The sequence below is a fragment of the Streptomyces sp. NPDC107500 genome, assembly GCF_055582785.1.
On record NZ_JBVJPF010000008.1, the window covers coordinates 281,774 to 393,360 of the forward strand.

102 protein-coding genes (2 of these 102 running past the window's edge) are annotated in these 111,587 nt (G+C 73.7%); 47 read left to right on the forward strand and 55 right to left on the reverse strand.

Annotated features, from left to right (window positions below):
* The 3 genes from afsR to ACZ67M_RS30515 form a co-directional block, all read left to right on the forward strand.
* A protein-coding gene (gene afsR / locus ACZ67M_RS30505; RefSeq protein WP_469853672.1) for an SARP-family global regulator AfsR crosses the window boundary here: on the forward strand, window positions 1-696 show its end. 2,283 nt of this gene lie to the left of the window's left edge; only the last 696 of its 2,979 coding nucleotides appear in the window; its start codon lies beyond the left edge, outside the window; its stop codon occupies window positions 694-696.
* A 199-nt stretch (window positions 697-895) separates the two neighbouring features.
* Window positions 896-1,081 (forward strand): regulatory protein AfsS, encoded by a 186-nt coding sequence (gene afsS, locus ACZ67M_RS30510; RefSeq protein ID WP_376297612.1) that lies wholly within the window; start codon window positions 896-898, stop codon window positions 1,079-1,081.
* Window positions 1,082-1,194: 113 nt separating this feature from the next.
* Complete coding sequence (locus ACZ67M_RS30515; RefSeq protein ID WP_469853673.1) at window positions 1,195-1,935, forward strand: class I SAM-dependent DNA methyltransferase; 741 nt, start codon at window positions 1,195-1,197, stop codon at window positions 1,933-1,935.
* A 12-nt stretch (window positions 1,936-1,947) separates the two neighbouring features.
* On the opposite strand, the gene afsK is transcribed toward ACZ67M_RS30515, so the two are convergent.
* Together afsK and kbpA are read right to left on the reverse strand one after the other, a co-directional pair.
* The gene (gene afsK, locus ACZ67M_RS30520) at window positions 1,948-4,344 is read right to left on the reverse strand and encodes a protein serine/threonine kinase AfsK (protein WP_469853674.1); all 2,397 of its coding nucleotides are present in this window, start codon (window positions 4,342-4,344) and stop codon (window positions 1,948-1,950) included.
* A gap of 193 nt (window positions 4,345-4,537) precedes the next feature.
* The gene (kbpA, locus tag ACZ67M_RS30525; protein WP_469853675.1) at window positions 4,538-5,302 is read right to left on the reverse strand and encodes an AfsK-binding protein KbpA; all 765 of its coding nucleotides are present in this window, start codon (window positions 5,300-5,302) and stop codon (window positions 4,538-4,540) included.
* A gap of 152 nt (window positions 5,303-5,454) precedes the next feature.
* Here kbpA and ACZ67M_RS30530 point away from each other — a divergent pair, with 152 nt between their 5' ends.
* The 3 genes from ACZ67M_RS30530 to ACZ67M_RS30540 all read left to right on the forward strand — a co-directional run bounded on the left by ACZ67M_RS30530 (window position 5,455) and on the right by ACZ67M_RS30540 (window position 7,487).
* Window positions 5,455-6,090 (forward strand): TetR family transcriptional regulator, encoded by a 636-nt coding sequence (locus ACZ67M_RS30530; protein WP_361358018.1) that lies wholly within the window; start codon window positions 5,455-5,457, stop codon window positions 6,088-6,090.
* A 306-nt stretch (window positions 6,091-6,396) separates the two neighbouring features.
* A complete protein-coding gene (locus tag ACZ67M_RS30535; protein ID WP_161329194.1) occupies window positions 6,397-6,822 on the forward strand; it encodes a pyridoxamine 5'-phosphate oxidase family protein in 426 nt (141 codons plus the stop codon).
* Window positions 6,819-7,487, forward strand: coding sequence for a pyridoxine/pyridoxamine 5'-phosphate oxidase (locus tag ACZ67M_RS30540; RefSeq protein WP_469853676.1), 669 nt, complete (start codon window positions 6,819-6,821; stop codon window positions 7,485-7,487). The genes ACZ67M_RS30535 and ACZ67M_RS30540 overlap by 4 nt, the downstream gene beginning before the upstream one ends.
* Window positions 7,488-7,685: 198 nt before the next feature.
* Here the strand turns inward: ACZ67M_RS30540 and ACZ67M_RS30545 are convergent, their stop codons facing one another.
* Window positions 7,686-8,297 carry a GNAT family N-acetyltransferase gene (locus ACZ67M_RS30545; RefSeq protein WP_361357533.1) on the reverse strand — a complete coding sequence of 204 codons (612 nt, stop codon included), beginning with the start codon at window positions 8,295-8,297 and terminating at the stop codon, window positions 7,686-7,688.
* 99 nt (window positions 8,298-8,396) lie between these two features.
* Between ACZ67M_RS30545 and ACZ67M_RS30550 the strand changes: the two genes are divergently transcribed.
* Window positions 8,397-9,596 (forward strand): flavin-containing monooxygenase, encoded by a 1,200-nt coding sequence (locus ACZ67M_RS30550; protein WP_469853677.1) that lies wholly within the window; start codon window positions 8,397-8,399, stop codon window positions 9,594-9,596.
* On the opposite strand, the gene ACZ67M_RS30555 is transcribed toward ACZ67M_RS30550, so the two are convergent.
* Complete coding sequence (locus tag ACZ67M_RS30555) at window positions 9,593-10,474, reverse strand: hypothetical protein (RefSeq protein WP_469853678.1); 882 nt, start codon at window positions 10,472-10,474, stop codon at window positions 9,593-9,595. The two genes, ACZ67M_RS30550 and ACZ67M_RS30555, sit on opposite strands and share 4 nt — an antisense overlap.
* Window positions 10,475-10,494: 20 nt before the next feature.
* Window positions 10,495-11,811 (reverse strand): MFS transporter, encoded by a 1,317-nt coding sequence (locus ACZ67M_RS30560; protein ID WP_385801945.1) that lies wholly within the window; start codon window positions 11,809-11,811, stop codon window positions 10,495-10,497.
* Between the two features lie 71 nt (window positions 11,812-11,882).
* Between ACZ67M_RS30560 and ACZ67M_RS30565 the strand changes: the two genes are divergently transcribed.
* The gene (locus tag ACZ67M_RS30565) at window positions 11,883-12,902 is read left to right on the forward strand and encodes a GlxA family transcriptional regulator (RefSeq protein WP_469853679.1); all 1,020 of its coding nucleotides are present in this window, start codon (window positions 11,883-11,885) and stop codon (window positions 12,900-12,902) included.
* 315 nt (window positions 12,903-13,217) lie between these two features.
* Here the strand turns inward: ACZ67M_RS30565 and ACZ67M_RS30570 are convergent, their stop codons facing one another.
* The 3 genes from ACZ67M_RS30570 to ACZ67M_RS30580 form a co-directional block, all read right to left on the reverse strand.
* Entirely contained in the window at window positions 13,218-13,703 is a 486-nt protein-coding gene (locus ACZ67M_RS30570) for an ATP-binding protein (RefSeq protein WP_469853791.1), read from the reverse strand.
* A gap of 498 nt (window positions 13,704-14,201) precedes the next feature.
* Entirely contained in the window at window positions 14,202-14,714 is a 513-nt protein-coding gene (locus tag ACZ67M_RS30575; RefSeq protein WP_361357518.1) for an EF-hand domain-containing protein, read from the reverse strand.
* 111 nt (window positions 14,715-14,825) lie between these two features.
* A complete protein-coding gene (locus ACZ67M_RS30580; protein WP_122619774.1) occupies window positions 14,826-15,206 on the reverse strand; it encodes an STAS domain-containing protein in 381 nt (126 codons plus the stop codon).
* A 344-nt stretch (window positions 15,207-15,550) separates the two neighbouring features.
* Between ACZ67M_RS30580 and ACZ67M_RS30585 the strand changes: the two genes are divergently transcribed.
* Window positions 15,551-16,144 (forward strand): sigma-70 family RNA polymerase sigma factor, encoded by a 594-nt coding sequence (locus tag ACZ67M_RS30585; RefSeq protein ID WP_122619773.1) that lies wholly within the window; start codon window positions 15,551-15,553, stop codon window positions 16,142-16,144.
* The gene (locus ACZ67M_RS30590) at window positions 16,141-17,484 is read left to right on the forward strand and encodes a maleylpyruvate isomerase N-terminal domain-containing protein (protein ID WP_469853680.1); all 1,344 of its coding nucleotides are present in this window, start codon (window positions 16,141-16,143) and stop codon (window positions 17,482-17,484) included. Before ACZ67M_RS30585 ends, ACZ67M_RS30590 begins: the two co-directional genes overlap by 4 nt.
* Window positions 17,485-17,652: 168 nt before the next feature.
* Here ACZ67M_RS30590 and purU read toward each other — a convergent pair whose 3' ends face one another.
* Both purU and ACZ67M_RS30600 read right to left on the reverse strand, forming a co-directional pair.
* Entirely contained in the window at window positions 17,653-18,546 is an 894-nt protein-coding gene (gene purU, locus ACZ67M_RS30595; RefSeq protein WP_361357511.1) for a formyltetrahydrofolate deformylase, read from the reverse strand.
* Between the two features lie 72 nt (window positions 18,547-18,618).
* Window positions 18,619-19,119, reverse strand: a complete 501-nt coding sequence (locus ACZ67M_RS30600) for an SCO4402 family protein (protein WP_361357508.1) — start codon at window positions 19,117-19,119, stop codon at window positions 18,619-18,621.
* A 117-nt stretch (window positions 19,120-19,236) separates the two neighbouring features.
* On the opposite strand from ACZ67M_RS30600, the gene ACZ67M_RS30605 reads away from it, so the two are divergent.
* Entirely contained in the window at window positions 19,237-20,553 is a 1,317-nt protein-coding gene (locus tag ACZ67M_RS30605; protein ID WP_467322495.1) for an ABC transporter substrate-binding protein, read from the forward strand.
* Between the two features lie 30 nt (window positions 20,554-20,583).
* Here the strand turns inward: ACZ67M_RS30605 and ACZ67M_RS30610 are convergent, their stop codons facing one another.
* Window positions 20,584-22,329 (reverse strand): hypothetical protein, encoded by a 1,746-nt coding sequence (locus ACZ67M_RS30610; protein ID WP_469853681.1) that lies wholly within the window; start codon window positions 22,327-22,329, stop codon window positions 20,584-20,586.
* Between the two features lie 201 nt (window positions 22,330-22,530).
* Window positions 22,531-23,916 (reverse strand): transcriptional regulator, encoded by a 1,386-nt coding sequence (locus tag ACZ67M_RS30615; RefSeq protein ID WP_361357499.1) that lies wholly within the window; start codon window positions 23,914-23,916, stop codon window positions 22,531-22,533.
* Window positions 23,917-24,228: 312 nt separating this feature from the next.
* Here ACZ67M_RS30615 and ACZ67M_RS30620 point away from each other — a divergent pair, with 312 nt between their 5' ends.
* The 3 genes from ACZ67M_RS30620 (at window position 24,229) to ACZ67M_RS30630 (ending at window position 27,426) form a co-directional block, all read left to right on the forward strand.
* On the forward strand, window positions 24,229-24,882 hold the full coding sequence (locus ACZ67M_RS30620) for a bifunctional DNA primase/polymerase (RefSeq protein WP_385801959.1): 654 nt from the start codon (window positions 24,229-24,231) through the stop codon (window positions 24,880-24,882).
* Window positions 24,883-25,012: 130 nt separating this feature from the next.
* Window positions 25,013-25,789: an ABC transporter ATP-binding protein gene (locus ACZ67M_RS30625; RefSeq protein WP_392015702.1), complete on the forward strand. Its 777-nt coding sequence runs from the start codon at window positions 25,013-25,015 to the stop codon at window positions 25,787-25,789.
* Window positions 25,786-27,426 (forward strand): transporter, encoded by a 1,641-nt coding sequence (locus ACZ67M_RS30630; RefSeq protein WP_469853682.1) that lies wholly within the window; start codon window positions 25,786-25,788, stop codon window positions 27,424-27,426. Before ACZ67M_RS30625 ends, ACZ67M_RS30630 begins: the two co-directional genes overlap by 4 nt.
* Window positions 27,427-27,446: 20 nt before the next feature.
* Here ACZ67M_RS30630 and ACZ67M_RS30635 read toward each other — a convergent pair whose 3' ends face one another.
* Both ACZ67M_RS30635 and ACZ67M_RS30640 read right to left on the reverse strand, forming a co-directional pair.
* Entirely contained in the window at window positions 27,447-28,316 is an 870-nt protein-coding gene (locus ACZ67M_RS30635; RefSeq protein WP_392015707.1) for an alpha/beta fold hydrolase, read from the reverse strand.
* A gap of 480 nt (window positions 28,317-28,796) precedes the next feature.
* Entirely contained in the window at window positions 28,797-29,489 is a 693-nt protein-coding gene (locus tag ACZ67M_RS30640) for a metal-dependent transcriptional regulator (protein ID WP_125494694.1), read from the reverse strand.
* Window positions 29,490-29,689: 200 nt separating this feature from the next.
* Here ACZ67M_RS30640 and ACZ67M_RS30645 point away from each other — a divergent pair, with 200 nt between their 5' ends.
* Window positions 29,690-30,445: an SIS domain-containing protein gene (locus ACZ67M_RS30645; protein ID WP_361357486.1), complete on the forward strand. Its 756-nt coding sequence runs from the start codon at window positions 29,690-29,692 to the stop codon at window positions 30,443-30,445.
* Between the two features lie 22 nt (window positions 30,446-30,467).
* On the opposite strand, the gene ACZ67M_RS30650 is transcribed toward ACZ67M_RS30645, so the two are convergent.
* The 3 genes from ACZ67M_RS30650 to ACZ67M_RS30660 all read right to left on the reverse strand — a co-directional run bounded on the left by ACZ67M_RS30650 (window position 30,468) and on the right by ACZ67M_RS30660 (window position 34,322).
* Window positions 30,468-31,868, reverse strand: a complete 1,401-nt coding sequence (locus ACZ67M_RS30650; RefSeq protein WP_361357483.1) for a PAS domain-containing protein — start codon at window positions 31,866-31,868, stop codon at window positions 30,468-30,470.
* Window positions 31,869-32,022: 154 nt separating this feature from the next.
* Entirely contained in the window at window positions 32,023-32,889 is an 867-nt protein-coding gene (locus ACZ67M_RS30655) for a GNAT family N-acetyltransferase (RefSeq protein ID WP_469853683.1), read from the reverse strand.
* Between the two features lie 332 nt (window positions 32,890-33,221).
* Entirely contained in the window at window positions 33,222-34,322 is a 1,101-nt protein-coding gene (locus tag ACZ67M_RS30660; RefSeq protein WP_122619669.1) for a citrate synthase 2, read from the reverse strand.
* A gap of 240 nt (window positions 34,323-34,562) precedes the next feature.
* Between ACZ67M_RS30660 and pdxH the strand changes: the two genes are divergently transcribed.
* Window positions 34,563-35,240: a pyridoxamine 5'-phosphate oxidase gene (pdxH, locus tag ACZ67M_RS30665; protein WP_469853684.1), complete on the forward strand. Its 678-nt coding sequence runs from the start codon at window positions 34,563-34,565 to the stop codon at window positions 35,238-35,240.
* Window positions 35,241-35,246: 6 nt separating this feature from the next.
* Here the strand turns inward: pdxH and ACZ67M_RS30670 are convergent, their stop codons facing one another.
* From ACZ67M_RS30670 to ACZ67M_RS30725, 12 genes are all read right to left on the reverse strand, one after another.
* Window positions 35,247-35,873 carry a TetR/AcrR family transcriptional regulator gene (locus ACZ67M_RS30670; protein ID WP_307013168.1) on the reverse strand — a complete coding sequence of 209 codons (627 nt, stop codon included), beginning with the start codon at window positions 35,871-35,873 and terminating at the stop codon, window positions 35,247-35,249.
* On the reverse strand, window positions 35,861-36,595 hold the full coding sequence (locus ACZ67M_RS30675; protein ID WP_361357476.1) for an enoyl-CoA hydratase family protein: 735 nt from the start codon (window positions 36,593-36,595) through the stop codon (window positions 35,861-35,863). The genes ACZ67M_RS30670 and ACZ67M_RS30675 overlap by 13 nt, the downstream gene beginning before the upstream one ends.
* Window positions 36,592-38,160, reverse strand: a complete 1,569-nt coding sequence (locus tag ACZ67M_RS30680) for a 4-coumarate--CoA ligase family protein (protein ID WP_469853685.1) — start codon at window positions 38,158-38,160, stop codon at window positions 36,592-36,594. Before ACZ67M_RS30680 ends, ACZ67M_RS30675 begins: the two co-directional genes overlap by 4 nt.
* A gap of 37 nt (window positions 38,161-38,197) precedes the next feature.
* Window positions 38,198-39,346, reverse strand: coding sequence for an acyl-CoA dehydrogenase family protein (locus ACZ67M_RS30685; protein WP_467322489.1), 1,149 nt, complete (start codon window positions 39,344-39,346; stop codon window positions 38,198-38,200).
* Window positions 39,347-39,402: 56 nt separating this feature from the next.
* Window positions 39,403-41,247, reverse strand: a complete 1,845-nt coding sequence (locus tag ACZ67M_RS30690) for an acetyl/propionyl/methylcrotonyl-CoA carboxylase subunit alpha (protein WP_469853686.1) — start codon at window positions 41,245-41,247, stop codon at window positions 39,403-39,405.
* Between the two features lie 44 nt (window positions 41,248-41,291).
* Entirely contained in the window at window positions 41,292-42,890 is a 1,599-nt protein-coding gene (locus tag ACZ67M_RS30695; RefSeq protein ID WP_469853687.1) for an acyl-CoA carboxylase subunit beta, read from the reverse strand.
* Between the two features lie 72 nt (window positions 42,891-42,962).
* The gene (locus ACZ67M_RS30700; RefSeq protein ID WP_469853688.1) at window positions 42,963-44,633 is read right to left on the reverse strand and encodes an acyclic terpene utilization AtuA family protein; all 1,671 of its coding nucleotides are present in this window, start codon (window positions 44,631-44,633) and stop codon (window positions 42,963-42,965) included.
* A complete protein-coding gene (locus ACZ67M_RS30705) occupies window positions 44,630-45,433 on the reverse strand; it encodes a TIGR03084 family metal-binding protein (RefSeq protein WP_392102519.1) in 804 nt (267 codons plus the stop codon). Before ACZ67M_RS30705 ends, ACZ67M_RS30700 begins: the two co-directional genes overlap by 4 nt.
* Before the next feature lie 168 nt (window positions 45,434-45,601).
* Window positions 45,602-47,365: a serine/threonine-protein kinase gene (locus tag ACZ67M_RS30710; protein ID WP_469853689.1), complete on the reverse strand. Its 1,764-nt coding sequence runs from the start codon at window positions 47,363-47,365 to the stop codon at window positions 45,602-45,604.
* A 153-nt stretch (window positions 47,366-47,518) separates the two neighbouring features.
* Window positions 47,519-48,019, reverse strand: coding sequence for a hypothetical protein (locus ACZ67M_RS30715; protein WP_392102516.1), 501 nt, complete (start codon window positions 48,017-48,019; stop codon window positions 47,519-47,521).
* Complete coding sequence (locus ACZ67M_RS30720) at window positions 48,016-48,510, reverse strand: MarR family winged helix-turn-helix transcriptional regulator (protein WP_469853690.1); 495 nt, start codon at window positions 48,508-48,510, stop codon at window positions 48,016-48,018. Before ACZ67M_RS30720 ends, ACZ67M_RS30715 begins: the two co-directional genes overlap by 4 nt.
* Window positions 48,511-48,625: 115 nt before the next feature.
* A complete protein-coding gene (locus ACZ67M_RS30725) occupies window positions 48,626-49,591 on the reverse strand; it encodes an EamA family transporter (RefSeq protein ID WP_392015739.1) in 966 nt (321 codons plus the stop codon).
* A 215-nt stretch (window positions 49,592-49,806) separates the two neighbouring features.
* Between ACZ67M_RS30725 and ACZ67M_RS30730 the strand changes: the two genes are divergently transcribed.
* Window positions 49,807-50,259 carry an NUDIX hydrolase gene (locus tag ACZ67M_RS30730; RefSeq protein ID WP_122619660.1) on the forward strand — a complete coding sequence of 151 codons (453 nt, stop codon included), beginning with the start codon at window positions 49,807-49,809 and terminating at the stop codon, window positions 50,257-50,259.
* A 100-nt stretch (window positions 50,260-50,359) separates the two neighbouring features.
* On the forward strand, window positions 50,360-50,977 hold the full coding sequence (locus tag ACZ67M_RS30735; RefSeq protein WP_469853691.1) for a dihydrofolate reductase family protein: 618 nt from the start codon (window positions 50,360-50,362) through the stop codon (window positions 50,975-50,977).
* Between the two features lie 21 nt (window positions 50,978-50,998).
* Here the strand turns inward: ACZ67M_RS30735 and ACZ67M_RS30740 are convergent, their stop codons facing one another.
* The 4 genes from ACZ67M_RS30740 to ACZ67M_RS30755 form a co-directional block, all read right to left on the reverse strand.
* Window positions 50,999-51,478 carry a DinB family protein gene (locus tag ACZ67M_RS30740; RefSeq protein WP_361358009.1) on the reverse strand — a complete coding sequence of 160 codons (480 nt, stop codon included), beginning with the start codon at window positions 51,476-51,478 and terminating at the stop codon, window positions 50,999-51,001.
* A gap of 240 nt (window positions 51,479-51,718) precedes the next feature.
* Window positions 51,719-53,317, reverse strand: coding sequence for a carboxylesterase/lipase family protein (locus ACZ67M_RS30745; RefSeq protein WP_469853692.1), 1,599 nt, complete (start codon window positions 53,315-53,317; stop codon window positions 51,719-51,721).
* An 88-nt stretch (window positions 53,318-53,405) separates the two neighbouring features.
* Window positions 53,406-55,013 (reverse strand): VCBS repeat-containing protein, encoded by a 1,608-nt coding sequence (locus ACZ67M_RS30750; protein ID WP_469853693.1) that lies wholly within the window; start codon window positions 55,011-55,013, stop codon window positions 53,406-53,408.
* A gap of 72 nt (window positions 55,014-55,085) precedes the next feature.
* Window positions 55,086-57,944 (reverse strand): FAD-binding and (Fe-S)-binding domain-containing protein, encoded by a 2,859-nt coding sequence (locus ACZ67M_RS30755; RefSeq protein ID WP_469853694.1) that lies wholly within the window; start codon window positions 57,942-57,944, stop codon window positions 55,086-55,088.
* 111 nt (window positions 57,945-58,055) lie between these two features.
* Between ACZ67M_RS30755 and serC the strand changes: the two genes are divergently transcribed.
* Window positions 58,056-59,174 (forward strand): phosphoserine transaminase, encoded by a 1,119-nt coding sequence (serC, locus tag ACZ67M_RS30760; RefSeq protein ID WP_361357435.1) that lies wholly within the window; start codon window positions 58,056-58,058, stop codon window positions 59,172-59,174.
* Window positions 59,175-59,248: 74 nt separating this feature from the next.
* On the opposite strand, the gene ACZ67M_RS30765 is transcribed toward serC, so the two are convergent.
* Complete coding sequence (locus ACZ67M_RS30765) at window positions 59,249-59,488, reverse strand: hypothetical protein (RefSeq protein ID WP_469853695.1); 240 nt, start codon at window positions 59,486-59,488, stop codon at window positions 59,249-59,251.
* Between the two features lie 294 nt (window positions 59,489-59,782).
* Between ACZ67M_RS30765 and ACZ67M_RS30770 the strand changes: the two genes are divergently transcribed.
* Window positions 59,783-60,007, forward strand: coding sequence for a hypothetical protein (locus tag ACZ67M_RS30770; protein WP_469853696.1), 225 nt, complete (start codon window positions 59,783-59,785; stop codon window positions 60,005-60,007).
* A 161-nt stretch (window positions 60,008-60,168) separates the two neighbouring features.
* Here ACZ67M_RS30770 and ACZ67M_RS30775 read toward each other — a convergent pair whose 3' ends face one another.
* The 5 genes from ACZ67M_RS30775 to ACZ67M_RS30795 all read right to left on the reverse strand — a co-directional run bounded on the left by ACZ67M_RS30775 (window position 60,169) and on the right by ACZ67M_RS30795 (window position 64,568).
* Window positions 60,169-60,843 (reverse strand): response regulator transcription factor, encoded by a 675-nt coding sequence (locus ACZ67M_RS30775; protein ID WP_469853697.1) that lies wholly within the window; start codon window positions 60,841-60,843, stop codon window positions 60,169-60,171.
* 29 nt (window positions 60,844-60,872) lie between these two features.
* Window positions 60,873-62,072: a sensor histidine kinase gene (locus tag ACZ67M_RS30780; protein ID WP_469853698.1), complete on the reverse strand. Its 1,200-nt coding sequence runs from the start codon at window positions 62,070-62,072 to the stop codon at window positions 60,873-60,875.
* Window positions 62,073-62,074: 2 nt separating this feature from the next.
* Window positions 62,075-62,605, reverse strand: a complete 531-nt coding sequence (locus ACZ67M_RS30785) for a hypothetical protein (protein WP_453440825.1) — start codon at window positions 62,603-62,605, stop codon at window positions 62,075-62,077.
* Window positions 62,606-62,727: 122 nt separating this feature from the next.
* Window positions 62,728-63,552 carry an ABC transporter permease gene (locus ACZ67M_RS30790; protein ID WP_469853699.1) on the reverse strand — a complete coding sequence of 275 codons (825 nt, stop codon included), beginning with the start codon at window positions 63,550-63,552 and terminating at the stop codon, window positions 62,728-62,730.
* A complete protein-coding gene (locus ACZ67M_RS30795) occupies window positions 63,549-64,568 on the reverse strand; it encodes an ATP-binding cassette domain-containing protein (RefSeq protein ID WP_467322472.1) in 1,020 nt (339 codons plus the stop codon). The genes ACZ67M_RS30790 and ACZ67M_RS30795 overlap by 4 nt, the downstream gene beginning before the upstream one ends.
* A gap of 90 nt (window positions 64,569-64,658) precedes the next feature.
* Between ACZ67M_RS30795 and ACZ67M_RS30800 the strand changes: the two genes are divergently transcribed.
* Window positions 64,659-65,474, forward strand: coding sequence for a TetR/AcrR family transcriptional regulator (locus ACZ67M_RS30800; protein WP_469853700.1), 816 nt, complete (start codon window positions 64,659-64,661; stop codon window positions 65,472-65,474).
* Here ACZ67M_RS30800 and ACZ67M_RS30805 read toward each other — a convergent pair.
* Entirely contained in the window at window positions 65,448-66,425 is a 978-nt protein-coding gene (locus ACZ67M_RS30805; RefSeq protein ID WP_392239006.1) for a WD40 repeat domain-containing protein, read from the reverse strand. The genes ACZ67M_RS30800 and ACZ67M_RS30805 overlap by 27 nt on opposite strands.
* Before the next feature lie 121 nt (window positions 66,426-66,546).
* Here ACZ67M_RS30805 and ACZ67M_RS30810 point away from each other — a divergent pair, with 121 nt between their 5' ends.
* The 6 genes from ACZ67M_RS30810 (at window position 66,547) to ACZ67M_RS30835 (ending at window position 73,846) form a co-directional block, all read left to right on the forward strand.
* Window positions 66,547-67,227, forward strand: coding sequence for a GDSL-type esterase/lipase family protein (locus ACZ67M_RS30810; RefSeq protein ID WP_469853701.1), 681 nt, complete (start codon window positions 66,547-66,549; stop codon window positions 67,225-67,227).
* Window positions 67,228-67,339: 112 nt separating this feature from the next.
* A complete protein-coding gene (locus ACZ67M_RS30815; protein WP_361357406.1) occupies window positions 67,340-68,578 on the forward strand; it encodes a sensor histidine kinase in 1,239 nt (412 codons plus the stop codon).
* Between the two features lie 56 nt (window positions 68,579-68,634).
* A complete protein-coding gene (locus tag ACZ67M_RS30820) occupies window positions 68,635-69,309 on the forward strand; it encodes a response regulator transcription factor (protein ID WP_361357403.1) in 675 nt (224 codons plus the stop codon).
* 157 nt (window positions 69,310-69,466) lie between these two features.
* Window positions 69,467-70,285: an ABC transporter ATP-binding protein gene (locus tag ACZ67M_RS30825; RefSeq protein WP_469853702.1), complete on the forward strand. Its 819-nt coding sequence runs from the start codon at window positions 69,467-69,469 to the stop codon at window positions 70,283-70,285.
* Window positions 70,282-72,810, forward strand: a complete 2,529-nt coding sequence (locus ACZ67M_RS30830; protein WP_469853703.1) for an ABC transporter permease — start codon at window positions 70,282-70,284, stop codon at window positions 72,808-72,810. The genes ACZ67M_RS30825 and ACZ67M_RS30830 overlap by 4 nt, the downstream gene beginning before the upstream one ends.
* Window positions 72,811-72,853: 43 nt before the next feature.
* Window positions 72,854-73,846 carry an aldo/keto reductase gene (locus ACZ67M_RS30835; protein ID WP_469853704.1) on the forward strand — a complete coding sequence of 331 codons (993 nt, stop codon included), beginning with the start codon at window positions 72,854-72,856 and terminating at the stop codon, window positions 73,844-73,846.
* A 121-nt stretch (window positions 73,847-73,967) separates the two neighbouring features.
* On the opposite strand, the gene thpR is transcribed toward ACZ67M_RS30835, so the two are convergent.
* From thpR to ACZ67M_RS30850, 3 genes are read right to left on the reverse strand one after another with little or no spacing between them, the layout of a single operon-like run.
* On the reverse strand, window positions 73,968-74,540 hold the full coding sequence (gene thpR, locus ACZ67M_RS30840) for an RNA 2',3'-cyclic phosphodiesterase (RefSeq protein ID WP_469853705.1): 573 nt from the start codon (window positions 74,538-74,540) through the stop codon (window positions 73,968-73,970).
* Window positions 74,541-74,587: 47 nt separating this feature from the next.
* Window positions 74,588-75,955, reverse strand: a complete 1,368-nt coding sequence (locus ACZ67M_RS30845) for an MFS transporter (RefSeq protein WP_469853706.1) — start codon at window positions 75,953-75,955, stop codon at window positions 74,588-74,590.
* A gap of 27 nt (window positions 75,956-75,982) precedes the next feature.
* Window positions 75,983-76,420, reverse strand: a complete 438-nt coding sequence (locus tag ACZ67M_RS30850; protein WP_114527826.1) for a MarR family winged helix-turn-helix transcriptional regulator — start codon at window positions 76,418-76,420, stop codon at window positions 75,983-75,985.
* A gap of 156 nt (window positions 76,421-76,576) precedes the next feature.
* Here ACZ67M_RS30850 and ACZ67M_RS30855 point away from each other — a divergent pair, with 156 nt between their 5' ends.
* Window positions 76,577-76,759, forward strand: coding sequence for a ribbon-helix-helix protein, CopG family (locus tag ACZ67M_RS30855; protein ID WP_064728497.1), 183 nt, complete (start codon window positions 76,577-76,579; stop codon window positions 76,757-76,759).
* Between the two features lie 10 nt (window positions 76,760-76,769).
* On the opposite strand, the gene ACZ67M_RS30860 is transcribed toward ACZ67M_RS30855, so the two are convergent.
* Window positions 76,770-78,227, reverse strand: coding sequence for an NCS2 family permease (locus ACZ67M_RS30860; RefSeq protein ID WP_361357385.1), 1,458 nt, complete (start codon window positions 78,225-78,227; stop codon window positions 76,770-76,772).
* A 198-nt stretch (window positions 78,228-78,425) separates the two neighbouring features.
* Between ACZ67M_RS30860 and ACZ67M_RS30865 the strand changes: the two genes are divergently transcribed.
* The gene (locus ACZ67M_RS30865) at window positions 78,426-78,680 is read left to right on the forward strand and encodes a DUF2530 domain-containing protein (protein ID WP_122619637.1); all 255 of its coding nucleotides are present in this window, start codon (window positions 78,426-78,428) and stop codon (window positions 78,678-78,680) included.
* Window positions 78,681-78,779: 99 nt separating this feature from the next.
* Window positions 78,780-81,173, forward strand: a complete 2,394-nt coding sequence (locus tag ACZ67M_RS30870; RefSeq protein ID WP_469853707.1) for an HAD-IC family P-type ATPase — start codon at window positions 78,780-78,782, stop codon at window positions 81,171-81,173.
* 94 nt (window positions 81,174-81,267) lie between these two features.
* Here the strand turns inward: ACZ67M_RS30870 and ACZ67M_RS30875 are convergent, their stop codons facing one another.
* Both ACZ67M_RS30875 and ACZ67M_RS30880 read right to left on the reverse strand, forming a co-directional pair.
* A complete protein-coding gene (locus tag ACZ67M_RS30875; protein WP_469853708.1) occupies window positions 81,268-84,417 on the reverse strand; it encodes a sacsin N-terminal ATP-binding-like domain-containing protein in 3,150 nt (1,049 codons plus the stop codon).
* A gap of 261 nt (window positions 84,418-84,678) precedes the next feature.
* A complete protein-coding gene (locus ACZ67M_RS30880; RefSeq protein ID WP_361357376.1) occupies window positions 84,679-85,605 on the reverse strand; it encodes a DUF3027 domain-containing protein in 927 nt (308 codons plus the stop codon).
* A 344-nt stretch (window positions 85,606-85,949) separates the two neighbouring features.
* Here ACZ67M_RS30880 and ACZ67M_RS30885 point away from each other — a divergent pair, with 344 nt between their 5' ends.
* From ACZ67M_RS30885 to ACZ67M_RS30900, 4 genes are read left to right on the forward strand one after another with little or no spacing between them, the layout of a single operon-like run.
* The gene (locus ACZ67M_RS30885) at window positions 85,950-87,341 is read left to right on the forward strand and encodes an MFS transporter (protein WP_361357373.1); all 1,392 of its coding nucleotides are present in this window, start codon (window positions 85,950-85,952) and stop codon (window positions 87,339-87,341) included.
* Window positions 87,342-87,399: 58 nt separating this feature from the next.
* Window positions 87,400-87,912 carry a DUF2771 domain-containing protein gene (locus tag ACZ67M_RS30890; RefSeq protein ID WP_361357371.1) on the forward strand — a complete coding sequence of 171 codons (513 nt, stop codon included), beginning with the start codon at window positions 87,400-87,402 and terminating at the stop codon, window positions 87,910-87,912.
* On the forward strand, window positions 87,882-88,652 hold the full coding sequence (locus tag ACZ67M_RS30895) for a futalosine hydrolase (protein ID WP_469853709.1): 771 nt from the start codon (window positions 87,882-87,884) through the stop codon (window positions 88,650-88,652). The genes ACZ67M_RS30890 and ACZ67M_RS30895 overlap by 31 nt, the downstream gene beginning before the upstream one ends.
* Complete coding sequence (locus tag ACZ67M_RS30900; RefSeq protein ID WP_392015808.1) at window positions 88,624-89,490, forward strand: 1,4-dihydroxy-6-naphthoate synthase; 867 nt, start codon at window positions 88,624-88,626, stop codon at window positions 89,488-89,490. The genes ACZ67M_RS30895 and ACZ67M_RS30900 overlap by 29 nt, the downstream gene beginning before the upstream one ends.
* Window positions 89,491-89,503: 13 nt before the next feature.
* Here the strand turns inward: ACZ67M_RS30900 and ACZ67M_RS30905 are convergent, their stop codons facing one another.
* On the reverse strand, window positions 89,504-89,887 hold the full coding sequence (locus ACZ67M_RS30905; protein ID WP_053132946.1) for a cold-shock protein: 384 nt from the start codon (window positions 89,885-89,887) through the stop codon (window positions 89,504-89,506).
* A 174-nt stretch (window positions 89,888-90,061) separates the two neighbouring features.
* Here ACZ67M_RS30905 and ACZ67M_RS30910 point away from each other — a divergent pair, with 174 nt between their 5' ends.
* On the forward strand, window positions 90,062-90,334 hold the full coding sequence (locus ACZ67M_RS30910) for a hypothetical protein (protein WP_307013243.1): 273 nt from the start codon (window positions 90,062-90,064) through the stop codon (window positions 90,332-90,334).
* On the opposite strand, the gene ACZ67M_RS30915 is transcribed toward ACZ67M_RS30910, so the two are convergent.
* Together ACZ67M_RS30915 and ACZ67M_RS30920 are read right to left on the reverse strand one after the other, a co-directional pair.
* Window positions 90,289-90,945: an HAD family hydrolase gene (locus tag ACZ67M_RS30915; RefSeq protein WP_392102484.1), complete on the reverse strand. Its 657-nt coding sequence runs from the start codon at window positions 90,943-90,945 to the stop codon at window positions 90,289-90,291. The two genes, ACZ67M_RS30910 and ACZ67M_RS30915, sit on opposite strands and share 46 nt — an antisense overlap.
* Before the next feature lie 269 nt (window positions 90,946-91,214).
* Window positions 91,215-92,225, reverse strand: coding sequence for a hypothetical protein (locus tag ACZ67M_RS30920; RefSeq protein WP_469853710.1), 1,011 nt, complete (start codon window positions 92,223-92,225; stop codon window positions 91,215-91,217).
* Between the two features lie 138 nt (window positions 92,226-92,363).
* Here ACZ67M_RS30920 and ACZ67M_RS30925 point away from each other — a divergent pair, with 138 nt between their 5' ends.
* The 3 genes from ACZ67M_RS30925 to ACZ67M_RS30935 all read left to right on the forward strand — a co-directional run bounded on the left by ACZ67M_RS30925 (window position 92,364) and on the right by ACZ67M_RS30935 (window position 97,259).
* A complete protein-coding gene (locus ACZ67M_RS30925; protein ID WP_469853711.1) occupies window positions 92,364-94,916 on the forward strand; it encodes a helicase-associated domain-containing protein in 2,553 nt (850 codons plus the stop codon).
* A 399-nt stretch (window positions 94,917-95,315) separates the two neighbouring features.
* A complete protein-coding gene (locus ACZ67M_RS30930; RefSeq protein WP_392015821.1) occupies window positions 95,316-95,531 on the forward strand; it encodes a hypothetical protein in 216 nt (71 codons plus the stop codon).
* Between the two features lie 81 nt (window positions 95,532-95,612).
* Complete coding sequence (locus ACZ67M_RS30935) at window positions 95,613-97,259, forward strand: DNA repair helicase XPB (protein WP_360891817.1); 1,647 nt, start codon at window positions 95,613-95,615, stop codon at window positions 97,257-97,259.
* 30 nt (window positions 97,260-97,289) lie between these two features.
* Here ACZ67M_RS30935 and ACZ67M_RS30940 read toward each other — a convergent pair whose 3' ends face one another.
* Complete coding sequence (locus tag ACZ67M_RS30940) at window positions 97,290-97,475, reverse strand: hypothetical protein (protein WP_163016220.1); 186 nt, start codon at window positions 97,473-97,475, stop codon at window positions 97,290-97,292.
* Window positions 97,476-97,774: 299 nt separating this feature from the next.
* Here ACZ67M_RS30940 and ACZ67M_RS30945 point away from each other — a divergent pair, with 299 nt between their 5' ends.
* The 3 genes from ACZ67M_RS30945 to ACZ67M_RS30955 all read left to right on the forward strand — a co-directional run bounded on the left by ACZ67M_RS30945 (window position 97,775) and on the right by ACZ67M_RS30955 (window position 103,519).
* Complete coding sequence (locus ACZ67M_RS30945; RefSeq protein WP_469853712.1) at window positions 97,775-99,823, forward strand: HelD family protein; 2,049 nt, start codon at window positions 97,775-97,777, stop codon at window positions 99,821-99,823.
* A 157-nt stretch (window positions 99,824-99,980) separates the two neighbouring features.
* Window positions 99,981-102,032 carry a WD40 repeat domain-containing serine/threonine protein kinase gene (locus ACZ67M_RS30950; protein ID WP_469853713.1) on the forward strand — a complete coding sequence of 684 codons (2,052 nt, stop codon included), beginning with the start codon at window positions 99,981-99,983 and terminating at the stop codon, window positions 102,030-102,032.
* Window positions 102,029-103,519 carry a serine/threonine-protein kinase gene (locus ACZ67M_RS30955; RefSeq protein WP_469853714.1) on the forward strand — a complete coding sequence of 497 codons (1,491 nt, stop codon included), beginning with the start codon at window positions 102,029-102,031 and terminating at the stop codon, window positions 103,517-103,519. The genes ACZ67M_RS30950 and ACZ67M_RS30955 overlap by 4 nt, the downstream gene beginning before the upstream one ends.
* A gap of 43 nt (window positions 103,520-103,562) precedes the next feature.
* On the opposite strand, the gene ACZ67M_RS30960 is transcribed toward ACZ67M_RS30955, so the two are convergent.
* The 3 genes from ACZ67M_RS30960 to ACZ67M_RS30970 all read right to left on the reverse strand — a co-directional run bounded on the left by ACZ67M_RS30960 (window position 103,563) and on the right by ACZ67M_RS30970 (window position 105,692).
* Entirely contained in the window at window positions 103,563-104,252 is a 690-nt protein-coding gene (locus tag ACZ67M_RS30960; protein WP_469853715.1) for a copper homeostasis protein CutC, read from the reverse strand.
* 75 nt (window positions 104,253-104,327) lie between these two features.
* Window positions 104,328-105,011 (reverse strand): maleylpyruvate isomerase family mycothiol-dependent enzyme, encoded by a 684-nt coding sequence (locus tag ACZ67M_RS30965; protein ID WP_469853716.1) that lies wholly within the window; start codon window positions 105,009-105,011, stop codon window positions 104,328-104,330.
* Window positions 105,012-105,044: 33 nt separating this feature from the next.
* Window positions 105,045-105,692: a TetR/AcrR family transcriptional regulator gene (locus ACZ67M_RS30970; RefSeq protein ID WP_469853717.1), complete on the reverse strand. Its 648-nt coding sequence runs from the start codon at window positions 105,690-105,692 to the stop codon at window positions 105,045-105,047.
* A 97-nt stretch (window positions 105,693-105,789) separates the two neighbouring features.
* Here ACZ67M_RS30970 and ACZ67M_RS30975 point away from each other — a divergent pair, with 97 nt between their 5' ends.
* Window positions 105,790-106,452: an HD domain-containing protein gene (locus tag ACZ67M_RS30975; RefSeq protein ID WP_469853718.1), complete on the forward strand. Its 663-nt coding sequence runs from the start codon at window positions 105,790-105,792 to the stop codon at window positions 106,450-106,452.
* A 9-nt stretch (window positions 106,453-106,461) separates the two neighbouring features.
* Window positions 106,462-107,529 carry a GNAT family N-acetyltransferase gene (locus tag ACZ67M_RS30980; RefSeq protein ID WP_469853719.1) on the forward strand — a complete coding sequence of 356 codons (1,068 nt, stop codon included), beginning with the start codon at window positions 106,462-106,464 and terminating at the stop codon, window positions 107,527-107,529.
* On the opposite strand, the gene ACZ67M_RS30985 is transcribed toward ACZ67M_RS30980, so the two are convergent.
* Complete coding sequence (locus ACZ67M_RS30985; protein ID WP_385801636.1) at window positions 107,511-107,789, reverse strand: DUF4031 domain-containing protein; 279 nt, start codon at window positions 107,787-107,789, stop codon at window positions 107,511-107,513. The genes ACZ67M_RS30980 and ACZ67M_RS30985 overlap by 19 nt on opposite strands.
* A 10-nt stretch (window positions 107,790-107,799) precedes the next feature.
* On the reverse strand, window positions 107,800-108,180 hold the full coding sequence (locus tag ACZ67M_RS30990; protein WP_122619615.1) for a hypothetical protein: 381 nt from the start codon (window positions 108,178-108,180) through the stop codon (window positions 107,800-107,802).
* Window positions 108,181-108,235: 55 nt separating this feature from the next.
* Here ACZ67M_RS30990 and ACZ67M_RS30995 point away from each other — a divergent pair, with 55 nt between their 5' ends.
* The 4 genes from ACZ67M_RS30995 to ACZ67M_RS31010 form a co-directional block, all read left to right on the forward strand.
* Window positions 108,236-109,192, forward strand: a complete 957-nt coding sequence (locus ACZ67M_RS30995) for a MurR/RpiR family transcriptional regulator (RefSeq protein WP_392102471.1) — start codon at window positions 108,236-108,238, stop codon at window positions 109,190-109,192.
* 128 nt (window positions 109,193-109,320) lie between these two features.
* On the forward strand, window positions 109,321-110,256 hold the full coding sequence (gene murQ, locus ACZ67M_RS31000; protein ID WP_469853720.1) for an N-acetylmuramic acid 6-phosphate etherase: 936 nt from the start codon (window positions 109,321-109,323) through the stop codon (window positions 110,254-110,256).
* 204 nt (window positions 110,257-110,460) lie between these two features.
* Window positions 110,461-111,030, forward strand: coding sequence for a hypothetical protein (locus ACZ67M_RS31005; protein WP_361357326.1), 570 nt, complete (start codon window positions 110,461-110,463; stop codon window positions 111,028-111,030).
* 1 nt (window position 111,031) lies between these two features.
* A protein-coding gene (locus ACZ67M_RS31010) for a TetR/AcrR family transcriptional regulator (RefSeq protein ID WP_361357323.1) crosses the window boundary here: on the forward strand, window positions 111,032-111,587 show its 5' portion. It continues 29 nt past the right edge of the window; only the first 556 of its 585 coding nucleotides appear in the window; its start codon is at window positions 111,032-111,034; the stop codon falls past the right edge of the window.

The window sequence follows — 111,587 nt, forward strand, 5'->3', positions numbered from 1 at the left end:
TCGGAAGAGGCGCGTCTCGCGATGGAGCGGGCAACTGCCGCGGCGGACCCCACCGCAGCGAGCTGGGCCGCGCAGGACTGCGGTCTGATCGCCCTGCACCAACACCGCTACTCCGACGGCAAGGTGTTCTTCGACCAAGCCATCGAGGGATTCCGGGCCGCCGGCAACGGCCTGTGCGAGGCGACCGCCCTGTGCAACCTCTCGCGTGCCTACATGGGGATGGGCAACACCGCCAAGGCCATCGAGTTCGCGCAGAACGGCCTCGCCGTGCACGTGCAGGTCGGCAGCACCATGCGCCTGGCCAACGGTCACTACGCCCTGGGTGTCGCCTATGTGACAGCGGGCCGTCACATCGACGCTCTCGCGCAGTTCTCGCAGGCCCTGACCATCTTCGTGGACCACAGGCAGCGGCTGTGGGCGGGCACCACGCACTTCAGGATCGCCGAGACCCACCTGGCGGCCCACCGGCCCGGTCCGGCCGCACAGCACGCCGAACAGGCCCTGGCCCTTGGCTGCATCGGCGGTGACCAGATGCGCGGCAACGTTCTGAAGCTCCTCGGGCACTCCCTGAGCGGCCTCGGCGAGGTGGACCGGGGACAGGCGTGCTGGCGCGAGGCGCTCAACCTCTACGAGGCCAACGGCTCTTCGGAGGCGGACGCCGTACGAGCGCTGCTGAAGCCCGCGACGGCGGCCTGAGCCGGCCAACCGGGCCGTTCAGCATTCGTTTATCGCCCTCCGTCACGCTCGTTCCTGTCACGCCGTCGCGTCGGGGGGCAGACGGGTGACCAGCGAGCCGACGGGTTAGTGTGCGGCTCCGAACGCCCGTCCGGTGGCCCTCGGGGGAGCTACCGGACGGGCTTTCCTCACTCGTTCAACTTCGCAGAGGAGCAAGCACATGAGCGACAAGAAGGAAGAAGTCGTCGCCACTCCGCAGGACAACAACATGCCCGCGCCGCCGGTCTCGGACGAGACCGTCACGACGCAGGACAACAACATGCCTGCCCCGCCGGCCAAGGACGCCATCAAGACGATGGACAACAACATGCCGACCCCGCCCGCGCTGAAGCGGGACGGCAAGTAGACCTTCTTCCCGCACGGGGGAATGGGCCGCGGCGGCGCGGAGGGGAGCCGCCGCGGCCGCGGTCGTTTAAATGCGTCGACAGCGCGCGCCGCGACCCGGCAGAGTGGCCGCCCGTGACGAGCAGTGAGCTGTGGAGCCGCGCGACCGCCGACCGCTACGACGCCGAGGAGGCCGAGAACTCCTCGGCCGCCGCCCTCGCACCGACTCTCGACTTCCTCGCCGGGCTCGCCGGAGACGGCCGGGCCCTCGAATTCGCCATCGGCACCGGCCGCGTGGGCGTCCCGCTCAGTGAACGCGGCGTGCCGGTCGCCGGCATCGAACTGTCCGAGCACATGGCCGCCGTGCTGCGGCGGAAGGCCGACGAGGACACCCTCCCGGTGAGCGTCGGGGACATGGCGAAGACCGTCGTCCCCGGCGAATTCGCCCTGGTCTACCTCGTCTACAACACGATCTCCAACCTGCTCACCCAGGACGAGCAGGTCGAGTGCTTCCGCAACGCCGCACGTCATCTGCGCCCCGGCGGCCGGTTCGTCATCGAGCTGGAGGTGCCCCCGCTGCGGCGCCTGCCGCCCGGTCAGGTCGCGGTGCCGTTCGACGTCTCCGGCCGGCACCTCGGTTTCGACACCTTCGACCTGGTCGAGCAGATGCTCGTCTCGAACCACTTCACCCGCGACGAGAACACCGGCCAGTACCGCCGCGACAACTCCCGGCACCGGTACGCCTGGCCGGCCGAGCTGGACCTGATGGCCCGGATCGCGGGGCTCGAACTGGAGCGCCGAGTCGCGGACTGGGACGGGTCGCCGTTCGTCCAGGACTCCGGCAAGCACATCTCCGTCTGGCGCAAGCCGGCCTGAGCGCGCCCCGGATCAGGTGGTCCGGGCCGTCCCCGTCCCCTTCTCCGCGTCGAGGGCGTACACGCAGCGGTCCTTGCTGCACGCGTAGACGATGCCGTCGCGGACGACCGGGGAGCCGGTGATCTCGCCTCCGGTGGCCAGCTTCCAGCGCAGGCGGCCGTCGTCGGCCTTCAGGGTGTACAGCAGGTGGTCCGTGGAGCCGAAGTGGATGCGGCCCTCGGCGACCGCGGGGGCGCCCACGATGTCGCCGCCCGCCTGGAAGCGCCACTTGGGGGTGCCGGTGACCGCGTCCAGGGTGTAGAGGCCCTTGCCGCTGCCCACGTGGACGTGGCCCGCCGCGACCAGCACCGGGTCGGTGGAGGAGCGGGCCTCCGTCGCGATGCGCCAGCGGTCGCGGCCGTCGGTGGCGTCGAGGGCGTACACCGTGCCGAGGTAGTCGGCGAGGTAGACGCCGCCGCCGGTCACCGCCGGGCCGGGGACGAAGGCGGGCGGGGCGAGGAAGACCGCGGGCGCCTCGAAGTGCCAGCGGACGTGGCCGGAGGTGACCTCCAGGGCGAGGACCCGGGTCCCGGCCGCGACGTAGACGTAGCCGTCGGGTGCCTGGGTGATACGGACGGGGACGCCGCCGCAGGAGGCCGCGTCGCCGATCGGGTACGACCATCTCTCGTCGCCGGTGCGCGCGTCCAGGGCGCGCAGCCGGGCGTCCTGCCAGACGTACACCGTGCCGTCGTGGAGGGCGGCGCCGGCCTCCGGGGACTCGAAGTCGGTCTGGGCGCCGGTGATCTCCCAGAGCTTCTGGCCGCCGGACGCCTCCCACCCCTGGACGCCGCCGCCGCGGGTGGCGGTGACGACGGTGCCGCGGTCGGCCTGGAGGGAGTACACCCAGGCGTCGGTCTGGACGCGCCAGAGGTCGCCGCCCTCGCGGGCGTCGAGGGCGAACAGGGTCGGGCCGTCGGAGGCGTGGATACGGCCGTCCGCGACCGCCATCGACCAGGCGACGTCCCGGGTCTTGAAGCGGCGGCGTCCGGTGGCCACGTCCAGGGCGTGCACCTCGAAGGAGGTGACGTAGACGAGGTCCCCGGCGACGCGGGGGGTGCCCCAGACGTCGTTGGACATGCGGAAGCGCCAGGGGCGCCAGCCGGCCGGTGACGCCTCGGGCGGCGCGGTGGGCACGGGCGCGGCGGCCGGCAGCGCGGGGTCGGCGCCGTTGACGCCGGGGCGCACCCGGGACCAGGAGGCGGTGAGGGCGGACTCCGGCGGGGGTGCCGCGACGGCGGCGGCGCGCATGTCGGCGACGCGCGGGCCCGGGCCGATGGGCACCGATCCGCCGGCCAGCCGGACCGGTCCGGCGTCGGGCGCGCCGACGGGCGCCGGGACGGACGGTCCGCGTGTGGGCGGCGCCGGTACGACGGGGTCGTGCGCGGGCGGCGGCAGCTGGGGCGCCGGAACGGCCGGGCGGGCGCCGGACGGGCCCGGGCCGCGTCCGCCGGAGGGGGCGGGCCTGACCGGGGGTCGGCCACCCCGGCGGCCCTCGATCAGGCTGACCGCGCGCTCGGGCAGCCACGCCGACGCCGTACCGCTGTCGTCGGAGCCGGAGCCGAAGAGGTGCGGGGCGAGCTGGGCCTGGAGGTCGGCGGGGTTGGGGCGGCCGGTGGCCTCCATCTGCATGCAGGACTCGATGAGCGGACGCAGCTCGTCCGGGAGTCCTTCGAGGTCGGGGCCCTCGCGCAGCAGCATGAAGACGGTCTCGACCGGGTTGGCCCCGTGGAAGGGCGGGTGCCCGGTGGCGGCGAAGACCAGCATCGAGCCCAGCGAGAACACGTCGCTGGCGCCGGTGACGCTGCGGGAGTCCTTCGCCTGCTCCGGGGACATGTAGGCGGGGGTGCCGACGGCGACGTTCGTCATGGTCAGACGGGTGTTCGAGACCCCGGACGCGATGCCGAAGTCGATCACGCGGGGGCCGTCCTCGACGACGAGGACGTTGGAGGGCTTGAGGTCGCGGTGGACCAGGCCCGCGCCGTGGATGGACTGGAGCGCCTCCGCGACGCCCGCCGCCAGCCAGCGCACCGCCTGGGCCGGGAGCGGCCCGCACTCGTTCACTATCTCCTCGAGGGAGGGCGCGGGGACGTAAGCGGTGGCCAGCCACGGCACCGCGGCGCGCGGGTCGGCGTCGACCACGGCCGCCGTGTAGAAGCCGGAGACCGCGCGGGCCGCCTCCACCTCGCGCGTGAAGCGGACGCGGAACAGCTGGTCCTCCGCCAGTTCCGTGCGCACCGTCTTGATCGCCACGCGCCGCCCGGACGCCGAGCGCGCGAGGAAGACCAGCCCCATGCCGCCGGCACCGAGCCGGCCCAGCACCTCGAACGGCCCGATCCGCCGCGGATCGTGCTGCATCAGCTGATCCACCACTTGCCTGCCCACCTCCCCGTACGGGCCGCGCCACCCACTTATGTACGCGACCGAAGTGCAGCGTCTCACCACCGCACCTGCGTGGCGCCACGCACCCTGATTCTTCCTGTCCGAGGCGCTGGTGGCGAACCTGGGGACAATCGGGGTGTCTCGTCACATCCCGGGCGCCTGGGCTCCGCTGCCCGGCCCCGGTTCAGCGCTGGAGCAGCGCGAACGACGCCCCCTGGCCGTCCGAGACGACCGCCGCCCTGCCGTACGACGTCTCGAAGGGCGGGACCCGCACCCGGCCGCCGAGCCGGGCCACCGCCCCGAGGGCGGCCTCGACGTCCCGGACCAGGAAGTGGACGAGGAAGTGCGGCGGCATCTCGGCGGCGAAGGTGCCGGAGACCGGGGCGCGCCCGAAGTCGGGGTCGGCGTCCGGGCCGAAGAGCGCGTCGCGGAACAGCTCGCCGTAGAAGGCGTTCGCGGCGTCGGTGTCGCGGGCGTACAGCTCGGCCCAGGCGAAGGTACCGGGCTCGTGCCGGCGCCCGAAGCCGGGGTGGCCGTCCGGCTCCCAGAGCGCGAAGACGGCGCCCTCGGGATCGGCGGCGAGGGCGCTGGTGCCCAGGTCGCCGACCTCGTGGGGCGGGGTGACGACCTGACCGCCGGCCTCCCGGATCCGCCCGGCGAGCGCGCGGGCGTCGGGGGTGTGGAAGTACACGGTCCACACGGTGGGCATCCGGCCGTCCGTCTTGCGGACCAGACCGGCGACCGGCTCACCGTCCAGGGACGCCCGCAGTGACTCCGTCGTCTCCTCGAAGGTCCAGCCGAACAGCTCGCCGTAGAAGCGCCGGCCCGCCTCGACGTCGGAGAGCTGGGCCTCCACCCAGCAGGGGGTGCCCTCCGGGCGGTCGGTGCCCTCCGGGCGGTCTGACGGACGGGCTGTCGCCCTCTTCTCGGATGCCCCGTTTTCAGCCATGCCGTCAACGTAGCCGCGTCGCCCGCACCGCGCAGACCGGCGCACCAGCGTCTCTCGGCTCAAACGGGCCTCTCGGGCCCTCGCACCCCATTTGCAGTCGGCCGAATCGCGCTCGGAACGCCCGTCGGTAAGCTGACGGCATGACAGGACAAGTGCGTACCGTCGACGGCCGCGTGGCCGGTCGACGTGGGCAGGCGACCCGGCAGAAACTGCTCGACTGCCTCAGCGAAATGCTCAGCTCCTCCCCCTATCGCGATGTCAAAGTCATCGATGTCGCCCGCAAGGCCGGCACCTCGCCCGCGACCTTCTACCAGTACTTCCCGGACGTCGAGGGCGCCGTGCTGGAGATCGCCGAGACCATGGCCGCCGAGAGCGCGTCGCTGGCCGGTCTCACGGCGGGCCGTTCGTGGGTCGGCAAGGCCGGCTGGCACACGGCACAGGAACTCGTCGACGGATTCATGGAGTTCTGGCGGAAGAACGACGCGATTCTCCGCGTGATCGATCTCGGCGCGGCCGAAGGGGATAAACGTTTCTCCAAGATCCGTATGAAGATCCTCAACTCGGTGAACTCCTCCCTCGCGGACTCCGTCGCCGAACTCCAGGCCAAGGGCAAGGTCGACAAGGACGTGAACCCCGCCGCGATCGCGGGCTCCCTGGTCGTGATGCTCGCGGCCGTCGCCTCCCACCAGAAGGGTTTCTCCTCCTGGGGCGTCAAGCAGGCCGAACTCAAGCCCAATCTCGCTCTGTTGATGTACCTGGGCGTCACCGGCAAGAAGCCCACGAAGTAGCAGGAAGCAGTACGCCGGTACCAAGCCCGTCAGCTCCACCGCCCCACCGCTCCACGCCCCACCTCTCCGCCGCTCCACCGTTTCGCCGCGCCTCCGGCACCACCTCACAGCCCCGCCCGCCGACGGCCCGCCCGCCCGAACTCGGCGACCGTGTCCCGCGTCAGGCGCCCTCCGCGCCAGGCCGCACCGACACGACGAACGACGCCTCGCAGTTCGGCCCCGCGACGGCCAGGATCGGGGAACAGCCCCGCACCCGGACGGTGTTGTGCTCAACGCCGACGCCCGTATCCGCTGGAGGAGACCACGATGGCCCTGACCCGCGAAGAGCGTGAGAAGTTCCTGGCCGAACCGCACATCGCCGCGCTCGCGGTCGACGCGGAAGCCGGCCGCGCTCCGCTGACCGTGCCGATCTGGTACCAGTACGAACCCGGCGGCGACGTGTGGATCATGACCGGCCTCGACAGCCGCAAGAACCAGCGGATCCGCGCCGCGGGCCGGTTCTCGCTGATGGTCGACCGGCTGGAGCCCACCATCCGGTACGTGTCCGTGGAGGGGCCGGTGGTGGACACGGTCCCCGCCACCGAGGAGAACCTGCGGGAGATCTCCGCCCGCTACCTCCCCGCCGAGAAGGTCGACGGGTACGTCGCCTTCGCCTCGGCGAACCACGGCGAGCAGGTCATCGTGCGGATGCGGCCCGAGCGCTGGGTCTCCTCCGACCTCGGCTCGGTGTGAAGAGCGTCCACGAGCTGCTGCGGTCGCTGCGGGTGTGGGACCCCGCGGTCACCGAGCTGCCGCCCTTCGACCCGTCCGACGCCCCCGGCGACCCGGTGGACCTGTTCACGCGCTGGTTCGCGGAGGCGGTGGCCGCCGGCCAGACCGAGCCGCACACCGTGTCGCTGGCGACGTCCGACGCCGACGGGCTGCCCGACGTACGCATCGTGATGCTGCACGGCGCGGACGCGGCCGGCTGGTCCTTCGCCACGCACGCCGACAGCCGCAAGGGCCGCCAGCTGGCCGGGCGCCCGTATGCCGCGCTCGCCTTCTACTGGCCCGTGCTGGGCCGTCAGGTGCGGGTGCGCGGCCCGGTCGCCGCGGCTCCGGCCGAGGAGGCGATGGCCGACCTGCACGCGCGGTCGACGGGCGCGCTGGCCGCGGCCCTCACCGGCAGGCAGAGCGCGGAGCTGGACTCGCCGGACGAACTGACCCGCGCCTCGGAGGCGGCCTGGCAGCGCGCGGCCCGGGAACCGACGGCACCCGCCCCGACCTGGACCCTGTACCGCCTGCGCCCGCACGAGGTGGAGTTCTTCCAGGGCGAGCCCCACAGGCGCCACGTACGCCTCGCCTACCTGTGGACGGAGAACGAGGCCGGCTGGCATCAGCGGCTGCTGTGGCCGTGAGCCGGGGGGCCGGGCCGGCCGTGAGCGGCGGGGCGCCGGGCAGGCCGTAGGCGCGGGACGCCGGGCCGCCGGGCCGCTACGGGCGCATGACGCCCCGGCGGCTTCGGCGGGCGCGGAACACCGAGCGGCCCCGGGCACGGGACGCACCGGGCACCGGCCCCACGGGGGCGGCGCGCGGGCCGGTGCGTCCGACGCCCGTCAGCGGGACGCCGGTGCCGGCGGTTCCGCGTCCGTGGCGAGGCGGGCGTGGAGGTGTACGTCGCGGAAGCGGTCGTGGCGGCCGGTCTCGAACATGGCCTCGCGCAGCGTGCCCTCGCCGGGGTAGCCGCACTTCTCCGCTACGCGGCACGAGGCGTCGTGGCCCACCGCGTGGCCCAGCTCCAGGCGGTGCAGGCCGAGTTCGGCGAAGGCCCAGCGCGAGGCGAGCAGCAGGGAACGGCCGGCGACGCCCCGGCCGCGGGCCTCGGGCAGCACCCAGTAGCCGACCCGGGCCACCTTCATCGGGCGGCTGATCTCGTTGACGCCCATGTGCCCCAGCGTCGCCCCGCTCTCCGCGTCCGTGACGCGGAAGGACACCGATCTGCCGTCGGCCTCGTCGCGGGCCCGGGCGCGCATCGACTCGCGGGCCCCCGCGAGGTCGGTCCACAGCTTGAGCGGGGTGTTCCAGCGCTGGAACTCGGGGTCCAGGCAGCCGCGGAGCCACGCCTCCACGTCGGCGTCGGAGTCCGGGTCCCAGGAGCGCAGGCGCAGACCGTGTCCGCTGGGTTCGGTCGGGGAGGGGTCGAGGGCGTTCGTACGTGTGTGGGCCATCCGGCCATTGAAGCGGACCCGCGCCGGTCGTGACCGATCCGCAACCGATTCCGGTCTTGACCGAGACCCATCAATCCGGAGCGCGATTACGCTCGCCGCATGGCCGACTCCACAGCGTCCGCTGAACCGCAGCCCGCACACCCCGCGGACCGCCCCGTGTACGTCATAGGCGCGGGTCCCGGCGGCCTCGCCGTCGCCCAGGCGCTGCGCGCCCGCGGCCTGCGGGCGGTGGTCCTGGAGCGCGCCGAACACGTCGGCGACTCGTGGCGGCGCCACTACGACCGGCTGCGGCTGCACACCACCCGGCGCCTGTCCGCGCTGCCCGGCCTCGCGATGCCGCGCAGGTTCGGGCGGTGGGTGTCCCGCGACGACGTCGTGCGCTACCTGGAGAAGTACGTCGAGTACCACCAACTGGAGATCGTCACCGGCGTCGAGGTCTTCCGCGTCGAGCGGGCGTCCGGCGGGGGCTGGCTGCTGCACGCCTCCGGTGGCCGCGAGCTGACCGGGTCCGCGGTCGTGGTCGCCACCGGGTTCAACCACACGCCCCGCGTGCCGGACTGGCCCGGCCGGGACACGTACACCGGCGAGTTCCGGCACGCCGCCGAGTACCGCGACGCGGCCCCGTACGCGGGCCGGGACGTCCTGGTCGTCGGGGTCGGCAACACCGGTGCCGAGATCGCCGTGGACCTGGTGGAGGGCGGCGCCGCCCGGGTCCGGCTCGCCGTGCGCACGGCGCCGCACATCGTCCGCCGCTCGACCGCCGGGTGGGCGGCCCAGTACACCGGCATCCTGTGCCGGCGGCTGCCGGTCGCGCTGGTGGACCGCCTGGCCCGGCCGCTGGCCCGGATCAGCGTGCCCGACCTGTCGGCGCAGGGGCTGCCGAGGCCCGGCACCGGGCTCTACAGCCGGGTGACCGAGGGTGCCATCCCGGTGCAGGACGTGGGTCTGATCGACGCGGTGCGGAGCGGCCGGGTGGAGGTCGTCGCCGCGGTGGACGGCTTCGAGGACGGCAAGATCCTCCTGGCCGACGGCACCCGCCTCGCCCCGGACGCGGTGATCGCGGCCACGGGGTACCGGCGGGGCCTGGAGGGCCTGGTCGGCCACCTAGACGTCCTCGACGACCGCGGCAGACCGCTCACACGCGGCGCCACCACCCCACCCGACGCCCCCGGCCTCTACTTCACCGGCTTCACCAACCCCATCAGCGGCATGCTCCGCGAACTGGCACTCGACGCGGAACGCATCGCCAAGAAGGTGACAAAGCACGAGGCGGACCGGGTGTCCCGGCTGCCCGGCTAGTCCCTGGTAAGGATGCGCAGGTCACCGGCGTCCGGGTCGCCGAACAGCACGAACAGCTCGGGATTCCGCTCGGTGCCGCCGATCGTCCAGTGCGTCTCCTGGCCGCACCCGCCGTCGAGGCGCACGAGGACGCCGTCGCGATGGCTGCCCGGCAGCTGGCTGTCCTGTTCGAACGTCCACGTGCCGGTCCCGTCGCACAGGGAGAAGTCCCCTTCCTGGTCGACGTCGTTGGAGGCCGGTACGCGGGTCAACTCGGCCCGGCCGCCCGGCGCCAGCCGCAACACGCCGCCGTCCTCATTGCGCCACTCCCCGGCGAGCCGCGCGGCGGACAGCCGAGGTGGTTCGTAGTCGCCGGCCAAGGAGGCGGCCGCCACTCCGCACACCACGAAGAGGACGAAGCTCGCGCCCACGGAACGGAGCCAGACACCCCCTCCTCCCCACGGTCGTCCGCGCAGGGCGTGGAGGACCAGCACCGGCAGGACACCGACCCCGGCGAACCACGGGAGGGTTTCGGTGATCGGCCACCCCCACAGCAGGAGCCCCAGAGCCGACCAGCCGGCGCCGATCAGTACGGACCCGGCCACGTGCCAGGCCCACTCGGGGCCGGGAGAGGTGCGGGGCCGCAGGCGGGCCAGGGCCGCGGCGGGTGCGATCTGCACGGCGGCGTGGAGGAGGCCGACGAGCGGCAGGATCAGCGGCACGCAGCAGATGCCCAGGTAGCCGCCATCCCCGTAGCCGTAGTCGTCCCGGCCCGCCTGCGTGGCGAACCACCACGCCATCCACACCAGCGGCGCCTGTCCCGCGCACAGCGCGATCGCCCGGTTCCACTCATCGTTGGGCCGGCGTTCCCCGGCCTCCCCCGTGCTCCCCCACCCCATGCCCGCACCCTACGACCCGCTCAAACCCCCGCCGCCACCCCAGTCGGCCGGCGTCGGATCACCAGGGCCATCAGGGCCGCCGCCGCGCACAGTGCGCCCGAGGCGTACCAGACGACGTCGTAGGAGCCGAAGGTGTCGCGGGCCACGCCGCCGAGGAAGGCGACGAGGGCGGCGCCCACCTGGTGGGAGGCGAGCACCCAGCCGAAGACGATCGCGCTGTCCTCGCCGTAGTGCTCGCGGCACAGGGCGAGGGTGGGCGGGACGGTGGCGACCCAGTCGAGGCCGTAGAAAACGATGAAGAAGATCATCGGGGGGTGCACGGTGGGCGCCAGCAGGATGGGGAGGAAGAGGAGGGAGACGCCGCGCAGGGCGTAGTACACGGCCAGCAGACGGCGCGGCTCGAAGCGGTCGGTGAACCAGCCGGAGGCGATCGTGCCGGCCACGTCGAACACCCCGATGACCGCGAGCAGCGAGGCGGCGGCCGTCAGCGGCATGCCGTGGTCGTGCGCGGCGGGCACGAAGTGGGTCTGGATCAGGCCGTTGGTGGAGGCGCCGCAGATCGCGAAGGTCCCGGCGAGGAGCCAGAAGGGGCCGGTGCGGACGGCGGAGAAGAGCACCGTGAGGGCACGGCGGGCGGCGCCGGGGACGGGCGCGGGCTTCTCGACGAACTCCTCGGCACCGTAAGGCTTCTGGCCGACGTCGGCCGGGTGGTCGTGCAGGAGGAGCCAGACGAAGGGGATGACGGCGAGCGCGGCGAGGGCGACGGTGACGGCCGCCGGGCGCCAGTCGTACGTCTCGACGATCCAGGACAGCAGCGGCAGGAAGATCAGCTGTCCGGAGGCGGAGGCGGCGGTGAGGACGCCGGTGACCAGCCCGCGCCGCTCGGTGAACCAGCGGTTGGTGACGGTGGCGGCGAAGGCCAGGGCCATCGAACCGGAGCCGAGACCGACCAGCAGGCCCCAGCAGAGGATGAGCTGCCAGGCGGAGTCCATCCAGACCGTCAGCCCGGAGCCGAGCGCGATCACGGCGAGGGCGACGGCGACCACCCGCCGGATGCCGAATCGGTCCATGAGCGCGGCGGCGAAGGGCGCGGTCAGCCCGTAGAGCGCGAGGTTGACGGAGACGGCGGCGCCGATCGTGCCGCGCGACCAGCCGAAGTCCTCGTGCAGCGGGTCGATGAGGATGCCGGGGAGGGAGCGGAAGGCGGCGGCGCCGATGATCGTCACGAAGGTGACGGCGGCGACCCACCAGGCGCGGTGGATGCGCGGGCGGCGGCGCGGCCCGGCGGGCTTCGGCCGGTGTACGGGTGCTGCGGCGGCGTCGGTTGTCTGGGTCACGTCATTGAGCTTCGGGCACCGGAACCGCCCGAACGAGTGGCCCGAAGGTCAGCGTTCGCTAGGATCGGGCCATGACGCCCGACAGCCCGTCCCGCCCGCACCGTGTCGTCGTCCTGGCCCTGGACGGCCTGCTCCCCTTCGAGCTGGGCATCGCGCAGCGCATCTTCGGCCTAGCCCGCGACGAGCGGAAACGCCCGCTGTACGAGGTGGTGACCTGCTCGGTCCGGCCGCCGGGCCCGGTCGAGACGGACGCCGACTTCGCGATCCTCGTCGAGAACGGCCCCGAGGCGCTGGCCACCGCGGACACCGTGGTCGTGCCCGCCTCCTACGAACTGGGCCCGGTCTACGACGACGGGGTGCTGACCGGGGAGCTGGCCTCCGCGCTGGCGCTGATCCGGCCCGGCACCCGGCTCGTGGCGATCTGCACGGGCGGGTTCGTGCTGGCCGCCGCCGGATACCTGGACGGCCGTCCGGCGACCACGCACTGGTCCTCCGCCGAGCACTTCCAGCGGCTGTTCCCGCGGATCAGGGTGGACGCCGACGTGCTGTTCGTCGACGACGGCGACGTGCTCACCTCGGCCGGGGTCGCGGCCGGCATCGACCTGTGCGTGCACATCGTGCGCCGGGACCACGGCACGGCGGTCGCCAACGAGGTGGCCCGCCGCACCGTCGTACCGCCGCACCGGGACGGCGGGCAGGCGCAGTACATCGAGCGGCCGGTGCCCGATCCGCAGCAGTCCTCCACGACCGGCGCCCGCGCCTGGGCGCTCGGCCGCCTGGGCGAGCCGATCCAGTTGCGGGACATGGCCGCCCAGGAGTCGATGTCGGTACGCACCTTCACCCGCCGGTTCCGCGAGGAGGTCGGCGTCAGTCCGGGCCAGTGGCTCACCCGGCAGCGGGTGGAACGGGCCCGGCACCTGCTGGAGTCCACCGCCCTCTCCGTCGACCAGGTGGCCCGGGACTCGGGGTTCGGCACGGCCCAGTCGATGCGCCAGCACCTCCAGGCGGCACTGGGCGTCACGCCGACCGCATACCGCAGGACCTTCCGGGCGGAGTTGTCCACAGCCTGTGGAGAACGAGTGCCCGGGTGAGGGGCGTACGGAGATGTGCCGGCCGGCGGCGCGGCGCTGTCGCCCCGAGCGCGGCATCGCGCGCCACCACCCGACTCCGGCGCTCCCGCCCGGCTCCCGTCGCCCCCGGGGGAACCGCCGCCGAATCACGACCCACACTCGTCGAGGGCCCCTCACCGGGCCCTCGACGTCCCCTCGCGGCGAATCGTTGTCTACAAGCGTGAGGAAGCGGTCACGATCCGTCAACCAGTCGGGCCGGTTTCATCCCTTGCGTCCACGTTCGTCGGGGACGCGCACGGAAGCACGCCCGGCGCACTGCCGCGTCACCGCCGGCCTCTACACGACCTCGTACGCGTACCCCTCGTACGCCACCGCGCCCCCGCACGCCGGGGCGGTCTCCTCGCGTTGGGCGCAGCGGTCCAGTTCGCACCAGATGCGCTTGCCGGTGCCCTCCCGGCTCCAGCCCCAGCGGTCGGCGAGCCCGTCGACGAGGGCGAGGCCCCGGCCGCCCGTCGCCTCGTCGCCCGCGCAACGGGGCACCGGGGCAAGGTCGCTGGCGTCGTCCACCTCGAGTCGCACGGTGGCCTCCTCGGGCTTGCCCGGCTCCCCCGGCTCCCCGGGCGCGGCCGCCGGCAGCACCAGCCGCAGCACGGCCGAACGGCCCGTGTGCACCACGGCGTTGGTGACCAGTTCGGAGACGAGCAGGACCAGCGTCTCGGCGAGTGACTCGTCGGCCCGTATCGCCGACCCGGCGAGCCGTGAGCGCGCCCACCGCCGGGCACGTCCCACTTCCGAGGGGTCGGGCCGGACCTCCAGCTGCACTTGAAGCATCTGCACCGCTCACACCATCCGAACCGGCGGACACAAAGGCTCGCGCCTCACGTGGGCCACGATCGTAGCCATTCTCAGCATGGCCAGATCAACGGCCGGGGACGGGATCACGGACCGTGATTCCGTTGTGGGACAGCATGGTTGACGTACAGTCACCCCAACAAGCGCTTCGGGCATATTCCAGCGCGAAGGAGTACCCGTGCGGCATACTGTGCGACGCGCATTCCGGGGAGTCGAACAGGCGGCGGCCGACGGCCTTTCCGCCCTGCGGGGCAAGGCACGCACCGCCGGTTCCGGAGCCGCCCACGGGGCTGCTCCGGCACGGCTGGCGCTCACGACCACTCGCATCCCACACAAGGTACCGGAGCGTGGCACCGACTCCGGTCCGTGACGGGTGACACGGTGGACACAACCCGGTATCAACGCTCAGTGACACCGCTCTGCCACGATCCGCGACATCCGCCGCTCGCCGGGTGCTTGCCCAGGTGCCTACTCGGGCACGGTGAAGTACTGCGCGAAGGCCGGGACGATCTCCGCCTCGCCCACCTTGTCGTCCCCGTCCGCGTCGAGACCGCCGGCGACCTCACGCGCGGTGTCCTCGGGCACGCCCAGCGCGGTGAGCAGGCGCGCGGTCTCCGCGACGGTGGCGGATCCGTCGCCGTCCGCGTCGGCGACGTACAGCGCGGCGTGCAGGAAGGGACGGGCGATCTCGGCGAACCGCTCCGGCTTGTCCCGCAGGCGCTTGACCGCCCCGGTGACGAACTCCTCACGGGTGATGCGCTGGTCGCCGTCCCGGTCGGCGATGCCCGCGAACCCCTGCCAGAGGGCCTCCGCGCCGCCGTAGAGGGCCTGGCCCTTGTCGGACCGGGCCGCGACGCCGAACTCGGCGAGCAGCGCCTTGGCCGCCCCGCTGAAGTCGGAACGGTCGATGTAGCCGTTGCCGTCCTGGTCGAAGATGCTGAACCGCGCGGCGATCCTGCGTTCGTACTCGCTGTTGACCATGGTTCTTCCGGCCGCCTCACGTCGGTGTCGGGTGCGTCTCGCCCGGAGCGTACGACGGCGGGCGCCGCCGCGGGCACGACTTACGCGGACAGGGGGTTGCGCGATCAGGGGTTACGCGGACAGCGGTCGCGGCTCGTCCCCGGTCGCCGAGGCGAGGTCGGGGTGGCAGTCGAAGAGCCGGCGTACTCCCAGCGCGCCGAGGACGCGGTTGACGTGGGAGCCGTCGGCGGCTCCCTGGGCCGGCAGTATCAGGCGCAGCCGGCCCTGGCAGGAGCGGATGAGCCGCCGGGAGGCGATGAGCACCCCGACGCCGCTGGAGTCGCAGAACAGGACCTCGGAAAGGTCCAGGACAAGGCTGTGCCGCCCCTCGGCGACCTCGTCGTGCACGCGCTGCCGCAGCACCGGTGACGTCACCAGATCCAGTTCGCCCGACACCTGGAGCACGGCCCACTGGCCCTGCTCGCCGCCGGTCACATTGAACGTCACCACCATGCCCTTCATTCGCCGGATCGTCTGGATTCACCCGAAACGGAAGCCGTGCCTTCGCTTCTTGGCCGCGCGCCTGCCCAGCCGCCGTTCCCGCAAACACCTGCCCGGAAACGGCGCCCGATCAGAAGAGGCTTGTTTCCGCCTGTTTCGATCCTGTTCGATCTCTTTCGGTCTTTCTCGATCGAATCTGGTCGCACGGTCGAGGGTAGTAGAACCCCTTATCACCCGTGACGGGCCGGGGGCGCACATTGCCACAAAGGGGCGTGCGCTGTCGGACGTGCCGACTACATTCGTGGAGAGAACGGCCGCAGGCTGGACGGCGGAGGGAACAGGGGGTGGAGGGCCGCATGGCGAAGAGGGACGTGCCGATGCGCTGGGACCGCAAGATGCAGCAGCGACTCGCCCGCGGCGAGGCCGCCGCCCTGGGCGAGCTGTACGACCGGTTCGCCTCGCTCGTGCACGGTCTGGCCCACCGCGTGCTCGACGACGAGCGGGCGGCCGACCGCATCACACGCGACGTCTTCGCCCACGTCTGGGAGCACCCCGACGCCTACGACCCCCGGCAGGGTCCGCTGCGCACCTGGGTCGCCACGCTGACCCACCGTTTCGCCGTCCAGCGGCTGCGGGCCACCGAGACGGCCGCCCTGGCCCGCGGGGGCCCGGGCACCGCCGAGGAGCTGGAGCTCAAGGTGCGCCACGCCTCGGTCGCCGCCCGCGCCGACTACATCGTCCAGTCCATGCCGGCCCCGCTGCGCGCCGCCCTGGAGCTGGCCTACTTCCAGCGCCGCGACTACCGCCAGACCGCCGCCGACCTCGGCGTCACGGAGGACGAGGCCCGCCGCCGCCTGCGCCTGGGCCTCCAGCTCCTGTCCACCGCCCGCGACGCGGCCACCGCCCCACAGCCGCCCGGGGCTCCGCCGGGATACGGGGGTGCGGCATGACGGCCCACGACGAGAACGCCGAGAACGACGAGGAGACCGCCGCGGACATGTCCGGCGGCCCCGGCGATCTCGGCGGCCCGGGCGCCCCCGGTGGTGCTGCCGGAATCGGCGGGACCGGGGTGCCCGGTGGCTCCGGCGGCTCCGGTGAGGGGGACGGTGGTGGGCCGCGGATACCGTTGCCCCGGGTTTCCGTCGAGGACGGTGGCCGGGCGCTGCCCGACGTGGTGCCGGCCGTGCTGGAGCACCACGTGCTGACGTCGCTGCTCGGGGCGTGGGCCCTGGCCGCCTGCTCCGCCGAGGAGGCGGCGGCCGTCGAGGAGCACATCGGGGACTGCGCCGCCTGCGCCGACGAGGCCCTGCGGCTGCGCGAGGCCGTGACGCTGCTCCAGCGACCCGAGAGCCTCGATCTGGACCCCGCCCTGCGCACCCGCGTCCTGGACGGCTGCCTGGAGCGGCGCCCGCCGCGCATCCCGGTGCCCGAGTGGGCCACCCCGTACGACGCCGAGACCGCACGGCTGGACGCGCTGCTCCAGGACATCGGGGACGCCGACTGGCACACGCCGGTCCGGCTGCGCTGGTTCGAGGACGACGGCCCCGCGAGCCGCCGCACCACGGTCGCCGGGGTCCTCGCCCACCTGCTGACGGTGGACGGCACGGTCGCCGTCGCCCTGGGCCTCGCCGACCCGATGGGGGACGTCACCGCGCCAAGCCGCGTACCGGCCGCCCGCACCGAGGCGTACTGGCGGGCCTCGCACTACCCGCCCACCCGCCTGGTTCGGGCGCCCTGGCGGGAGCAGAGCCACGGCATCGTGCGGACCGCGTCGTTCACCGGGGACGCGGGCGGGATGCCGGTCTCGTACGGCGACTTCGAGCTGCCCCTGCGGGACGCGATGCTGGACCGGGCCTTCGAGTGCTGGGTCCACGCGGAGGACATCGCCGAGGCGGTGGACTATCCGTACGAGCCGCCCGCCGCGCGCCATCTCAACCGCATGATCGACCTCGCGGCCCGGATGCTTCCGGGTGCGCTGGCCGCCCGGCGCCGGGCCGGTCTGGCCACGCCCGGCGTCCACCCGCACCTGGTCCCCGCGGGGGAGCCCGGGCGCAGCCTGCGGCTGGAGATCGAGGGTTCGGGCGGCGGTGAGTGGCTGATCCCGCTCGACTCCCCCGGCGCGGTGGGTTCCGCCGACCACGAGGTGGCCCATGTCGCCCTGGACGGTGTGGAGTTCTGCCGGCTGGCGGCGGGCCACGTGCCTCCGGCGGATGCGGCGGCCGGGCAGTTGGGGGACCGGGAGGCGATCAGGGACGTGCTGTTCGCCGCGGCGAGCCTGAGCAGGATGTAGGGGTGGGTGCCGGGTTCGTCGGCGGGTGCGGGTGATCGGTGGCCGGTCGCGCAGTTCCCCGCGCCCCTGAAGGGGCGTACACCGCACGTACCTCAAGGGGCGCGGGGAACTGCGCGAGCAACCACCCACACACCCGCACCCGCCGACACGACGGAACCGCTCGCCCCGCTAGGCGAAGACCACCGTCCGGCGCCCGTTCAGCAGAATCCTCCGCTCCGCGTGCCACTTCACGGCCCGCGCCAGCGCCTGGCACTCCACGTCCCGGCCCACCGCGACCAGCTGGTCCGGCGTGACGTCGTGGCCGACCCGCTCGACCTCCTGCTCGATGATCGGCCCCTCGTCGAGGTCGGCCGTCACATAGTGGGCGGTCGCGCCGATCAGCTTCACGCCCCGCGCGTGCGCCTGGTGGTACGGCTTCGCGCCCTTGAAGCTCGGCAGGAAGGAGTGGTGGATGTTGATGATCCGGCCGCTGAGCTGCTTGCACAGGTCGTCGGAGAGGACCTGCATGTAGCGGGCCAGCACGACGAGTTCGACGTTCTCCTCGCGCACGATCTCCAGAATCCGGGCCTCGGCCTCCGCCTTGGTGTCCTTCGTCACGGGAATGTGGTGGAAGGGGATGTCATAGGACCCCACCAGCTCCGCGAAATCGGTGTGATTGGACACCACCGCCGCGATCTCCACCGGCAGCGCCCCGATCCGGGCCCGGAACAGCAGGTCGTTCAGGCAGTGCCCGAACCTGCTGACCATGAGCACGATGCGCATCTTCTCGTCGGCCCGGTTGATCTGCCAGTCCATGTGGAAGGCGTCGCCGATCGCCGTGAAGCTGGCGCGCAGCTTGTCCACGGTCACCGGGGCGTCGGCCGAGAAGTGGACCCGCATGAAGAACAGACCCGTGTCGTGGTCGCCGAACTGCTGGCTGTCCTCGATGTTGCAGCCGGTCATGAACAGGTAGCTCGACACGGCGTGCACGATGCCCTGCTTGTCGGGGCAGGACAGGGTGAGGACGTACTGGTCGGCCGGTGCGGCGGCCGAGGGCACGGCGGCGGAGGACTGCTCGTTCATGCAGGACAGGGTCCCATATCCGGCCCACCGGCCCGAGCGCCGTCCCGCCAGGCGGACCGCCCCGGACCCGCCTCAGACCGCCCGCGTCATGATCTGCAGCAGCTCCAGCGAGCGCGGCTCGGTCTCCGGGTCCTCGCCGTCACTGGCGGCCAGCCGCACGTGCGCGTCGCGAGCGGCCCGTACCGCCTCCGGCCAGTCCGGGTGGTCGAGGTAGACGTTGACCGCCGCGTCCGGTCCCACCTGGTGCATGATGCGCAGGACCCGCAGCACGGCGGTGTCCACCAGCGCCGCCTCCTGCGAGTCGCGGAAGACCGTGCCGACGTACTTCTCGGCGGACCAGTGGTCCAGCCAGGTGTCCTCCACCAGCCGGTACACCGCGTCGGTGACGTCGCCGTAGCCGTCGACCCCGGCCAGCCAGACGTCCCGCTGGAAGCCGGGCGCGGAGAGCATGTGCAGCGCGGAGCGCACCTGACTGCGCCAGCGCCACCACGGCATGTCGTTGAGTGGCATGCCGCCCATGGTGGAGGAGCGACGGCCGCGACGGGAAGACTTCTCCGAACCTTGCACGGTCATCGATCGTACGTTCCTCCTCACGGGCGCCCCACCGGCCCCCGCAATTCACCTCCGCGTCACCACGCGTTGACCGCAAGTCACTTCCAGGTTGGCCGCGTGAGGGAATCGTGCGGGTACATGACCGGCAGGCGACCCATCCGCAGCGCACACCCCGGCGGCCTCCGCCGCCGCTTCCGGGCCACCCGCACCGGCGTCCTGTCCGCGGGCGCGCTGGTGGCATGCGCGTCGTTCGCCGCCGGCTGCGGGGTCGTCCCCGGTGCCACGGGGGGCGCCGGGGACGACCCGATCACCGTGATGACCTGGGCGCCGCAGGACACCGGCGCGACCAACAAACCCGGCATGCCCGCCCTCGCCCAGGCCTACGCCCGCTGGATCAACGACCGGGGCGGCCTCGACGGCCGGAAGCTCAACGTGCTCACCTGCAACGACCACAACGACAGCGTGACCGCCGCGAAGTGCGCCCGCCGCGCCGTCAAGGAGAACGCGGTCGCCGTCGTCGGCTCCTACAGCCAGCACGCCGACTCGTTCTTCCCCGTCCTCGAGGGCGCCGGCATCCCGTACATCGGCGGCTACGGCATCACGAACGCGGAGTTCACCAGTCCGCTGTCGTACCCGGTCAACGGAGGACAGCCCGCGCTGCTGGCCGGCCTCGGCAACGCGCTGGCCGGCCCCTGCGGGCCGGTCACGCTGGTGCGCCCCGACACGATCGCCGGCGACCAGCTGCCGGTGCTGCTCGACTCGGGCCTGACCTCGGGCGGGCACGAGCGGGCCCAGGACCAGCGGGCGGCGGAGGACGCCACGGAGTACGGCGGCCAGTCCCAGCGGGCGCTGGAGCGGACGGCCACCGGCTCCGCGGACCCCGGATGCGTGGTGCCCGTCCTCGGGGACCGCACCGGCACCTTCATGGACTCCTTCCGCCGGGCCCGCGAGGACCACCCCGAGGTACGCACCGCGACCGTGCTGGGCAGCGTCGACCAGAGCACGATCAACGCGAGCGGCGGGCCGTCCGGACCCTACGAGGGGGCCTACGTCACCGGCTGGTACCCGTCGGTGAGCGACCCCGCCTGGAGCGGGATGAAGAAGGTGATCAAGGAGGAGGCGTTCGGCGACAACAACGTCGACGCCGCGGACGCCGGGGTGCAGACCACCTGGATCGCGTACACCGTGCTCAGCGAGATCGTCGCGTCGCTCGGCGACGGCGAGGTGAGCGCCGGCTCCGTCCGGCGCGCCCTCGACGGCGGGCTGAAGGTCGGCACGGGCGGGCTCACGCCGCCCCTCCAGTGGACCTTCGCCGACAAACTGGCCTCCGTCGGCTTCCCGCGCCTGGTCAACGCCGAGGTCACCCTCCAGGTGGTGCGGGAGGGCCGCCTGGTCTCGGCCCGCCAGGGGGCCGTGGACACCACCCGCGTCCTTCAGAACGCCGACGTGACCTGAGCGGGCCGGGGGCCCGGCCCGCCCGCCGGGTCACAGCTGGGTGGGCCCGCGCTCCGTCAGGCCGTACTGCTTCGCGATCTTGTTCCACAGCCCCGCGGCCGTGGCCTTCTCCTTGCTCGCGGTGCCGCTGTCCCGGTTCCCGGCCTGCGTGTGGCTGGTGGTGCGGGCCGTGCCCTTCTTGCAGCCCTTCTTGCCGGCCGTCTGGTCGGCCCAGGCCGCGTAGTGGTTGTCGGCCGACGCCGAGGCCTGCCACGCCTTGTTGAGGGCGGTGGTCAGCTCGGTGTGCTGGGGCAGCTTGTCCACGGACAGCTTGGCGAGGCTCTCGACCAGCCCGGTGCGCTGCTTGGCGGCCTCGCGCAGGTCCTTGGCCGCCTGGGGCAGGTTGTCGCAGGACTTCACGTCACCGACGGCGTTGATCACGGTGGTCCGGCCGGTGCCGCTCTCGGCGAGCAGCTTGTCCAGCTCCACGGCCTGCTGCCGGACCGGGTCGGCGGACGCCGGGGCGGAGGCCGACGCGGACTCGGAGGCGGGGGCCGTGGCGGAGACCGGCTGGTTCTCGCTCTTCTCGTCGTCGCCTCCCCCGCCGGCCATCATCGCTCCGGCGCCGACCCCGACGACGGCGATGGCCACGCCGACGGCCGCGATCAGCGGCAGCCGTGAGCGGCCACCGCCGCCCCGGCCGCCTTCGTCGTTCCCGCGCCGCCTGCCACCGCCGCCGCCCGGCCCCTGGGGGGCGTACGCCGACTGGCCGGCCGCGTGGTGCGGCTGCGGCTCGTCGAAGCGGGGCATCTGCTGCGTGGCCGAGGCCGGGCCGTCGGCACCGGGGGCGCTGCGGAAGAGGTTGTCGAACTCGGCGGGCGGCTGCCGGCCCTCGTCACCGCCGGGCGCGGCGCCGTAGGGGGCACCGGCGGGGCCGCCGGGCACGGGCGCGATGTACTGCGTGGCCTGGGCGTCGGGGTGGGCGGCGGGAGCGGGCTGGTGTCCGGCCGCGGGCTGCGCGGGGTACTGCGGTGCGCGGCCGAGGAACTGCGTCGACTCGGCCTGCGCCTGCGTGGGTCTCTCCGGCGGCAGCGCCCCGGGACCCGCGGGCGGTATGTGCGGTATGTACTGCGTGGCGCCCTCGTCGGCGGACGCGGCGACCGGCGGTATGAACTGGGTCGCGCCCTCGTCGGCGGGCGGCAGCGGCGGGAACGCCTGGCCCTGGTGGGGCTGCGGCCGCGGTTCGGGCTGCTGGTGGGGCTGCGGCTGCGCGTACGGCGGCTGCGCGCCGTAGGACTGGTCGCCGTACGACTGGTCGCCGTACGACTGGTTCCCGTAGGCCTGGTCGCCGTAGGGCCCACCGGCGGCCGGGGTGCCGTACGCCGGGGGCTGCGCGCCCTCCGGGGGGAGCGGGCCGGGGCCCGCGCCGGTCGGGGGCGGCAGGGCTCCGTGCGTCTGCTGCTGCGCCGGCCCGGGCTGTGCGGGCGGCCAGGCGTGCGGCTCCGAGGGCTGCGCGGGCGGCTGGGGGGCCTGCTGCTCCGGGGTGCCCCAGGGCTGGGCGTCGGCCGGGGTGGACCATCCCTGGCCGGAGTGCGGGCTCTGCTGCTCGGGGCCCCAGGGCCGGTCCCACGCCTGGCCGCCGGGTGGCGCCGAGGCGGGCACGGGTCCGCCGGCCGACGGGCCGGCGGAGCCGCCGGTCATGCCGGGCAGCAAGGGCTCGCCACCGTCCGAGGGCAGCACGATGCCTTCGTGCGCTTGCCGCGCCGAGGGCTCCTCGCCCTGTCCACTCTGCGTCACCGGGACTCCTACGAATGGGGGACCTTCGGAATCGTCGGCTCACGCTACCGGGTCCCCCGAGCCCACTGCCACGCCGCATGGGGCGTCAACTCTTTCCCTGTGACGGCAGTAACAAAACCGGGCCGCGGCACGCTGTTCATGTTCCTTCGCGATCACCACGCCGTGGTTTCACGCGTGTTCACGCGTCCGCGGCCCGTCCGTTCACGCGGCGGCCTGCAGATCCAGCCGCGCCCCGAACTCCCTGACCACGGCTTCCTCCCGGTAGGGCTCCAACCGGGCCTGGAAGTCCTCCAGGTACTCGGCGCCCCGGTTGGAGCGCAGGGTGCCGAGGATCTCCACGGCCTTCGTCGCGGTGGTGCAGGCCTGTTCGATCTCCCGCTGCTGCACCTGCGCAGTGGCCAAGAGCACATGACCGATGGCCCGCCTGCGCGCCCGCGACTCCGGGTGGCCGTCCAGGGACTGCTGCGCGTACCGCGCCGCCGCGTCGGCCTGCCCGAGGTCCCGGTGACAGTGCGCCAACTCGTCGGCGAGGTACGCCTCGTCGAAGTGCCTGATCCACACCGGGTCGTCGCCGGAGGCCGGATCGGCCGCCTCCATCGCGCCGACCGCCCGCCCGGCCGCCTCGTGCGCCGACCGCACGTCGCCCAGGAGCGCGTGCCCGCGGGCCTCGGCGGCGTGGAACATCGACTCCGCGCGGGGCGTCACCCGGCCGCGCGCCCCCTCTTGCGCCGCCCGCGCCAACTGCGCGATCTCGCGCGGGTTTCCGAGCTGCGCGGCCAGGTGGCTCATGGACGCGGCCAGCACGTAGCCGCCGTAGCCGCGGTCACCCGCCGCCTGCGCGAGCCGCAGCGACTGGATGTAGTACCGCTGGGCGAGGCCCGGTTGGCCGGTGTCGACGGCCATGTATCCGGCCAGTTCGGTCAACCGGGCGACCGTGGCGAACAGTTCGCGCCCGACCGCCTCCCGGTAGGAGCCCGCCAGCAGCCCCGAGACCACGCTGTTCAGGTAGTGCACGAGCACCGGCCGGACGTGTCCGCTGCCGTACTGGTGGTCCAGGTCCACCAGCGCCTGCGTCATCGCCCGCACGGCCGCCACGTCGGAGGGCCCCACCCGCGGTCCGGCCGAGCGCGAGACCTGCGAGTCGGGGGCGGAAATCAGCCAGTCCCGGCTGGGTTCGACGAGCGCGGAGGACGCGACGGAGGAACCGGACAGGAAGTCCCGGCGCCCCACGTCGCTGCGCCACAGCTCGCAGACCTGCTCGATGGCTCCCAGCACCGTCGGCGAGAACTGGAGGCCGACGCCGGACGCGAGGTTCTTGCCGTTGGCCATGCCGATCTCGTCGATCGTGACCGTGCGGCCGAGCTTGCGGCCGAGCGCCTCGGCGATGATCGCCGGTGCCCGGCCCCGCGGTTGCTGTCCACGCAGCCAGCGGGCCACCGAGGTCTTGTCGTACCGCAGGTCGAGACCGTGCTCGACCCCGCACACGTTGACCCGGCGGGCGAGGCCCGCGTTCGAGCAGCCCGCTTCCTGAATGAGCGCTTGCAGTCGTTCGTTCGGCTGCCGCGCGACGAGAGGCCTTGCGGCCATGGCGTAACCCCCATGCGGTCTCTTGCGGTCTCGATGCTGTCCCGGCGGATCGTGGGACGAAGCGGATCCGGCCGTGAAGATCAATGCCCAGTCGATGTGCCGACAATGCGAGACTTGCGAAGCTTGCAATGCTTACGAGGATTGCCGGGGTAACGGACGGTGCCGGCCCCAGACGTGGCTACCCAGCTCCCGCGGCGAATCCTCCTGCGCGCCCCCACGTATGCGCCCGTGCGCCCCGGATGCGGGATCGATGCCCCTCCCCCGCGCACTCGACCCCCGTAACCCGGGGTGAGCACGGGAGTTGTGTTCCACGTGGAAGAGACCATCCAGGCCGCGGAAGCCGCCCAGATCCCGCAGCAGCGCGGCACATCGCTGCTGGAGACCGCCGTTCGCTACGCCGAGGAGCGCCACTGGGACGTGTTTCCCGGTACCTGGCTGGTAGCCGCCGACGGGGTGCAGCGCTGCTCCTGCGCGGACCCGGCGTGCGCCGCCCCGGGCGCGCACCCGGCGCGCGAGGACTGGGCGGCGCAGGCGACGGGCAGCGCGACCGTGGCCCGCCGGATGTGGCAGAAGCAGCCGACGGCGTCGATCCTGCTGCCCACGGGGCGGACCTTCGACGCGGTCGACGTGCCCGAGACCGCGGGGTTCCTGGCGCTGGCCCGGATGGAGCGGATGGAGCTGACGCTGGGGCCGGTGACGCTGACGCCGGACCGGCGGATGCGGTTCTTCGTTCTTCCGGGTGCGGGGGTGAAGGTGCCGGACCTCGTGCGGCGACTGGGGTGGGCGCCCCGGGCCCTTGATCTGGGGGTGCTCGGGGAGGGGGCGTACGTGGCCGCGCCGCCCACGCGGGTGGGGACGTGGGGGGCGGTGCAGTGGGCGTGCCGGCCGACGCCCGCGAATCGGTGGTTGCCGGATGTGGAGGAACTGGTGTCGCCGCTTGCCTATGCGTGCGGGCGGGAACGCTAGGGGCGCCTTCTCGTCTGCCGAGTCGCTGTCTCGTGGGCGACTGCGGGTGGTACCTGGCTGATCGCGCAGTTCCCCGCGCCCCTTCGGGGGCGCTCTTCCCCCGTAGGGTTCGAAGTCGACGGAGGGAGACGTGGTGAGTGACAGTGCGGTGCGGGTGCGGGGGCTCTGGAAGCGGTTCGGGCAGCAGATTGCCGTGGGTGGGATCGATCTGGAGTTGCCGGCGGGCAAGTTCATCGGGCTGGTCGGGCCGAACGGGGCCGGGAAGACCACCACTCTCTCCATGGTGACCGGGCTGCTGCGGCCTGATCAGGGGTCGGTCGAGGTGGTCGGGCACGATGTGTGGCGCGATCCGGTCGAGGTCAAGGCCAGGATCGGGGTGCTGCCCGAGGGGCTGCGGCTGTTCGAGCGGCTGTCGGGGCGGGAACTGCTGGGCTACACCGGCCGGTTGCGCGGGCTTCCCGGTGACGAGGTCGACAAGCGGGCCACGCAACTGCTGGACGTGCTCGACCTGACCGGCTCCCAGCACAAGCTGGTCGTCGACTACTCGACCGGCATGCGGAAGAAGATCGGGCTCGCGGCCGCCCTGCTGCACAACCCGGAAGTACTCTTCCTGGACGAGCCGTTCGAGGGCGTCGACCCGGTCTCCGCGCAGACCATCCGGGGCGTCCTGGAGCGCTACACCGCCTCCGGCGCCACCGTCGTCTTCTCCTCCCACGTGATGGAGCTGGTGGAGTCGCTCTGCGACTGGGTGGCCGTCATGGCCGCCGGCCGCATCCGCGCCACCGGCACGCTCGCCGAGGTGCGCGGCGAGGCGGCCTCGTTGCAGCAGGCGTTCCTCGAACTCGTCGGCGCCGGAGGCCGGGACGCCGGTTCCGACCTGGACTGGCTGGGCGGCGGGTCCCGATGAACACGCAGACCCCGCTCGTCACGCCCGGCACGTCCGCCGCGCCGGCCGCGCCCGCCTCCGTCACCGCCGTCTTCGTGCGGCTGAAACTGTCCCTGCTGCGCAACGGACTGCGGCAGTCCGGCGGGCGGCGGGCCGCGTACATCGCGTCGGCGGTCGCCGTACTGCTCTTCGCCGTGCTCCAGCTGATCGGCCTGATCGCGCTGCGCGGGCACGCGCACGTGGAGTCGCTGGTCGTCCTGCTGGCGGCCGTACTGGGCCTCGGCTGGGCGGTGATGCCGCTGTTCTTCCCGGGCGGCGACGAGACGCTCGACCCGACCCGGCTGGTGATGCTGCCGCTCAGGCCCCGGCCGCTGATCCGGGCCCTGCTCACGTCGTCGCTGGTGGGCACCGGGCCGCTGTTCACGCTGTGCATGTTCGCCGGGTCCGTGGCCGCGGTCGCGCACGGCGGGGCGGCCTACGCCGTCGGCGTCGTGGCGGCGGTGCTCGCGCTGCTGGTCTGCGTGACCCTGGCGCGGGCCGTCGCCGCGGCCAACGTACGGCTGCTGACCAGCCGCAAGGGGCGCGACCTGGCGGTGCTGAGCGGTCTGGTCGTCGCGGTCGGCGCGCAGCTCGTCAACTTCGGCGCGCAGCGGCTGGGTTCCTCCGGTCTCGAACAGCTCGACCCGGCTGCCGACGTGCTGCGCTGGGTGCCGCCCGCGTCGGCGATCGGCGCGATGGACGCGGCGAGCGACGGCGCGTACGGCACCGCCCTCGCCCAGCTCGCGCTGACCGCGGCGGCGCTGGTGCTGCTGCTGTGGGTGTGGGCCCGCCATCTGACGCGGCTGATGACCACGCCGGACGGCTCCACGATCCAGAGCGACACCCGGCCGGTGCGCGAGCGCGGCTCGTCGGGGCTCGCCCGGCTGCTGCCCGCGGGCCGCACCGGTACGACGATGGAGCGCACCCTGCGCTACGTGTGGCGCGACCCCAAGACCAAGGCGGCCTGGGTGACCTCGCTGGCCATCGGCCTGATCGTGCCGGTGTTCAACGCCTGGCAGGGCACCGGCTCGGTCTACTTCGCCTGCTTCGCCGCGGGGATGCTCGGCATCCAGATGTACAACCAGTTCGGACAGGACACGTCCGCGTTCTGGATGGTCGCGATGACGATCTCGTCGACGCGGGACGCCTACGTCGAGCTGCGGGCCCGCGCGCTGGCGCTGCTGCTGATCACCCTGCCGTACGCCACCCTCGTGACCGTCCTGACCACGGCGATGCTCGACGACTGGCCCGCCCTGCCCGAGACGCTGGGGCTCTCCTTCGCGCTGCTCGGCGCGATGCTGGCGACCGGCGCGTGGACCTCGGCGCGCTTCCCGTACTCCATCCCGCAGGAGGGGTACAAGAACGTCGCCCCCGGTCAGGTCGGGCTGGCCTGGATCTCGATCTTCGGCGGCATGGTGGGCGCGGCCCTGCTGTGCGCGCCCGTGATCGCGCTGACCGTCTGGCTGAACGTGAGCGAGGGCGCCGCGGACCTGGGCCGGCTGCTGCTGCCGGTGGGGACGGTGTACGGCGCCGCGCTGACGCTGCTCGGGTTGCGTCTCGCGGCACCGCGCACGGCGGAGCGGCTGCCGGAGATCCTCACGGCGGTCAGCAAGGCGTGACGGTCCCGCCCGGGGGGAGGTCAGCCCACCCTGAGCGTGTCCAGGAACGGCTCGATGGCCGCCCGCCACGCCTCCGGCTGGTCGTAGTGGACGAGGTGGCCGGCGTCGGCGACCTCCGCGTACTGGCCGCCGGGCAGCACGCGGACCATCTCCTGGGCCTCGGCGCGGCCCAGCTCGCCGTCGAGGCCGCGCACCACCAGGGTCGGGCAGCGCACCTGCGCCAGCTCCTCCCAGTGGGCGTCGTAGACCCAGGTCTCACGGGTCCTGAGCATCTGCTGCGGGTCGAAGACGGGGCGCCAGCCGTCCGGGGACTCGGCCATCACCTCGGCGTAGAACTCGCCGCGGGCCGGGTTGGGCCGCTCCACCCACGGGTCGTCCTCGCCGAACCACTTGCGGACGTCGGCGAGCGTGGCGAAGGGGACCGGCCAGGCGCGGAACCACTCGGTCCAGGTGTGCTGCGAGGCCGCGCCGAGGGCGGAGGCCCGCATGTCGCAGATGATCAGGCCGCGGACCAGGTCGGGGCGTTTGGCGGCGAGCTGCCAGCCGGTCAGCGCGCCCATGGCGTGGCCGATCAGGACGGCCGGGCCGAGGCCGAGCTGCTCCAGGGCGGCCTCGACGTCGTCGACGTAGGCCTCCCGGGTGTAGGAGCCGTGCGGGGGCTTGTCGCTGCGGCCGTGGCCGCGCTGGTCGAGGGCGACGGCCCGATGGCGGGCGGAGAGCCAGCGGGCCGTGGGGGCCCAGTGCGAGGCGCGGCCCATCAGGCCGTGCAGTAAGAGCACGCCGGGCTGGTCACCCGCGCCGTGCGTCCGGTTGGCCTTGGGAGGGTCGCCGAACTCCCACGCCGCGAGGCGTACGCCGCCCGCGCCGGTCACGTCGATGCGTCGCGCCATTGGTCCTGGCACCCCCAAGCTCCGCTCGGAACCGTGTCCTGCCTGCCGTGCCTTGCCGTACCTGTCCGCAGAGTATCGAATGCGTATTCGAAAGAGGCGTCTCGCCCAGCAACACCCCTCATTCGAGTGACACCCCTCGGGGATTGATCGCCGCTGCTCAGGGGAGATCTTCAACGGGAGGCGGGCCGCTCGGGGAAAACGGTCCGTGGGGATTGACCCTGAGAGCTCGGGGCTCCGGGTCAGCACAGGGGAGGACAGGCCCCGGCGCCACACGGCGCCGGGGCCCTCTCCGTCTCTCCGGCACGTCCCGCCCCCTCCCCGACCGGGCGACATCGCTGTCACGCGCGGCCAAGAGCCCCCTACGTCATATGCCTCACGGCACAGCCTTGCACGCCAAGCGTCCGGGCGCTGCGATTCGGCGCACAGGAACCCGAAACGACGGGATCCGTGCGCCGGCGCACGACCCCGCCCCCGGCGGACTCAGCGCTTGGCGACGAACACGTGGGAGGCGGTGTCCGACTCCAGCTCGGCGGCCTCGCCACCACTGCCCACCAGCACGCCACCCGCCGACTCGGTCACGCTCACCACCGAACCGGGCTGCACCCCCGCCCGGCGCAGCGTGTACATCAGCTGCGCGTCCGTCTGGATCGGCTCACCGATACGGCGCACGACGACCGTCTTGCCCTCCGTCCCCGGGTCGAGGTCGGCCAGCGAGACCATGCCCTCGTCCAGGAACGGGTCGGCGCCGTCCGCCTCGCCCAGCTCCTCCAGGCCCGGGATCGGGTTCCCGTACGGCGACTCCGTCGGGTGGCGCAGCAGCTCCAGCACGCGCCGCTCGACGGCCTCGCTCATCACGTGCTCCCAGCGACACGCCTCGGCGTGCACCTGCTCCCACTCCAGGCCGATCACGTCGACGAGCAGACACTCGGCGAGCCGGTGCTTGCGCATCACGCGCGTCGCCAGCCGCCGGCCCTCGTCGGTCAGCTCCAGATGCCGGTCGGCCGCCACGGACACCAGGCCGTCGCGCTCCATCCGCGCCACCGTCTGACTGACCGTCGGGCCGCTCTGATCGAGCCGCTCGGCGATCCGGGCGCGCATCGGGACCACACCTTCCTCCTCCAGCTCCAGAATGGTGCGGAGGTACATCTCCGTGGTGTCGATCAGTCCGGACATTCGTGCCCCTTGATGAGATTGCCGGAGGCCGCGGCCACCGGCGCGTGCGCTGGCCCTGGATTCAATTCTGACGCATACCACCGACAACCGTGCCGCGCGGTGCGAAGCCGGGCCCGCGGGGCCGCGCCACGCCGTATTGACACCGCACTGGTCCAGACCGCACCGTGATCCGCGACACAGGCACACCGAAGGGGTCCCGCATGAGCGACCGCAAGCCCGCCGGGCAGTTCCTCGACGCGGCGATCGACCTGCTGCGCCGCGTCCGCGACGAGGAGGCGGACGGCGTCGAGGCGGCCGGGACCCTGCTCGCCGACACCGTCGAGCGCGGCGGACGGCTCTTCGCCTTCGGCGCCGGCCACTCCTCCCTCGCCGCCCAGGACGTCGTCTACCGCGCCGGCGGGCTCGCCCTGATGAACCTGCTCACCGTGCCCGGCGTCGTCGGTGTCGACGTGATGCCCGCCACGCTCGGTTCCGCCCTGGAACGCGTCGACGGTCTCGCGAGCGCCGTCCTGGACTCCTCCCCGCTCCGCGAGGGCGACGTCCTGGTGATCATCTCCCTGTCCGGGCGCAACGCCATGCCCGTGGAGATGGCGATGAACGCCCGCGCCCTCGGCGTCCGCACCATCGGCGTGACCTCGGTGGCGTACGCGTCCGAGACGGCCTCCCGGCACAGCTCCGGCACCTTCCTCAAGGACCACTGCGACATCGTGCTCGACTCGAAGATCGCCGTCGGGGACGCGGAACTCACCCTCGACACGGTCCCGGTGCCCTTCGCCCCGGCCTCCACGGTCGTCACCAGCGCCCTCATGCAGGCCATGATGGCCACCGCGGCCGGCGCCCTCGCCGACCGCGGCATCGAACCCCCGCTGCTGCGCTCCGGCAACGTGGACGGCGGCCACGACTGGAACGGGCGCGTCCTCGACCAGTACCGGGACCGGATCTTCTACCAGCGCTGAGCCGGCCCGCGCGGGCACCCCGCTACCGCTTCTCCACCGCACCGGCCAGATCCAGCGCGGACGCGATCCGGACGGCCACGTCCTCCGCGTACATCGCGTCGGACCGCTCGAACGCGCTCCGTCCCGCGCCCCGCAGGAACGTCACCACGCCCAGCGTCCGGCCCCGGCTGCGCAGCACCGCGCACAGGCCGTGCACCGTGTCCTCCGGCCACTGCCGGGCCACCGCCCAGGCCCGCACCTTCTCGGGCGGCACCGCCCGCGCACCGGCGCTGGCCCGCACCGAGCCCGCCCGCTCCACACAGCTCACCGCCGGATGCCCCTCGCCGTAGCGCACCGGCATCCCGGCCGTCCCCGACGGCAGGCTCGGCCCCGGCGCGCCGGACGGCGTGGCCGCGACCCGCACCAGCCGGACCGGCACCGCCGCGTCGGTGTCCACGGCCCCGCCCGCCAGCCGGTCGATCAGCGCGTGGTCGGCGAAACCGGCCAGCGCGAAGTCCAGGTGGACCACCGCCGCCTCCGCCGGGTCCTCGCACTCCGCCGCCGCCCGCGCCGCCCGGTGCAGCTGATTGGCCCGGAACCGCAGCAGCGCCGCCTCCTGCTCGGCCTGCTTGGCCTCCGTGATGTCCTGGAACAGCCAGCCCACGCCCAGCGGCACCGGCTCCTCCGCGAGCGGCGACGCCAGCCGCACGAACCCGCTGCGCCAGCACCGCCGCCGCTCCCCCTCCGGCGTCCGCAGCCCCACCCACACCTCGGCGGGCCCGGGCGGCGCGCCCTCCGCCAGGACGTGCGTCAGCGCGTTCTCCAGGTCCTCCACGCCCTGCACGAGCAGATCGCCGAGCGGCCGCCCCAGCACCGAGGTGCGCCCGGCGCCCAGCGCGCGTGCGGCGTGCGCGTTGACCACGGCGGGGCGCAGGTCCGCGTCCACCAGGACGACACCCCAGCTCGCGTCCTCCAGCAGCGCCTCGCTCAGCGCGATGGACCGCTCCAGGTCGATCTGCGCGTGCACCTCGCTGAACGCGCAGTACACCCCCGCGGGCCTCCCGTCGGCGCCGCGCACGGCCGCGGACTGGGTGCGCACCAGCACCCGCCCGCCGTCCTTGGTCAGCAGCGCGAACTCGTGCACCTGCCGCCCCGGCGCCCGCATCGCGGACAGCAGCCGGTCCTCCACCTCACCGGCGTCCGCGCTGCGCACGGCCCACCCGGCGAAGCCCTGCCGGCCCACGGCCTCGGCCGCGCTCCAGCCGAGGATCCGCTCCGCCTCGCGGTTCCAGTGGGTGACCACGCCGTCCGCGTCGAAGGCGCACAGGGCCGCGTCCATCCCGTCGAGGAGCGCGGCCAACAGGTCCGCGCCGTCCCGCTCGGGCTGCTCCGGCTCGTCCGGCCCCAGCTCGTCGGTGGTCCCACTACGCCGGGAAGCACTCACCTGGACCCCCTGCAGGCTGCGTCCGCCGTACGGTACGTCGGTTCGCTCACTGGCCTTCATTCAACTCGAACGTGATGCAGCACACACCGAGTTCCCACAAGATTGCAGAAATCGTTGTACTGCGGAAACTCGGCATACGCCCCCGTCATGGCGGTCACGACGCGGGGCCGGCGAGTCTCAGATCGACCCACTCGTCCCGCTCTCCGTCCAGGACGTACCGCTCCCGTTCCACGAACCCACGCCCCGCGGCGAACCGCAACCCGTCGGCGTTCGCCGCCAGCACCACGGTCTCCACCGCCCGCGCACCGAGCCCCCGCGCGTGCGCGAGACCCGCCTCGTAGAGCGCGGTACCGATGCCGCGCCCCCGGAACGCGGGCAGCACCCGCGCGATCACGGTCGCCACCCGCCCCTCGCCCGCGGGCGGACGCACCGTCGAGCAGCCGACGAGCGTGTCCCCGAGGTAGGCGTTCTCCAGCCGGTACCGCCGCCCGCGCTCCCGCGCCTCGTCCGGGGTCATCGCGGCGGGCGGCACGATCTCGTTGTGCACGTACCGCCACTCCTGGACCATCGCGTCCCCGTCGACGGCCGCGATCCGCAGCCCGGCGCCGGGACCGACCGGCGCGCGCCGCGCGTCCACCTCGATCTCGATCCGCATCCGGTCGTCGGCGAGCCCGCACACCATCATCGTCGCGGCCGGCCGCACCTCCCCGAACGCCTCCCGCAGCACGGGCCAGCACGGCTCGAAGTCCTCCCGCGCGGGCAGCAGGTACCGCACCCGCACCACGTCCGCGAACGTGCACCCCGCCTCGGCGAGCGCCGCCCCGACGTTCCGCAGGCACTGCCCCGCCTGCTCCACCACGTCCTCGGAGATGGTCATCGCCGCGTAGTCGAACCCGGTCGTCCCGGACACGTGCACCCGGTCCCCGTCGACGACGGCCCGCGCGTACCCGATCCGCTCCTCGAACACCGACCCGCTGCCTATCGCCCGCCTCACCGAAGGCTCCCCCTGTCGCTTCGTCATGGGCGGAACGGTAGGTGACCAGCGCAGACGCGTCCATGGGTGATCACTGGGGAATCGACTCGAAAAACCGATTGATCGAGGGCCGAGCGATTCCTAGTGTGGACCCCACACCGAAAGGAGGTGATCCGGCGAATGTATGACAACCGGACGCGTGAGGTGGCTGCGGGCTAGCGGCCCGTCACCACATCTTGTGCGGTGCCGGACCCGCGTGTGCGAGACACACGCAGCCGGCCAAACCAACGCAGTCACCCGACCCGCGAGTCGCCGGTACGTCCGGCCGGCTCCTCCGCTGGAGGAACCAGACTCGCGGGTCGTCTGCGTTCTCGCTGCGGTCAGGGCGTGAGGGTTTCGGAGCCCTCGATGGTGTGCGGGTCTCGGGGGCCCGGGCCCACGTAGCGGGCCGAGGGGCGGACCAGGCGACCGGTGCGCTTCTGTTCGAGGATGTGGGCGGACCAGCCGGCCGTGCGGGCGCAGGTGAACATCGAGGTGAACATGTGGGCCGGGACCTCGGCGAAGTCCAGCATGATGGCGGCCCAGAACTCGACGTTGGTGGCCAGGACGCGGTCGGGGCGGCGGGCGTGGAGTTCGGCGAGGGCGGCCTTCTCCAGGGCCTCGGCGACCTCGTAGCGCGGGGCGCCCAGTTCGCGGGCGGTGCGGCGCAGGACGCGGGCGCGGGGGTCCTCGGCGCGGTAGACGCGGTGGCCGAAGCCCATGAGGCGTTCGCCCGCGTCGAGTGTCTTCTTGACGTACGCCTCGGCGTCGCCGGTGCGCTCGATCTCCTCGATCATGCCGAGGACGCGGGAGGGGGCGCCGCCGTGCAGCGGGCCCGACATGGCTCCCACGGCGCCGGAGAGGGCGGCGGCCACGTCGGCGCCGGTGGAGGCGATGACGCGGGCGGTGAAGGTGGAGGCGTTCATGCCGTGCTCGGCGGCGGAGGTCCAGTAGGCGTCGACGGCGGCGACGTGCTTGGGGTCGGGCTCGCCCCGCCAGCGGATCATGAAGCGTTCGACGACGGACTGGGCCTTGTCGATCTCGCGCTGCGGGACCATGGGCAGGCCCTGGCCGCGGGCCGACTGGGCGACGTAGGAGAGGGCCATCACGGCGGCGCGGGCGAGGTCGGCGCGGGCCTGCTCGGCGTCGATGTCCAGGAGGGGTTTGAGGCCCCAGACCGGCGCGAGCATGGCGAGCGCGGACTGGACGTCCACACGGATGTCGCCGGAGTGGACCGGGATGGGGAAGGGCTCTGCGGGCGGGAGGCCGGGGTTGAAGGCGCCGTCGACGAGGAGGCCCCAGACGTTCCCGTAGGACACGTGGCCGACCAGGTCCTCGATGTCGACGCCGCGGTAGCGGAGGGCGCCGCCCTCCTTGTCGGGTTCGGCGATCTCCGTCTCGAACGCGACGACTCCCTCTAGCCCGGGTACGAAGTCGGACATCAGGCGGCTCCTCGTGACGTAGATGTGTGGTGACCGACCCGTCGGCTTCATCGGGTCCACCGGATCCACGGTCGTGCGCACGACTCGCGGTCCTCGTTCTGCGGTCACCCCTGTGATGCCCCGTACGGCCGTTCGTCCAACCGCGCCGGGACCAGCACGATATCTCCGAGTGCCAAACGTGGGGAGGGGTTGCGGCACTCAGTGCCACTCAGTGACGAAGGACACCGCGGATACGGCAGGATGGCCGGTGTGACCGACCGCGATGCCGTCCCCTTCGATCTCGCCTCGATGCGCAAGCAGTACCGGGCCGAGGGGCTTGCCGAGTCCGAGCTGGCCGCCGGCCCCGTCGAGCAGTTCGCGCGCTGGTTCAAGCAGGCCGCCATGGAGGGCGGACTCTTCGAGCCGAACGCGATGGTCGTCTCCACCGCCGACGCCGAGGGGCGCCCCAGCTCCCGCACGGTGCTGCTGAAGCACTTCGACGAGCAGGGCTTCGTCTTCTACACCAACTACGACTCCCGCAAGGGCCGCGAGCTGGGCTCGAACCCGTACGTCTCGCTGCTGTTCCCCTGGCACCCGATGGCCCGGCAGGTGATCGTGACGGGCGTGGCGCGGCGTACCGGGCGGGACGAGACCGCCGCGTACTTCCGGAGCCGGCCGCACGGCTCCCAGCTGGGGGCGTGGGCCAGCGCCCAGTCGTCGGTGGTGGCGGGCCGGGAGGATTTGGACGCCGCGTACGCGGAGCTGGCCGGCCGCTACCCGGCGGGCGGCCAGGTGCCAGTGCCGCCGCACTGGGGCGGCTTCCGGGTGGCGCCGCAGGAGGTCGAGTTCTGGCAGGGGCGGGAGAACCGGCTGCACGACCGGCTGCGGTACGTGGCCGAGGCGGACGGGAGCTGGCGGGTGGAGCGGCTCGCTCCCTGACCGGCGTCAGCCCAGCTCGGCGGCGAGCAGCCGGGCCCACTGGTCGACCACCCGTTCCCGCCGCGCGCGGTCGTCGGTGAGGAGATTGGCGAGGCCCAGGCCGCGGGCCATGTCGAGGAGGCCCTGGACGGTCTCCCGGGCGCCGGGGCGGGTCTCGTCGGCGCCGAGGAGGTCGACGGCGATGCGGTGGCTCTCACGGCCGACGCGGGCCTCCAGCTCGGTGACCCGGCCGCGCAGCTGCTCCTCGTTGGAGGCGGCCACCCACAGGTGGAGGGCGGCCCGGAAGAGCGGGCCGGTGTAGAGGTCGACCAGCGCGGCGACCACGGCCCGGCGGTCACCGGCCGCCGCGCCTTCGGGGAAGAGGGCGCGCAGCGCGAGGGAGCGCTCCTCGGCGACGTACTCCACGGCCGCGGTGAAGAGGTCCTCGCGGGTCGGGAAGTGGTGCTGGGCGGCACCGCGGGAGACGCCGGCGTGTTCGGCGACGACCGAGACCGTGGAGCCCGCCCAGCCGCGTTCGGCGAGGCAGGCGACGGCGGCTTCGAGGAGCCGCTGCCGGGTGGCCCGGCTGCGGTCCTGCTTGGGCACGCGCTCCGCGCGGTCGGCCGTGTTCGCGGCGCCGCTCACACCACCCATTCCGGATCCCGTCGTTCGAGGAAGGCCGTCATCCCCTCGCGGGCCTGCGGGGAGGCGAACAGCCGGGCCGAGAGTGCGGTCAGGTCGGCCGCGTCCCGGTCGAAGGCCTCCAGCACCCTAGCCGTGAGCAGCCGTTTCGTCTCGGCCAGGCCCTGCGGTGAGGCACGGCGCACACCGTCGAGGACGGGTGCGAGTACGGCGTCCACGTCGTCGCCCGCCGCCGTGACCAGGCCGGTCCGGGCCGCCTCGGCGGCGTCGAAGCGCTCGCCGGTGAGGTAGTAGCGGGCGAGGGCGCGGGGGTCGGTGCGCGGGAGCAGGGTGAGGGAGATGACGGCGGGCGCCACGCCGATGCGGACCTCGGTGAAGGCGAAGGTGGCCTGGTGGGAGGCGGCCGAGATGTCGCAGGCGGCGAGGAGGCCGAGGCCGCCCGCGCGGACGTGGCCGGTGACGCGGGCGACGACGGGTTTGGGCACCTCGGCGATCTGCCGGAAGAGCCCGACCAGCGTGTCCGGGTCGGGCGGGTCGCGCAGGTCGGCGCCGGCGCTGAAGGTGGTGCCGGTGTGGGTGAGGACGACAGCGCGCACACCGGTGTCCTCGCCGGCGTCGGTGAGGGCGGCGGCCAGGTCGCCGACGAGGGCGGCGGAGAGGGCGTTGCGGTTGTGCGGGGAGTCGAGGGTGAGGGTCTCGACGCCGCGTTCGCGGGTGCGGGCGATCAGGGTCACTCGGTGCCTCGCAGTTCCCGGCGGAGGATCTTGCCGCTGGCGGCCCTGGGCACGGTGTCGATGAAGGTGACCCGGCGGACGCGTTTGTAGGGGGCGACGCGTTCGGCGACGTACATCATGATCTCGCCTTCGGAGAGGCCGGGTGCGGTGGGCTGGCGTACGACGTAGGCGTGGGGTACTTCGTTGCCGTCGTCGTCGTACGTGCCGACGACGGCGGTGTCGGCGACGCCGGGGTGGGTGAGCAGGAGGGCCTCCAGTTCGGCGGGGGCCACCTGGAAGCCCTTGTACTTGATCAGTTCCTTGACGCGGTCGACGACGAAGAGCCAGCCGTCGGAGTCGGCGTGTCCCACGTCGCCGGTGTGCAGCCAGCCGTCCTCGTCGATCATGGCGGCGGTGGCGTCGGGGCGGCCGAGGTAGCCCTTCATGATCTGGGGGCCGCGGATGAGGATCTCGCCGGACTCGCCGGGGGGAAGGTCCTTGCCGGGGTCGGTGAGGGAGACGATGCGCATCTCGGTCCCGGCGATCAGCTTGCCGACGCTGCCGGGCGGCGCGTCGGCCATGGCGTCCAGGGGGACGACGTGGGTGCCCGGGGAGAGTTCGGTCATGCCGTACGCCTGGCCCACGGGCGGCAGGTCGAGCCGCCGGGAGCAGGCGGCGGCGAGCTGGGCGTCCAGGGGGGCGGCGGCGCTGACGATGTACTTGAGGGACGAGAGGTCGTACTCGGCGACCAGGGGGTGTTTGGCGAGGGCGAGGACGATCGGCGGGGCGACGTAGAGGCCGGTGATGCGGTGGTTCTGGATGGCGGCGAGGAACTGCTCCAGGTCGAAGCGGGGCAGTACGACGACGGTGGCGCCGAGCCGCAGCGGGGCGTTCATCAGGGCGGTGAGGCCGTAGATGTGGAAGAAGGGCAGCACGGCGAGGACGCGGTCGCCGGGGGCGGCCGGCATCAGCGGTTCGAGCTGGGCGAGGTTGGTGGCGATCTGGCGGTGGGTGAGCATCACGCCCTTGGGGGTGCCGGTGGTGCCGGAGGAGTACGGCAGCGCGGCGACGTCCTCGGCGGGGTCGATCGCGATCCGGGGTTCGGGGGCGGTCGAGGCCAGCATGTCGATCAGGGAGCGGTGGCCGGGGGCGCTGTCGCACACCAGGATCTCCTGGACGCCGCCCGCGAGTTCGGCGGCCCGGCGGGCGGTGTCGAGCAGCGGTGAGACGGTGACGATCCAGCGGGCCCGCGCGTCGCTCAGCTGCTTGGCGAACTCGTCGGCCGTGGCGAGCGGGTGCACCGTCGTGACGGAGGCGCCCGCGCGGGTGGCGGCGTAGAAGGCGAGCGGGAAGGCGACGGTGTTGGGGCTGTGCAGGGCGAGGACGTCGCCCTTGCGGACCCCGGCCTCCGCGAGGGCGGCGGCGACGCGCCGGTGGAACCGGTCCACCTGCTCGTAGGTGAGGGTGGTGCCGTCGGTGCCGTCGATCAGCGCCGGTGCGCTCCCGAAGGCGGCGGCCCGGCCGAGCACGGCCTCGTGGATGGGCAGGTCGACGGGTGGGACGTCGGCGTACTGGCTGCGGAACACGGTTCCTCCAGGTCGGCTGGTACGACGTGGGCGTTCCCTAGTACGACTTGGGCAGGCCCAGGGTCTGGTGGGAGACGTAGTTGAGGATCATCTCCCTGCTCACCGGGGCGATGCGGGCGACCCGCGCCGCCGTGATCAGCGTGGCGAGGCCGAACTCGCGTGTGAGGCCGTTGCCGCCGAGGGTGTGGACGGCCTGGTCGACGGCCTTCACACAGGCCTCCCCCGCCGCGTACTTGGCCATGTTGGCGGCCTCGCCCGCGCCCATGTCGTCGCCGGCGTCGTAGAGGTGCGCGGCCTTCTGCGTCATCAGGCGGGAGAGTTCGAGGTCGATGTGGGCCTGGGCGAGGGGATGGGCGATGGCCTGGTGGGCGCCGATGGGGGTCTTCCAGACGGTGCGTTCGCGGGCGTAGTCGAGGGCGCGGGCGAGGGCGTAGCGGCCGATGCCGATGCCGAAGGCCGCCGTCATGATGCGCTCGGGGTTGAGGCCGGCGAAGAGCTGGAGGAGGCCCGCGTCCTCGTCGCCGACGAGCGCGTCGGCGGGCAGCCGTACGTCGTCGAGGGTCAGCTCGAACTGCTTCTCGGTGGCGTGCAGTTCCATGTCGAGCTGCCGTCGCTCGAAGCCGGGGGTGTCACGGGGGACGATGAACAGGCAGGGCTTGAGCTTGCCGGTGCGGGCGTCTTCGGTGCGGCCGACGATGAGGGTGGCGTCGGCGATGTCGACGCCGCTGATGAAGACCTTGCGGCCGGTGAGGAGCCAGTCGCCGGTGGCGGCGTCGCGGCGGGCGGTGGTGGTGATGCGGTGGCTGTTGGAGCCGGCGTCGGGTTCGGTGATGCCGAAGGCCATGAGGCGGGTGCCGTCGGCTATGCCGGGGAGCCAGGTCCGCTTCTGTTCTTCGGTGCCGAAGCGGGCGATGACGGTGCCGCATATCGCCGGGGAGACGATCATCATCAGCAGGGGATTGCCGGCGGCGCCCATCTCCTCAAGGACGAGGGAGAGTTCCGTGACACCGCCTCCCCCGCCTCCGTACGCCTCCGGCAGGCTCACGCCGATGTAGCCGAGCTTGCCGGCCTCCTGCCAGAAGTGCCGGCTCTCGGCGGGGCCGGTGGCGCGGGGGTGGCTGCGGGCGAAGGCCGATACCGCTTCGCGGAGGGACTTGTGCTCGTCGGATTCGAGGAGGGTGGTCATCACGTGCTCCTTCGGGTGCGGGTTCGTTGTGGCTGGTCGCGCAGTTCCCCGCGCCCCTAGGTGTCTTGGACTACCGCCAATAGAGAGCCCACCGTCACCTGGTCTCCCGGCTCGGCGTTCAAAGCGGTCAGCGTGCCCGTGGCCGGGGCCGTGATGCGGTGTTCCATCTTCATCGCCTCCAGCCACAGGAGGGGTTGGCCCGCCTGGACGGCGGTGCCCTCCGTGAGGCCCTCCGCGACGCGGACGACCGTGCCGGGCATGGGGGCGAGGAGGGAGCCGGGGGCGTGCTGGGCGGCGGGGTCGGGGAAGCGGGGTGGGACGGTGAGGGCGGTGGTGTTGACGTGGACGCGGTCGCCGTAGCGGGCGACCTCGTAGCGGCGTCGTACGCCGTCGGTTTCGAGGACGACCAGGCGGGCGTCGGCGTGTACGACGCGTACGCCGTCCGCCGTGAGGCCGGTGCGGGTGTGGTGGTAGCGGACCTCGTGTTCCTCGCCCGCGAGGACGTACCGCTTGACCTGGGGTTGCGAGGGCAGGTTGCGCCAGCCGCCGAAGCGGCCCGGGTGGGCGCTCGCCTCGGCGAGGGCGGCGGCGAGCGGGGCGAGGGGGTCGGGGGCGGCCTCGGTGAGGGCGGCCAGGTGGCGGTCGTAGAAGCCGGTGTCCATGCGGGCGGAGGTGAACTCCTCGTGGCGCAGGGAGCGGACGAGGAGGTCGCGGTTGGTGACCGGGCCGTGGATCGCCGCCCGTTCCAGGGCTCCGGCGAGGCGGCGGACGGCCTCCGCGCGGGTGGGCGCGTGGGCGACGGCCTTGGCGAGCATCGGGTCGTAGTGGACGCCGATGTCGTCGCCGTCGGTGTAGCCGGTGTCCAGGCGGATGCCGTCGGGCACGGTGAGGCGGTGCAGGCGGCCGGTCTGCGGGGCCCAGCCGTGCGCGGGGTCCTCGGCGTACAGACGGGCCTCGACGGCGTGCCCACGCGCGCGTGGCGGGTCCTTTTCGAGGGCGTGGCCCTCGGCGACGCGGAGTTGCAGGGCGACGAGGTCGACGTCGAAGACCGCTTCCGTGACGGGGTGTTCGACCTGGAGGCGGGTGTTCATCTCCAGGAAGTGGGCCCGGCCGTCGGCGACGAGGAACTCGACGGTGCCGGCGCCGACGTAGTCGACGGCGCGGGCGGCGCGTACGGCCAGGTCGTGGAGTTCGCGCTCCAGCTCCTCGGTGAGGCCCGGTGCCGGGGCCTCCTCGATCACCTTCTGATGGCGGCGCTGGAGGGAGCAGTCGCGGGTGCCGAGCGCCCAGACCGTGCCGTGGGTGTCGGCGAGGATCTGCACCTCGACGTGGCGGCCGTCCTCGACGTACGGCTCGACGAAGACCTCGCCGTCGCCGAAGGCGCTCGCCGCCTCCGCGCGGGCGGCGGTCAGTTCGGCGTCGAGGTCGGCGAGGCGCCGTACGACGCGCATGCCGCGTCCGCCGCCGCCCGCCGCGGCCTTCACCAGCACGGGCAGGTCGGCCTCGGTGACCTCGCCCAGGGGGGCGATCCCCATCAGCTCCTTGGCGCGGGTCTTGGACGCCATCGCCTCGATGGCCTCCGGCGGCGGCCCGATCCAGGTCAGCCCGGCGTCGAGGACGGCGCGGGCGAAGCCGGCGTTCTCGGAGAGGAAGCCGTAGCCGGGGTGGACGGCGTCGGCGCCGGCGGCGAGCGCGGCCTTCACGATCAGGTCGCCGCGCAGGTACGTCTCGGCGGAGGCGGCGCCCGGCAGGCGTACGGCCGCGTCGGCCACGCGCGCGTGGAGGGCGTTCTCGTCGGCGTCCGAGTGCACGGCGACGGTCCGGATTCCCGACTCGCGGCAGGTGCGGAAGATCCGGCAGGCGATCTCGCCGCGGTTGGCGACGAGGACGGTACCGATCACGGTGTTTCCCTCGCTTGTCACAGTGGTGGCCACAGTGGGTTCCCTCACATCCGGAAGACGCCGAAGCCGCCGCGCGCGCCCTCGTAGGGGGCGGTGTGGAGGGCGGACAGGCACAGGCCGAGGACGGTGCGGGTGTCGCGCGGGTCGATGACGCCGTCGTCGTAGAGCCGCCCGGAGAGGAACTTGGGCAGCGACTCGGACTCGATCTGCTGCTCCACCATGGCGCGCAGCGCGGCGTCGCCCTCGTCGTCGTACGGCTGCCCCTTCGCGGCGGCGGACTGGCGGGCGACGATGGAGAGGACGCCGGCGAGCTGCTGCGGGCCCATGACGGCGGACTTGGCGCTGGGCCAGGCGAAGAGGAAGCGCGGGTCGTAGGCGCGGCCGCACATGCCGTAGTGGCCGGCGCCGTAGGACGCCCCCATGAGGACGGACAGGTGCGGGACGCGTGAGTTGGAGACCGCGTTGATCATCATGGCGCCGTGCTTGATGATGCCGCCCTGCTCGTACTCCCTGCCGACCATGTAGCCGGTGGTGTTGTGCAGGAAGAGGAGCGGGATGTCGCGCTGGTTGGCGAGCTGGATGAACTGGGCGGCCTTCTGGGACTCCTCGCTGAACAGCACCCCTTGGGCGTTGGCGAGGATGCCGACCGGGTAGCCGTGCAGGCTCGCCCAGCCGGTGGTCAGGCTCGTCCCGTACAGCGGCTTGAACTCGTCGAAGTCGGAGGCGTCGACGATCCGGGCGATGACCTCGCGCGGGTCGAAGGGGACCTTGAGGTCGCCGGGGACGATGCCGAGGAGTTCCTCCGGGTCGTGCTTGGGCGGCTCGGCCGGTGCCGGATCGGCGTACGCCTTGCGGTGGTTGAGGCGGGCGACGACGCGGCGGGCCTGGCGGAGGGCGTCGGGTTCGTCCAGGGCGAAGTGGTCGGCGAGGCCCGAGGTGCGGGCGTGCATCTCGGCGCCGCCCAGCGACTCGTCGTCGCTCTCCTCGCCGGTGGCCATCTTGACCAGGGGCGGACCGCCGAGGAACACCTTGGCGCGCTCCTTGACCATGATGACGTGGTCGGACATGCCGGGGATGTAGGCGCCCCCGGCCGTCGAGTTGCCGAAGACGACGGCGATCGTCGGGATGCCGGCCGCGGACAGCCGGGTGAGGTCCCGGAAGATCGCGCCGCCGGGGATGAAGATCTCCTTCTGGGAGGGCAGGTCGGCGCCGCCGGACTCCACCAGGCTGATGCAGGGCAGCCGGTTGGCGAGCGCGATGTCGTTGGCGCGCAGGGCCTTCTTCAGCGACCAGGGGTTGCTGGCACCGCCGCGCACGGTGGGGTCGTTGGCGGTGATCAGGCACTCGACGCCCTCGACGACGCCGATGCCGGTGACGAGGGAGGCGCCGACCGTGTACTCGCTCCCCCAGGCGGCCAGCGGGGACAGCTCCAGGAAGGGCGTGTCGGGGTCGAGGAGCAGCTCGATGCGCTCGCGGGCGAGGAGCTTGCCGCGCCCCCGGTGCCGGGCCACGTACTTCTCGCCGCCGCCCGCCAGCGCCTTGGCGTGTTCGGCGTCCAGGTCGGCGAGTTTCGCGAGCATGGCCTCGCGGTGCGCGCGGTGGTCGGGGGCGGCGGGGTCGAGGGCGGAGGCGAGGACGGTCACGGCAGGACCTCCGGGGGGTACGGCGGGACGGCGGTCACAGCACGGCCTCCGGGGGATACGGCGGGACGGCGGTCACAGCAGGACCTCCGGGATGTCCAGGTGGCGGGCGCGCAGCCATTCGCCGAGCGCCTTGGCCTGCGGGTCGAAGCGGTGCTGGGCGGCGACGCCCTCGCCGAGGATGCCCTCGACGACGAAGTTGAGGGCGCGCAGGTTGGGCAGCGGGTGCCGGGTGACGGGCAGGTCGCGGGTCTCGGGGAGCAGCTCCCGGAAGCGGTCGGTGGTGAGTTCGTGCGCGAGCCAGCGCCAGGCGTCGTCGGTGCGCGCCCAGACGCCCACGTTGGCGTCCCCGCCCTTGTCGCCGCTGCGGGCGCCGGCGACGAGACCGAGGGGGGCGCTGCGGACGGGACCCGGTGGGAGCCGCCGCGGCGGGGGCGGTTCCGGTACGTCCGTCGGTACGGCGGTGTCCTGGGCGCCCGGCACGGGGACCCGGCGCCCGCCGTGGAGGACGGCCACGTGGTCCACGGTGTTCCGGGGGACGTGGACGGCCTCGAAGACGCCGTAGGGCGCGCCCTTTCCGGGGGGCGCCAGCACATGGAAGCCGGGGTAGCTGGCGAGGGCCAGTTCGACGGCGGCGCCGCTCAGCGCCCGCCCCACGACCTGCTGGTCGGCGTCGCGGACGACGAGCCGGAGCAGGGCGCTGGCGCTCTCCTCGGTCGGCGCGTCGGGCCGGTCGGTGCGGACCAGGTCCCAGCGGACGTCGGCGGCCTTGCCGAGCGCGGGTTCCAACTGCTCGCGGACCAGCGCGGCCTTGGCCTCGACGTCGAGGCCGGTGAGCACGAAGGCGACCTCGTTGCGGAAGCCGCCGAGGCGGTTGAGGCCGACCTTGAGGGTGGGCGGCGGCGCCTCGCCCCGCACGCCCTCGACGCGGACGCGGTCGGGGCCGTCCTGGGTGAGCCGTACGGTGTCCAGGCGGGCGGTGACGTCGGGTCCCGCGTACCGGGCGCCGCCCGTCTCGTAGAGCAGTTGGGCGGTGACGGTGCCGGTGTCGACGAAGCCACCGGTGCCGTCGTGCTTGGTGATGACCGAGGTGCCGTCGGCGTGGATCTCGGCGAGGGGGAAGCCGGGCCGCCGTACGTCGCCGTCCTGGAAGAACGCGTAGTTGCCGCCGGTCGTCTGCGCCCCGCACTCCAGCAGGTGCCCGGCGACGACCGCGCCCGCGAGCCGGTCGTAGTCCGTGGCGGCCCAGCCGAAGTGCGCGGCGGCGGGCCCGGTGACCAGGGCGGCGTCGGTGACGCGTCCGGTGACGACGACGTCGGCGCCCGCGCGCAGGCACTCCGCGATGCCGAAGCCGCCGAGGTAGGCGTGCGCGGCCAGGGTCCCCGGGTGGGCGGCGGTGAGGTCGTCGCCCTCGACGTGCGCGACCCGTACGGGGATGCCGAGGCGGTCGGCGAGGGCGCGTACGGCGTCGGCGAGTCCGGCGGGGTTGAGCCCGCCGGCGTTGCTGACGATCCTGACGCCCCGGTCGTGGGCGAGTCCGAGGCACTCCTCCAGTTGGCGCAGGAAGGTGCGGGCGTACCCGGCGTCCGGGTTCTTGAGCCGGTCGCGGCCCAGGATGAGCATGGTCAGCTCGGCGAGGTAGTCGCCGGTGAGGACGTCGAGGGGGCCGTCGGTGAGCATCTCGCGCATGGCGTCGAAGCGGTCGCCGTAGAAGCCGGAGGCGTTGCCGACGCGCAGCGCGCTCACTGGGCCGCCCCCTTCGACCCCTTGGGCTGCCGCCCGGCGCCCGGTGGCCCGGCGAAGGCCTGGGCGATGTCCAGCCATCGGTCGGCGTCCGGGCCGTCGGCGGTGAGGGCGAGGTCGGCGCGGTGGGCGCGCTGGGTGGCGAGCAGGCAGAAGTCGAGCGCGGGGCCGGTGACGCGCTGCGGGGCGTCCTCGGGGCCGTACGCCCAGAGATCGCCGCCCGGACCGGTGAGTTCGACGCGGAACTGCTCGGCAGGCGGGGTGAGTCCATGGGCGGCGTAGGCGAAGTCCCGGGCGCGGACGCCGATGCGGGCGACGTGCCGGAGGCGGTCGGTGGGCGGGCGCACCACGCCGATCGCGTCCGCGATGTCCAGGCCGTGCGCCCAGGTCTCCATCAGGCGGGCGGTGGCCATGGAGGCGGCGGCCATGGGCGGGCCGTACCAGGGGAAGCGGGCGCCGGGTCCGGCGGCGCGCAGTGCCTCGTCGAGGGCGGTCCGGCCCTCCCGCCAGGAGGCCAGCAGCTCGTCCGGATCCTGCCTGGCGCCCTCCTCGGCACCGTCGTCGACGTACCGGTCGGGCGCGGCGAGGGCCTGCTCCACCAGCCCCCGGAAGCCGTCCTCGTCGGTGACGGCGAGCAGGGCGGCGCGGTCGGTCCAGGCCAGGTGCGCGACCTGGTGCGCGACCGTCCAGCCGGGCGCGGGGCTGGCGATCCGCCACTCCCCGGGCTCCAACCGGGCCACCAGCGCGTCGAGTTCCCCACTCTCCTCGCGCAGATCGTCGATCACGGGCGTCGGGTCGGACACGATCGCTCCCCTCGGGCACGGTGGTGTGCGGCGCGGTGTGGGGGGAGCATGGCAGGGGCCGGATTAACAATCAAGCGCGCTTGCATGATTTTTCGGCCCAGGAGCGGGACGCCCCTGCGGCGAGGGGCGTCAGCCTTTCCCCGGCCTTCTCCGAGCGGTGCCCGTAGGTCAGTCCGCGCGCCAGACCGTCATGTCCGCGGTGACGAAGCCGCTGTTCGGCATCGCCGTCGACTTCACCTGGACGACGAGCAGCACGATGTCTCCGTTGCGGTGCTTGACGCAGATCTCGCTTCCGGCCGCCGCTGCGGCCAGTGGGAGACGGTGGCCGTTGGTGTCGGCCTCGTCGGCGAGTCGGGCACGGCAGTCCTCGTACGTGGCGCCCGGATCGCCGTACAGCAGGCTGAAGACGCTGGTGTCGCTCTCCAGGGCGCAGCTGGTCTGCCTGCAGGCGAAGCGGATGTCTTCCTTGCGATGGTCGCTCGTCGTCCCGGTACCGATGCTGAGCGAGTTCTTGCCGTCCAGCCACTGCGGCCCGTAGGCGTGGGCCCTGGGCACCGCGGGATCGGCCGTGGGGCCGTCGGCCGCCGCTCCCCGCCCGTCGGACGCGGCAGCCCCCGGATCGGTCGACTCCGCGTCCGCCGATCCGGACGCCGCGTCCCCGGCCTTCGCCCGCTCCTCACCCGTACCGGGTGTCCTGGAGGCGGACGCCGCCGTGTCCCGGGCGCGGTCCCGGACGGCGTCCCACGCCCCGTCGAGGACGGTGTACGCCGTCGTGGCCATGACCCCGGCCGCGGCCAGCCCGGCGGCCGCGATCAGGCCGGCGCGCCTCCTGCGGCGCCTCTGCTCCTCCGGCCCGGCCTGCCGTCGCATCGCGGTCGTGCCGTACGGGCCGGCGGGACGGTGCGCGGGGCCGGGCCACTGTGCGGCGTTCTGCCACTGCGCCGCCGCAGGCCGCTGCGCGGCAACCGTCGGCTGCGGTGCGGTCCAGGGACCCGTGTACTCCGCGGTGGGCGCCGCCGCCGGAACCGGCACGGGAGGAGGCACGGTCACCTCCGACCCGGCGACCTCGCGCCAGACGGCCGGCCCCACCCCTGCCTCGGCGTCCCGCCCCAGCTCGCGCCGGCACCACTCGACGACCTCCGCCGCGGTGGCCCGCTCCCCGGGGTCGGCGGCCATGCAGCGGGCCATCAGCGGGCGGAGTTGCTGGGGCAGCCCGGACAGGTCGGGCTCGGAGTGCACGATCCGGTACAGCACGCTGACCGCGGGCCCGTCCCCGTAGAGCGGTTCTCCCAGCGCGGCGAACGCGGCGGTCTGGCCGAGCGAGAAGATGTCGGTCGCCGCCGTGACGCCGCGCCCGGACGCCTGCTCGGGTGCCATGTACTGAGGCGTGCCCATGGTGGTGCCCGTGGCGGTGTGCGCGGTGCTGTCGGCGGCGACCGAGATGCCGAAGTCGATGACGCGGGGGCCGTCCGAGGCGAGCAGCACATTCGACGGCTTCAGGTCCCGGTGCACGATGCCCGCACCGTGGACGGCCTGTAGCGCCTCGGCGACCCCCGCCATCAGCCACAGCACAGCCGGCACCGGCAGCGGCCCGCTACGGGCGACGACGTCCGAGAGTGCCGGGCCCGGCACGTACAGCGTGGCCAGCCACGGCGGAGTACCGCCCGCGTCGGCGTCGATCACCTCGGCGGTGTAGGCACCCTTCACCTTCCGGGCCGACGTGATCTCGCGCCCGAAACGCCGCCGGAAGGTCGGATCGTCGGCCAGTTCGGACCGGACGACTTTGATGGCCACCGGGCGGCCGCCCCGGGTGTGCGAAAGGTAGACCCGGCCCATGCCGCCCGCTCCGAGCCGGGCGGCGAGCCGGTAATCGCCCACCACGCGCGGGTCGTCGGGCTGCAATGGCTGGAAGACCTCGGCCGTGTGATTCATCGGTTTCCTCCCCATGATCCCGATGAGATGACCAGGTCCGCAGCCTATGTGCTGCCGCTGCCAACGAGTGCACCCGGGGTACCGGGGCGGGTCGCGTTACTGGGGATCACATGGCCTTGCGACCACGCCTTATGCGGTCCCGCGGTCACTGCGTCACGCGGTGGCCAGCGCGGCGAACTCGGCGTTGGCGCGCTCGGTGACGAGAGCGAGGACACGGCCGGCGGCGGCCAGGTCGTCCGCGGGTATCCCGCCCCAGATGCGGGCGCTGACGGGCGCGACCTCCGCGCCGACCGCGGCGAGCAACTCCCGCCCGGCGTCCGTCGCGAGCAGGTGGGTGCCGTCCACCGCCAGCAGCCCCTTGGCCAGCAGGCCGTCCACATCGGCCCGGATGCCGGCCGGGTCGCCCTTCAGCGTGCCGTGGACCTGAGCGACGAGGCCGTCGGGCGTCTGCGGGCCCTCGGCGGTGACGGCGGCGCGCAGGACGACCTGCTGCTGGAAGGTGACGCCGTGGCGGATCAGGATGTGCTCCAGCACCCCACGTGCGGCGTAGTGGGCCAGGCCGAGCGCTCGGGCGTCGGCGACGGGCGCGTCGGTGACCGAATGGTCGGCGGCCGGTGCGATGGAGGGTGTGGTGGCTGGTGTGGTGGCGGTCATGGCGTTCTCCTCCGAGTGCTCTCATCGTTCGGTACGGGTGGAACGAGAGGTGCGTCGAGCAGGGTCGTCAGCTCGCCGGTGAAGGCACGCGCCCGTGGAGCGTCGAGACCTCCCAGCGGCTCCAGCAACAGCTGAAGCAGTTCCCGGACCACCGCGATGGCCTCCCGCGTGACGGCTTCGCCCTGGTCCGTGAGAGCGAGCTGTACGGCACGCGGGTCGCGGGGGTCACGGGTGCGTTGGATCAGCCCCGCCGCCTCCAGCGCCCGGGCCAGCTTCGAGACGTACAGCGCCTCCAGCCCCGTGTGGTCGGCGAGCCGACGCTGACTGGGCCGCTCACCGGCCCGCTGCATGCCGTACAACGAGGCGACCACGGAGTACTGGGCGTGGGTGAGGCCCAGTGGAGCCACTGCGCGATCGACCGCGACCCGCCACTTGTTGGCGAGCCGCCACACGAGGAAGCCAGGCGTCGCGTGCGATGAACCCTCACTCATAGAAATACAGTACATGGCTACTATAGCCATGGCTACTGAAAACGCGGCCGCATCCGCCCGAGCAACTTGCACGGCGGACACCCGGCTACGGCTACGGCTACGGCTACGGCTACGGCTACGGCAGATCCGGGACCGCCTTCACCTTCCGCCCCCGCCCCACCTGCGTCCGCACCGCCCCCATGCTGGCCGCGATGACCAGGGCGATGGCCGCCGACTGGGTGGCGGAGAGGGCCTGGTCGAGGATGAGGAAGCCGGCCGTGGCGGCGATGGCGGGTTCCAGGCTCATCAGGATGGCGAAGGTGGGGGCGGGCAGGCGGCGCAGGGCGAGGAGTTCGAGGGTGTAGGGGAGGACGGAGGAGAGCAGGGCGACCCCGGCGCCCAGCGCGATCGTGGCCGGGTCCAGGAGCTTGCCGCCCGACTCGGCGATGCCCAGCGGCAGGAACAGCAGGGCGCCGACCGCCATCGCGAGCGCCAGCCCGTCGGCCTGCGGGAAGCGGCGTCCGGTGCGGGCGCTGAAGACGATGTACGCCGCCCACATCGCGCCCGCCCCGAGGGCGAAGGCGGCACCGGCCGGGTCGAGGCTGTCGAAGCCGCCGCCGCCGAGGAGGAAGACTCCGGCCAGGGCGAGAGCGGCCCAGACCAGGTTGACCACGCGGCGGGAGGCGACGACGGACAGGGCCAGCGGGCCGAGCACCTCCAGGGTGACGGCGGGGCCGAGGGGGATGCGGTCGACGGCCTGGTAGAAGAGGCCGTTCATGCCGGCCATGGCGATGCCGAAGACGACGACCGTGCCCCAGTCGGCGCGGGAGTGCCCGCGCAGCCGGGGCCGGCAGATCAGCAGCAGCACCACGGCGGCGACGGCCAGCCGCAGGGTCACCACGCCGAGCGCGCCGGCCCGGGGCATCAGGGTCACCGCCAGCGCCGCCCCGAACTGCACGGAGAGGCCGCCGGCGAGGACCAGGCCGACCGGGCCGAGGGAACCCCGTCGCCCGCCCGGCACGGACTGATGGCCGGTGGTGGGCGCCGCCTCCGCGCCGGCCACGGGGGCGGCGGCGGGGGACGGGGTGCTGGGGGTGCTCACGGTGGCTCCGGGTAGTCGGCAGTAGGTCTGGGGAGGAGGCTGGACATGAGATGGTTCATCACACTGTACGTCACGGTGCACAGCAATGGACCACGTCAGGCGCATGACCCCGCCACGCAACTGTCGCGAGCGGGGAGGGTCGCTGTCAACGGACTTCCGGCATGTGGGCGGACTCGCCCGGAGGGCCCTTTCGGCGAGGGGGTAGCGTCCGCACCGTGAGACGACTCGTTGCCCGCCTCTGGCGCCTGCTGCGCCCCGTACAGAGCCGTGTGATGTGGCTCCTGCACACCAAGTACGTCGTCGGCGTGACCGGCGTCGTGCGCGACGACGAGGGACGCGTCCTGCTGCTGAAGCACCGGATGTGGCCGCCGGGCCGCCAGTGGGGTCTGCCGAGCGGCTTCGCACGCAAGGGCGAGGACTTCCGGGAGACGGTCGTCCGCGAGGTGAGGGAGGAGACCGCCCTCGACGTGGAGGTGGGCCGCCTGGTCATGCTCAACAGCGGCCTGCGCACCCGGCTCGAAGTGGCCTACGAGGCCCGGCTGCTGGGCGGCGAACTCCGCATCGACCCCTTCGAGATCCTGGAGGCCCGCTGGTGCCGCCCCGACGAGCTGCCCGAGGACAGCCAGCCGGTGTGCGGTCCGCTGGTGCGGGGCGAGACGACGCCCTGAGGATTTCTCGCGCGCGGTGTCGAAAGCGGGGGCTCCCGATCGACGCACGGGTGAAGGCACTACGCCCCACGACCCGCCCCCGACCCGAGGAGCGCCCCTCATGATCGTCACCGCGGACTTCGCCATCTCCCTAGACGGCTACGTCGCCGGCCCGAACGTCTCCCGCGACAACCCCGGGGGCGACGGCGCCGAGCGCGTCTTCGACTGGATCCACACCCTGGCGAGCTGGCGGGAGCGCCAGGGCCTGACCGGCGGGGACGAGAACCGCGACTCCGAGCTGGTCCGCGAGTGGTTCGACGCCACCGGGGCGGTGGTGATGGGCCGCACGATGTACGACCTGGGCGAGGAGTTCTGGGGCGACAACCCGCCCTTCCGCACCCCGGTCTTCGTCCTCACCCACCGCCCCCGCCCCACCCTGGTGAAGGAGGGCGGCACCACCTTCCACTTCGTCACCGAGGGCATCCGCGGCGCCCTGGAGCGGGCCGAGGCCGCCGCCGGCGACCGGAACGTCGACATCGCGGGCGGCGCGGACACCGTGCGGCAGTACCTCGCGGCCGGGCTCGTCGAGGAGCTCCAGCTGCACGTGGTGCCCGTCCTCCTCGGCGGCGGGCTGCGGCTCTTCGAGGGGCTGGGCGACGCGGGGCGGCGCGACCTAGAACAGGTCGGGGCGGTCGAGACGCCCCTGGCGACGCACCTGAGGTATCGCTTCGTGAAGTGACCGGACGGGACGTTCCGCGGGTCAGCCCATGCTCTTGGCGCCGTCCAGGGACTCGCGGATGATGTCGGCGTGCCCGGCGTGCTGGGCGGTCTCGGCGATGACGTGCATGAGCACCCGGCGCGCCGACCAGTGCGCGTCGGCCTCGAACCAGGGGGCCTTCGGCAGCGGCTGGGTGGCCCCCAGGTCGGGCAGGGCGGCGATCAGCTCGTCGGTCCTGCGGGCGGTCTCGGCGTAGTCGGCCAGCACACCGGCCAGCGTGTCGCCGGGCAGCATCCGGAACTCGGCGTCCCGCCGCGCCCAGTCGGCCTCGGTCATGGCCGTGAAGTCGCCCATCGCGGACGGGCCGTCCACGATGAAGTCCGCCCAGCCCCTCTCCACCGCCGTCACGTGCTTGATCAGACCGCCGAGGCACAGCTCACTGGCGGTGGTCCGCAGGCCGGCCTGCTCGTCGGTGAGGTCACGGGTGGTGAAGCGGAGGAAGTGCCGGTGCTTGGCCAGCATCTCCAGCAGGTCGGCACGCTCGCCGGTGGCGGCCGGGGCCGCCGCCTGGTCGTGGGTGGCCGGGGCGCCAGTGGTGGTCTCGTCGAAGGGCATGTCGGTCTCCGCCTTCCCGGGGGGTCCTGCGCTGTTCGGTGAGACCGACACTACGACCCATCTAGGTCAGTTCAGGTCCTAAATCGGAGCGGTCGGAGAAAGGCGTGCCCAGTCAGGGGCCCGTCCCCACAGACGCCCCGGTCCGGGTCAGCCGAGGGACTTCCAGAAGTCGTACTGGTGGTCCTTGGCGAAGTCGGCCGGCCGGATGCCGCCCGGCCCCGAAGCCAGCGACTGCGCGTTCAGCGCGCCCGGAGTGGTCGCCTTCCACGGGGCCTCGCCGCCGCGGGCGAAGTCGGACCAGATGCGGATCATCTCGTCGGACAGGGCCCGCTGGCGCTTGGTGAGCGGGGCGAACTCGGTGAGCTCGAAGAGGTAGGGAAGCTCGAACGTGTGCGCGGCACCCATGGGGAAGGAGGGCTTGGCGTAGGTTTCGGCGTCGGCGTACCAGGGGGTCTCGTGGTCGGCGAACTCGTAGGTGTAGGTGCGGGAGCCGCGAGCGAGCGCGTGTCCGGTGTCGACGGTGTGGCGAGCCTGTCCGGCGTCGGTGAGGACCGCCGACAGTGCCAGGGCCGGGCTGTCGCCGTAGGCGGACACGGGGTAGCGGGCGGCGATGGCGGCGGCCTTCTCCGGCCCGAAGTCGTTCTCCAGACGGTCGCGGTAGTCGGCCTGGTCGAGGATGGCTTCCGGGTCCTTGGTGGCGTACCGCTTGGCCAGCTCCGCCCCGTACACCATCGCGCGGCCCTCCTCGCGGTTGATGCCCTGGAGTACGGGCACCTTGTTGTACCTGCCGGTGGCGATGGCCTCGCGCGGAGTCCGGGGCAGCAGCTTGCCGCCGTAGACCGGGCCGTACGGGTAAGGGCTCTGGCCGAAGTCGTACACGAGGTGCCGGGGCTCCGCCGTACGCCAGTCGCCGTCCTGGCCGCTCGCCTCGCTCCGCTCCCCGATCGCCTCGGCTGCGTCGTCCCCCTGTCTCAGGGCGTCCGCCCGCCCGCGCGCGGCGTCGGGGCGCAGGCACGCCCCGCTCTGCAGCACCACCCGGTGGAAGAGGCCGGCCGACGACGGGGCGACCAGGTGCGCGCACGCGCTGGTGGCGCCGGCCGACTCGCCGAACAGCGTCACCTTCCGCGGGTCTCCGCCGAACGCGAGGGCGTTGCGCTGCACCCACCGCAGCGCCGCCTGCTGGTCGAGGAAGCCGTAGTTGCCGGACTCGCCTCGGCGTTCCAGTTCCGGGTGTGCGAGGTAGCCCAGGGCACCGAGCCGGTAGTTGACCGTCACCACGATCACGTCGCCCTGGGCCGCCAGCCTCCGGGCGCCGTGCATCGCACCCGAGCCGTCGGTGTGGTCACCGCCGTGCAGGTACACCATGACGGCTCGCGGCTCCCGGGACGCGGCACGCGGGGTGGTGACGTCGACGAGCAGGCAGTCCTCGGTGGCGGACGGGGGGCCGGCCGGCGGCACGGATCCGGTCTGCGGGCAGGCGGCGCCCGGCCGGGTGGCGTCCCGCACGCCGTGCCAGCGTCTCGGGGACGCCGGGGGCGCCCAACGTCGCTCGCCGGTGGGCGGGGCGGCGTAGGGGATGCCCTGGAAGGTCCGTACCGTGCCGGTCCTCACCCCACCGACCAGGCCCTTGTCGGTGCGTACGACGGTGGCGGTGCCGTGGTCGGCGGCGGCCGCGGTACCGGCCGTGACGGCGGTGCCCGTCGTCAGAGCGAGGGCGATGACCAGGTGTGCTGTCTTCTTCAACATGCTGAGGACACTATGGAGTTGCGCTTCCCGGCAGCAGCCGGTCAGCCACCCCACGCGGGGTGGTGACAGCACCACCCCGACCCGCCCGCTAGCGGGCGATCCCCGCACCCCCCATCAGCAGCCCCAGCCCCTCCGTGGCGTCGAAGTCGTCCGCGGACAGCCGGACCACGCCCTCGGTCGCGGGGCCCTCGGCCGTACCGGGCAGCACCCACGCGGCGCCGTCGATCGTGTCGCTGCCCGGGGCGGTCACCACCAGGTCGGCGTGGCCGTCGCCGTCCAGGTCGGTGAGGCCGAGGGAGGTGCCGAAGTCGGCCCTGCCCTCCGGGTCGGCGCCGAAGCCGGAGCCGTCGAAGAGGCGGGCGCCCGCGCCGCCGAGTCCGTCCGGGCCGCCGGCCAGGAACAGCACCTGCTCGGGGCCGGGCTTCCCGTAGACGTCCCAGCGGGGCGCGCCGGCGACCACGTCGGCGTACCCGTCGCCGTTGACGTCGCCGACGTCGAGGGGGGCGAGGACGGCGTCCTCGTCCTGGGGTTCCTCGCCGGGCACGCCCGGGGTGTCGCGGTCGACGGTCGTCGTCCGCCCGCCCGGCCCGGACTCCGAGCCGTACACGACCGTCACCGAGCTGCGGCTCGCGTCGCCGCCCCGGGGGGTGAGGACGATGTCGCCGAAGCCGTCGCCGTCCACGTCGCCGACGGCACCCGTCCCGGCGTCGGGGAGGCGGACGCCCCGCGGCTGCGTGAAGCCGTCCCGGCCGCCGTGCAGGTAGCTCACCGGTCTGACCTGCTCGGACCAGGGACCCTCGGGGTCCGGATCGGCGTTGTGGAAGCTCACCAAGTCGTCGATGCCGTCGCCGTCGAGGTCCCCGGCGACGAGGTCGCCGTAGTTGGCGTTGCCGACCTCCGGCGCGGGCCTGCGCGGGGCGGGGACGCGGTCCGTCCCGGCCGGGGTGCCGTCGCGCCGGAAGGGGCCCTTGAGCAGCCCCTTGTCGGAACCGAGCCCGAAGACCAGGTCGGGATGCCGGTCCCCGTCGAAGTCACCGGCGGCGAGCTGCTCGTCCAGGAGAGGGTCGTTGTCCCAGGCGACGTGGCTGCTGTCGGTGCCCGGCACGCGCGTGGCACTCGACAGGCCCTCCTCCGACCCCCACACGATGATCACGCTCGGCTTCCAGTCGAAGACGGCGGACGCGAGGTCGGTGTACCCGTCCCCGTCGAAGTCCCGCGCCACCACGTCCGTCCCGAAGAACGCCTCGTCGCGGTTGTCGCCGGGTATCCCGGGGTCGTCCTGCGTGAGGTACTGGCAGCGCCCGATCCGCGTCCCGTCCCCCGTCCCGTAGGCGACCTCGATGCTCCCGCCGCCGCTCCCGCCCTCGACGCTGCCGCCGGAGCCGAGGGCGAGGTCGGGGTTGCCGTCCCCGTCGAAGTCGGCCGGGGGCACGGTGCCCTTGCGGGCGGGGCGCTCCGTGCCGGGCGCGGTGCCGTCCGACGCGGGCCGTCCCGACGCGGTCGCGGTGGCGGACGCGGCGCCCTCCCCCGAGACCCGGCACGCATAGGGCGCGGCGACGCCCGCCGGCTCCCCGCCGACGACCAGCACGCCCACGACGACTCCCACCGCGACGGCACCGGCGGCACCGCCGATCAGCCACGTCCGCCTGCCGACGCGCCGCCGCGGGGTGCCGTTCTGATCATCCGAACCGTCCATACGAATGATCACGCACCCGCGGCGGCACGCGGTTCCGATCACCCGCCGGGCGCCGGACCGAGGCCCCCGCAGTCACTCCTGTCCCAACCGCTCCGCCAGCACCTCCGCCAAGTGCCGCCCCCGCACCCCCGCCAACTGCTCCAACTGCGTCCGGCACGAGAAGCCGTCCGCCAGGACCACCGCGTCCTCGGGTGCCTCGCGTACCGCCGGCAGGAGCCGGTCCTCCGCGCAGGCGGCCGAGACCTCGTAGTGGCCCTTCTCGAAGCCGAAGTTGCCGGCGAGACCGCAGCAGCCGCCGGTCAACTCGCCGGTCAGGCCCGCCGCCTCGCGCAGGCGGCGGTCGGGGGCGTCGCCCAGGACCGCGTGCTGGTGGCAGTGGGTCTGGCCGGTGACCGGGCGGTCCACGGCGGGCGGGGTCCAGTGGGGGGCGTGGCGTTCCAGGGCCTCGGCGAAGGTGAGGACGCGGGCGGCGAGCCGGGCCGCGCGGGGGTCGTCGTGGAGCAGCTCCGGGAGGTCCGTGCGCAGGGCGGCGGCGCAGCTCGGTTCCAGGACGACGACCGGCGCCGACGTCTCCAGTACCGGGGCCATCAGGTCCAGCGTGCGCCGCATCACCGCGCGGGCCTGGTCCAGTTGGCCCGTCGACACGTACGTCAGGCCGCAGCAGACGCGGCCCCGGCGGGTCGACAGCAGCGCCGCCGACGACTTCGACGTGCCGTCGCCCACCCGGGCGCGTCCCCGCAGCGTCGGTGGCAGCGCCACCCGCAGCCCCGCCGCCTCCAGCACCCGTACGGCCGCCCGGCCCACGGACGGCGAGAGGTGTTCGGTGAAGGTGTCGGGCCAGAGGACGACCAGGTCGCCGGGGCGATCCGGGCTTGAACGACGCCCGCGCCACCAGCGGGTGAACGGCTCGCGGGCCAGGCGGGGCAGGTCCCGCTCGGCCGCGATGCCGCCCAGGCGTTTCGCCACGGCCGCCAGAGGGCCGACGGAGGCGAGCGCGTTGACGACCGGCGCCACCCGCACCCGCGCCGCCCAGCGCAGCCACACCGGCAGCCTGCCCATCGCGTAGTGGGCGGCGGGGCGGCGGCGCCCCGCGTAGTGGTGGTGCAGGAACTCCGCCTTGTACGTGGCCATGTCGACCTCGACCGGGCAGTCGGAGCGGCAGCCCTTGCAGGACAGGCACAGGTCGAGCGCGTCGCGGACCTCCGTCGACCGCCAGCCGTCCGTCACCAGCTCGCCCGCGAGCATCTCGTGCAGCAGGCGGGCGCGCCCGCGGGTGGAGTGCTCCTCCTCCCCGGTCGCGCGGAAGGACGGACACATCACTCCCGTGCCCGACACCGACGTCGTACGGCACTTGGCGACGCCCACGCAGCGCCGTACCGCCGCCGAGAAGTCGCCGCCGTCGGACGGGTAGCCGAACGCCACGTCCACCGGCTCGCGCGGCAGGACGGAGAAGCGGAGGTTGGTGTCCAACGGCGCCGGGCGGACCAGCATGCCGGGGTTGAGGAGGTCGTCCGGGTCCCAGACCGCCTTGGCCCGCTCGAAGAGCGCGACCGTCTCCTCCCCGTACATCCGCGGCAGCAGTTCCGCCCGCGCCTGCCCGTCCCCGTGTTCGCCGGAGAGCGAGCCCCCGTGCGCCACGACGACGTCCGCCAGCTCCTCCGAGAAGCGGCGGAAGCGCGCGACGCCCGCGTCCGTCAGCAGGTCGAAGTCGATGCGTACGTGGATGCAGCCGTCGCCGAAGTGGCCGTACGGTGTGCCGCGCAGACCGTGCGAGGTCAGCAGCGCCCTGAAGTCGCGCAGGTAGGCGCCGAGGCGGGCCGGGGGCACCGCGCAGTCCTCCCAGCCGGGCCACGCCTCCGCGCCGTCCGGCATCCGCGTGGCCGTACCGCTCGCGTCCTCCCGTACGCGCCACAGCGTCCGTTGCCCGGCCGGGTCGGTCACCACGCGCGCGTCGACGACGTCGGCCGCCCGCACGATCGCCTCCGCACGCGCGCGTGCCTCCGCCTCCGAGTCGCCGCCGGTCTCCAGGAACAGCCAGGCCCCGCCCCGCGGCAGACCCTCCGTGGACGGCACCAGGTCGGCCGCCATGCCCTCCACCGTCAGCGGGCCGTACGGCAGCAGCCCGGCCGCCGCCTCCGCCGCGCCGGCCTCGTCGGCGTAGCCCAGCACCGCCAGCGCACGCGCGCGCGGTGCCTCGACCAGCCGTACGGACGCCTCGGTCAGCACGCCCAGCGTGCCCTCGGAGCCGCAGAAGGAGCGGGCGACATCCCCGCCCCGCTCCGGCAGCAGCGCGTCCAGCGCGTAGCCGGAGATGCGGCGGGGGAGGTCGGGGAAGCCGGTGCGCAGACGTGCCAGGCCGCCGTCCACGAGGTCGCGCAGGCCGTCCGGCGCCCCGGCCCACTCCTGCCCGAGGCGGAGCCGCTTCCCGCGCGCGGTGAGCACCGTCAGCTCGCGCACACTGTCCGCCGTCGTGCCCCACGCCACCGAGTGGGAGCCGCACGAGTTGTTGCCGATCATGCCGCCGAGCGTGCACCGGCTGTGGGTGGAGGGGTCGGGGCCGAAGCGCAGGCCGTGCGGGGCGGCGGCGTCCTGGAGGCGGTCGAGGACCAGGCCCGGCTGGACCACGGCCGTCCGCGCCTCCGCGTCGAGGGAGACCAGCCGGTTCATGTGCCGGGTGAAGTCCACCACCACTCCCGTGCCGGTCGCCTGCCCGGCGATCGACGTGCCGCCGCCCCGCGCCACGACCGGCACCCCGTGGTCCCGGCACACCTCCAGCACGGCCGCCACGTCGTCTGCGTCTCTGGGCGCCACCACGCCGAGCGGGACCCTCCGGTAGTTGGACGCGTCCATCGTCGTCAGCGCGCGGGAGGTGACGTCGAACCCGACCTCGCCGCGGACGGCCCTGCGCAGTGCTGCCTCCAGATCGGTCATGTCATCCAGCATGGGCTCTCGTCGTTCCGTACAGGTCCGCACGGCGGAGATCTCGTCTCATCGGACGGACATGGCTTCGCCCGGTTTGGCCGACGGGATACCCTCCGGCACGTGGCTGAGATCCAGATTCCTGCTGACATCAAGCCCGCGGACGGTCGATTCGGCGCGGGTCCCTCCAAGGTGCGGGTGGAGGCGCTGGACGCCCTGGCCGCCACCGGTACGTCCCTCCTCGGCACCTCCCACCGACAGGCTCCGGTCAAGAACCTGGTCGGCAAGGTCCGCGAGGGCATCCGCGAGCTGTTCCGGCTCCCCGACGGCTACGAGGTGATCCTCGGCAACGGCGGCTCCACCGCGTTCTGGGACGTCGCGACGCACGGCCTGATCGAGAACCGGTCGCAGCACCTGAGCTTCGGCGAGTTCTCGTCCAAGTTCGCCAAGGCCGCGAAGCTCGCGCCCTGGCTGGCCGAGCCGACGGTCGTCTCCTCCGACCCGGGCACCCACCCCGAGGCGCACGCCGAGGCCGGTGTGGACGTGTACGCGTTCACCCACAACGAGACCTCGACCGGCGTCGCCATGCCCATCAAGCGGGTCGCCGGCGCCGACGAGGGCTCCCTCGTGCTGGTCGACGCGACGTCCGGCGCCGGCGGTCTGCCCGTCGACATCGCCGAGACCGACGTGTACTACTTCGCCCCGCAGAAGTCCTTCGCCTCCGACGGCGGCCTGTGGATCGGCGTCTTCTCCCCGGCCGCGATCGAGCGCGCCGAGCGGATCCACGCGTCCGGCCGCCACGTCCCGGAGTTCTTCTCCCTGCCGACAGCGATCGACAACTCGCGCAAGAACCAGACGTACAACACCCCGGCCCTCGCCACGCTCTTCCTGCTGGGCGAGCAGTTGGACTGGATGAACGGCCAGGGCGGCCTGGACTTCACCACCGGCCGCACCAAGGACTCCTCGACCCGCCTGTACACCTGGGCCGACGAGTCCAAGTACGCCACCCCGTTCGTCTCCGACCCGGCCAAGCGCTCGCAGGTCATCGGCACCATCGACTTCGCCGACGACATCGACGCCGCCGCCGTCGCCAAGGTGCTGCGCGCCAACGGCGTCGTCGACACCGAGCCGTACCGCAAGCTCGGCCGCAACCAGCTGCGCGTGGCGATGTTCCCGGCGATCGACCCGGCGGACGTCGAGGCGCTCACGAAGTGCGTGGACTACGTCATCGACAAGCTGTAACGGCTTCTTCCCGTACCAGTGCGGAGGGCGCCCGGCGGATCACCCGCCGGGCGCCCTCCGCGCATCCGTACGCCCTACTCCTCGCCGAACAACTCCTCGGCGTGTGCCGCGCTCAGGGAGCGGTCGAGCCAGGTGCCCAGCACGTCGAGGTCGGTGCAGCCGGCGACCCGCTCCCGGACGGAGTCGGGGATCTCGACACCCCGCACCTCGAGGATGTGCAGGATGTCCTCGGCCTTGCCCTTGGCTCGGCCTTCGAGCCAGGACTCTTCGACGATCGTGTTGCTGCCCGGAAAGTTCGGGGTGTAAGTGGCCATCAGATGCCTCCAGTAGTCACGACCCGGGCCCTCACCCAGCCCGATCTCGACAATCTCCGCCCAGTCACACGGTCCACGTCCCCGCCCTCGTCCGTCTCGCTGTCACCCCTGGACCCGGACTTTTCGGCGTCGTCCGCCACTCCTGACGCCAGCGCGTCCAGCATTGGAGTCAGCCCCGGATCCCTGGCGTACGCGAGCGCGGAGAAGACGGCGACTCCACGGTCCCGGGCCGCCTCGTCCGCCTCGGTGATCGCGGGAAGAACTCCAGGCCCCAGGGCCAGCGGGAAGACGACCATGCTCGTGTGGAAGCCGCGTCCGACACGGATCGCCGCCTGCGTACGTCCAGCTCTGGTGCTTGTCCGGATCCGGCTTGCCCTGCGACTCGACGGCGAGCACGAAGCCGCCCTCCTCACGGGCCACACGCACCCGGAAGGCACTGTCCACTCGGCGCTCAAGCGGTCTGATCTCGGTGAGATCGGTGTCCAGGGGCTCGATCGCGGTGTGCTCCGGGAAAACTGACCATGCGACGGAACGTAATCGAACAGGCACGTCGAGTGCGGGTGTTCGGCTCGGCCTCAGCCGTACGGGTGTAGATGCCATTGGCCTATGCCGATTGCCGGCAGCTTCACCAGACGCACCTTCACCGTGGCCCACGTGCGCCTGCCGGCACGGCACCCGCCTCAGGCCAGCCCCGCCGCGATGGCGCGGCGGACCGCTTCGGCGCGGCCCTGGATGTGGGACTTGGCGAACAGGTTGTTGATGTGGGTCTTGACCGTGGCCTCGCTGATGAAGAGTTTCTCGGCGATGCCCCGGTTGGACAGGCCCTGGCCGATCAGGGCGAGGACCTCGCGTTCGCGGGGTGTGAGGTCGGCCGGCAGGGGCTGTCCGGCAGGTCCGGGAGCGGGCGTCCTGGCCCTGGCCGTCGCCAGCAGCCGGTTCTGGACCTCGCGGTCGAGGACGGACTGCCCGGCGCCCGCGGCGCGGATGGCCCGGGTGATGTCCTGGCGCCCCGCGTTCTTGGTCAGGTATCCGCGGGCCCCCGCCCCGAGCGCGCCCAGGATCGACTCGTCGTCGGCGAAGGTGGTCAGGACGACCACGGCCACCTCCGGATGCTCCTCGGTCAGGCGGCGAGTGGCCTCGATTCCGTCCATCACGGGCATCCGCAGGTCCATCAGCACCACGTCGACCGGTCCGGCGGCGACGGCCGCCAGTACTTCGCCGCCGTCCGCGGCCGCCGCGACGACGTCGATGTCCTCGGCCAGCCCGAGCACCGCGGCGAGCGGCTCCCGTACGGCGGCCTGGTCGTCCGCGACGACCACCCTCAACCGCGCCGTGCTCTCGGCCCGTTCACTCATCGTGGTCGCTCAGCATCGTGGGTGCTCACTCATCCTGGAATCACTGCCTTCACCTGCCAGCCGCCCTCGTCCCGGCCCTCGGTGACCGGTCCGGCGGCGACGCTCCCGCCCAGCAGGGCGACCCGTTCACGCATTCCGATCAGACCCATGCCGCTGCCGCCTCCCGGGGTCGCCGTACGGGTGGCACGTCCGTTGCGGACCCTCAGTGTGATCGACGCGGCGGCGAACGTCAGCTCCACGCCGACCGGTCCGCCGGGCGCGTGCCGGGCGGCGTTGGTCAGGGCCTCCTGGGCGATCCTCAGCAGGTTCTGGGTCACCCGGGCCGGCACCTCGCGGACGGTTCCGGTGACGGTGAGGGCGTCGTGGTGGCCCGCCGATTCGACCATCGCGGTCAGGCTCTCCAGCAGCGGCAGCGCGTCCTCGCGCAGCGCGTGCACGGTCCACTGGGCCTGCTTCAGGCTCTCCTTGACCAGGCCGTGGGCCTTGTCGTTGGCCTCCCTGACCTTCTCCAGGTCACCGGTGTCGAGCAGGGCGTCGGCCAGCTCCAGCTGCATGTTGATCCCGGCGAGGGAGTGCGCGAGGACGTCGTGCACGTCCCGGGCGATCCGGCCGCGCTCGGTGAGGACGGCGGTCCGGGCCTCCGCGCGGGCGGCGCGTTCCGCGGACTCGGCGGCCGAGAGGGCCGCGCGGACGGCCTGGCGCTGACTGCGGTTGAGGATGCCGACCACGACCGGCACGCCGGTGAGGAGGCCGAGCACCCAGGGCAGATCCGGGTCTCCCGGCCCGAGGTGGAAGTACAGGACACCGGTGCACAGCAGGGAGCACACGGCCGCGAGGGTGAGAGCCGGCCTGGTTTCGAGCCGGTGCCCGGCGTGCCCGGCGAGGAAGAACGCGAACAGGTATCCCGTACCGCTGCTGCTGACACCGATCAGGGCGGCCGCCGCGGCGATGCCGAGCGTGAGCCAGACGAGTGCCGCACGCGCAGGGACGCGCTGCTCGGGCAGGGACCGGGCCAGCAGTGCCGCGGAGTTCACCACGAACAGACACGTGACCGCCAGGCCCTGGCCGCTGAACCCCATGGGCCGGATCGTCAGGGCTCCCACGACGATGACCGCGAGGTTCAGGCCCCACTGCATACGCGGGTCCTGACCAGGTACCGGCCGTGGTCCCGCCCCCGGCTCCGGGGACGGGGTGCTCTGGGTGGCGGACACGGGCCGAACATAGCGCACGGTCAGGCCGTACCGTCGAGGACCGGCACGGCCGGGGAGACCGCCCTGGCCCGGGCGCGGCTGCGCAGGTAGATCGTGGCCACCCGCGTGACCACCTCGGTGACCGCCATCATCACGAACGCCGTCACCCATGCCTGGTCGCTCGTGATGTGGTGGGCGACGCTGAACCGGGCGACGTCGTCGGCGCCGCCGCCGTGCTCGACCCAGATCTGGAAGCCCATGCGGGCGCCCATGCCCAGCACCCACAGGATCGCCGACACGGCGCCGGCCTTGATCATGAGGTGTCCGTCGAGTGCCCGTATCCGGGTGTACACGCCGCCCGCGACACCGAGCGCGGCGCCCACGGCCGTCAGGGCCGCGATCAGCACCAGGTCGTTGCCCGCGGTCGGCACGGAGTCCAGGTACGAGTACGCCACGAAGGCGACGATCCCCAGCGGGATCAGGAAGGTCTTGCGGTCCAGCGGGGCTTCCCGCAGCTGCCGGAAGACGACGAGGACGAGGACGATGTCGGTGATCCACTCGGTCGTTGTCATGCCCTCAAGGCTGCTCGGACGGGGCTCGCGACACCTGGACCCATGGGTGGAGCCGGGGGTGGAGATCCGCCGCGTTCCCGGTCTCCACCCCGGCCCGCCGAGGGACCGCGCTCCGCCGGTGCCTACCGGCTCAGCCGCTGGAACCGCCGTACCGCCAGCGGCAGGAAGACCGCCGTCAGGATCACCGGCCACACGACCGCCATCAGCAGCGCGTGCTGCTCGACCCAGGTGTCGCCGGCGCCGACCGGGGTGCCGAACAGGTCGCGGGCGGCCGCCGACGTGGAGGAGATCGGGTTCCAGGCGGCCACCCAGCCCAGCCAGTCGGGCATGAGCTGCGGGGCGACGAAGATGCTGGAGATCATCGTCAGCGGGAACGCCACCGCGAACAGGCCGCCCGCCGCCTCGGGGTTGGGGACGAGCAGGCCCAGCCACACGCCGATCCAGATCAGCGCGAACCGCAGCCACAGCAGCAGCCCGAACGCGGCGAGGAAGCCCCAGCCGCCGTCCGGACGCCAGCCCATGGCCATCGCCGTCAGCATCATGATGGCCAGCTCGGCGCAGGCGGCCAGCAGGTCGGTGACGCCGCGTCCGGCCACCACCGCCGAGGAGGCCATCGGCATGGAGCGGAAGCGGTCGATGACGCCCTTGGTGGAGTCGTGGACGACGAGCGTCGCGGTGTTGATGAAGCCGAACGCCATGGTCATCACGAACATGCCCGGCATCAGGAAGTCCTTGTAGTCCCCGCCGCCCGGCACCGTCATCGCGCTGCCGAAGACGTAGCCGTACAGGAGGACGGAGAGGATCGGGAAGCCCAGCTGCCAGGCGATGTTGACCGGCTGGCGCTGGTAGTGGAGCAGTCCGCGGCGGACGAGGTTGCCGCAGTCGGCGAGCAGCCAGTACAGACGCCCGCGCTCGGGCGGGGCCGTGGCACGGTCGAGGGCGCTCATGCCGTCACCGTCTCCTTCTCCGCACGGTCCGTGCGATCCGGGCGATCCGAGCGATCTGTGTGATCCGTGCGATTCGTGCGGTGTCCGGTCAGGCGCAGGAACACGTCGTCGAGGCTCGGCCTGCGCAGCCCGATGTCCTCCACGGCGACGCCCTCGTCCTGGAGGGTGCGCGCCACCTCGGTCAGCGCGGACACCCGGTCGGTGACCGGGGCGTGCACGCGCAGCGTCTCCTCGTCGGCCTCGGGCTCGCCCTCGCAGACCCGGGCGACCACCTTCACCGCCCGCGCCAGGTCGGCCCGTTCGGCGACCACGACCTCGACGCGGTCGCCGCCGACCAGGTTCTTCAGGCCGTCCGGGGTGTCGTCGGCGATGGACCGGCCCTGGTCGATGACGGTGATGCGGGAGGCCAGCTTGTCGGCCTCCTCCAGGTACTGCGTGGTCAGCAGCACGGTCGTGCCGCCCGCCACCAGGGCCCGCACCGATTCCCAGACCTCGCCCCGGCTGCGGGGGTCGAGGCCGGTCGTCGGCTCGTCCAGGAACAGGACGGACGGGGCGAGGATCATCGACGCGGCGAGGTCCAGGCGGCGCCGCATGCCGCCGCTGTACTTGCCGACGCCCCGGTCGGCGGCGTCGGTCAGGTCGAACTGGTCCAGCAGCTCGACGGCGCGGGCCCGGGCCCGGCGGCCCCCGAGGTGGAACAGGCGCCCGAACATCTCCAGGTTCTGCCGGCCGGTGAGCACCTCGTCCACCGCCGCGTACTGACCGGTCAGGCCGATCCGGGCGCGCACCTCGCGCGGCTGCCGGGCGACGTCGAGACCGGCCACCTCGGCCCGGCCCCCGTCCAGCCGGAGCAGCGTGGACAGGATGCGTACCGCCGTGGTCTTGCCCGCGCCGTTCGGCCCGAGCAGGCCGTGCACGGTGCCCTCGCGGACGGTCAGGTCGAAACCGTCGAGGGCGTGCTTCTCGCCGTAGCGCTTCTCCAGGCCCTCGGCGCGAACCGCGTGTCCGTCGCTCATGGGTCCCCCTCTCACTCGCCAACTGAGTACACCGTACCCGATTACGCGTACGCCGTACCCAGTTTTTCTTCGCGGCCCTAGACTGACCCCATGGCGAGCGGCACGGAGACCAGCGGCAGCGGCGACATCGCCCGCACCCTCGAACTGTTGTGGGACACCGGCCCGCGTCCCAGCCGGGGGCCCAAGCCCGGCCTGACGCTGGAGCGGATCGTGGAGGCCGCCGTCGAGGTCGCGGACCGGGAGGGCCTCGGCGCCGTCTCGATGCGCCGCATCGCCACCGAGCTGGGCACCGGCACCATGTCCCTGTACCGCTACGTCCCCGGCAAGAGCGAGCTGCTCGACCTGATGCTGGACCGCGTGCAGCGCCCCTCCGAGAACATCGCCGAGCCGGGCGACAGCGGCTGGCGCTCGGCGCTGCACGCCCTGGGCCACGCCACACTCGCCCTCTACCGCCGCCACACCTGGCTGCTGGAGGTCAACCAGTCCCGCCCGATCCTCGGCCCGAGCGCGCTGGAGGGCATGGAGAGGGTGCTCGCCCTGATCAAGCCGATGGGGCTGACCGACCCCGAGCTGCTGTCGGTGATCCTCCTGATCGACGGGTACGTCGTCGGGGCCGCCCGGACCCAGGTGTACGCGGAGGAGGCCGAGCGCACCTCGGGGCTCACGGACGCGCAGTTCTGGCAGGCGCAGGAGCCGATGCTGGTGAAGGCCATGACCAGCGGGCGCTACCCCGTCCTGGCCGGGATGTCCGAGGACACCTTCGGCCCCGGCTTCGACCACTTCGAATTCGGCCTTCAGCGCATCCTGGACGGCCTCGAGGTCTTCGTGGCCGCCCGGGGCGCGGCACCGGTCCCCCCCGCGGACACCGGCTCCGGCTGCTCAGCGCCGCCGGAACAGCCGTCGTAGTCCGAACAGCGCGAGGCACGCGACGACCAGCCCGGCCGCCCCGACCTTGAGCGTGTCCCCGCCGGGGACGCCGGAGTCGGAGTCACCCCCGCCCGAGGCGCCCGAACCGCCCCCGCCCGAGGAGCCGGCGCCGGGCGCGTCCTGGGCCCGGACGGGGCTGCTCGCGCCCTCCATGCCCAGCAGCAGCTTCGCGCCGTCGGTGGTGTACGTGACGGACTCGCCCTGCCCGAGGGGCACGCTGATCCGGTCCTTGCGCTGGATCTTCCCGCCGTTCCAGTCGTACCAGATGCCCCCGAGGTAGCCGCGCACGGCGAGCGACTTCCCGTCCGGGGAGAACGCGGCGTCGGTGGCCCAGAGGTCGACGGGGACGGTGGGCCTGAAGACGTTGGTGCCGGAGGCGGAGAGCTTCGCCGGGCCCTCGTAGAGGTGCCCGCCGTCCTCGTTCTTGTCGATGAGGTAGACCCGCCCGGTCTTCGGGTGGACGGCCATCGACTCCGCGTCCCGGGCGCCGTCCGCGTACTTCACGACGTACTGCGTCGCCTTGACGGTCTGGTCCTTCAGTTCCTTCGGCTCGGGCAGCTCGTAGATCCACACGTACGGCCAGGTGCCGCCGAGGTTGTCCCCGATGTCGCCGACGAAGATCCTGTTGCCCGGCCCGACCGCGATCGCCTCGACGTCGCGGGGCTTGCCGACGCCGGAGAGGGCGACGCGGGCGACGGTCTCGCCGGTGGCGCCGTCGACGGCGTACAGGTAGGGCCCGTTGTCCTGGTCGTTGTGGGTCCAGTAGACGCCCGGGTGGAGGCGGGAGGCGGCGAGGCCGCTGGACTCGGTGATGCGCGGGTCCTTGATCGTGAACCCGTCGCTCCCGGGGACGCCGTCGGCTGCGGAGGCGGGCACGGCGAACGCGCCCACGAGGAGGGCCGCGGCGAGGAGGGCGAGGGGTCGGCGCATGGCCCAAGCCTGCCATCCCGCGCGGGCGTTCACGCGGGCGGTCACCCTGGGTGGCCGGCTTCACATCCCGGGTGGCCGGGCCCACGTCGCGCGGGCCGGACCGATCGTCCATGATGAGCGGATGCTCAGGTTCATGTTCGTCGGTGACTCCATGACGATCGGAAGCGCCGGCGAACACACGTGGCGCTACCGGCTGTGGCAGCACCTGTGCGCCACGTACGGCCGCCCCTTCACCTGCGTCGGCCCGCGCGAGACGCTGCACGACCAGGTGACGGACGCCCCCACCTCGCACGCCTACGCCGAACCCGCCTTCCCCCGCGCCCACCTGGCCGGCTGGGGCGAGGGCTGGCACCACATGACGCCGCTGATCGCCGAGACGGTACGGGAGTACCGCGCGGACGTGCTCCTGGTCTCCCTGGGCCTGATCGACCTCGGCTTCTACACCAACGCGGAGCAGACCGCCGACAACGCCCGCGCCTTCGTCGCCGAGGCCCGCTCGGCCAACCCGCGCGTGCGCGTGGCCGTGATGCCGGTGCTGCACAACATCCGGGTGGACGCGGACCCCACCTTCGCCGGGCAGGTCCACCGCTTCAACGAACTCCTCGCCAAGACCCTCGCCGACCTCGACGAACCGCGCTCCTCCCTGCTGCTCGTCCCGCCGCCCGCGGAGTACGAGTTCCACGCGGACACGTACGACGGCACCCACCCGAACGAGAGCGGCGAGCACCGGATCGCGGCGGCGTTCGCCGAGGCGATGGACGAGGGGTGGGGTCTCGGCGGGCCCTACTCCGCCGCCGCGTAGACCACCGCGCAGACCGCCGCGGTCACCCGGCCCCACCCCCTACCGGGGTATCACTACGACCTGGCTCCCCAGGGTGACGCCGCGCCCCCGACCCGCACATAGGCTGGCGCCCATGACCTCAGTCGAGGAGGGTCGCCCTCGCGCGCTGCTCGCGGGGGCTTCGCGCTGGTGGGTACGGCTACTGCCGTGGGCCGTGGCGTTCGTGCTGTCCGTCGCCCTGCTGCCCACCACCATCGTGGTCCTCACCGCCGACTACGGTCTGGGCGGCGGCCCCGCGAGCGCGCTGGCCGTCGCGCAGGCGGCGCCGCTGCTGCTCGCCGTCGCACACCCGCTGCGGGCCTGGTTCGTGATCTTCGCCGCGGACGTGGCCGGGGCGCTGGCCCTGCTCACCGTCGACTTCGAAGCGCGCCTCCCGTGGCCGTTCCCGCCCATGGCGATCGTCGGGTACATCGGCCTGTGCCTCGCCCTGGGCCTGCGCGAGCGGCGCCGGACCCTGCTGCTGGTGTGGCTGGCGACGGCGGCCGCCAACGTCGGCCTGGGCTTCGCGGCGCCCCACGGCTTCGGCGCCAAGGGCCTGTTGCTCACCATCCTCGGGGGCGTCGCGCTCCTGCTGGGCGGTGTGCTGCGCGAGCGGCACGAGGTGCAGCGCAGGCTGGCCGAGCAGGAGACGATCAGCGAGGCCGAGCGGGAACGGCGGACCCTGCTGGAGGAACGTGCCCGCATCGCGCGCGAGCTGCACGACGTGGTGGCGCACCACATGTCCGTCATCACGGTGCAGGCGGACACCGCGGAGTACCGCCTCGCGACGCTGCCGCCGGACGTGCGGGAGGAGTTCACCTCCATCGCGGCGACCGCGCGGGAGTCGCTCGGCGAGATGCGACGGCTCCTCGGCGTGCTGCGCAACGAGGAGGCGCACGGCGAGCTGGTGCCCCAGCCGGGTCTCCCGCAGATCGCGCAGCTGGTGGAGGCGACGGCGAGGACCGTCGGGCCGGTGGAGTTCACCCCCTGCGACGCCGAGGTGCCGGAGGCGGTGGGCCTCTCGGCGTACCGGATCGTCCAGGAGGCCCTCGCGAACGTCGTACGGCACGCGCCGGGCGCCGCGACGCGGGTGTCGCTGTCGGTGTCGGCGCCGGTCGCGGACGGCGGGGACCATCTCACCGTCCTGGTCGTCAACGGGCCGCCGCCGAAGCCGCCCGCCGCGCCGCTCGAGGTGGGCGGCACCGGGCACGGCCTGGTCGGCATGCGCGAGCGGGTACGCATCATCGGCGGCACCCTCGACGTGGGGCCGCTGCCGGACGGCGGGTTCCGGATCGCCGCCCGACTCCCCCTGACCGGACCCGAATTCCCCTGACCGGACCCGACTCCCCCTGACCGGACCCGACTCCCCCTGACCGAAGAGGACTTCACATGACCACGCGCGTCGTGATCGTCGACGACCAGGCCATGGTGCGGGCCGGTTTCGCCGCACTGCTGGCCGCGCAGGCCGACATCGACGTGGTGGGCGAGGCGCCCGACGGCGCACAGGGCGTCGAGCTGAGCCGGCGCACCCGGCCCGACGTCGTGCTGATGGACGTCCGCATGCCCGAGATGGACGGCCTGGAGGCCGCGCGCCGCCTCCTGTCGCCCCCACCCGGCGTGACCCACCGGCCGCGCGTCCTGATGCTGACCACCTTCGACGTCGACGACTACGTGTACGAGGCGCTGCGGGCCGGCGCGAGCGGCTTCCTGCTGAAGGACGCGCCGCCCGCCGACCTCATCGCGGCGGTACGCGTCGTGGCCTCGGGCGACGCACTGCTCGCCCCCTCGGTGACGCGCCGCCTGATCGCGGACTTCGCCCGGCAGCGCCCCGCCACCCGGGGCAGGCCCGCGCTGCGCCTGAAGGCCCTCACGGAGCGCGAGACCGAGGTCCTCACCCTGGTGGCCCGCGGCCGGTCCAACACGGAGATCGCCCAGACGCTGGTCCTGGCCGAGCAGACCGTGAAGACCCACGTGAGCCGCGTCCTCACCAAGCTCGACCTGCGCGACCGCGCCCAGGCGGTGGTCTTCGCCTACGAATCGGGGCTGGTGGCGCCGGGCGAGTGACCCCCGGCAGGTTGCGTTCCCCTCCTCGCTCCCTCCTCCGCCACCCCCTACCCCGGTAGCACCCCCACATTGGCTCCCCGGTATGACGCCCGGGGCGCAACCGAAGCCGCACTCTCCATCCCGTCGAAACAGTGCACGGACGAGGGAGAGAAGGACCATGAGGCTACGCGGCGGCAAGCGGCGGAAGGCGGACGACCGGCCGGAGGTCCCGGCCGGGACGCCGGGACTGGCCGTCGAACTGCGCGGTGTCCGGCGGCAGTACGGGCGGGGCGCGGGCACCGTGCACGCGCTCGCGGGCATCGATCTCGCCCTCCCGCGCGCCACGTTCACCGCGGTGATGGGACCGTCCGGGTCCGGCAAGTCCACCTTCCTCCAGTGCGCGGCCGGCCTCGACCGGCCGTCGGCGGGATCCGTGCGCCTCGGCGGTACGGAGATCACCGGCATGAGCGAGAACGAGCTGACCGAGCTGCGCCGCAGCCGGCTCGGCTTCGTCTTCCAGGCGTTCAACCTGCTGCCGTCGCTGACCGTGGAGCAGAACGTCCTGCTCCCCCTGCGCCTCGCCGGACACCGCCAGGACCGGCGCCGCGCGGCCGCCGTACTCGCCCAGGTCGGGCTGGCCGACAAGGCACGGCGCCGCCCCGGCGAACTCTCCGGCGGCCAGCAGCAGCGCGTGGCCGTCGCCCGCGCCCTGGTCACCACCCCCGACGTGGTCTTCGCCGACGAGCCCACCGGCGCCCTCGACACCGGCACCGCGAGCGAGGTCCTCGGCCTGCTCCGGCACGCGGTGGACGCCCTCGGCGCCACCGTCGTCATGGTCACCCACGACCCGGCCGCGGCGGCCTGGGCCGACCGCGTGCTCTTCCTCGCCGACGGCGGGTTCGCCGGCAGCCTGGAGCACGGGTCGGCGGAGCGGATCGCGGCACGCATGGCGGCGCTCACCGCCCGTACGGACGTGATGGCCGAGGTGGCGGCATGAGGAGCCTCGCCCCGAACGGCCTCGCGCGCGCGGCCGTGCGCTTCAAACCCGCCTCGTTCGCGGGCACGTTCGTCGCGCTGATGATGTCGGCGCTGATCGTCACGGCCTGCGGCGTCCTGCTGGAGAGCGGCGTCCGCGCCTCGGTGCCGGCCGAGCGGTACGCGAACGCCCCGGTGGTCGCGGCGGCCGACCAGTCCGCGCGCCTCGTCGCCGACACCGTCGACGGCCCGGAGGAGAGCGCGTTCCCGCTGCCGGACACCGCCCGCGTGGACACGGGGCTCGCCGCGAAGGCCGCCCGGGCGCCGGGGGCCGCGGCCGCGGTGCCGGACTTCACCTTCCCGGTGCGGCAGGGCGCGGGTGCCGGTGGCGCGGGGCTCACCGGTCACGGCTGGGGCTCGCACGCCTTCACCGGCACCGCGCTGACCGAGGGCGCCGCACCCGGCGCGGGCGAGGTGGTGCTCGACGCCACCGCGGCCCGTACCGCGAAGGCGGGCGTGGGCGACTCCGTCGCGCTCGAAACGGCCGCCGGACGCGCCGGATTCCGGGTCTCCGGGCTGGCCGAGGCCGGGCCGGGCGACACCGCGGCGACCGGCGCGAGGGCCGGTGGCGGTGCCACCGCCTGGTTCGCCGACACCGAGGCACCCGTGCTGGCCGGACATCCCGGAAAGGCCGACGCCATCGCCGTACTCGCCGAGGAAGGCACCGGCACGGACGCCCTCGCCGCGGCCGTCGGGAAGTCCCTGGCCGGCTCCGACGCGCTGGTCCGCACCGGCGACGACCGCGGCGAGGTCGAGGACCACGGCCTGGCGCACGCCAAGGAGACCCTCACCGGACTCGGCGGCTCCTTCGGCGGCGTCGCCACCCTGGTCGCCGTCTTCACCGCGGCCGGGACCGTCGCCCTCTCCGTCGGCCAGCGCGGCCGCGAGTTCGCGCTGCTGCGCGCCGTCGGCGCCACCCCGCGGCAGATCCGCCGCGCGGTCGCCACCGAGGCACTGCTCGTCGCGCCGCTCGCCGGGCTGCTCGGCTGCCTGCCGGGGATCGCGCTGGCGAACTGGTGGTTCGGGCAGTTGAAGGACCGCGGGGCGATTCCGGAGGCGGTCGAGCTGCACGTCTCGTGGATCCCGCTTGTCGCCGCCGTCGGTGCCGGGCTGCTCACGGCGCTCGGCGCGGGCTGGGCGGCCGGGCGCAGGCCCGCGAGGATCAAGCCGGGGCAGGCGCTCGCCGAGGCCTCGGTGGAGCGGCTGCGGCCGGGCGTCGTCCGTACCGTCCTCGGGCTGGGCGCCCTGGCCGGCGCGGCGGTCCTCGCCGGCTTCGCCGCCTCCGCCGCCGGTGGCGACGCGGCCAACGCCTCCCTCGGCGTGATCATGCTCTTCATGCTGGCCGTCGCCCTGCTCGGCCCCGTGCTGGCCCGGCTGTGCGCCGCGCTCTTCGGCCTGCTGCTGCGCGGCGGCGGCGCCCCGGCCGCGCTGGCCGCCGCCAACTCCCGCACCAACGCCCGCCGGCTGGCGTCCGCGCTCACCCCGATCGTGATGGCGATGGCCTTCGCCTCGACGCTGGTCTTCATGCACACGAGCGAGAGCCGCACCGCCGAGGACCAGCTCCGCGCCGGCCTCACCGCCGACCACGTCGTCACCGACCCGGCGGGGCTGCCCGCCGACGCCGCCGGCCGGGCCGCCCGCGCCCCCGGCGTCGAAGCGGCGGTGAGCCTGCTGGACACCCAGGTGCTGGTCCCCGTCCGGGGCGGCGGCGAGACGTCGCTCCAGGCGTCGGCGGCCCAGGGCATCTCGGGCTCCGGCGCCCAGCTCGCCGAGGTCCAGGACCTCGACGTCCGCAGCGGCAGCCTGGACCGCGTGGGTGCGGGCCGGATCGCGGTCGACAGGACGCTCGCCGACGCGGCGGACGTCGAGGTCGGCGACGCCCTGCCGCTCTACCTCCCCGACGGCACCCGGGCCCGCCCGGAAGTCGTCGCGGTCTACGGCCGCGGCCTGGGCCTGGCGGCGGTGACCATGGACCGCGCCTCCCTGGCCGGCCACGTCACCTCGGCCTTCGACAGCACGCTGCTGGTGAGCGGCGGCGAGGCCGGTGACCTCACCGCGCTCGGCGAGGTCACCGACGCCTCGGGCTACGCCCTCGCGCGGAACGTCGAGCGTGAACTCGGCGCCTGGGCCAACTACACGATGGCCGCCGTCCTGGGCGGCTTCGCCGCCGTCGCCGCCGTCAACACCCTGGTGATGACGGTCCTCGACCGGCGCCGCGAACTGACCGCGCTCCGCCTCGTCGGCTCCACCCGCCGCCAGGTGCTGCGCATGCTCCGCTGGGAGTCGCTGCTGGTGTCGGTGGCGGGCGTGGCGCTGGGCACCGCCATCGCCATGATCACGCTGACCCCGATGATGCGCGGCCTGACGGGCGAGCCGCCGCACGTCCCGCCGCTGCTGTACGCCGCGTTCGCCGCGGTCGTGGTGTCCCTCGGCCTGCTCTCCGTGACGCTCCCCGCCCGGGCGGCACTGCGCGACCGGGACGGCTGAGATCACTTGCCTGGAGCGCACTCCAAGTCGTTGGCTGGGAACCATGGAGTACACGCAGCTGGGACGCACAGGACTCAAGGTCAGCAGGCTCGTCCTCGGGACCATGAACTTCGGTCCGCAGACCGACGAGGCCGACAGCCACGCCATCATGGACGCGGCGCTGGACGCCGGTCTGAACTTCTTCGACACCGCCAACGTGTACGGCTGGGGCGAGAACAAGGGCCGTACCGAGGAGATCATCGGCAACTGGTTCGCGAAGGGCGGCGACCGGCGCGACCGGACCGTCCTCGCCACCAAGGTGTACGGCAACATGGCCGCCGACGGCGAGGCGTGGCCCAACCACGACAAGCTGTCCGCCGTGAACATCCGGCGGGCGGTCGACGCCAGCCTCAAGCGGCTGCGCACGGACCACATCGACCTGTACCAGTTCCACCACGTCGACCGCGCCACCGGCTTCGACGAGATCTGGCAGGCGATCGACGTCCTGGTCCAGCAGGGCAAGGTGCTGTACGCGGGGTCGTCGAACTTCCCCGGGTACAAGATCGCCCAGGCCAACGAGACCGCCGCCCGGCGCGGCGGCACCATCGGCCTGGTCAGCGAGCAGTGCCTGTACAACCTGGCCGAGCGCCGGGCCGAGATGGAGGTGATCCCGGCCGCGCAGGAGTACGGCCTCGGGGTCATCCCCTGGTCGCCGCTGCACGGCGGGCTGCTCGGCGGCGTGCTCAAGAAGGAGGTGCAGGGCCGACGGCGGGCCTCCGGGCGGGCCGCCGACACCCTGGCCGACCCGGCGGGCCGGGCGCGGATCCAGGCCTACGAGGACCTGCTCGACAAGCACGGCGTCGCACCCGGCGAGGCGGCCCTGGCCTGGCTGCTGACCCGGCCCGGCGTGACCGGCCCGATCGTCGGTCCGCGCACCGCCGAGCAGCTCGACTCGGCGCTGCGGGCCGTCGAGCTGGAGCTGTCGGACGAGCTGCTGGCCGGTCTTGACGAGATCTTCCCGGGTCCGGGGCCGTCCCCGGAGGCGTTCGCCTGGTAGCGGGGTGAGCGGGGCGGCGGCCGGTCAGCCCAGCGCCGCCGCCACCGCCACCACCACGAGCATCAGCACGAGTACACCGGCCATGATCCGGTTACGGGTCTTCGGGTCCACGCCTGTGAGCCTAACCGGAGGCGCCGAGCGGACTGCGGCCGACCGCCTCGTAACGGGGCTGCTCCCCCGGCACGCCGGACTTCGGCAGCCGGCTGCGGACCAGGACCAGCTCCGTCACGGTCCAGGCCGGGCCGGTGAAGCCGTCCAGCGCCGCGAGGTGGGGCCGTACGTCGTGCGCCGCCCGGCTGCGGGCCAGCGTCAGGTGGGGCTTGTAACGCCGGTGCTCCCCCGGCGGGACGCCCGCCTTGCGCCCCGCCGACTCCGCCCGCTCGGCGAGCAGCCGCAGCGTCGCGAGGTCACCCTCCGCCCCCACCCACAGGGCCCGCCCGTGCCCGAAGTGCCCGCCGCCGCGCAGCGCCAGCCCGAAGGGTTCGGTGCGGCGCGCGGCCCGCTCCAGCCGGGCCGACAGCTCCGGCACGAGTGCGTCGTCCACTTCCCCGTAGAACGCGAGCGTGAAGTGCCACCCGGTCCGCCCGGTCCACCGCAGCCCGTCCGCCCCAGGCAGCCTCCGCAGCGCGTCCACCTCGACGGAGAGGGCGGCGGTGACGTCCTCGGGGGGCAGGACGGCGGCGAAGAGTCTCATGGGCCACAGTCTGCAACGACTTCCCCCGCGACTGACCCGGCAGGCGGTCACGCCGCCGGCGCCAGCGCCTCCCGCCGCTCCCGCGGGACGAACCGCACCTGCGGGTGGCCGCGGTGCCAGCCGACCGAGAGGCGGAGGTTGCCGACGCGGGCCAGGACCAGGCCGATGGCGATCGCGGCGGTGGCGGCCACCGCGCCGCCCGCGGCGAAGCCGACCCGGGCGCCGTAGGTGTCGGTGACCCAGCCGACGATCGGGGCGCCGACCGGGGAGCCGCCGAGGAAGACCATCATGTACAGGGCCATGACGCGGCCCCGCATGGCCGGGTCGGTGGACATCTGGATGCTGGTGTTGGCGGTGACGTTGACCGTCATGCTGAACACGCCGATCGGGACCATGAGCAGGGCGAAGAGCCACAGCCCCGGTGCCGTCGCCGCCACGATCTCCAGCGCGCCGAAGGCCACCGCAGCCGCGATCAGGACCCGCAGCCGGGTGGTGCCGCGCCGGGCGGCGAGCAGGGCGCCCGCCAGCGAGCCGACGGCCATGAGGGTGTTGAAGAGGCTGTACGCCCCGGCGCCCGCGTCGAAGACGTCGTCGGCGAAGGCGGACAGGAACACCGGGAAGTTGAAGCCGAAGGTACCGATGAAGCCGACCAGGGTGATGGTCCAGATCAGCTCAGGGCGTCCGGCGACGTAGCGCAGGCCCTCGCGCAGCTGTCCCTTGCCGCGCGGGGCGCGCTGGACGGCGTGCAGGTCGCGGGCGCGCATCAGCAGCAGGCAGCTGAGCGGCGCGACGAAGGAGAGGCCGTTGGCGAGGAACGCCCAGCCGGTGCCCACTCCGGTGATCATGAGGCCGGCGACGGCGGGGCCGACCAGCCGGGCGGACTGGAAGTTCGCCGAGTTGAGGCTGACCGCGTTCTGGAGCTGGTCCCGGCCGACCAGCTCGGAGACGAAGGACTGCCGCGCCGGGTTGTCGACCACGGTCGCCAGGCCCATCGCGAAGGCGGCGACGTACACGTGCCAGACCTGGACGTGGCCGGTCAGGGTGAGGACGGCGAGGAAGAGCGCGGTCAGGGCCATCGCGGACTGGGTGACCAGCAGCGTGGGGCGCTTGCGCAGGCGGTCGACGAGGACGCCGCCGTAGAGGCCGAAGAGGAGCATCGGCAGGAACTGGAGGGCGGTGGTGATGCCGACGGCCGCCGAGGAGCCGGTGAGGCTGAGCACCAGCCAGTCCTGGGCGATGCGCTGCATCCAGGTGCCGATGTTGGAGACGACCTGACCCATGAAGAACAGGCGGTAGTTCCTGACCTTCAGGGAGGCGAACATCGAGGTCCGGGACGTGCGGGGGGTGTCGTGGGCGGTCGGGTCGTCGTGGCCGTCAGGTGCGGGGGCGGAAGCTGCTCCGGATCCCGTACTCAAAAGGGTTCGCCTCCTCGCGAGAACTGCTTACTTGTGGGCGAGCTTCTCCAGCACGGGGGCGGCGGCGCGCAGTTTCGCCCACTCGTCCTCGTCGAGTCCCTCGACCAGCGTGGCCAGGAACGCGTTCCGCTTGCGGCGGCTTTCCTCGAGCATCACCACGGCCTGCTCGGTCTGCGTCACGACCTTCTGCCGCCGGTCCTCGGGATGCGGCTCGAGACGGACCAGTCCCTTCGCCTCCAGCAGCGCCACGATGCGGGTCATCGAGGGCGGCTGGACGTGTTCCTTGCGGGCGAGTTCACCCGGGGTCGCGCTGCCGCAGAGCGACAGGGTGCCGAGCACCGACATCTCGGTCGGGCTGAGCGACTCGTCGACCCGCTGGTGCTTGAGCCGACGGGACAACCGCATCACGGCGGAGCGCAGGGAGTTCACGGCGGCGGCGTCGTCGCCATGCTTGAGGTCCGGCATGTTCCTTAGCCTAACTCATTAGTCTCGCGAAATACCACCGCACATGCGCCCGCGTGCCCGTGACGCACGCCACCGAAACCCGCGATTCACCCGTACGAGTGAGTCGTTTCCGGAAATCGGCGCATCACCCGGCGGGCGGGGGCGACCCTCGACCGCATGGGGACCAGCGTGCTCAGCCTGCGGATGGACGGGGAGCTGCTCGAACGGCTCCGGCACCATGCGGCGAAAAGGGGAATGAGCGTCCAGGACTATGTCGTCCGGACGCTCATTCGGGATGACTTCGACGAGCGGTTCCAGTCCGCCGTGGAGGAGACGGAACGGTTCTACGGGGTCACCTGAGCCCCGCCGGTCAGGTCAGGCCGAGGGCCGGCATCAGGTAGTAGAAGGCGAAGACCGCCGACACCACGTACATCGTGACCGGGACCTCGCGGCCCCGTCCGGCCGCCAGGCGCAGCACCGAGAAGGTGATGAAGCCCATGCCGATGCCGTTGGTGATCGAGTACGTGAACGGCATCATCAGCATCGTCACGAAGGCCGGGACGGCGATCGTGAAGTCCGACCAGTCGATCTCCCGGACCGAGCCGGCCAGGATCAGGAAGCCGACCGCCACCAGCGCCGGGGTGGCCGCCTGCGAGGGGACCATGGTGGCGACCGGGGTGAGGAACAGCGCCAGGGCGAAGAGCCCGCCCGTGACGATGTTCGCGAAGCCGGTGCGGGCGCCCTCGCCGACGCCGGCCGTGGACTCCACGAAGCAGGTGGTGGCCGAGGCGGAGCTGGCGCCGCCCGCGGCGACCGCGATGCCGTCCACGAACAGGACCTTGTTGATGCCCGGCATCTGGCCCTCGCCGTCGGTCAGCTTGGCCTCGTCGCTCACGCCCATGATCGTGCCCATGGCGTCGAAGAAGCACGACAGCAGCACGGTGAAGACGAACAGCACGCCGGTCAGGGCACCGACCTTCTCGAACCCGCCGAACAGGCTGACCTCGCCGACCAGCCCGAAGTCGGGCGTGGCGACGGGGTTGCCCGGCCACTCCGGCGTGGTCAGACCCCAGGAGGGGATGTCGGCGATCGCGTTGATGATCACCGCGACCACGGTCATCACGACGATCGAGATCAGGATGGCGCCGGGGGTCTTGCGGACGATCAGCGCGAGGGTCAGCAGCACGCCGAGGACGAAGACCAGAACCGGCCAGCCCTCCAGGTGGCCGCCGGTGCCCAGCTGGAGCGGGACGGTGGTCTGCGCGGCGTCGGGCATCCGGGTGACGAACCCGGAGTCGACCAGGCCGATCAGCATGATGAAGAGGCCGATACCGATGGCGATGGCCTTGCGCAGGCCGTAGGGCACGGCGCTCATCACGCGCTCGCGCAGGCCGGTGGCGACCAGCACCATGACGACGAAGCCGGCCAGCACGACCATGCCCATGGCGTCCGGCCAGGACATCCGCGGGGCGAGCTGGAGGGCGACGACGGAGTTCACGCCGAGACCGGCGGCCAGCGCGATCGGGACGTTGCCGATGACGCCCATCAGCAGCGTGGTGAACGCGGCGGTGAGCGCGGTGGCGGTGACCAGCTGACCGTTGTCGAGCTGGTTGCCGTACATGTCCTTCGCGCTGCCCAGGATGATCGGGTTCAGCACGATGATGTACGCCATCGCGAAGAAGGTGGCGAAGCCGCCGCGGATCTCACGGGGCAGGGTGCTGCCGCGCTCCGAGATCTTGAAGTAGCGGTCGAGGCCGTTCTGCGGGGGCCGCCGGTCCTCCGGCGACTCGGGGGACGGGGGGACCTTGGCGGAGGCCGAGGTGGGCATGCGGAGACCTCATCACCAACAGCAGGTTCCCCCACGGCCTTGTCGGTGTTTCTGCGCTTGGAGTTTTCTACGAAAGAAAGTGGTCAGAGACAAACGGGTTCAGTATGAACGTATGAGCCCGAGATCGCTATCTCCGCGCGTAGACACCGAGGACGCCGCGCCGACAACCCGTTCGCCCGCTCCTCGTAAGCTGTACGCATGAAGAAGTGGACACCCACGCACGAGGCACCGGAGCCCCTGGAGGGCCCCGTGGTTCCGACCATCGTCGGCGGCACCGTCCTGTGGTTCGTCCTCTTCCTGGCGCAGCTCCCGTTCTACGGCTGGTTCGACGACCACGGCCACACCTGGTGGGTGTGGACCTGCCTGGCCGGAGCCGGCCTCGGCCTGATCGGCATCTGGTACGTCCGGGGCCGCGAGGCCGCCCTGCGGCGGGCGGCGCGGGACGACGCGTAGTACCAGGGCATCACCGGCCGGACCGCCCCGTCCTCCCCAGGTCGGATATTCGCCGATTTCAGCCGGTGAAGCGCCAGAACCGCACGTACCGTCGAGCCCATGACGCATCTCGACGCCGACGACCGGCTCGACCCCGCGCACCCGGGTCCCGCCCGCACGCCGGCGACCGGGCTGACGGCGGCCGAGGTCGCCGAACGGACCGACCGCGGCCAGGTCAACGACGTACCGGTGCGCAGCAGCCGCTCGGTCGCCGACATCGTGCGCGCCAACGTCTTCACCCGGTTCAACGCGATCATCGGCGTGCTCTGGGTGATCATGCTGGTCGTCGCCCCCATCCAGGACAGCCTCTTCGGCTTCGTGATCCTCGCCAACACCGGCATCGGCATCGTCCAGGAGTGGCGGGCCAAGAAGACCCTCGACTCGCTCGCCCTGATCGGCGAGGCACGGCCGACCGTGCGCAGGGACGGGACGGCCACCGAGATCAGCACCTCGGGGATCGTGCTGGACGACGTCATCGAGACCGGGCCCGGCGACAAGGTCGTCGTCGACGGCGTGGTGGTCGAGGCCGACGGTCTGGAGGTCGACGAGTCGCTGCTGACCGGCGAGGCCGACCCGGTCGTCAAGCGGCCCGGCGACCCGGTGATGTCCGGCAGCTTCGTGGTCGCGGGCGGCGGTGCCTTCCAGGCGACCAAGGTCGGCCGGGAGGCTTACGCCGCACAGCTCGCCGAGGAGGCCAGCCGCTTCACCCTGGTCCAGTCCGAGCTGCGCTCCGGCATCTCCACGATCCTCAAGTACGTCACGTGGATGATGGTCCCGACCGCTCTCGGCCTGATCCTCAGCCAGCTGCTCGCCAAGGACAACGAGCTGGACGACTCGATCGCGCGCACCGTCGGCGGCATCGTCCCGATGGTCCCCGAGGGCCTGGTCCTGCTCACCTCCGTCGCCTTCGCGATCGGCGTCGTCCGGCTCGGCCGCAAGCAGTGCCTCGTCCAGGAACTGCCCGCCATCGAGGGCCTGGCCCGCGTCGACACCGTCTGCCTGGACAAGACCGGCACCCTCACCGAGGGCGGCATGGACGTCACCGGCCTGCGCGTCCTCGACGGCGCCGACGAGGCGTACGTCCGCACGGTGCTCGGTGCCCTCGGCGCGGCCGACCCGCGCCCGAACGCCTCGCTCCGGGCCGTCATCGAGGCCTACCCGGCGAACGGCGAGTGGCACCGCACCGACGCCCTGCCCTTCTCCTCCGCCCGCAAGTACGGCGGCGCCGCGTTCAGCGGGCCCGACGGCGCCTCGGGCACGTGGCTGCTGGGGGCGCCGGACGTGCTGCTGGCCGAGGACGACCCCGCCCTCGCCGAGACCGGGCGCCTCAACGAACAGGGCCTGCGGGTCCTCCTCCTCGCCCGCGCCTCCCGCGCCCTGACCGACCCCGCCGTCGCCGAGGACGTCGCGCCCACCGCCCTGGTCGTCCTGGAGCAGCGGCTGCGCCCGGACGCCGCCGACACCCTGCGCTACTTCGCCGAGCAGGACGTCCGCGCCAAGGTGATCTCCGGCGACAACGCGGTGTCCGTGGGCGCGGTCGCCGCCAAGCTCGGCCTGTCCGGCGCCACCGTCGACGCCCGCCGGCTGCCCGCCGACCGGGAGGAGATGGCCGGGGCGCTGGACGACGGCACGGTCTTCGGCCGCGTCACCCCGCAGCAGAAGCGGGACATGGTGGGCGCCCTCCAGTCGCACGGCCACACGGTCGCGATGACCGGCGACGGCGTCAACGACGTCCTCGCGCTCAAGGACGCCGACATCGGCGTGGCGATGGGCTCCGGCTCGGAGGCGACCCGGGCGGTGGCGCAGATCGTGCTGCTCAACAACAGCTTCGCCACGCTGCCGTCGGTGGTCGCCGAGGGCCGCCGGGTCATCGGCAACATCACCCGGGTCGCGACCCTGTTCCTGGTGAAGACCGTCTACTCGGTGCTGCTGGCGATCCTGGTGGTCTGCTCGCAGGTCGAGTACCCGTTCCTGCCCCGGCACCTGACCCTGCTCTCCACCCTCACCATCGGCGTCCCCGCCTTCTTCCTCGCCCTGGCCCCCAACAAGGAGCGCGCCAGGCCCCACTTCGTCCGGCGGGTGATGCGGTACGCCGTCCCGGGCGGCGTGGTGGCGGGCGCGGCGACCTTCGTGACGTACCTGGTCGCGCGCCACCACTACAGCGGCCCGGGCGCCCTGGACGCGGAGACGAGCGCGGCGACGCTGACGCTGTTCCTGATCTCGATGTGGGTACTGGCGATCATCGCCCGCCCCTACACGTGGTGGCGCGTCCTGCTGGTCGCGACGATGGGTGCGGCCTTCCTGGTGGTCCTGGCGGTCCCGTGGCTCCAGGACTTCTTCGCCCTGAAGCTCGTAGGCATGACGATGCCGTGGACTGCCGTCGGCGTGGCGGTGGCCGGAGCGGCGGTGCTGGAGCTCGTGTGGCGGTGGGTGGACCGCCGCTTCCCCGTGTGACGGTCTCTGCCCGCCACCCCGCCGTCGTGGCTGGTCGCGCAGTTCCCCGCGCCCCTGCGGGGCGCCCACCGCGCCCCCGGCTGGTCCGGAACCGTCAGTCGAACCAGCGGTCCCTGGCCAGCTCCTCCGTGCGGGACTCGTCCTCCAGCAGGGCCGCGACCTCGAACCGCCGCGGCCACTGACCCGCCGCCCAGGCCAGCCCCGCGGCGACTCCCTCCAGCGTCGCCGCGTGCAACGCCCCGTCGTCGGTCAGCCGCCAGTCGATCTCCACACCGTCGACGACCAGCTCCCCGTGCTCCACGTACGACGCCGGGGTCCGCGCCCCGAGCAGCACCCGCACCGGCTCCGGCACGTCGTGCTCGGTGCCCTCGGAGTCGACGTGCCCGGTGACGGACTCGCTCAGCCGCCGCACCTGGAACAGCTCCGCCAGCTCGGCGGCCCGGGCCGGCCGTACCGGCAACAGCGGCACACCCGAGGTGAAGGGCAGCAGGTCCGGCGAGTCGACCACGACCGCGTCGGCGGCGTCCACCACGCGCACCTCGCCGTCGACCACGGCCCGCACGTCGTCCGGCAGGGTGACCTGCTCCGGGTCCAGTTCGGCCAGCGCGCCGTACAGGGCGTGCAGTTGGGCGGCCGTGACCGGGCGGTCGGAGTCGGCGAGGCGGTCGAGGAGTTCGGCGGCGCCGCCGGGCTCGTCGAGGAGGGCTGCGACCGAGGTGCGTACGCCCAGCGCCCGCAGCACCTGCTCGTCCTCGAAGCCGGAGGCGTCGGCCTCGTCGTACAGGCCCCGCAGCAGCGGGTCGGAGCCCGCCGCGCGCAGTCCGGCCGGGCGCCGTCCGCCGAGCACCGGGTGCCCGCGCAGCCACCACGCGGTGTACGGCCGTACGACCTCGTGGGTGCCGTCGGGCAGCAGCACGCGGACCGGCTGGACGAGCGCGTCGCGCAGGGGCGGCCGGGACAGCAGGGCGAGGGCCTCGGGCCACCGGTCGTCGTCCACCAGGTCCAGGTCGCGCACGGCGACGATCTCGGTGGCGACCGGCGGGACGGGCGTGTCGGGGAAGCGGTCCAGGACGTCCTCGCTCCACACGTCCACGGCGTCCAGCAGCCCGGCGTCGTCGGGTTCGGCGAAGTCCCCCTCGCGGGGCTCCAGTTCGTCCGGGTCGAGGACGACGTCGGTGGCGCGGACGAGGGCGAAGGTGACGAGCACACCGCAGGCGGCCAGCGCGTCCTCCCCCCACTTCTCGGCCAGCTCGGCGTCCACGGCGGCGACCTCGTCCTCGCGCATGACCCGCGCGAACGGGCCGGCGGGAAAGACGAGTTCGCCCGCCGGGGAGAGTTCGCCGTCCTCGTCGGGCAGGGCGAGCGCGCCCAGCCAGGGCTCGTCCCCGGCGTCGAGTCCGGCGTCGCGGACCAGGCCGAGGACGGTGTCGGCCAGTTCCTCGGCGTCGAGGGCGTCCTCCTCCCAGTTCGCGCCGCCGTCGTCCTCCAGCGAGGCGGCCACGGCGGCCCGGACCTGCGGGGTGGTGAGCACGGCGCGCGGGGTCGCCGGGAGGGCGCCGAGCTTCTCCAGGAGCGGATGGGCGGCGTCCGGATGGGCGATCTTCAGGCCGAGCCGGGTGAGCACCTCCGGGTCCAGGGAGGCGGCCTCCGGGGACGGCAGCAGCACCTGCCGGGGCCCGATGGTGGTCCGCACCGCTCCCGTCCCGAAGCCCTGGGAGGCGCCCCCGGCCAGCGGTACCGGCAGCCCCGAGAGCCGGTCGGGATCGACGCCGGCGAGGCTGTCGTAGAGCCGGTGCCACCAGCCCGGGTCCTTCTCCAGGCCGGCCAGCCGGTCGATCGCGTCGGTCAGCGGCACCCGGGCGACGCCGAGCGTGCGCAGCTCCACCCGGCGTTCGAGCCCGGCGGGCAGCAGGGTCGGCAGCACCTCGGCGAGGACCCGCACCGTGTCGGCGCCGGCGCCCTCCACCACCTCGGCGTCGCGCGGGCGCAGGGACTCGGGCAGGTCGGGATCGTCGCCGGGTTCCGTGGCGGGCGGGAGGAAGGCGGTGCGGGGCAGCCGTTCGAGGATCGCCTGACGCAGCGCGCCGTCCAGCTCCCCCTTGCCCAGCGGGCCGGGAACGAGGTCGATGAGAACGGCGGTGACCGGGCGCCAGTCGGCCAGCAGCCCGGCGTAGGCGTCGGCGGCCCGCTCGGTCAGGAAACCGGTCAGCGGGCCGGGCGCGGCGTGCCGGCGGGTGGAGTCCAGCGGGAAGGAGGCGATGAGCAGGGCGGGCACGCCGAGCGGCTCGTCGCTGGGGGTGGGCGCGTGCACCACGGGGCTGGTGCGGGGCCGCGCCGGGGCGCCGTCCGCGTCGACCGGCACCGCCCAGGTCACGGACCAGTGCGGGCGCAGCCGCTCCTCGACCGGCCGGTCTGCGAGCAGGTCGGGGGTGAGCGGGCCGTGCGCGGCGGCGGTGCGCCAGCGGGTGGTGCCCTCGCGGGAGTCCTCGACGACGGTGAGGGCGCCCTCGGTGCGGCGGGACAGCGTGCGGACGTCGTCCGCGACCTCGACCACGACCTCCGCCAGGCCCGGCAGGGCGAGCAGCAGGGCGTCGTCCACGGCGTGCAGGAGCCGTTCGGCGAGGTCGGCGGCGGCCGTGTCGCGCAGCGGGAGGATGACGGCCGTGTCGTACGGGCCGGGGGCGCTGCCCTCGGCGGAGAACGGCAGCCGCAGCAGCGGTACGTGCCCGTCGCGCCGCCGGATCTCGTCGCCCAGGCCGGGGCTGTGCGCGGCGGTGTCGGCGGCCAGGTCGCGGGCCTCGGCCAGGGACCAGCGGACCCCGCCGTGCCGGCTGACGACGGCGGGCTCGTCGGTGACGGCCAGGACGGCGGCGAAGCCGACCCCGAACCGGCCGACGGCGCTGTCCCCGGCGTCGCGCTTGGCGGAGGCGCGCAGCGTGGACAGCGACTCGACGCCGGTCTCGTCGAGCGGGGCGCCGGTGTTGGCGGCGACGAGGACGCCGTCGCGCAGGGTCAGCCGGAGCCGCCCCGGCACGCCGGACCGGGCGGCGGCGTCGGCGGCGTTCTGCGCCAGCTCGACGACCAGCCGGTCGCGGTAGCCGCCGAGGACGAGGTCCTCCTCGGCGTTGGCGTCCTCACGGAACCGGGCCGGGCTCGTCGCCCAGGCGTCCAGCACCCCGCGCCGAAGACGTCCCGTACCGAACGGATCGGCCCCTTCGGCGGCAGGCTGCACGAACATGCTCACGGTGACTCTCCTCATCGACGGACCACGAAGGTACCGCGAGGAGACTTCCTCACCGGCCCGGGATTCCTCCGGCCCGGCCGCCACCATCCCGCTCGGGCGCCGTCATATGGCCGAGGGGCGCCATCCAGCCCGGCCGCGTCATTTCAGCCCGTCCGGCGTTTGAGGACGAGGCCGTCAAGGCCGACGGGGGGTCCGGGGGCGCAGCCCCCGGGGAGGCGAGCCACGACGGACCCGCACCGACCCACCCGCCGAGGAGGCAGCCTACGAATGCCCCAGCTCCGCCGACGCCTCGTCCTCCGCCAGGGAGACGGACCCCGAGTCCGACGCCGGCCGCAGCGGGAACGGATCCACCCGCGTCTCGTCGATCACCGGCGGAGCCACCCGCGGCGGCTTCGGCATGACCGCCGCCTCGGAGTGCCCGCCGCACCCGTAGGCCAGCGACACCACGTGCCCGTCCGCCGGGGAGAACTCGTTGGCGCACACCCCGAAGGCCTGCCCGAGCGAGCCGCCGATCCGGGCCAGGAAGCCGCAGCTGACGCAGGACGCGGGGGCCGCCTGGGCCATCGCCGTCTTCGGGCCGTAGCCGTCCTCCCAGCGGTCGGCGGCGACGTGCAGCCCGTACCGGGACAGGACCCGGGTGCGGCGCAGGCCCAGTTCCTCGGCGACCGCCGAGATGGTGCCGCGGGCCGGCACGGTGGTCAGCTCGGCGGGCGGTCCGGCGGTCACCTCCGCGTCCTCGGCCTCGACCAGTTCCGCCATCTCGTGGGAGACGGCGGAGTTCGGCGGCGGCTCGTCCTCGCCGCTCCAGCCCGGCTCCAGACGCAGGTCCTCCGCGTCGGTGGGCAGCAGATCCCCGGGGCCCATGTCGCCGGGCCGCAGCCGCTCGCTCCACGGCACCCACTCGGGGGCGAGCAGCGCGTCGGGGCCGGGCAGCAGCACCGCCTCGTCCACTGTGACGATCTTGGCGCGGGAGGCACGGGCCACGGTCACGGCCCAGCGCCAGCCGCGGTAGCCCATCTCCTTGCAGGCGAAGTAGTGGGTGACGACCCGGTCGCCCTCCGACACCAGGCCCTCGTGCTCGCCGACGACGCCGGGGGCGGCGGCCTCCTCGGCTGCGGCGCGGGCGAGGTCGAGGGCCTCGGCGCACAGGCGGTCAGGGGTGCGGCTTCGCGTTGTCGCTGCGCTCACAGGTATCGCTTCTCTCCATACGCCGTCTCACGAGTGCGCCGCTGCCTGCGAGGGGCGGACGGAGCGGACCTGTGGACCGCGTCGACGTCCGCGCCCGATCGCGCTCGGGCACACCTACGTCATCCATTCTGCGGGATGGCCGTGAGGCGCGCGGCCGAGAACGTTCGCCACGGCGCGCTAAGCACGCTACCTGTTCATGTGCGCTGGGCCTACACCGACGGGAGTTTCGGCGGGGTACGGTCCGCTCTTCCCGCCCGGCCCCGGCGTCGGTGTCACCCGACTCGATCACCGCCATCCGTGCCGATGGGACGCTATAGCCCCCGCTCTCGGGGCACTATGACGGGGTGGCAGCCGCACGGACGGAGTTCAAGGGCGGGGGCCGGAGGCGTGGCCCCGGCCCGCGGTTCCGCGCGCTCGGCCGCGCTCTTCGCCTTCCGGTGACCGGGACCGCGCGCGGTATCCGGAAAGCGACGCACGCGCACGGGGCCGGCGAGTCGGGCCTCGGCAAACTGATCGAGCTGCACGGGGTGAACGGCGCCGGGGACGTCATGATCACCGTCGCCCTGGCCTCCACCGTCTTCTTCTCCGTCCCCACCGACGAGGCGCGCGGCCGGGTCGCGCTGTACCTGGCCATCACCATGGCGCCGTTCACGCTGCTCGCGCCCGTGATCGGCCCGCTCCTGGACCGGGTGCCGCACGGTCGCCGCGCGGCGATGGCGTGCGCGATGGCCGCGCGGGCGCTGCTCGCGCTGGTGCTGTCGGGGGCGGTCATCACCGGCAGCATCGAGATGTACCCGGCCGCGCTCGGCGTGCTGGTCGCCTCGAAGGCGTACGGCGTGGTCAGAAGCGCGGTGGTGCCACGGCTGCTGCCACCCCGTTTCTCCCTGGTCAAGGCGAACTCGCGGGTCACACTGTGCGGGCTGCTCGCCACCGGTGTGGCCGCGCCGATCGGGGCGGGGCTCCAGCAGGTCGGCCCGCGCTGGCCGCTGTACGGCGCGTTCGTGATCTTCGTGGCGGGCACCGTGCTGTCGTTCACGCTGCCGCACACGGTCGACTCGGCGCGCGGCGAGGCCCGGGCACTGCTCGCCGCCGACGAGGACCACCTGCACGGCCCGCTGCGCAAGCGGAGCAAGCGGCCGGGGCTGCGCACGGTCGGCCCGGCGGTGACGCACGCGCTGGCCGCCAACGCCGCCATCCGCTGCCTGACCGGCTTCCTGATCTTCTTCCTGGCCTTCCTGCTGCGGGTGCACCCGCTGTCCGGGCAGAGCGCGGCCGTGTCCCTGGGGATCGTGGGCGTCGCGGCCGGGGCGGGCAACGCGCTGGGCACGGCGGTCGGGGCGTGGCTGCGGTCCCGGGCGCCGGAGATCATCATCGTGACGGTGGTCGCGATCGTGCTGGGCGCGGCGGTCACGGCCGCGGTGTTCTTCAGCGCCGTCCTGGTGGCGTGCCTGGCGGCGGTCGCGGGGTTCGCGCAGGCGCTGGCCAAGCTGTCCCTGGACGCGCTGATCCAGCGGGACGTGCCGGAACTCGTCCGCACCTCGGCCTTCGCCCGCTCGGAGACGCTGCTCCAGGTCTCCTGGGTGCTCGGCGGCGCGGTCGGCATCGTGCTGCCCCTCAACGGCACGCTGGGCCTGTCGGTGGGCGCCGCGATCATCGCCGCCGGGTGGCTGACGACCGTACGGGGTCTGGTCGGCTCGGCGCGGCACGGCGGGCCGAGCCGACCCAGGGTGGCGTGATCACGCCACGCCGTACCCAGGTGGGGGACGGGCCGCGGGCGCCAGATAGCCTTCGCCCATGACCACGTTGCTCCGCGGCACTGCCGCCCTCGGACACGGCGCTGTGCGGCGCCGCCGCGCCGTCGCCGCCGCCGGCGCGGTATCCGCCGGACTGCTCCTGCTGTCCGCCTGTGACAAGCCCACGCCCATGGCCACGGTCACGGTCGGCAGTGACTCGGTCAGCTCCGAGGCCGCCTGCGGCGGGCACGGCGACACACTGGAGACCGCCGAGATCCAGAAGTGCCTCCAGGACGACGACGTCAAGTCCATCTCGGTCAACGCCGACGACACGGTCCGCTTCGGCGTCGACCCGGACGTCGCCGACGAGCGCTGGACGATCCTGATGAACGGTCAGCAGCTGACCGACGACACGGACAACACCTACCGGACGGTCCCGGGCAGCGTGTTCTTCAACGCCCAGTACGGCGCCCAGGGCGACTCCACGCTGGTCACCATCAAGGCCGGCGACGGCAAGGACGACAGCGAGGCGGCCACCGGCCTGTGGTCCTTCAAGCTGAAGAAGGACGACTGACCACGTCCCCCACGCGCGTTCTCGTAGCCACCGCCGTCCCCGCCGAACGGGACGCGGTGGCACGGGCGTTCCCGGAGCCGGCCGCCGAGCTGTCCCGTCCCGGGGTGGCCCTGCACCGCCTCCCGGGCGGCGGCCCGGACCTGCTGGCCGCCGGGGTCGGCCTCGCCCTCGCCGCCGCCTCCACCGCCGCCGCCCTGACCGCCGCGGCGCTCGACGGCGCCCCCTACGGGCTGGTCGTCTCGGCCGGCATCGGCGGCGGCTTCCCGCCCCACGCTCCGGTCGGCTCGCTCGTCGTCGCCGACGCGATCACCGCCGCCGACCTGGGCGCCGAGACCGCCGACGGCTTCCTGCCGGTCACCGACCTCGGCTTCGGCACCGTCACCCACCACCCGCCGCCCGCCCTGGTGCGCGCCACCGCCGCCGCGACCGGCGCCCGCCCCGGCACCGTCCTGACCGGGTCCACCGTCACCGGCACCGCCGAACGCGCCGCGCTGCTGCGCGCCCGCCACCCGGACGCGCTGGCCGAGGCGATGGAGGGCTTCGGCGTCGCCGAGGCCGCCGCCGCGCACGGGGTGCCGGTACTGGAACTGCGCGCCGTCTCCAACCCGGTCGGCCCGCGCGACCGCGCCGCCTGGCGCATCGGCGAGGCCCTCGCGGCGCTGACGGACGCCTTCGGGAAGCTCGCACCCGTCCTCAGGAGTTGGAACCCACATGACGCACACGACCGACCCGACCGCTGAGCCCCTGCGGATCGCGTACTCGCCCTGCCCGAACGACACCTTCGTCTTCGACGCCCTCGCCCACGGCCGGGTGCCGGGCGCGCCCGCCCTCGACGTGACGTTCGCGGACATCGACATCACCAACGGCATGGCCGAACGCGGCGAGTCGGACGTACTGAAGGTGTCGTACGCCGTGCTGCCGTACGTCCTGGACGAGTACGCCCTGCTGCCCTGCGGCGGCGCGCTTGGCCGGGGCTGCGGGCCGCTGGTGCTGACCCGGGAGGCGGACGCGGACCTGCGCGGGCGCACGGTCGCGGTGCCCAGCGAGACGTCGACGGCGTACCTGCTGTTCCGGCTCTGGGCGGCGGACACGGTGCCCGGCGGGGTCGGCGAGATCGTGGTCATGCCGTTCCACGAGATCATGCCGGCCGTGCGGGACGGGAAGGTCGACGCGGGTCTGGTCATCCACGAGGCGCGCTTCACGTACCGGAACTACGGGCTGCACAAGCTCGCCGACATGGGCGAGCACTGGGAGCTGACCACCGGGCTGCCGATCCCGCTCGGCGCGATCATCGCCCGGCGGTCGCTGGGCGCGGAGGCCCTGACCGGGCTGGCCGACGCGGTCCGCGCCTCGGTCCGCGCGGCCTGGGACGACCCGGAGGCCTCCCGGCCCTACGTCATGGAGCACGCGCAGGAGATGGACCCGGCCGTCGCCGACCAGCACATCGGGCTGTACGTCAACGAGTTCACGGCCGACCTCGGCGAGGCCGGCTACGCGGCGATCCGGGGCCTGCTGACGCGCGCGGCGGCCGAGGGACTGGTGCCGGCCCTCGGCCCGGACGCGCTGGCGTTCCCCTGACGGGCGGGCGGGGTCAGACGTCCAACTGGTCGGCGACGGCCCGGAGCAGGCCGGCGATCTTCTTGCCGGCCGTCTTCTCGGGATAGCGGCCCCGCTCCAGCATCGGGGTGATGTTCTCCAGGAGGGTCGTCAGGTCCTGGACGATGGAGGCCAGCTCGTCGGGTTTCTTGCGCTGCGCGGCCGCGACCGAGGGGGCCGGGTCCAGCAGGGTCAGGGACAGCGCCTGATCGCCGCGCTGCCCGGCGACGACGCCGAACTCCACGCGCTGGCCGGGCTTCAGCGCCTCGACTCCGGCGGGAAGGACCGAGGAGTGCACGAAGACGTCACCGCCGTCGTCGCGGGAGAGAAAGCCGAAGCCCTTCTCGCTGTTGAACCACTTGACCTTGCCGGTAGGCACGTCTGTCCTCGTCCTCGTGCTCGTCGGGAAATTGCTCGGAAAACTGCGTGGAAACGGCTCTGGATAGCACTTGGGCGGGTCGTCCTGACCCGCCGGTACCAAGGCTAATGCTCTTCAGGCGGCTGACAAGACGTCCCTCGGTTGTTCCCCAGGGCTGGGAACTACCCTGGTCGAGTGCGTGAACAAACCCAATCGAATTCCGCCGCGCCCGGTGACCGACTGATCCGCGCCGGTGCGATCGTCTTCTTCGTCGGTACGGTGGCCACTCTGGTCACCGTGGCCCCACTGCTGCTGGGGACGACGCCGTTTCCCACCTACATGTTCGGCCTGAGCATGCTGATGGGCGTGGGCTTCCTGATCGCCGGGGCGGGGGTGTTCCAGTCGATCGCGGCCGGGCGCCGTCAGGCCCGCGCGGCGGCCGCCCCGTCGCCCTCGCCGTCTCCGTAGCCCGCGAGCCACTCCGGGAACTCGGTCAGGTCGGCGAGGACCACGTCCGCGCCGGCCGCGCGCAGCTCCCCGGCACCGCACGGGCCGCTGGCCACCGCCACGGAGCGGGCGCCCGCGGCCCGGGCTCCGCGGACGTCGCCGACGTGGTCGCCGACGTAGACGTCCGCGCCGTGCTCGCGCAGCGCGACGGCCTTCTGTTCGGCCCACAGGTTGCCCACCACGGCGTCCGGCTCGATGCCGAGGTGCGCCAGGTGCAGCTTGGCGTTGGGTTCGTACTTGGCGGTGACGACGAGCGTCCGCCCGCCGGCCGCGCGGACGGCGGCGACGGCCTCCCGGGCGCCGGGCAGCGCGAGCGTCGGCTCGATCGCGTACGACGGGTACATCTCCCGGTAGAGGTCGGCGGTGGCGGCGATCTCCTCGGCCGGGAACCAGTTGGCCAGTTCCTCCACCAGCGGCGGCCCCAGCCGCGTCACGGCCAGGTCGGCGTCGACGTACGTCCCCGTCCGCTCGCTCAGCGCCAGGTAGCAGGCCCGGATGCCGGGCCGCGAGTCGATCAGCGTCATGTCGAGATCGAAGCCGACGGTGGGGGCGGTACGGGTGGTGAAGGCCATGGCCCCCATTGTGCAGGTCCCCGCGACGGCACCGACCGGGCCCCTGGCCGCCAGGCCGCCAGGCCGCCGGAAACGACCCGGGGCGCCCCCGCTCCGGCCGCAGGCGGGCAGAGGAAGGACCCGAAGCCGCGCTCCCGTCCACGGCCGGCCGCGGAAGGCACCGTCCCGGCACCGGCGATCCGCCCGAGCCGCGCCGCCAGGCACACCGGGCCCGCGCGATCCGCACGGCGGGGCCGGGAGGCGTGCCCGGCGCCTTGTGCGGGGAGCGTTCAGCCCCGCGGGCGGCGGGAGTGCCAGAGCAGGTACAGGGCCGTGGCGACGGCGGCGCCGCGCAGGACCCAGGGCCAGGTCTCGGTGACCGCGTCGTTCATGTGGCCCTCGGCGATCGGGTCGCCCCAGCGGCCCTCCGTGCGGCCCCACAGCCAGACCACACCGGCGGCGGCGACCGTGCCGGGCAGGCCCAGGACGGCCCACTTCGACTGGGCCGCGGTCAGGCGGCGCGAGAGGTAGGCGATCAGCCAGCCCAGGCCCAGGGCGACGAGGTTGCCGAGGACGGCGCCGACGACCAGAAGCCCGGCCGCGATCAGCAGCAGGGGGTTGTTCCAGCCGCCCTCGGGCCGGGGCCGGGCCAGGCGGAACAGCCTCCGCGTCCGCCCTGCCGGGACCGGCTCCACGACCTGCTCCACCACGGCGGGCTTCGCGGCGGTGGCGTCCTTCTTCCCGGCCTCGTCCTCGGGCTTCGGCGGCGGCTTGAGCAGCTCCGGGATCTCCACCCCGCCGACGAACCCGGGCACGCTGTCGCCCACGGCGCCGAACGGGCCGCCCTCCACCCGCCACCAGTCCGGCTGCGGACCGCGGGCGCCGCCTCCCAGCTCCTGCGCGCTCGCCACATGGGGTGGGGAGGCGGCCGGCTGTTCGGGCGCGGGTTCGGGCGCGTTCCGCCGCAGGCCCTTGCGGCGCTCGGCCTTGCGGGGGTCCGCCTTGCGGGGGTCCGTGTCCCGCTGCTCGGGCACCGCGGTCGGCGGCGGCACCTGCGCCGGGCGGACCCCGCTCGTGCCGCCCGCCGCGTCGACGAGGTCGTCGGGGCTGCCGAGCCGGTCCAGGATGCGCCGGACGGCGGCGGGACTGTCCACGGTGGTCCTGGCCCGGTGCCGGTCGATCTCGTTGCGCAGCTCGGAGACCAGCCGCATGCGCGCGGCCGACGGCAGCTGCCGCTGCTGGGCCACGTCGCCGACGCGGCTCAGATACTCGTAGACGACCTGGTCGCTCTCGATCCCCACGGACCCCTCCGGGGCGGTGTGTTGTGGTAGCCCGTCGGACGAAGGTACCGAATCTCCCGGTGGGCGGCGGACACCCCCGCGTACGGCACCGGCGCACGCGGCCCCCCGCCGTCACCCCCACCCGCTAACGTGGACCGGATGAGCACCGAGGAGAAGTCCGCGGCCCCCCGGTCCCTCGCGGAGGCGCTCCGTGTCCGGGACGACGTCTCGCTGGCCGCCCTCCTGCGCAGCCGTCCCGACCTCATCACCCCTGTGCCCACCGACCTGACGCAGCTCGCCACCCGGGCCGGCACCCGGGCCTCGGTCGTGCGGGCGCTGGAGCGTCTGGACCGGTTCGCGCTCCAGACGGCGGAGGCACTGGCCGTGGCGTCGGACCCGGCGCCGTACGGCGAGCTGCTCGGTCTGATGGCGGGCGACGACGAGGACCCGGCCGTCGCCGCGGCGCTGCCCCGGGCCGTCGCCCTGCTGCGCGAGCAGGCCCTGGTATGGGGCGCCGACGACCGGCTGCGGCTGGTGCGCACCGCCCGTGAGCTGCTCGCGCCCTCCCCGCAGCACCCGTCCCCCACGGGTCTGGGGCCGACCGTGCGGGAGGCGACCGCCGGGATGTCGCCGGGGCGGATCCAGGAGATCCTCACCACCGCCGGTCTGCCCTCGACCCACGACTCGGTGTCCGCGGTGACCGCGCTCGCCACCCTGTTCGCCGACCGGCGCCGGATGACGGCCCTCCTGGCCGGGCTGCCCGAGGAGTCGCGGGAGGTGCTGGCCCGGCTGGTGTGGGGACCCCCGTACGGGCAGGTCACCCACGACCCGGCGGCGCACCTGCGCACGCTCCTCGACCGCGGCCTGCTGCTGCCCACCGCGCCCGGCACGGTCGTCCTGCCGCGCGAGGTCGCCCTGCACCTGCGCGCGGGCCGCGCGCACCAGGCGCCCGAGCCGGCCCCGCCGGCGGTGGAGGCCGCCGCCACGCACCGTCCACAGGTTGTGGACGCCACCGCGGCCGGGCAGGCCCTCGCGGCGCTGGCGACCGTGACCGAGCTGCTGAAGGAGTGGGACGAGGGCGGTCCGACGGTGCTGCGGGCCGGCGGGCTGAGCGTGCGCGACCTCAAGCGCACCGCCGTCGCCCTGGACCTGCCCGAGCCGGTCGCCGCCTTCTGGCTGGAACTCGCCTACGCGGCCGGGCTGATCGCCTCCGACGGCGAGGCCGACGAGCGGTACGCGCCGACCCCGGCGTACGACGAGTGGCGGGAGCTACCGCCCGCCGAGCGCTGGGCGGGCCTCGCGCAGACGTGGCTGACGGCGACCCGGACGCCGGGTGTGGTCGGCGGGCGGGACGCGAAGGACCGGACGCTCTCCGCGCTGGGCCCGAACCTGGACCGTTCGGCGGCGCCGGAGGTACGGCACCGGGTGCTGGCCCTGCTGGCGGGCCTGCCCGAGGGGGCCTCGCCCACCGAGGAGTCGGTGCTGGCCCGGCTGCGCTGGGAGCGCCCCCTGCGCGGCCCCGAGCGGGACCGGCGGGAGGACGACCTGCGGACCCGGCTCGCCCGGTGGACGCTGTCCGAGGCCGAGCTGCTGGGCGTCACCGGCCGCGGCGCGCTGGCCGCGCCGGGGCGGGCGCTGATCGGGGCGCCCGAGCCGCCGCACCCGGCGAAGGATCCCGAGGGCCCCGGCGACAAGCTCCCCGTCCACCACCGCCCGCCCGCGCCGCCGGCTCCCCCGGCCCCCGGCGAACGGGCCGCCGCCGCCGCGACCGCCGCCCGGCTGCTGGCGCCGCTCCTCCCGGAGCCGCTGGACCACGTGCTGCTCCAGGCCGACCTCACGGCGGTGGCCCCGGGCCCGCTGGAGCGTCCGCTGGCCGACCTGCTGGGGGTGCTCGCGGACGTGGAGTCCAAGGGCGGGGCGACCGTCTACCGGTTCACGCCGGGGTCGGTGCGCCGGGCGCTGGACGCCGGGCAGACCGCCGCCGACCTGCACACCTTCCTGGCCCGGCACTCCCGCACTCCGGTGCCGCAGCCCCTGACGTACCTGATCGACGACGTGGCCCGGCGGCACGGGCGGCTGCGGGTGGGCGCGGCCTCGGCGTACGTGCGCTGCGACGACGACGCGACGCTGGACGAGATCCTCGCCGACCGGCGGGGCGCCGGTCTGGGCCTGCGCCGCCTCGCGCCGACCGTGCTGGCCGCGCAGGCCGAGCCGGCGGCGCTGCTCGAAGGGCTGCGCGCGATGGGGTTCGCGCCGGCCGCCGAGTCCGCCGCGGGCGATGTGCTGATCGCGCGGGCCGATGCCCGCCGCACCCCGCCGCGGGCGGCGCCGGAGCCGGTCCCGGACGGTCCGCCGGCACCCGACGACACCCTGCTGGCGGCCGCGATCCGCGCCGTCCGGGCGGGCGACCTGGCGTCCACGGCCCCGCGCAAGCCGGGCCCCGGGGACGGCGAGGGCGGTGCGGCGGGCGGCGAGCTGCCCCGCACGGGCGCCGCCGAGACGCTCGCGACCATGCAGGCGGCCGTGCTGACCGGCGAGGCGCTGTGGATCGGCTACGTGAACGCGGAGGGCTCCGCCAGCCAGCGCGTGATCGCCCCGATCCGGGTGGAGGGCGGCTTCGTCACGGCGTACGACCACACGGCGGACGAGGTGCGCACCTATCCGCTGCACCGCGTCACGGGCGTGGCGGAACTGGCCGACGACGCGACGTGACACGCCCTCTTTCGGGCGTACGCGCCGGTTCATGCACGCCACGCCGGGTGATTCGCACCTGAGAGGGAGCTTTTTTCATAAACCGCATCGACCTTTCGGTGGTCGGGCAGCCACGGGGTGTCCTGCACCGAAACCGAAAGGAAGCACCCGATGCGTACTGCCGTTCGCCGAGTCGCCACCGTCCTGGCCTCCACCGCGACCCTGATCGCGGCGTTCGCCGCCGAGGCCGCCGCGGTCGGCATCGACCTGGGTGGAGGCGTCACCCTCTGACCGCCCGCTGATCCGTCACATCCCCTTCCGGCGGGCCGGGCTCCCAGCCCCCCTGGGCCCGGCCCGCTCCGGATCACCTTTCCTCCCCCTCCCCCCTCGCCCCCTCCCCCTCGCTCCGGAAGGCTCCTCATGCGTCACAAGACCGCCGAACCCCTCCGCTCCACCGCCCGTTCCGCCGTCGCCGTCTCCGTGGCCGCCCTGATCACCGCCGCGGCGCTGTTCGGCGCGCTCGCCCCCAAGGCCGCCGCGCTGCCGCTCCCGCTGCCGGTCACCGGCGTGGAGCCGCTGGTCACCGAGGGGGTCACCATCGAGGGGCCGCTGATCAACAACATCGGTCTCAAGTAGTCCGGCGGCGCGATCAGGCACACTGGACGTTTGGCCGATCCGTCCAGTCGCCGTCGGCCTGTGCGCGAAAGGGTGCCGCCCGTGAATGGTCCGCTGATCGTCCAGTCCGACAAGACCCTGCTCCTGGAAGTCGACCACGAGCGGGCCGGTGACTGCCGTCGGGCCATCGCGCCGTTCGCCGAGCTGGAGCGGGCGCCCGAGCACATCCACACCTACCGGGTGACACCGCTGGGCCTGTGGAACGCGCGGGCGGCCGGCCACGACGCCGAGCAGGTCGTGGACGCCCTCGTCGAGTACAGCCGCTACCCCGTGCCGCACGCGCTGCTCGTCGACATCGCCGAGACGATGGACCGCTACGGCCGCCTCACCCTCTCCAAGCACCCTGCGCACGGCCTCGTCCTGACGACGACCGACCGGCCGGTGCTGGAGGAGGTCCTGAAGTCGAAGCGGATCGCGCCGCTGGTCGGCACCCGCATCGACCCCGACACGGTGGCCGTGCACCCCTCCGAGCGCGGGCAGATCAAGCAGACGCTGCTCAAGCTCGGCTGGCCCGCCGAGGACCTCGCCGGGTACGTCGACGGCGAGGCGCACCCGATCGAGCTGGCGGAGGACGGCTGGGCGCTGCGCCCGTACCAGAAGCAGGCGGTGGAGAACTTCTGGCACGGCGGCAGCGGTGTCGTCGTCCTGCCCTGCGGTGCGGGCAAGACGCTGGTCGGGGCCGGTGCGATGGCGCAGGCCAAGTCGACGACGCTGATCCTCGTCACGAACACCGTCTCGGCCCGGCAGTGGAAGCACGAGCTGGTGAAGCGCACGTCGCTGACCGAGGACGAGATCGGCGAGTACAGCGGCACGAGGAAGGAGATCCGGCCGGTCACCATCGCCACGTACCAGGTGCTGACGACCCGGCGGAAGGGCGTCTACCCGCACCTGGAGCTGTTCGACTCCCGGGACTGGGGGCTGATCGTCTACGACGAGGTGCACCTGCTGCCGGCGCCGGTCTTCAAGTTCACCGCCGATCTCCAGGCCCGGCGGCGGCTCGGGCTGACCGCGACCCTCGTCCGCGAGGACGGCCGCGAGTCCGACGTCTTCTCCCTCATCGGCCCGAAGCGGTTCGACGCGCCGTGGAAGGAGATCGAGGCGCAGGGCTACATCGCGCCCGCCGACTGCGTGGAGGTCCGGGTCAACCTCACCGACTCCGAGCGGCTGGCCTACGCCACCGCCGAGACGGAGGAGAAGTACCGCTTCTGCGCGACGACCGACACCAAGCGGAAGGTGACGGAGGCGATCGTGCGGCGCTTCGCCGGGCAGCAGATCCTCGTCATCGGCCAGTACATCGACCAGCTCGACGAACTGGGCGAGCACCTGGGCGCGCCGGTGATCAAGGGCGAGACGTCCAACGCCCAGCGGGAGAAGCTCTTCGACTCCTTCCGGCAGGGCGAGATCAGCGTGCTCGTCGTCTCCAAGGTCGCGAACTTCTCGATCGACCTGCCGGAGGCGACGGTCGCGATCCAGGTGTCGGGCACCTTCGGCTCCCGGCAGGAGGAGGCGCAGCGGCTCGGCCGGGTGCTGCGTCCGAAGGCCGACGGTCACCAGGCGCACTTCTACTCGGTCGTCGCCCGCGACACCCTCGACCAGGACTTCGCCGCCCACCGCCAGCGCTTCCTGGCGGAACAGGGCTACGCGTACCGGATCATGGACGCGGACGAGGTGCTCGGCGAGGGGGTCTGAGGAGGCCTGCCGAGTCCCGTCGGTCCGGGGTCAGCGGCGGCGGACGCCGGCCTCCTCGCCGTACTCGCCGAGGATCACCACGTCGAAGGCGGCGCCCGCGAACACCCGCACGGCGCGCACGGCGTCGCCGAGCCGGTGCCGGTGGCTGCCGGCCACGGGCGTGGCACCGGACGCACGGACCGGTGCCGGGGCGGGGTACATGGTTGCTGCGCTCATGTCTCCATGGTGCGACCGCGCGGCCCCGACCGGCATCGGTCTCGGGACCGAACCCGCGCCGCCCCCGCGTACACCTCCCGGGGGACGGGTGCCCCTCAGGTCGGAGGGCCCGTCCCCTAGGGGTCAGGCGGGGGATGACACCCGAGGGTGGAAAAGGGTTGGCCCGCCCGCCGCCCCCTCCTCTAAAATCTCCGCTCTTGCCCGCCTCCCTCACGGAGTGCCGTCGTCCGGTTGGAAACCGGTCGGCTTCCCGCGCGCGCCCGCGCCCACCGCACCGCAGGTCACCCGGAGGCACCGCCTTGTCCACGCCCGTCCACGACGACCCCCTGTCCCGCGAGCGCGACCACCTGGCCGCCTCGCGCTCCGCCCTGCGCGCCATGCGCGAGGACGTGGAGACCCTCGACATCTCCGACGTGACCGCGAACTGGGTCAACGCCGCTGTCCTGGAACGCCAGATCGAGGACCGCATCAAGGCGCTGGCCGACCTCAGCGAGACCCCGCTGTTCTTCGGCCGGCTCGACTACCTGCACGCTCCCGGTGCCGAGCGGGCCGAGGGCGCGGAGGGCGAGCGCTTCTACGTCGGGCGCCGGCACGTGCACGACGCGGACGGCGACCCGATGGTGATCGACTGGCGGGCGCCGGTCTCGCAGCCGTTCTACCGGGCGTCGAAGAACGAACCGCTGGACGTCTCGCTGCGCCGCCGCTTCGGCTACACCGGCGGGGACCTCACGGCGTACGAGGACGAGCACCTGTCCGACCCGGCCGAGGCGGCGGCCACCAGCAAACTGCTTCAGCAGGAGATCGAGCGGCCGCGCGTCGGGCCGATGCGGGACATCGTCGCGACGATCCAGCCCGAGCAGGACGAGATCGTGCGCGCCGGGCTCACCGGCTCGGTCTGCGTGCAGGGCGGCCCCGGCACCGGCAAGACCGCCGTCGGCCTGCACCGGGTCGCCTACCTCCTGTACGCCCACCGCGAGCGCCTGGCCCGCACCGGCACGCTGGTCATCGGGCCGAACCGGTCCTTCCTGCACTACATCGAGCAGGTCCTCCCGGCCCTCGGCGAGCTGACGGTCCGCCAGGCCACCGTCGAGGACCTGGTCGGCCACGTCGAGGTGCGCGGCGCGGACGAGGCGGCGACGGCGGTGGTCAAGGGCGACGCGCGGATGGCGGAGGTGCTGCGCCGGGCCCTGTACGCGCACGTCTCCCCGCCCGCCGAGGGGATCGTCGTGGTACGCGGCTCGCGGCGCTGGCGGGTGGCGGCGTACGAGCTGGAGGAGATCGTCCGCGAGCTGCTCGCCCGCGACATCCGCTACGGCGCCGCCCGCGAGGCGCTGCCCCAGCGCATCGCGCACCTCGTGCTGGTGCAGATGGAGCGGGCGGGCGAGGCACCGGACGACCGGGTGCAGAACGCGGTGGCGCGCAACGCGGCCGTGAAGGCACTGGTGAAGTCGGTCTGGCCGCCGGTCGACCCCGCCAAGCTGGTCCTGCGGCTCCTCTCCGACGCGGACTTCCTCGCCGAGCACGCCGCGGGGGTCCTCTCCGAGGACGAGCAGAAGGCGGTGCTGTGGGTGAAGCCGGCCCGCTCGGTGAAGTCCGCCAAGTGGTCGCCCGCGGACGCCGTGCTGATCGACGAGGCGACCGACCTGGTCGAGCGCACCCACTCGCTCGGGCACGTGGTCCTCGACGAGGCGCAGGACCTCTCCCCGATGCAGTACCGCGCGGTGGGCCGGCGCTGCACCACCGGCTCGGCGACCGTCCTCGGCGACCTGGCGCAGGGCACCACGCCGTGGGCGACCCGGAGCTGGGCCGAGGCGCTGGGGCACCTGGGCAAGGGCGAGGCCGTGGTGGAGGAGCTGACGGCCGGTTTCCGCGTGCCGACGGACGTCATCGCCTACGCCTCCCGGCTGCTGCCGCACATCGCGCCGGGCCTGACGCCGGTCGCGTCGATCCGGGAGAACCCGGGCTTCTTCGACGTCCGTACGACACCCGCGGGAACGTCCGGAGTACTGGCGGCCTGCGGTGAGCTGCTCTCCCACGAGGGCTCCGTCGGCCTGATCGCGGCGGACGCGCGGGTGCCGGAACTGGCGGCGGCGCTCGACGCGGCGGGCGTCGGGTACGTCGGGCCGGGCGAGGAGACCACCCACGACACGCGGCTGACCCTGGTGCCCGCCTCGCTGGCCAAGGGCCTGGAGTACGACTACGTGGTCCTGGACGAGCCGCGCGCCGTGGTGGACGGCGAGCCGGACGAGCGAACCGGGCTGCGGCGGCTGTACGTGGCGCTGACACGCGCGGTGTCGGGGCTGATCGTGACGCACGGCGCGGGCCTGCCCCCGCAGCTGACCGCCTGAGCCCGCGCCGGCCCCGACGGCCGCACGGGTGGTGCCGCCGTGCCGTCGCGCGGTGATGGACGGATTGTGAAAGGTGTAGCGAACAGCGGTTGCTGAACAGTAGTCAGCTCTTATCCTGCAGCACCGGTCACAATGCGGACGAAGCAGGGGGGCTTGCGTGAGGGAGCAGCTGGGGCCGAACGACCCGCGCCGGGTCGGACCGTACCTTCTCGTGGGATCGCTGGGCCGCGGGGGGACGGGGCGGGTGTTCCTGGGCCGCTCCCGCGGCGGCCGCCTCGTCGCGGTCAAGGTCGTCGACGGCGCGCTCGCCGACGATCCCGAGTTCCGCGTCCGGTTCGCGCAGGCGGCCCGGGCCGCGCGCGGTGTCGGCGGGTTCTACGCCGCCCAGGTGCTGGACGCCGGGCCGGACGACGACCCGCCGTGGCTCGCGTCGGCCTACGTCGCCGGGCCCTCCCTGGAGGAGGCGGTGCGCGCGCACGGCCCGTTGCCGTACCCGACGGTGCGGGCGCTCGGCTCGGGCCTGGCCGAGGGGATCGCCGCCCTGCACGGTGCGGGGCTCGTGCACGGCGGCCTGAAGCCGGGCAACGTGCTCCTCTCCGACGACGGGCCCCGGATCACCGATTTCGCCCTCGCCCGGGCCGTGGAGGCCGCGCATCCGTCGTTGACGGTGAGCGCCGAGCACGGCGCGTTCATGGCGCCCGAGACGGTGCGCGGGCAAGGCGCCGGACCCGGGTCGGACGTCTTCTCCCTGGCCGGTGTCCTGGTGTTCGCCGCCACCGGGCGCGGCCCCTTCGCGGGGGGCGCCGGGGCCGAGGTGCTCCACCGCGTCGTCAACGCCGAGCCGGACCTCACCGGCGTACCGGACCCGCTGGCCGGCCCGCTCGCGGCCTGCCTCGCGAAGGACCCCGAGCAACGGCCGGGCCTGGAGGAACTGCTCGCGCGGTTGGCCCCGGACGGCGGGCCCGGCGCGGCGTGGCTGCCACCGCCGGTCGCGGCCATGGTGGACGGGCAGCGGGCGTTCCCGGAGGCGAGCCCCGTACGGCGGCGGGCACTCCTGCTGGGCGCGGCCGGGGTGGCAGCGGCGGCGGTGGCCACGGGCGTCTGGCTCGCCTCCGGATCCGGCGAGGGGGACGGCGCGGGCGGGACGGAGGCCGGGACCGGCGGCGGGGCGAAGGGCGGGGCCGGGGCCGGGGGTGCCGGCCTGAAGCTCACACCGACGCAGACGATCGACCTGGGCAAGACCGACGACGGTGTGGCCGTCGCCTACAGCCCGGACGGCAAGCGTCTCGCCGCGGGCCTGAAGAACCGGGTCGCCCTGTGGGACACGGCCAACGGGTCCCTGCTCGCCACCCTGGCCTCGAAGCAGGAGGGCCGCGCCCACTGCGTCACGTTCAGCGGTGACGGTCTGCTCGCCCTCGGCTCACTGCTGGCCCCGTCCGCGGACAACGGCGGCGCGCTGGGCGACGGAGGCGTCACGGTCTGGGACGCCGCCTCGCGCGAGGAGGTGGCGCGTTTCACCGCGTCCTTCCAGGGAGGCTTTCTGCGCGTGATGGAGTCGCTGGCGTTCAGTCCGGACGGCAGCGTCCTCGTGGGCACCGGCCCCGGGCCGCGCGACAGCTGCGGCGAGCTGGCCCTGTGGGACATGCGCTCCGCCAAGCACATGAGGAACCTGGTCGTCGGAGCGGGCAAGGCCGCCAGGACCTCCGCGGTGCACAGTGTCGCCTTCAGCCCCGACGGCAAACTGCTGGCCGCGGGGTACGGAGGCGGTCTGCGGGGCGGAGTGGCCCTGTACGACACCGCGTCGTGGTCGCCGGTCGCGACGCTGCCGCTGGAGGACACGGACGCCTTCGGTGTCACCACGGTCGCCTTCACCCCGGACGGCAAGAGCCTGGCCGCGACCTTCGGCGGCGTCGCGTTGTGGGACGTCGCCACGCGCGGGCTCGTCGCCAGGATCGGCGAGGCGAACGGCCAGAAGCAGAGCCTGGCGATCAGCCCCGACGGTTCCGTCGTGGCCGCGGGAGGCGGTGGCCACGCGGTGGCGGGCCACATCGGAGTGTGGGACATGGCGACCCGCAAGGAGCTGGTCGCCGTCCCCGCGGGCCGCAGCGGTGTCGGCGACATGGCCTTCCACCCCGACGGCCGCTCCCTCGCCACCGCCCACACCAACGCGAAGCTGGTCACCACCGTGCAGCTGTGGTCCGTCGGGTGAGCCATCCCCTGGCGCCGGGCGACCCGCGCCGGGTCGGCCCCTACCGGCTCGTCGGCAGACTCGGCCGGGGCGGGATGGGGCAGGTCTTCCTGGGCCGGTCGCAGGGCGGACGGCTCGTCGCGGTGAAGCTGGTCAATCCGGAGCTGTCCGAGGACGTGGAGTTCCGGCGGCGGTTCGCGCTGGAGGCGGAGGCGGCCCGCAAGGTCGGCGGCTTCTACACCGCCCAGGTGGTCGACGCGGGCGTGCACGACGACCCGCCGTGGCTGGTCACCGCCTACATCCCCGGACCCTCCCTCCAGCAGGCGGTTCGGGCGCACGGCCCGCTCCCGTACGCTGCGCTGCGCGTACTCGGTTCGGGTCTGGCCGAGGGTCTCGCGGCCATCCACGACTGCGGTCTGGTCCACCGTGACCTGAAGCCCGCCAACGTCATCCTCGCGGACGACGGGCCCCGCGTCATCGACTTCGGCATCGCCAGGGCTCTCGACTCGGCGCACCTGACCGCCTCGGCGATCGGCACACCCGGCTTCATGTCGCCCGAGCAGTGCCTGGGCCGCGAGACCGGCCCCGCCTCCGACGTCTTCGCCCTCGGTTGCGTCCTGGCCTACGCGGCGACCGGCCGCAGCCCCTACGGGCAGGGCAACGCGGTCGCGCTGCACTACCGGACCGTGCACGAACCCCCTGACCTGACCGGTGTACCGACCGAACTCGCCGGATTCCTGGAGGCCTGCCTGTCGGCGGCACCGGAGCGGAGACCGTCCGTCGCCGAGGCACTGGAACGGCTGGCTCCGGACGGGGCCGACGCCGAGTGGCTGCCCGCGGAACTGAGCGCGATGGTGCGTGAACGCCGGGCGGAGACAAAGGTGCTGGCGACCGGGGACGTCCCGGCGGACACCCCGGCGACGCGTTCCGGCCCGGACCGGTCACGGTGGGTCCGGTGGATCGCCTTGCCGGTCGTCGCGTGCGCGGCGCTCGCCGCCGGTGCCTGGGGTGCGGTGGCCTGGCTCGGTGAGCCGGACGGCGGCGGCTCGGCCGGCTCCGGTGCCACCCACAGCGGGAAGCCCGCCGCGGACGGCGGCGATCCGTGCGGGATCATCGACAACGACCTCATCCAGGGGCACCGGCTCGTCGACACCGGGTCGAGGGGCGGATACAGCGGCAGCGGTACGGCAGTGACCTCCTGTCGGTGGCAGACGGCCGAATTCGGCGACCCCGACCGGGGCATCGACGCCTTCTACACCCTCGCGTACGGCCCGGACCCCATCGAGGTGATCACCGAAGGCCGTCGGAGCGATCCGGTGGACCTGTCCGGCATCCCGGGCGCGGATGCCTACTCCAACCCCGCGGAGAGCGCCTGCGAGGTGACATGGCCGACGTCGTTCGGACACGCCACCGTCTTCGCCACCGAACCGGACAACGTCCTGGGCGGACTGGACTGCGAGATCGTGGGGAGGTTCGCGGAGTCGGTCTACGCGAGGGCGCCGAAGTAGCCGAGCCGCCCACGGCACGGTCGCCGGGCCCGGCCGGGAAGGCTCAGCCCCCCAGCACCCGCCGCCACTGGGCGACCGCCTCCGCCGACACCGGCCCAGCCCACCCGGAGGGCCTCGCCGCGCCGCCGATGTGGAACGCGTCGATTCCCGCCGCCAGCAGCCCCGGGACGTGGTCGAGGCGCAGGCCGCCGCCGACGAGGAGCTGCTGCTCGTAGCCCGGCTCGCCCCGGCGCCGTGCCTCGGCGAGCAGGACGGTCATGCCCTCGTCCACGCCGCCGGCCGCGCCGGCCGTGAGGTAGGTGTCAAGGCCCGGGAAGTCCCCGAGCTGCTTGCGCAGGGCGTCGCGGTTCGCGGCGCGGTCGATCGCCCGGTGGAAGGTCCACCGGCACCCGTGCAGCACGCCCGCGATCCGCTCCACCGCGTGGAGGTCCACGTCCCCGTCCGGGTCGAGGAACCCGAGGACGAACTCCGTCGCCCCGGCCTCCCGCATCCGGCCGGCCAACCGCGTCAGCCGTTCGACGTCCCCGGCGGCGAACCCGTCCGCGAGGCGCAGCATCACCCGCAGGTCGATGTCGACGGCGGCACGGATCGCGGCGACGGTCTCGGCCGACGGGGTGAGTCCGTCGGCCGCCATGTCGGTGACCAGTTCGAGGCGATCCGCGCCTCCGGCCTGGGCGGCGACCGCGTCCTCGACGTCGAGGGCGATCACCTCCAGGACTGCACGCTTGCTCATGGGACCCCATTCGTCGGCCTGCTACAGGTCTAGTCCAATCCAAGACTACGCCCAGACGGCGGGCCGGGGCGCCCCTCAGTCGCCGAAGAGGTTCAGCTCGGCCGCCTCCACCCCGGCCAGCTCGTATCCGGCCGGGTCGCCCGCCGGCCGGCCCGCGTACAGCCGAACGAGGGTGGCGGCCTCGCCGATGAACCGGCCCGGGGGCCGCTCACCGCTCACCGCGCCGAGTTTCAGGGGCTCGTCCACGTCGTCGAGGTCGGCGTGGAGCGGCACGTGGCCGCGGTCGCGGGTGAGGGTGGCGAGCAGCGCGAGGGCGGCGGGCAGGCTGGGCCCGGCGTACGCGCCCGGCTCGCCCAGGGCCGTCCGCACGTCACCCGCGTGCACCCACTCCCCCAGCGCGACCCCGTCCAGCGCGCCGCCCGCGCGGCCGATCACCGGACCGGCCTCGGTCATGCCGCGCTCCAGCTCGTCCACGACGCGGGCGTTGCTCCAGTCCGCGCGTTCGGCGATGTCGCGGTCGTTGGACTCGGGGGAGAAGACGCCGTCCTCGAAACGGCTTTCCACCACCCGGATGAGCGCGCTGGAGCAGTGCGCCAGCACGTCGCGCACGGTCCAGCCCGGACACGCGGCCACGGGCAGTGCGAAGTCCGCGTCCGCGCGCGCCCGCAGCAGGGGCACCAGCGCGTCCCGCTCGATGGTCAGCAGCCGCCCGGGCAGCTCGGGGTCGCGTACGTCGTTCACGTCGGCAGGAGTCGTCATGGGCCCCACGTTAGGGCCGGGCGGGGCTCGCGGTCAGCGTCCCGACAGGTCGTCGACCTCGGCGTCGAAGAGCAGGGCGGGGTCGAAGCCCATGCCGGTGAAGTGTCCGGCGAGTTCGAGGGAGAGGGCGCCGTGCACGCGGGTCCAGAAGGTGAGGGCGCGGTGCAGGGCCGCGGCGGGGGCCGGGTGGCCGCCCGCCCACTGCCGGTGGCCGTCGAGGTGCGCGTCGAAGTCGGCGGCGGGGCCGTCCGACGGCAGTGCGGCGCAGGCGTCGAGGATGACCGCCATGGTCTCGGCGGCGATCCCGGTGACGTCGTCGGGGGCGTGGTAGCCGGGGACGGGGGTGCCGAAGACGAGGAAGTAGCGCTGGGGGTCGGCGAGTGCCCAAGTGCGCAGGGTGTGCGCGAGGCCGGCGAGGTCGGCGCCGGAGTCGGCGGCCGCCTTGAAGCCGTCGGCGAGGCTGCGGTAGGCGTCCCGCACCAGTTCGGTGATCAGCTCGTCGCGGCCGGCGAAGTACCGGTAGAGCGCGGGCCCGCTCATGCCCATCCGCTTGGCGATCGCGTTGAGCGAGAGCGCGGAGGCGCCCGCCGTGGCGATCTGCTCCCACGCGTGTTCCTTGATCTCCGCGCGCACCTGGGCGCGGTAGCGCTCGCGCGGGGTCTCGGTGCGCGCCTCGGGCATGGTCCGCCGCCTCTCCGCTTCGGTCGCTTCATCGACGCTTCATCGTCAAGATTGAGTTAGAGGCTATCACCGGAGCTACCGCTGGAAGAATGGGCGCATGGCCGACCTCGACGCCCTGCGCTCCCGCTTCGCCCGTGCCCTGGAGGAAGCCGCCGTCCCCGGTTCCGCCCCCGACCCGGCGCCGTACACCGACCGTCTGCTCGCCCGCTGGCAGGAGCCGCACCGGCGGTACCACACGCTCGCGCACCTGACCGCCGTACTGGACCACGTCGACGTACTGGCCGAGCACTCCCGCGACTTGGCCGCCGTCCGGCTCGCCGCCTGGTTCCACGACGCGGTCTACCTTCCCGAGCGCTCCGAGAACGAGGAGCGCTCGGCCCGGCTCGCCGAGCGCGCCCTGGCCGAGGCCGGGGTCCCGGCGGAGCGCACCGCCGAGGTGGCCCGCCTGGTCCGCCTCACCGTCACCCACGCCCCGGCGGACGACGACCGCGACGGACAGGTGCTGTGCGACGCGGACCTGGCGGTCCTCGCCTCGCCGCCGTCGGCGTACGCGGCGTACACGGCCGCCGTGCGCGAGGAGTACCACTTCGTGCCGAACGACGCCTTCCGCGAGGGCCGGGCCGCGGTCCTGCGGCAGCTCCTCGCCCTGCCCCGGCTGTTCCACACCCCGCACGGCCGCCGGGAGTGGGAGGCGACCGCACGCCACAACATCACCGGCGAGCTGGAAATGCTGTCGCTCGGCGACACCCCGGACGCTTAGCCTCCCGGCATGCGAACCATGGGTGGGGAACAGGTGGAGGAAGCCGTCGCGAGCGCCGTCGCGCTGTTGCGGACGGCGGTCGACCGGGACTGGGAGACGGCGCGGGCGGGCCGGCTGGAGTGGAGCTGCCGGTACACGGCGGAGCACATCGCGGGCGATCTCATCGCCTACGCCGGGCAGTTGGCCGGACGCGCCACCGACGCGTACGTCCCCTTCGAGATCACCTTCGACGAGGGCACCGACAATGAGGGCGTGCTCCATGTGATCGAGACGACCTGCGCGCTGCTCGCCGCGACCCTGCGCACCACCCCGCGCGAGGTCCGCGCCTTCCACCCGTACCCCTACCGCAGCGCGAACCGCGAGGGCTTCGCCGCGATGGGGATCGCCGAGGTGTTCCTGCACACCCACGACATCGCCGAAGGTCTCGGGCTGGCCTACGAACCGCCGGCCCGGCTGTGCGCGGACGTCCTCGCCCTGCTCTTCCCGCACGTCCAGCCCGGCCCCGATCCCTGGCGCACCCTGCTGTGGGCCACCGGCCGCGGAGACCTGCCCGGACGTGCCCCGGTCACCGAGTGGCGCTGGCGCAACAACCTGGTGATCCCGGCCGAACGGCTCACCCTCCAGGGCGTCACGCCGGCCGCCGCCACCGACCTCGCCGCGGGCGGCGACGGCGGGTTCGAGTGGGTGGGCGGCGGGCCCTTCCAGGGCACCCGGGACGCCGCCGGGATGCTGCTCAAGGCGTACGAGGGGGGCGTGCACCGGCCGGAGTGGGGCGTGTTCGCCCTGGTGCGCCGGGAGGACGGCCTCGCGGTCGGCGGTATGGGCTTCCACGGGCCGCCGGACGAGGACGGGCGGGTGGAGATCGGCTACGACCTCGCCGAGGCGGCCCGCGGCCACGGCTACGCCACCGAGGCGCTGCGCGCGCTGTCCGCCTGGGCGTTGGCGCGGGACGAGGTGACGTCGGTGTTCGCGACGACCGAGCCCGCCAACGTCGCCTCCCAGGCCGTGATCACCCGCGCCGGCTTCACCCGGGTCGCCGGCGACGAGGGCCAACTCGCCTACGAGCTGCGCGGCTGAGCCGCGCCCTTGCGGCGCCGCAGCCCCGCCCCGTGCAGCAGCCGCACCACCTCGCGGCTGCTGACCTCCAGCGCACCGGCGGACACCGCGTCGGCGTACCGCTGGGCCGGGAGGTCGTAGTGGTCGCGTTCGAAGGCGCGGCGCGGCACGCCCAGCGTCGCGGCGAACGCGTGCAGCTCGGCGTAGGAGACGTCGCTGACCAGGTGCGACCACATGCGGCCGTGGCCCGGCCAGGTCGGCGGGTCGATGTAGACGGTCACCGGGGCGTCCTCACGGGGCGGAGCCGCCGGTGGCGCCGCCCAGCGAACCGACCGCGGCGACCTTCACGCCCGCCTTGCCGCACACCCAGTGCGGGTCGGGACCCAGTTCCGGCTCGACGTCCAGCGCGTGCGGGTCGCCGGAGCCGCAGACCGGGCAGAGCGGCCAGCGGCCGTAGCGCTCCAGCAGGGCGTCCTGCACGTCCTGCGCGACCAGCCCGGCGACGAACTCCGCGCCCTCGGGCCACTGCTCGACCCACCAACGCCGTTGCACGACGGACTCCTCGACCAGTGACACGACGTCCGGCTCGGCGACCTCGCCCGCCACCAGATCGGCGAGCACGAGAGCGCGCGCGGCGTGCAGCGTCTGCTCCAGGGGGCTGATGGGGTCCATGCACCCATTGTGCGCACTCTTGACCCGCGGACCGAAACGAAAATATCTTTCATGAGTGACCGATGAAGTGAAGGAAACTTTCGCGAAGGCCTCCGGGGGCCGTCGCGCCGCCGGCGGCGGGACCGCGCCGCCCGCGCCCGCCGCCCTCGCGGCCAAGGTGCGCACGCTGGCGCCGTCGATGACCCGCTCCATGCAGCGGGTCGCCGAGGCCGTCGCCGGCGACCCGGCCGGCTGCGCCGCCCTCACGGTCACCGGTCTCGCCGAGCTGACCGGCACCAGCGAGGCGACCGTCGTCCGCACCGCCCGGCTGCTCGGCTACCCCGGCTACCGCGATCTGCGCCTCGCCCTGGCCGGGCTCGCCGCCCAGCAGCAGTCCGGCCGCGCGCCCGCCATCACGACCGACATCGCGGTGGACGACCCGATCGCCGACGTCGTCGCCAAGCTGGCCTACGACGAGCAGCAGACCCTCGCCGACACCGCCGCCGGACTGGACACCGGCCAGCTCGGCGCGGCCGTCGCCGCGCTGGCGGCCGCCCGCCGCACCGACGTGTACGGCATCGGCGCCTCCGGCCTGGTCGCCCAGGATCTCACCCAGAAACTCCTGCGCATAGGGCTGATAGCCCACGCCCACAACGACCCGCACCTCGCCGTGACCAACGCGGTGCAGCTGCGCGCCGGGGACGTCGCCCTCGCGATCACCCACTCCGGGTCGACCGGGGACGTCATCGAACCGCTGCGGGCCGCCTTCGAACGCGGCGCGACGACCGTCGCCATCACCGGCCGCCCCGACAGCCCCGTCACGCAGTACGCCGACCACGTGCTGACCACGTCGACGTCGCGGGAGAGCGAGCTGCGGCCGGCGGCGATGTCCTCCCGGACGAGTCAGCTGCTGGTGGTGGACTGCCTGTTCGTGGGGGTGGCGCAGCGGACGTACGACTCGGCCGCGCCGGCTTTGGCGGCGTCCTATGAAGCGCTGGCGCATCGGCACGGGGCGCTCCGCGGGAGACCGTAGGGCTTCATCGTCGTGGGCGGCTGCGGGTCCGTTGTGGCTGGTCGCGCCCACGCGGCGGAGCCGCACATCGAAACAGTCCCGCGCCCCTGGTTGGCACACCGAACGAAGTGGAAAAGGGCCGTATTCTCATGACCTCCACCCCCCATCACCCCGACCTCCGCTCCCAGTTGGAGACCCTCGCCACCGAGGCGTTCCGGCCCGAGCTGGCCGAGATCGATCAGCTGGATACGCTCGACATCGCCCGGACGATGAACGGTGAGGACGCCGGCGTCGCCGCCGCCGTCGCCGCGCGGCTGCCCGAGATCGCGGCCGCGATCGACGCCGTGGCCGCCCGGATGGCACGCGGCGGCCGGCTGATCTACGCGGGCGCCGGAACCGCCGGACGGCTCGGGGTGCTGGACGCCTCGGAGTGCCCGCCCACCTTCAACACCGCCCCGGGACAGGTCGTCGGCCTGATCGCGGGCGGCCCGGACGCCATGGTCACCTCCATCGAGGGCGCCGAGGACTCGCCCGAGCTGGCCCGTGCCGACCTGGAGGCCCTCGGGCTCACCGCCGACGACGCGGTGGTCGGCGTCTCCGCCTCCGGCCGCACCCCGTACGCCGTCGGCGCCGTCGAGCACGCCCGCGCGGTCGGCGCCCTGACCGTGGGGCTGGCCTGCAACGAGGGCAGCGCCCTGGCCGCCGCCGCCGAGCACGGCATCGAGGTCGTCACCGGGCCCGAGCTGATCACCGGGTCGACCCGCCTCAAGGCCGGCACGGCGCAGAAGCTCGTCCTCAACATGCTGTCGACGATCACCATGGTCCGGCTCGGCAAGACGTACGGGAACCTGATGGTGGACGTGCGCGCGTCCAACGAGAAGCTGCGCGCCCGCTCCCGCCGGATCGTCGCGCTCGCCACCGGCGCCGCCGACGCCGACATCGAGCGCGCGCTGACCGCCACCGACGGCGAGGTCAAGCACGCGATCCTGGTCCTCCTCGCCGACGTGGACGGCCCGACCGCGGCCCGCCTCCTGGCGGACTCCGACGGCCACCTGCGGGCGGCGCTGACTGCGGCGAACGGCTGACCCGCGCGACGCCGTCCGGCGGTCCGGGCGGCGGAGGGGTGCCGGGAGGGGTGCCGCGCCCGCCTCGTGGCCGTCCGCCCGGAACCCCGGCCCCGGTACCGGCGGGCGCGGCGCGCTGTTCCGCTGTTCCGCGACCGGGCACGCCGGGCAGGTCCCCGCCCACCGGCCCGGGGCCGTCCCGCGGCGTGTGCGATTCTGAAGGACATGAACCACGCCCAGCTGACCGCCCTGGGCCGCGCCCTGCGTCTCCTCGGCGAGCACGGCGAGGCCCTGACCGGTGACACCCCGGACGCCAAGCTGCACGAGGTCCGCGCGGACGTGAAGCGCGCGCTGGACCTGCTGGAGGAGAGCGTCGCGACGGCGGCCCCCAGCACCCGCTGCCCCGAGCATCCGACGGGGCCGGTCGACGAGGCCGCCCCCGACCGCTGCCTGCTGTGCGAGACCCGCCGCCGCAGCGCCCGCCGCGCCGAGTACAACGGCGGCCCCCTGCCGGCCCGGCCCACCGAGCCGGTCCAGTCCCGTTACGGGGTGCGGGGCGACCGTCCGGAGCCCCAGCAGCGCTGGCTGCCCGAGCTGTGGAACGGGCAGGCCTGGCAGCTGTGCGGCACCCCGCGCCGCGACCGCCGCGAGGCCGAGCTGTACATCGCGGCCCAACTGCGCGCCCCGCGCGCGGCCATGGCGTACCGGCTGGTGCACGAGTTCACCGACTACGAGGTGCTGCGGGTGTGGGGCACGCCGGTGCGGGTGGACATCGAACCGATGGGCGGCCCCTGAGGTGGTCAGACGCAACGACCTGCGGCGCGCCGCCCTCGTCGACGCCGCCATCGAGGTGCTGGCGGCGCAGGGCGCCCGGGGTCTGACCTTCCGGGCGGTGGACGCCGAGGCCGCCGTCCCGGCCGGTACCGCGTCCAACTACTTCGCCAACCGCGACGACCTGCTCACCCAGACCGGCGCCCGCGTCTACGAGCGTCTCCACCCGGACGAGGCGACGATCGCCCGCCAGCGCGCGGCAGGGAACGACCGCGACACCTACGTCCGGCTGATGCGCGAACTCGTGGACCGCATCTCCTCCTTCCGCTCCGGCTACCTCGCACTGCTCGAACTGCGCCTCGAGGCCACCCGGCGCCCCGGCCTGCGCGCGGTCCTGACCGAGCGCATCCGCGAGGACGTCGACGCCAACGTCGCCTACCACGAGGGCTCCGGCCTCCCCGGCGACGCGATGGCCGTCAAGCTGCTCTACCTCGCCCTGAACTGGCTGATCGTCGAACAGCTCACCCTCCCGGACGTGTTCACCGAGGAGGAGCGGGACCGGCTGGTGACGGCGGCGGTCG

Bases quoted from the DNA above. Each gene is read 5' to 3' on its own strand.
- ACZ67M_RS30590 (WP_469853680.1), top strand. From the start codon at position 16,141: ATGACGGCCCACGACGAGAACGCCGAGAACGACGAGGAGACCGCCGCG.
- ACZ67M_RS30900 (WP_392015808.1), top strand. From the start codon at position 88,624: ATGACGCACACGACCGACCCGACCGCTGAGCCCCTGCGGATCGCGTAC.
- ACZ67M_RS30870 (WP_469853707.1), top strand. From the start codon at position 78,780: ATGACGCATCTCGACGCCGACGACCGGCTCGACCCCGCGCACCCGGGT.
- ACZ67M_RS30835 (WP_469853704.1), top strand. From the start codon at position 72,854: ATGGAGTACACGCAGCTGGGACGCACAGGACTCAAGGTCAGCAGGCTC.
- ACZ67M_RS30965 (WP_469853716.1), bottom strand. From the start codon at position 105,011: ATGACGACTCCTGCCGACGTGAACGACGTACGCGACCCCGAGCTGCCC.
- ACZ67M_RS30795 (WP_467322472.1), bottom strand. From the start codon at position 64,568: ATGAGCGACGGACACGCGGTTCGCGCCGAGGGCCTGGAGAAGCGCTAC.
- ACZ67M_RS31005 (WP_361357326.1), top strand. From the start codon at position 110,461: ATGAACCACGCCCAGCTGACCGCCCTGGGCCGCGCCCTGCGTCTCCTC.
- ACZ67M_RS30775 (WP_469853697.1), bottom strand. From the start codon at position 60,843: ATGAGTGAACGGGCCGAGAGCACGGCGCGGTTGAGGGTGGTCGTCGCG.
- ACZ67M_RS30765 (WP_469853695.1), bottom strand. From the start codon at position 59,488: ATGGCCACTTACACCCCGAACTTTCCGGGCAGCAACACGATCGTCGAA.
- murQ (WP_469853720.1), top strand. From the start codon at position 109,321: ATGACCTCCACCCCCCATCACCCCGACCTCCGCTCCCAGTTGGAGACC.
- pdxH (WP_469853684.1), top strand. From the start codon at position 34,563: ATGGCCGGTGTGACCGACCGCGATGCCGTCCCCTTCGATCTCGCCTCG.
- ACZ67M_RS30990 (WP_122619615.1), bottom strand. From the start codon at position 108,180: ATGGACCCCATCAGCCCCCTGGAGCAGACGCTGCACGCCGCGCGCGCT.
- ACZ67M_RS30750 (WP_469853693.1), bottom strand. From the start codon at position 55,013: ATGGACGGTTCGGATGATCAGAACGGCACCCCGCGGCGGCGCGTCGGC.
- ACZ67M_RS30805 (WP_392239006.1), bottom strand. From the start codon at position 66,425: ATGCGCCGACCCCTCGCCCTCCTCGCCGCGGCCCTCCTCGTGGGCGCG.
- ACZ67M_RS30930 (WP_392015821.1), top strand. From the start codon at position 95,316: ATGCGTCACAAGACCGCCGAACCCCTCCGCTCCACCGCCCGTTCCGCC.
- ACZ67M_RS30745 (WP_469853692.1), bottom strand. From the start codon at position 53,317: ATGTTGAAGAAGACAGCACACCTGGTCATCGCCCTCGCTCTGACGACG.
- ACZ67M_RS30820 (WP_361357403.1), top strand. From the start codon at position 68,635: ATGACCACGCGCGTCGTGATCGTCGACGACCAGGCCATGGTGCGGGCC.
- ACZ67M_RS30535 (WP_161329194.1), top strand. From the start codon at position 6,397: ATGGCCCTGACCCGCGAAGAGCGTGAGAAGTTCCTGGCCGAACCGCAC.
- ACZ67M_RS30815 (WP_361357406.1), top strand. From the start codon at position 67,340: ATGACCTCAGTCGAGGAGGGTCGCCCTCGCGCGCTGCTCGCGGGGGCT.
- ACZ67M_RS30925 (WP_469853711.1), top strand. From the start codon at position 92,364: ATGAGCACCGAGGAGAAGTCCGCGGCCCCCCGGTCCCTCGCGGAGGCG.
- ACZ67M_RS30635 (WP_392015707.1), bottom strand. From the start codon at position 28,316: ATGGCGCGACGCATCGACGTGACCGGCGCGGGCGGCGTACGCCTCGCG.
- ACZ67M_RS30960 (WP_469853715.1), bottom strand. From the start codon at position 104,252: ATGAGCAAGCGTGCAGTCCTGGAGGTGATCGCCCTCGACGTCGAGGAC.
- ACZ67M_RS30790 (WP_469853699.1), bottom strand. From the start codon at position 63,552: ATGAGCGCCCTCGACCGTGCCACGGCCCCGCCCGAGCGCGGGCGTCTG.
- ACZ67M_RS30630 (WP_469853682.1), top strand. From the start codon at position 25,786: ATGAACACGCAGACCCCGCTCGTCACGCCCGGCACGTCCGCCGCGCCG.
- ACZ67M_RS30685 (WP_467322489.1), bottom strand. From the start codon at position 39,346: ATGACCACCCTCCTCGAATCCGACGAGCACAAGTCCCTCCGCGAAGCG.
- ACZ67M_RS30545 (WP_361357533.1), bottom strand. From the start codon at position 8,297: ATGGCCCACACACGTACGAACGCCCTCGACCCCTCCCCGACCGAACCC.
- ACZ67M_RS30640 (WP_125494694.1), bottom strand. From the start codon at position 29,489: ATGTCCGGACTGATCGACACCACGGAGATGTACCTCCGCACCATTCTG.
- ACZ67M_RS30645 (WP_361357486.1), top strand. From the start codon at position 29,690: ATGAGCGACCGCAAGCCCGCCGGGCAGTTCCTCGACGCGGCGATCGAC.
- ACZ67M_RS30800 (WP_469853700.1), top strand. From the start codon at position 64,659: ATGGCGAGCGGCACGGAGACCAGCGGCAGCGGCGACATCGCCCGCACC.
- ACZ67M_RS30720 (WP_469853690.1), bottom strand. From the start codon at position 48,510: ATGAGTGAGGGTTCATCGCACGCGACGCCTGGCTTCCTCGTGTGGCGG.
- ACZ67M_RS30755 (WP_469853694.1), bottom strand. From the start codon at position 57,944: ATGACCGATCTGGAGGCAGCACTGCGCAGGGCCGTCCGCGGCGAGGTC.
- ACZ67M_RS30615 (WP_361357499.1), bottom strand. From the start codon at position 23,916: ATGGCCGCAAGGCCTCTCGTCGCGCGGCAGCCGAACGAACGACTGCAA.
- afsS (WP_376297612.1), top strand. From the start codon at position 896: ATGAGCGACAAGAAGGAAGAAGTCGTCGCCACTCCGCAGGACAACAAC.
- ACZ67M_RS30660 (WP_122619669.1), bottom strand. From the start codon at position 34,322: ATGTCCGACTTCGTACCCGGGCTAGAGGGAGTCGTCGCGTTCGAGACG.
- ACZ67M_RS30580 (WP_122619774.1), bottom strand. From the start codon at position 15,206: ATGGTGGTGACGTTCAATGTGACCGGCGGCGAGCAGGGCCAGTGGGCC.
- ACZ67M_RS30970 (WP_469853717.1), bottom strand. From the start codon at position 105,692: ATGCCCGAGGCGCGCACCGAGACCCCGCGCGAGCGCTACCGCGCCCAG.
- ACZ67M_RS30585 (WP_122619773.1), top strand. From the start codon at position 15,551: ATGGCGAAGAGGGACGTGCCGATGCGCTGGGACCGCAAGATGCAGCAG.
- ACZ67M_RS30735 (WP_469853691.1), top strand. From the start codon at position 50,360: ATGATCGTCACCGCGGACTTCGCCATCTCCCTAGACGGCTACGTCGCC.
- kbpA (WP_469853675.1), bottom strand. From the start codon at position 5,302: ATGGCTGAAAACGGGGCATCCGAGAAGAGGGCGACAGCCCGTCCGTCA.
- ACZ67M_RS30825 (WP_469853702.1), top strand. From the start codon at position 69,467: ATGAGGCTACGCGGCGGCAAGCGGCGGAAGGCGGACGACCGGCCGGAG.
- ACZ67M_RS30600 (WP_361357508.1), bottom strand. From the start codon at position 19,119: ATGACCGTGCAAGGTTCGGAGAAGTCTTCCCGTCGCGGCCGTCGCTCC.
- ACZ67M_RS30850 (WP_114527826.1), bottom strand. From the start codon at position 76,420: ATGCCGGACCTCAAGCATGGCGACGACGCCGCCGCCGTGAACTCCCTG.
- ACZ67M_RS30715 (WP_392102516.1), bottom strand. From the start codon at position 48,019: ATGACCGCCACCACACCAGCCACCACACCCTCCATCGCACCGGCCGCC.
- ACZ67M_RS30740 (WP_361358009.1), bottom strand. From the start codon at position 51,478: ATGCTGGCCAAGCACCGGCACTTCCTCCGCTTCACCACCCGTGACCTC.
- purU (WP_361357511.1), bottom strand. From the start codon at position 18,546: ATGAACGAGCAGTCCTCCGCCGCCGTGCCCTCGGCCGCCGCACCGGCC.
- ACZ67M_RS30670 (WP_307013168.1), bottom strand. From the start codon at position 35,873: ATGGGTGGTGTGAGCGGCGCCGCGAACACGGCCGACCGCGCGGAGCGC.
- ACZ67M_RS30550 (WP_469853677.1), top strand. From the start codon at position 8,397: ATGGCCGACTCCACAGCGTCCGCTGAACCGCAGCCCGCACACCCCGCG.
- ACZ67M_RS30710 (WP_469853689.1), bottom strand. From the start codon at position 47,365: ATGAATCACACGGCCGAGGTCTTCCAGCCATTGCAGCCCGACGACCCG.
- ACZ67M_RS30980 (WP_469853719.1), top strand. From the start codon at position 106,462: ATGCGAACCATGGGTGGGGAACAGGTGGAGGAAGCCGTCGCGAGCGCC.
- thpR (WP_469853705.1), bottom strand. From the start codon at position 74,540: ATGAGACTCTTCGCCGCCGTCCTGCCCCCCGAGGACGTCACCGCCGCC.
- ACZ67M_RS30605 (WP_467322495.1), top strand. From the start codon at position 19,237: ATGACCGGCAGGCGACCCATCCGCAGCGCACACCCCGGCGGCCTCCGC.
- ACZ67M_RS30830 (WP_469853703.1), top strand. From the start codon at position 70,282: ATGAGGAGCCTCGCCCCGAACGGCCTCGCGCGCGCGGCCGTGCGCTTC.
- ACZ67M_RS30975 (WP_469853718.1), top strand. From the start codon at position 105,790: ATGGCCGACCTCGACGCCCTGCGCTCCCGCTTCGCCCGTGCCCTGGAG.
- ACZ67M_RS30855 (WP_064728497.1), top strand. From the start codon at position 76,577: ATGGGGACCAGCGTGCTCAGCCTGCGGATGGACGGGGAGCTGCTCGAA.
- ACZ67M_RS30655 (WP_469853683.1), bottom strand. From the start codon at position 32,889: ATGACGAAGCGACAGGGGGAGCCTTCGGTGAGGCGGGCGATAGGCAGC.
- ACZ67M_RS30555 (WP_469853678.1), bottom strand. From the start codon at position 10,474: ATGGGGTGGGGGAGCACGGGGGAGGCCGGGGAACGCCGGCCCAACGAT.
- ACZ67M_RS30770 (WP_469853696.1), top strand. From the start codon at position 59,783: ATGCTCGTGTGGAAGCCGCGTCCGACACGGATCGCCGCCTGCGTACGT.
- ACZ67M_RS30575 (WP_361357518.1), bottom strand. From the start codon at position 14,714: ATGGTCAACAGCGAGTACGAACGCAGGATCGCCGCGCGGTTCAGCATC.
- ACZ67M_RS30565 (WP_469853679.1), top strand. From the start codon at position 11,883: ATGACGCCCGACAGCCCGTCCCGCCCGCACCGTGTCGTCGTCCTGGCC.
- ACZ67M_RS30860 (WP_361357385.1), bottom strand. From the start codon at position 78,227: ATGCCCACCTCGGCCTCCGCCAAGGTCCCCCCGTCCCCCGAGTCGCCG.
- ACZ67M_RS30865 (WP_122619637.1), top strand. From the start codon at position 78,426: ATGAAGAAGTGGACACCCACGCACGAGGCACCGGAGCCCCTGGAGGGC.
- ACZ67M_RS30940 (WP_163016220.1), bottom strand. From the start codon at position 97,475: ATGAGCGCAGCAACCATGTACCCCGCCCCGGCACCGGTCCGTGCGTCC.
- ACZ67M_RS30810 (WP_469853701.1), top strand. From the start codon at position 66,547: ATGCTCAGGTTCATGTTCGTCGGTGACTCCATGACGATCGGAAGCGCC.
- ACZ67M_RS30785 (WP_453440825.1), bottom strand. From the start codon at position 62,605: ATGACAACGACCGAGTGGATCACCGACATCGTCCTCGTCCTCGTCGTC.
- ACZ67M_RS30915 (WP_392102484.1), bottom strand. From the start codon at position 90,945: ATGGCCTTCACCACCCGTACCGCCCCCACCGTCGGCTTCGATCTCGAC.
- ACZ67M_RS30890 (WP_361357371.1), top strand. From the start codon at position 87,400: ATGACCACGTTGCTCCGCGGCACTGCCGCCCTCGGACACGGCGCTGTG.